Raw genomic sequence first — 115,343 nt, 5'->3', positions numbered from 1 at the left:
GATCTGCTCGACCAGTACAACTTCGTCCCGCTCAGGGTCAAAGGGTAGCAAGACTGCCGCGTGTCCGCGCTCAAAAATTTCGCGCTTTACCTCACCGCTCATACCACCGTTAAACAAGCGATGGCGGAACCGATAAAGATCCAGTGAAAAAAAACCGCGGTATAGCGTTTCTCGTGCAATAATTTCTACATCATTTTTAGTGAAAGTCATTGGCAAGTTGTCTGGTTTACGCATTGTGCTGTCCTGAAACCAATAGTGATTAAAATGTGAATTTCAAGGTCGTTTGACTGATGTTTGAACGCCCTTGTGTTAAATTGATGCAAATTAACGCCGTATGGCACGTAACGCCAACTTTTTGCAGTGGCGGATTCTGCTAGAATCAGCAAATATTTTTACAATTTGATCAGCGCTAAATACTGCTTCACAACAAGGAATGCAAATGAAGAAATTGCTCCCCATCCTTATCGGCCTGAGCCTGTCGGGGTTCAGTACTTTGAGCCAGGCAGAAAACCTGATGCAGGTTTATCAGCAAGCACGCCTGAGCAACCCGGAATTGCGTAAATCCGCCGCCGATCGCGATGCTGCATTCGAAAAAATTAACGAAGCGCGTAGTCCATTACTGCCGCAACTGGGTTTAGGTGCCGATTACACCTACAGCAATGGCTACCGTGATGCAAACGGCGTCAACTCCAACGCCACCAGCGCGTCATTACAATTGACTCAGACGCTGTTCGACATGTCTAAATGGCGTGCCCTGACGCTGCAAGAAAAATCAGCGGGCATCCAGGACGTAACGTATCAGACCGATCAGCAAACGCTGATCCTGAATACCGCTACGGCCTATTTTAACGTACTGAACGCGATTGATGTGCTGTCTTACACCCAGGCACAGAAAGATGCGGTTTATCGTCAGTTAGATCAGACCACTCAGCGTTTTAACGTTGGTCTGGTCGCCATCACTGACGTGCAGAACGCCCGTTCACAATACGACACCGTGCTGGCGAACGAAGTGACCGCGCGTAACAATCTGGATAACGCGGTAGAACAGCTGCGTCAGGTGACCGGTAACTATTACCCGGAACTGGCTTCGCTGAACGTTGATGGTTTCAAAACCAACAAACCGCAGGCGGTGAATGCGCTACTGAAAGAAGCGGAAAACCGCAACCTGACTTTATTGCAGGCGCGTTTAAGCCAGGATCTGGCGCGTGAGCAGATTCGTCAGGCACAGGACGGTCATCTGCCAACGCTGGACCTGACCGCATCTACAGGCGTGTCTGACACCTCCTACAGCGGGTCGAAAACTCATGGTGGTACTACGGGTAATCAGTATGACGACAGCAACATGGGCCAGAACAAAATCGGTCTGAGCTTCTCGCTGCCGCTGTACCAGGGCGGGATGGTTAACTCACAGGTGAAACAAGCGCAGTACAACTTTGTTGGCGCGAGTGAACAACTGGAAAGCGCACACCGTAGCGTGGTGCAGACCGTTCGTTCTTCATTCAACAACATTAATGCTTCTATTAGTAGCATTAACGCGTACAAACAAGCGGTTGTCTCTGCTCAAAGCTCATTGGATGCGATGGAAGCCGGTTATTCCGTAGGTACACGTACCATTGTGGATGTGTTGGATGCCACCACCACGCTATACAATGCCAAGCAGCAACTGGCAAATGCGCGTTATACCTATCTTATCAATCAGTTAAACGTCAAATCTGCGCTCGGCACGCTGAACGAGCAGGATTTGGTGGCACTGAACAATACGCTGGGTAAACCGGTATCCACAACACCGGATACCGTAGCGCCGCAAAATCCACAACAAGATGCCGCAGTGAATGACTTTAACGGCACTGGCAATTTGCCTACGGCTCAGCCGACAGCAGCACGTTCAACCAGCAGCAACGGCAACAACCCGTTCCGTAACTGATGCTGATGACGGGGCTTCGGCCCCGTCTGAACGTAAGACAACGTAAAGATCCGCCCCTTCCTGCGCATTCTCGCCTCTTCCCGCTTCAATTTCGACCAGTCATCCTCTATCCTGAGCATTATTTACTGTGTTTACCACTGGGTCCTGGAAGACAAAAATGAAACGGACAAAATCGATACATCACGCCTCGTTCCGCAAAAGCTGGAGCGCGCGCCATCTGACTCCTGTCGCCCTGGCAGTTACCGCAGTTTTTATGCTCGCGGGCTGTGAAAAGAGTGACGAAACGGTTTCGCTTTATCAGAACGCTGACGATTGCTCTGCAGCAAATCCGGGTAAAAGCGCCGAATGTACTACCGCGTTTAACAACGCGCTGAAAGAAGCTGAACGTACCGCGCCAAAATACGCCACTCGTGAAGACTGTATCGCTGAATTCGGCGAAGGCCAGTGCCAGCAGGCTCCTGCGCAAGCAGGTATGGCGCCGACCGGTGAAGGTCAGGCTCAGGCGCAGAATCAAAGCAGCGGCAGCTTCTGGATGCCACTGATGGCAGGCTACATGATGGGCCGACTGATGGGTGGCGGAATGGGCGCTCAGCAACCGCTGTTTAGCTCGAAAAACCCGGCCAGCCCGGCTTACGGCAAATACACAGATGCCAGCGGTAAAAACTACGGCGCAGCAACGCCGGGTCGCACCATGACCGTACCGAAAACCGCTATGGCACCGAAACCAGCCACCACCTCTACCGTAACCCGCGGCGGATTTGGTGAGTCTGTGGCCAAACAGAGCACCATGCAGCGTAGCGCAAGCGGCACCACCACACGTTCAATGGGTGGCTGATCGTCATGGAAAGAGTCAGTATTGTTGAGCGCCCGGACTGGCGCGATAAAGCCACCGAATACGGTTTTAATTTTCACACTATGTACGGCGAGCCGTACTGGTGTGAAGACGCGTACTACAAACTCACCCTTGCTCAGGTTGAAAAGCTGGAAGAGGTCACCGCAGAGCTACATCAAATGTGCCTCAAAGTGGTGGAAAAGGTCATTGCCAGCGATGAGCTGATGACCAAGTTTCGCATTCCGAAGCATACCTGGGGTTTTGTCCGCCAGTCCTGGCTGACACAGCAACCGTCGCTCTATTCACGTCTCGATCTGGCGTGGGATGGAACCGGTGAACCCAAACTGCTGGAAAACAACGCTGATACGCCAACCTCGCTGTACGAAGCCGCGTTTTTCCAGTGGATCTGGCTGGAAGATCAGCTCAATGCGGGCAACCTGCCGGAAGGCAGCGATCAGTTCAACAGTCTGCAGGAAAAGCTGATCGAGCGTTTCACCGAGCTGCGTGAACAGTATGGTTTTCAACTGCTACATCTGACCTGCTGTCGTGATACGGTGGAAGATCGCGGTACGATCCAGTATCTGCAGGATTGCGCGGCCGAAGCAGAGATCGCTACAGAATTCCTCTATGTAGAAGATATTGGTCTTGGTGAAAAAGGCCAATTCACCGATATGCAGGATCAGGTGATCGCTAACCTGTTCAAGCTCTATCCGTGGGAATTCATGCTGCGTGAAATGTTCTCCACCAAGCTGGAAGACGCTGGAGTTCGCTGGCTGGAACCCGCCTGGAAGAGCATTATTTCCAACAAAGCACTGTTACCTCTGTTATGGGAAATGTTCCCGAATCATCCGAACCTTCTGCCAGCATATTTCGCCGAAGACGACTACCCGCAGATGGATAAATTCGTTGTCAAACCGATCTTCTCGCGCGAGGGAGCTAACGTCTCCATCATTGAGAACGGTAAAACGATCGAATCCGTGGAAGGACCGTACGGTGAAGAAGGTATGATCGTGCAGCAGTTCCATCAGCTACCGAAGTTTGGCGACAGCTATATGCTGATTGGCAGCTGGCTGATCAACGATCAACCCGCAGGGATCGGCATTCGTGAAGACCGTGCGTTGATCACGCAGGATCTGTCACGTTTCTATCCGCATATTTTTGTCGAATGATTGAGAGTGCCGGGTGGCGGCTCCTCCTTACCCGGCCTACGGCATGAACTTAATGCCCGATAAGCGTAGCGCCATCGGGCGTTCATCACCCAACCTGCACCGACAACATACTTAAACTTCCCATCTCGATACCATCTACAGGGATCGTAACAGACTCTTTACCATCCCATGCCCCGAGAACATACAGCAGCGGCAGATAGTGATCTGGCGTCGGGTTCGACAACGATCCACCTTCATGATCGAGATAGTTCACCAGCGGGTGCTGCTCAGCCGGTCCCTGCCAGGTCAGGTTAGCCTTAACATAATCATTGAATGAGGTTGCCCACGGATATGGCGTGTTCTCACCGTGCCAACGCGCAGTACGCAGGTTATGCACCACGTTACCACTGGCCACCAGCATAATACCCTCATCACGCAGTGCCGCCAGCTTGCGGCCCATCTCAAAATGCCAGGCCGCCGGTTTTGTACTATCGATGCTTAACTGCACCATCGGGATGTCGGCATTCGGGTACATCTTGATCAGTACGCCCCAGGAACCGTGGTCAAAACCCCACGCCTCTTTGTCTAACGCGACGGGTACAGGAGCAAGTAAATCAACCAGGTGCTGCGCCAGTTCAGGCGAACCGGGCGCTGGGTAATGGGTGTCATACAGCGCTTGCGGAAAACCGCCGAAATCGTGGATCGTTTTAGGCGCTTCCATCGCTGTCACACCCGTTCCACGGGTGAACCAGTGCGCCGAGACCACCACAATGGCTTTCGGACGCGGCAACGTTTCCCCCAGTTGCTGCCAGGCACGGGTATAAACGTTATCTTCCAGAACATTCATCGGGCTACCGTGGCCCAAAAACAATGCTGGCATACGAGTTGAAGACATGATGATATCCTTACTGAGGGAGTCATTTTGATACCATTACAATACGCTTATTCGGTTGATGAAGAACTCAGATAACCATGATGAAGATCATCAGTTATTTTGACGATCCAGTCCGGAAAGCAGATTGATAAGGAGTTTTATTTGTCGATGTCAGTACCTTTACTTCTGACTTTACTGGCAGGTGCCGCCACGTTTATCGGCGCATTTCTCGGCGTGTTAGGGCAAAAGCCTTCCAACCGCGTTCTCGCCTTTTCTTTAGGCTTCGCTGCCGGGATTATGCTACTGATCTCTCTAATGGAAATGCTACCTGCTGCGCTGGCCGCTGAAGGCATGTCGCCAGTTCTGGGCTACGGAATGTTTATCGTCGGCTTGCTGGGCTACTTTGGCCTGGACCGTCTATTGCCGCACGCGCACCCTCAGGATCTGGTACAAAAAACAACGCAGCCTCTACCCGGATCCATTAAACGCACCGCGATTTTATTAACCCTCGGCATCAGCCTGCACAATTTTCCGGAAGGGATTGCGACGTTTGTTACCGCCAGCAGCAACCTCGAGCTGGGCTTTGGTATTGCGCTTGCCGTCGCATTACACAATATTCCTGAAGGATTAGCCGTTGCAGGTCCGGTCTATGCAGCAACGGGCTCCAAACGTACGGCGATATTCTGGGCCGGGATCTCGGGCATGGCGGAAATACTGGGCGGCGTACTGGCGTGGTTAATTCTGGGGAGTCTCATCTCGCCTGTGGTGATGGCGGCAATAATGGCGGCAGTCGCGGGTATTATGGTGGCGCTGTCAGTCGATGAATTGATGCCACTGGCAAAAGAGATCGACCCAAATAATAATCCCAGCTATGGGGTCGTGTGCGGAATGTCGGTGATGGGGTTAAGTCTCGTCATCCTCCAGTCCATGGGAATCGGATAATCCAGAGGGCGGATGCCACCCTGCTATTTTACAGCATCCGCTCATCCATAGCAGAACGTGAAGGACTATTTCTGTTCCTTAATCACGCTGTTATCTTCACCAGAACGTCGGAAGAGTTTGTTTCGCGCCTCAAGCAATGCGTCTCTGTCTTGTCGGAATGCCCGACAATAACGCTTCATATGGCAATAATAACCCAATGCAACGAGTGCAATTAATACGATCCAATACCAGGCAATAAACATTCTTTTACCCTTAACATTTAACATCATTAAACATTTAACGTTAAAATTTTACATAAACTTATTCTGACATACCCCTATAGTGGCATATTTCAGAAACAAATATATGATTTCGATCATATAAACCAGCAGCTATGCCAATAGCTAAAACAGTTATAAAAAAATAAAACTCTGTCGACGAGATCACACTAAGCAATAATAAACATTGTTCTTAAAATACCTCACTCATACTATCCAGAAAACAATAAAAATTAGATTTTGTAGAATAATACACTTCATAAATATTTATATACCCACAATAAAAGTGACATCAGTAGTACCATTTTCATTTTTAGCCATGTCGTAAAAACATAATATATTCAGTGAAATTATATTTAAAGTTAATATAAGGAGATATATCCATGTTTAGACAATACCGAAAAACACTTCTCGCTGGCACACTCGCACTGACGTTTGGATTAACCGCTGGAAATTCGTTTGCCGCAGGTTTTCAACCCGCTCAACCTGCGGGAAAACTGGGGGCAATAGTAGTTGACCCATACGGAAACGCCCCGCTTACCGCACTGGTTGAATTAGATAGTCACGTTATTTCAGATGTTAAAGTCACCGTTCATGGCAAAGGCGAGAAAGGAGTTCCTGTTACTTATACAGTTGGCAAAGAGTCGTTAGCAACCTATGACGGCGTGCCTATTTTTGGTCTTTATCAAAAGTTTGCTAATAAGGTCACCGTTGAATATAAAGAAAATGGCAAAGCCATGAAGGATGATTATGTGGTGCAAACGTCCGCCATCGTTAATCACTACATGGATAACCGTTCTATTTCCGATTTACAGCAAACGAAAGTTATTAAGGTAGCGCCTGGTTTTGAAGACCGCCTCTATCTAGTGAATACCCATACTTTCACCCCACAGGGGGCAGAATTCCACTGGCATGGTGAAAAAGACAAAAATGCCGGCATCCTGGATGCAGGTCCAGCCGGTGGCGCATTACCTTTTGATATCGCACCCTTTACCTTTGTCGTCGATACGGAAGGTGAATATCGTTGGTGGCTGGATCAAGATACCTTTTACGATGGCCATGACATGGATATCAACAAGCGCGGCTACCTGATGGGTATTCGTGAAACACCGCGCGGCACCTTCACAGCCGTTCAGGGTCAGCATTGGTACGAATTTGATATGATGGGGCAGATTCTGGCCGATCATAAGCTACCGCGCGGCTTCCTCGACGCGTCGCATGAATCGATCGAAACAATCAACGACACCGTGTTGCTTCGCGTGGGCAAACGCGATTATCGCAAAGAAGATGGCATCCATGTGCAAACCATCCGCGATCAGATGTTTCCCCAGAGCTTCTTCCTGATGTGTGGAAAACGATTGTAGAGCCTGATGGCACTGCGACCTTTCAAATGGCCCATTAGCGTTGATATTGAGATTTTAGGTGGGACGATGACGACTAGATGTACATGATCTGGCTGGACATTTAACTCCAGAACTTCACAATCCTTGATTCCGCAGAGAATGTAGATTGTCCTGTAAAGCTCCTTGCCCAGCTTGTCTTTGAGGATCCTGAATCGATATTTTGGTGTCCAGACTATGTGGTATTTGCAACGCCAATATACATGTGATGAACTCCTGTAAAGCCCCATGTTGGTTTGTCTCCTTTTACTTGTGGTGAGTAAGCAGAGATATTCCGGCATGGGCATTCTTCAGGCTATAGCCTTACAGGATCAATCACCACCTCCCTAGGAGGTGGTTTAGGGGTGACAGTAAAAGACCACCTTCTTAGAAGGTGGCTTTTGAAAATGCCCCCTGTAAGGGGGGCTACTTTCACCTTTCGCTTACTACTCTAGCAATTCCATCTGTTGTTCATGTGTTTGTTCCGTTTTCTCCTGATGCCGCACATATCTTCTGATAATTTCCTCGTTCACTCCTACCGTATCTACAAAGTAACCACGCGACCAAAAATGGTTTCCCCAGAGCTTCTTCCTGATGTGTGGAAAACGATTGTAGAGCCTGATGGCACTGCGACCTTTCAAATGGCCCATTAGCGTTGATATTGAGATTTTAGGTGGGACGATGACGACTAGATGTACATGATCTGGCTGGACATTTAACTCCAGAACTTCACAATCCTTGATTCCGCAGAGAATGTAGATTGTCCTGTAAAGCTCCTTGCCCAGCTTGTCTTTGAGGATCCTGAATCGATATTTTGGTGTCCAGACTATGTGGTATTTGCAACGCCAATATACATGTGATGAACTCCTGTAAAGCCCCATGTTGGTTTGTCTCCTTTTACTTGTGGTGAGTAAGCAGAGATATTCCGGCATGGGCATTCTTCAGGCTATAGCCTTACAGGATCAATCACCACCTCCCTAGGAGGTGGTTTAGGGGTGACAATAAAAAAACCGAAGCCTGGAAGATGGCTTCGGTTTTTTATGCTTACCACAACTAACGTGGTAATAGTCTATTAGCTGGCTTTGCGCTCGTGCGCCTGACGATAAGCCACTAAATCTTCGATAGTGACTACAGCCATATTGTGCTTGCCGGCAAACTCAATGCACTGTGGCGCACGCGCCATGGTGCCATCATCATTAGTCAATTCGCACAGCACACCCGCTGGTTTAAACCCAGCCAGCGTCATCAGGTCGATGGTCGCTTCAGTATGACCACCGCGGGTCAACACACCACCAGCTTGAGCACGCAGCGGGAACACGTGCCCCGGACGGTTCAGATCGGAAGGTTTTGCGCCATCCTTAACTGCCGCGCGTACCGTAGTAACACGGTCTGCTGCGGAAACGCCGGTGGTCACGCCTTCTGCGGCTTCAATGGTCACGGTAAAACCGGTACCGTAAGCGCTGGTATTATTTTCCACCATCATTGGCAGATCGAGCTGTTTGCGTCGGTCTTCAGTGATGCACAGGCATACAATACCGCTACCGTGACGGATGGTCAGCGCCATCTGTTCAACGGTCATGGTCTCTGCCGGGAAAACCATATCGCCTTCGTTTTCACGGTCTTCGTCGTCAAGCACCATTACACCGCGTCCTTCACGCAGCGCAGACAGCGCATGTTCAACACGTTCGAAAGGCGTACCAAAAGAGGAAAGTAGCGTCTGATTCATGGTAAAAAAACCTCACTAAAATTATGGTTACCAGAATCAGGGCAGTCTTAGGAGTACCGTCTAAGCGGCAAAAAAATAACGTGAGCGGGTCCATGCCCGACTGGATCGTTACTCTCTCCCATCCGGACTCTAACCGTCGGCCCCGGAATTACACCGGATCTGCTGACCTTTTTGCCGTAACAAAAAGCGCTCGCGGGCTTTCAACATCAGTTGATTTACCGCCGGTGGGGAATTTCGCCCCGCCCTGAGAATAAGCGGGTTAACTATAACGCTATTGATTACCTTCATCAACGCCTTTACTCGTCTTAGCTTCACACAATTCTGGTTTATGCCTGTGCCAGTTCGCACTACAATAGGCAGCAACACGTACCAGTTCAGGGAAACCACAATGATTGACCCGAAAAAAATTGAGCAGATTGCTCGTCAGGTTCACGAGTCGATGCCGAAAGGGATCCGCGAGTTTGGCGAAGACGTCGAGAAGAAAATTCGTCAAACGCTGCAGTCACAGCTGACCCGTCTGGATCTGGTAAGCCGTGAAGAATTCGATGTACAGACTCAGGTTTTATTGCGCACACGTGAAAAGCTGGCGCTGCTTGAGCAACGTCTGACTGAGCTGGAATCGCGTGAAAAAACGGCAGAAGTTAAACCTGCCCCCGCGATCCCGTCAGTCGATCCGCAAGAGTAAAACGACAACGGGCCGCAAGGCCCGTTTTTCTGTTAGTGTTCCAGTTCTAGCTTCCTGGCTTCCGTCGCCTGCTGGCAGTACAGCGCATATCGTTTGCAAAACCAGCTACGATGTTCTTCATCCATATTCCCAGTTATCGCCTGGATATCAACCGGATGGCCCTCAGCCTGCATTCTGGCAAAACTACGGGCCAGGAAATCGAAATTGTTCATTGAATACATATTGCTGTTCATGAGCATACCCTCCAGTTATTGAATATCTGCTAAGGCCATATGCTTTTTCTAATTTCAGTATTTCCCTGGATACGAAGTTATTCTGTACATATTGTGCGCAAAAAAACCGCCTGCTTCACAGTTTCCTACGAAATCTAAGAGGGGGATGAGCCCCTTTTCGGATTAAAGACCTGGGTAACGCATGTTATTGTAACGTCATGTAAAAGTAAGAGGTAAAACCATTACTTTTGACACGGACAGGGAACGCAGTAACAGGAGGAAACAACTTGGTATTATTCACGGATTACAACGGCCCCTACCTGTTTGCTATTTCATTTGTACTGTTGATTGGCCTACTGGAAATCATCTCTCTTATTTTTGGCCATTTTCTTTCAGGTGCGCTTGATGCTCACCTCGAACATTACGATGCCCTGACCTCCGGCAATATCGGCCAGGCGCTTCACTATCTCAATATCGGGCGGATCCCGGCACTGATCGTGCTGTGCTTACTCGCTGGCTTCTTTGGACTCTTCGGCATCCTCATCCAGCATGGTTGGGTCACGCTGTGGCAGGCTCCGCTCAGTAACCTGCTGCTCGCGCCGGTGAGCTTCATTCTTGCGGTCTTCGCCGTGCATTACAGCGGGAAAATCATCGCCCCATGGCTGCCACGGGATGAAACCACCGCCCTCGCAGAAGATGAATTTATCGGCAGCATGGCGATTATTACCGGCCATTCGGCGAGTGCCGGAACCCCATGCGAAGGCAAATTTACCGACAAGTTCGGGCAGACCCACTATGTGCTGCTGGAGCCTGAAGCGGGCAAAGAATTCAAAAAAGGAGACAAGGTGCTGATTATCTGCCGACTCTCCGCAACGCGTTACCTGGCCGAGCTAAACCCCTGGCCGACTGTTTTATAATTTTATACAGAGGGATCTTATAGATGGATGATGTTTTTGGCATGTTACCTTCATGGATGTTTACCGCCATTGTGGCGGTGGTCGTCTTAGTAATTATCGGGATTATTTTTGCCCGCCTGTATCGCCGCGCATCTGCTGAACAGGCGTTTGTGCGTACCGGCCTTGGTGGACAAAAAGTGGTGATGAGCGGCGGCGCAATTGTCATGCCTATCTTCCACGAAATTATTCCTATCAACATGAACACCCTCAAACTTGAGGTGAGCCGTTCGACTGTCGACAGTCTCATAACCAAAGACCGTATGCGCGTGGATGTCGTCGTCGCCTTTTTCGTGCGTGTAAAACCGTCTGTTGAAGGGATTGCTACCGCCGCACAGACGCTGGGACAGCGAACACTGTCACCAGAGGATTTACGTGTGCTAATAGAAGATAAGTTTGTTGATGCCCTACGTGCCACTGCGTCGCAGATGACCATGCATGAACTGCAGGATACGCGTGAAAACTTCGTTCAGGGCGTACAAAATACCGTCGCGGAAGACCTGTCCAAAAACGGCCTGGAACTGGAGAGCGTTTCACTCACCAACTTTAACCAGACCGAAAAAGTCCATTTCAACCCGAATAACGCCTTTGATGCCGAGGGTCTGACCAAGCTGACCCAGGAAACAGAACGCCGTCGTCGCGAACGTAACGAAGTCGAGCAGGACGTAGAAGTTGCCGTTCGTGAGAAAAACCGTGATGCGCTGTCGCGCAAGCTGGAGATCGAACAGCAGGAAGCCTTCATGACGCTCGAGCAGGAGCAGCAGGTGAAGACCCGCACGGCCGAGCAAAACGCTAAAATTGCCGCCTTCGAAGCCGAACGCCATCGTGAAGCTGAGCAGACGCGCATTCTTGCCGAACGCCAGATTCAGGAAACAGAAATCGAGCGCGAACAGGCGGTGCGATCCAGAAAAGTCGAGGCCGAGCGTGAAGTTCGCATTAAAGAGATCGAACAGCAGCAGGCAACGGAGATCGCCAACCAGACCAAGTCCATCGCCATTGCCGCCAAGTCTGAACAGCAGTCTCAGGCTGAAGCACGCGCTAACGATGCGCTGGCCGAAGCGGTTCGCGCTCAGCAGAACGTAGAAACCACCCGCCAGACCGCAGAAGCGGATCGTGCCAAACAGGTGGCGTTGATTGCCGCAGCGCAGGATGCAGAAACCCAGGCGGTTGAACTGACCGTCCGGGCAAAAGCGGAAAAAGAAGCCGCAGAATTGCAGGCGGCGGCAATTGTGGAACTGGCCGAAGCCACGCGGAAAAAAGGTCTGGCGGAAGCCGAAGCCCAGCGTGCGCTGAACGATGCCATCAACGTGCTTTCCGACGAACAGACCAGTCTGAAATTTAAGCTGGCCCTGCTGCAGTCCCTGCCAGCAGTCATTGAGAAATCCGTTGAGCCAATGAAATCTATCGATGGGATCAAGATTATCCAGGTTGATGGTCTGAATCGTGGCGGCGCCGTCGGTGAAGTGACCGCAGGTAACGTAACCGGAGGGAATCTGGCTGAGCAGGCATTATCCGCCGCCCTTGCCTATCGTACACAAGCGCCGCTGATTGACTCGCTGTTAAATGAAATTGGTTTGTCCGGTGGTTCGCTGTCGGCACTGGCCGATCCGCTGAAAAACAGTCCACAGCCTGTTGAGAAAACGACTGAAGAATAAGAAACAGAAATGCCGGATGGCAACGCTTACGCGTTTTATCCGGCCTACAACCTCGTAGGCCGGACACCGCCATCCGACAAACATTCCAATTGTTATTTATCGCTGTCTTTCTGGATCTTCTTGATGATATTGGTCGTTGAGCAGCCATCTTCGAAGTTCAGCACCAGCACTTCACCGCCGTTCGCCCATACCTCTTTGCTGCCCGCAATATCTTCTGGCTTATAGTCACCGCCTTTGACCAGCAGATCCGGCAGGATGCCGGCGATCAGACGCTGCGGTGTATCTTCTTCAAAAGAGACCACCCAGTCGACGGATTCCAGCGCGCCCAGCACGATCATGCGCTGTTCCAGCGGGTTGACCGGACGCGTTTCGCCTTTCAGACGTTTGGTCGACGCATCACTGTTTACCGCCACGATCAGGCGATCGCCCAGCTTGCGCGCATTTGCCAGATAGGAAACGTGGCCCGCATGCAGGATGTCGAACACGCCGTTAGTCATCACCACTTTCTCACCGCGCTTGCGGGCGCTGGCAACGGCCTGTTTCAGCTCAGATTCGCTCATCACGCCAAAACCAGTATCAGCCCGACCACGCACCGCGTTTTCCAGTTCAATCGGAGAAACGGTGGAGGTTCCCAGTTTACCGACCACAACACCGGCTGCAGCGTTGGCAAAATAGCACGCCTCTTCCAGTGTGTTACCCGCCGCCAGCGTCGCCGCCAGCACGCCGATTACCGTATCGCCCGCACCGGTCACGTCATACACTTCCTGCGCCTGCGTCGGCATATGCAGTGGCGATTTGCCCGGTTGCAGCAACGTCATCCCCTGTTCAGAACGGGTAATCAGCAGTGCGGAAAGGTCGAAATCAGCAATCACTTTCATACCGCGCTCAACCAGTTCATCTTCGCTTTTGCATTTACCGGCTACCGCTTCAAACTCAGACAGGTTCGGCGTTAGCAGCGTTGCGCCGCGGTAACGTTCAAAATCGGTCCCTTTCGGATCGATAAGCACCGGAACTCCAGCCTTACGCGCCAGAGCAATCATCTGCTGCACGCTTGCCAGCGCGCCTTTGGCGTAGTCAGAGAGCACCAAAGCGCCGATAGAACCCAGCGCCTGATTAATACGCTCGTGCAGCGGTTGCGGATCTACGCCTTCAAAACCTTCTTCGAAATCCAGACGAATCAACTGCTGATTGCGGGAAAGCACGCGCAGTTTGGTGATTGTCGGATGCGTCGGCACGGAAACGAAGTCGCATTTTACGTTCACATCCGCCAGCGTTTTGCTCAGCGCACGCGCCGCGTCGTCGATACCGGTCAAACCCACCAGACGGGAATTTGCGCCCAGAGAGGCAATGTTCATCGCCACGTTTGCTGCGCCACCGGGACGTTCTTCAATGGTATCAACCTTCACCACCGGAACCGGCGCTTCAGGTGAAATACGGCTGGTAGGACCGTACCAGTAGCGATCCAGCATCACATCACCGACAACCATGACTCCTGCACGTTCAAACTCTGGCAGCGTTACTTTCATTCCTGTCTCCTGAGAGATTCTCTGAGGGTCTTAAAATTTGCGCGCGATAATAGCACACTTCACTCGGCAACCAGCCACTTCTGCCAGCTGTCACGCACCAGCGTACGTTCAGCGTCAAAGTGCTCCAGCGCCACATGGCCCGGAAGTTCCTGCAACGCAAGATGGTGAAGTTCATCACGCAACGTCGTATAAGCACGGGTAAGCGCCAGCGCTTCCTGCTCGTCCATAATGTCGTTTTGCGCCAGCAATTCCAGAATGCGCACGTTATCCGACCAGCGCGTCAGCTTCGGTTTTTCATGCGCATAGCGCAGCACCAGATATTGCGTAATAAACTCAATATCGGTAATGCCACCCTCATCTGCTTTAATATCAAAACGATCCCGATGCTTATTGCCCAAATGGGCGCGCATTTTCTCACGCATTTCACGCACGTCGGTCTGCAAGGTTTTCCCATCACGGACGAGGGTCATGATATCGCGACGAATCGCATCAAACTGAGAGGTCAACTGCGGGTCGCCATATACCACACGAGCACGCACCAGCGCCTGATGCTCCCATGTCCAGGCTTCGTTGCGCTGGTAATCGTCGAAAGCGTCGGTTGATGTCACCAGCATTCCCGCCGCGCCGGATGGACGCAGCCGCGCATCCACTTCGTACAAAATACCGGACGAAGTGCGGGTGCTGAAAAGGTGCATAATGCGCTGCGACAGACGCAGATAGAACTGTCGCCCATCAATCTCACGCTCACCGTCCGTCATCACGTCCATCGGACAATCATGCAGGAAGATCAAATCAAGATCCGAACTGTAGCCCAGTTCCCAGCCGCCCAGTTTGCCATAGCCGACGACGGCAAAACCGCGCCCCTCACGTTCGCCAAGATGGGTAGGTTGCCCGTAGCGAGCAACCATCTGCGTCCACGCCTGCTGGACTACCGCATCAATAATCGCTTCCGCCAGCCAGGTTAAATGGTCGCTCACCTTCATCACCGGCAGCGTACCGGCGATATCAGCCGCGGCAATACGCAGTAGCTGCGTTTGCTTAAACTGGCGCAGTGCCTCCAGTTGCTGCTCTTCGTCATCTTCTGGCACGCGCAGCAAATACTGGCGCAGCTCATCACGGTAGGCGTCCGTCGCGGTAGGTTGATACAGGGTATTCGGATCCAACAGTTCGTCGAGCAACAACGGATACCGCGCCAGCTGGCTGGCGACCATCGGCGAGGCCGCACAGAGCGAAATCAAATGCTTCAGCGCCCCGGGGAATTCGCTCAGCAGTTCCAGATAGGTCGTGCGAGTCACAATACCCACCAGCAGCGGTGTAATGCGTGACAGCGGGACTGAGGCGTCGTCACGCGTACAGACATCGCTCAGCAGATGCGGCATTAAATGATCCAGCACCTGTCGTCCGCGTGGGCCAATGGTGCGTTTATCCAGCTCTTTGCGGAAATCAGCAATCAGAGACAGCACGCGCCGCCGATCGTCATCCGCCAGATGCGTCAGCACTGGCGTAGTGTCATCTTCCTGTAAGGCGTCCTGCCACAATTCGCGCCACTGTTCTGAGAGCGACTCTTCCTGGGTTTCGGCCTCGTCATCGCCAATCAGCTCGTTGAATACCCGGCGCACATTGTCCATATGATTGGTCAGCACATCGGTTAACTGCTGCCAGTCATCAACGTTCATCCCCCACGCCAGCCGCGCGCGATTCAGTTCATCACCAGGCAGCGTCTGGGTCTGCTCATCATTAATACTTTGCAGCAGGTTTTCCAGGCGGCGTAAATAGAGATAGGCTGCGCGCAGTTGTTCCGCGTCGGTATCAGAAAGCAAGTGCAGCGCATTGATGGCGCTAAGCGTCGGTAACAGCGAGCGGGATTGCAGCGATGGCTCGCGCCCACCGCGAATCAGCTGGAATACCTGCACGATAAATTCGATTTCACGAATGCCGCCCGCCCCCAGCTTGATGTTGTCTTTCAGGCCACGACGGCGTACTTCACGCGCAATCATCCCTTTCATGTTACGCAGCGACTGGATCACGCTGAAATCAATATAGCGACGGAAGACAAAAGGCCGCAGCATGGCACGAAGCTCGCTGACGTATGTGCCGTCGGCATCGCCCATAATGCGGGCTTTAACCATCGCATAGCGTTCCCAGTCGCGCCCTTGTTCCTGGTAATAATCCTCCAGCGCGGAGAAGCTCAGCACCAGCGGGCCGCTGTCGCCAAACGGGCGTAAACGCATATCCACCCGATAGACAAACCCATCCATTGTGGGCTGATCCAGCACTTTGATAAGCCGCTGGCCCATACGGGTAAAGAACTGCGCGTTATCCAGCTCGCGGCGCCCACCCTGTGTGCTGCCGTGTTCCGGCCAGGCAAAAATCAGGTCGATATCGGAGGAAAAATTCAGCTCGCCGCCGCCCAGTTTCCCCATGCCTAAAATCAGCAACGGCTGCGCCACACCTTCAGGATTACACGGCGTACCCCATTCGCGACAGCAGGCTGCGTACAACCAGTCGCGCGCGGCGACGATCAACGTTTCAGCCAGATGACTTAGCTGCTGCAAAATACTCTCTTCGGTCACCAGCGACAGCGTCTGTGCCCAGGCGATACGCACCATAATGCGACGGCGAAACAGGCGTAACTCACGCATCAGTGTGTTTTCGTCACTAACGTCAGCCAATGCTTGCTGCAACCAGTTGGCATAGTGTTGCCATTCATCCGCCAGGGGTGGAGTGCTTTCCAGCTCAGCCAGCCATTCGGGATGGGCAATAATGCTGTCACGGACAAAATCACTGAATGTAAGTACTGACTTCGCCTGAACGCTAAGCGAGGACTCAGATATTGCTGCTGGCAGCCGCTCAACAACGGTCGGCCAGTACTGCTGTAACGGTGAAGAGAGCTGCTTCATTTACGGGTTATCCTTTGAATGGTGCCGGATGCGTCTTTTCGCCTTATCCGACCTACATGACAGTTACACACATCGCGTAGGCCTGATAAGCGCAGCGCCATCAGGCATCCCGGCCTCGGCCCTGATTATCGTTTTCCGCTGTGCAGCCAGAACGGTTCCAGCGCGATCGCCTCGTTGCGGAAGTGTTCAATTTCAATATATTGGTTGGCCGCAATGGCGCGACGTAAGCCCTGCCAAGTAGCGATCCATTCTGATGCGACATTTTCGTCGTAGTATCCCGCCAGCATCAGCATGCTATCAATGTTTCGCGTCAAACGTGGAAGCTGATCGGCGTACTGATCGCCCAACGGCTGCGCAAAAGCGGTTTTCAGCTCAGCGGCATGACGTGAAAGATGGGTATCAGAGAAGCGCTTAAAGGAGTCGGCAATTTTGCCCTGCGCCTTCGCATCCAGGAACGGCTGCCATCCTTTGGTCACCAGCCATTCGGTCAGCGCCAGCTTGGCCATTGCCGTTTGCGTACTGTAAACCGCCGAAATAGCAGAAACGTCCGACGCAATGATCGCTTCCGATTGGGTCAGCAAATCACGTAAGTGAGCGCTCGCTTTTCGTGGCACATTACCGCCAAACAACATCAGAATGTGACGCACCAGACCCATTGCCGCCAGCACCTCGGCTTTCGCCCCTTTCACGCCGCGTACCCACAGCTCTTCGTGGTACTGCCACTGTGATAATGCCAGCTCCAGCGCCGCTTCCAGCCCCTGCTCAATGCTCGCCTTCGCCGGAACCTTCAAAATCCGCGTCGGTTTGAGTTCGCGCAGCGCATTCCCCTGGGCCAAATGATAACCGCGCGCGGCTTTGCTCAAACTGCCCTGGCGTAAACCGGTTTGCGAAACCAGCTGGTTTGCCAGCTTCAGTACCGCACGGGTATCGCCGCTTAGCAGTTCAAGTTCAAGCTCACAGATAGGTTCTGCAAACTCGCCCGCTTTCACTTCCCCCACATCGAGGGCCATTTCAATCCGGCTGCCATCAACATCAACCAACCATTTCTCACGGAAAAAATCGGTGCTGAACAACGGCTGCACTTGAGAAGCAAGTTCAGCGGGCAGTTTGCCATCAGGCCAGACTTCCGTTGGGAACAAGGCGAGATCCAGCTCAGGCGCGTCCAGCGCAACGTTAAATTCCGGTCGTTGATGCAGACCGCCCGTCACGCGTCCGGCAATTTTCATGGTCATTTCGTAATGACCGTTTTCACCGCGAATACGCAGCCCCATATCGTGACCACGCAACCACGCATCCGGCGTTTCGTAGTAAATATTCAGCAACTGGCTGGGCGCATGATGCTCTCCCTCCAGCGTATTCAGACGTTCACGTAGCGCATCGACAGCGTCACTATTAACGATAAATTTTAATTCGATTTCCTGGGCCATGGTCTTGTACTTATGGGTTATGTCACAGTTGAGAAAACTGACTGCGAACTAAGTTCGTTCTTTATGGTCAGTAGATAGTATTTTGCGCCAAATTGCCATGCAACGAGCAATTTGACGGGCGTAAAAGTTTCGAGTGGTGGCAAAAAGGACACAGATGATTCCGATTGATGTCGAATGCTTTGCGTAGAGACACTGATGCCACTACTATCGTTCCACTTTCTATGACAATAACGACAGCCTGATGCCAAAATTACGCCTGATTGGATTAACTTTACTCGCACTTAGCGCCACTGCAGTCTCTCATGCCGAAGAAAAGCGCTATGTCTCTGACGAACTGAACACCTGGGTCCGCAGCGGTCCGGGAGATAATTATCGCCTCGTGGGTACGGTTAACGCCGGCGAGGAAGTCACGCTATTACAGACCGATGCCAATACTAATTACGCTCAGGTGAAAGACAGCACCGGACGTACCGCCTGGATCCCACTGAAAGAGCTGAACAGTACGCCCAGCCTGCGTACCCGCGTTCCCGACCTGGAAAACCAGGTTAAGATCTTGACCGATAAGCTCAATAATATCGATACCACATGGAATCAGCGTACCGCCGACATGCAGCAAAAGGTAGCGCAGAGCGACAGCGTGATTGACGGGCTGAAACAAGAAAACCAGAAGCTGAAGAACGAACTTATCGTGGCGCAAAAGAAGGTGAGCGCAGCCAACCTTCAGCTTGATGACAAGCAGCGTACTATCATCATGCAATGGTTTATGTATGGCGGCGGCGTGCTGGGTCTTGGTCTGCTGCTCGGTCTGGTTCTGCCACATATGATCCCAAGCCGTAAACGCAAAGATCGCTGGATGAACTGAATCGCCTTCTCCGCCACACTGACATATGATTAAGGGATGTTTTTTTCAAAAGGAAAGTGGCGTGAAGATTTATCTGGTCGGTGGTGCTGTTCGGGATGCGTTATTAGGGCTACCGATTAAAGATAAAGATTGGGTCGTTGTCGGTGCCACGCCGCAAGGAATGCTCGACGCGGGTTACCAACAGGTAGGCCGCGATTTTCCCGTGTTTCTGCATCCGCAAACCCGGGAAGAGTATGCGTTGGCGCGTACTGAACGCAAATCAGGTTCGGGATATACCGGATTCACCTGCTACGCCGCGCCAGATGTGACGCTGGAGGCCGATCTTCAGCGGCGCGACCTGACCATCAACGCAATGGCCCGCGATGACAACGGGGAGATTATCGACCCGTATAACGGACGCGACGATCTGGAAAACCGCCTGCTGCGTCATGTTTCCCCGGCTTTTAGCGAAGATCCACTGCGCGTGCTGCGCGTAGCGCGCTTTGCTGCCCGCTATGCGCACCTTGGCTTTCGTATTGCCGACGAAACCATGACGCTGATGCGCGATATGAACGCCGCTGGCGAGCTGGAACACTTGACGCCAGAGCGCGTGTGGAAAGAAACGGAAAGCGCCTTAACCACCCGCAACCCACAGGTATTTTTTCAGGTCCTGCGCGACTGCGGCGCACTGCACGTTCTGTTTCCTGAAGTGGATGCTCTGTTCGGCGTTCCCGCGCCCGCGCAGTGGCACCCGGAAATTGATACCGGTATTCACACGCTGATGACGCTGTCGATGGCAGCCATGTTAAGCCCGGAGGTCGACGTGCGTTTCGCCACGCTGTGCCACGATCTTGGCAAAGCATTAACGCCTAAAACGCTATGGCCGCGCCATCATGGCCACGGTCCGGCGGGCGTTAAGCTGGTCGAGCAACTGTGTCAGCGCCTGCGCGTGCCGAATGACATCCGTGATTTAGCCAAACTGGTGGCCGAGTTCCACGACCTGATTCATACCTTCCCGATCCTGCAACCGAAAACAATCGTTAAGCTGTTTGATTCCATCGATGCATGGCGCAAACCGCAGCGCGTGGAGCAAATAGCCCTCACCAGCGAGGCCGACGTGCGTGGGCGAACCGGTTTTGAAGCGGCGGATTACCCGCAAGGCAGGCTGTTGCGTGAAGCCTGGCTGGTTGCACAGGCGGTTCCCACGAAAGATGTCGTGGAAGCGGGATTCAAAGGTCAGGCTATTCGCGAGGAACTGACCCGGCGTCGCATTGCGGCGGTGGCCAACTGGAAGGAGAAGCGGTGTCCTAAACCCACCGCCTGAACGAATATCACCCGTAGGCCGGATAAGGCGAAACGCCGCCATCCGGCACCACGGTAAGTCATCAGAAGAACACGACGTAAACGGCAGCCGCCACAATAAAGCGGTAAATCGCAAACGGAATGAACGAGATACGCTTAATCAGCTGCAGGAAGGTTTTGATCGCGACAAGCGCCACGATAAACGCCGTCACAAAACCGACTGCAAACATCGGTAAATCTGATGCGCTAAGAAACGACCAGCTCTTGTAGAGATCCAGCGCCGTCGCGCCCATCATCATCGGCACCGCCAGCAGGAATGAAAACTCAGAAGCCGCATAACGGCTCACGCCCATCAGCATACCGCCAGAAATCGTCGCCCCTGAGCGAGAAAAACCCGGCCACAGCGCCAGACACTGGAAACAGCCAATCATAAATGCCTGGCGATAGGTCATATCATCCAGACCCGGCGCGCGCGGCTCTTTCGGCTTCAGGCATTCTGCAGCAATCAGCAGTACACCACCCACCACCAGCGCATACATCACGTTGATCGGGTTAAACAGCGACTTGATGGTGTCGTGGAACACCAGTCCCAGTACAACCGCCGGAATCATCCCCAACAGGATATGCCCCAGCGTCAGTCGACCTTTGCCAGTACCTTCATGCGGGGCCTTGCCGAAGTGAATGCCGATCAGGCCAAACAAACGTCGCCAGAACATCACCACCACTGCCAGAATAGACCCCAATTGGATCACCACCTCGAATGTTTTTGCGGTATCACCCTCAAAACCCAACAGGTGGCCAACAATAATCATATGGCCGGTACTGGAAACGGGTAAAAATTCCGTCAATCCTTCGACCACACCCAAAATTGCCGCCACCAGCAGCGAGTGCATATCACTCATTAATAAACCCCTAGATAGAGAAAACACGGCAAAAAAGAGCCGACGAAAGGACTCTTTTATACCCGTTTGATTTAGAAATTATTAAATTAATTATTTTCTTTCAGATTATTGCCACGCTCAATGACGACCCCGACGTTTGCCGCACGGGCTACCGCGCCAGGTTTGCTGAGTTTGATCCGCACCCACGGTGAATTAAAGCGGTTAAGTAGCAAATCCGCCACCTCTTCCGCCACACGTTCTACCAGCGCAAAACGCCCACCTTCCACATGATTAACAACCGTTTGAGCAATATCAGCATAGCTCAGGCAATCAGCCACATCATCGCTTTTAGCTGATTTGCGGTTATCCCATGCCATTTCGATATCGAACACCAACCGTTGTTCGATCGTTTGTTCCCAGTCGTAAACACCAATAGTGGTGATTACAGAAAGTTGCTCTATAAATACAATATCCATCACGACCTGCCTGCTTTTTGGCTAACCCGGATACCACTTCCGGCGAAATATGCGTATTATCCACAGAAGTAGCGTTTTACACGACATTTTCAAAACGGAACAGCTTATGAGTGCAATCGCGCCTGGAATGATTATCTTCGCGTACCTCTGTGGCTCAATTTCCAGTGCTATTCTGGTATGCCGCCTTGCTGGATTGCCGGACCCGCGCGACAGCGGCTCTGGGAATCCGGGCGCGACAAACGTGCTGCGCATCGGTGGCAAGGGAGCCGCCGTCGCGGTACTGATTTTCGACGTCCTGAAAGGTATGTTACCCGTCTGGGGTGCCTATGCGCTAGGCGTCAGCCCCTTCTGGCTGGGATTGATCGCAATCGCCGCCTGTCTGGGACACATTTGGCCGGTATTTTTCGGCTTTAAAGGTGGAAAAGGCGTTGCCACCGCCTTTGGCGCAATTGCGCCGATTGGCTGGGACTTAACCGGCGTGATGGCCGGAACCTGGCTACTAACCGTCCTGTTAAGCGGCTATTCGTCGTTAGGCGCTATCGTCAGTGCGCTGATCGCCCCTTTTTACGTCTGGTGGTTCAATCCCCAGTTCACTTTTCCGGTGTCCATGTTGTCGTGCTTAATTCTGCTTCGTCACCATGACAACATTCAGCGTCTGTGGCGTCGTCAGGAGCCGAAGATCTGGACCAAGCTAAAGAAAAAACGCGAAAAAGACCCCGAGTGATTTTATTGTCGGATAGCGACGCGTCGGCGTCTTATCCGGCCTCGGGGATGTGATACCCCTCCACCGGTTTGCCTAATCGGTTCTGACACCACGTCGCCAGAAACTCCACGCACACGCGAAGCTTCACGCTGCGATACAGCGGCTCCTGATAAACCGCCCAGATATTAGCGCTCTGCGCATAGTCCGGCAGCACACGCACCAGCTCGCCGCTGGCCAGAAACGGTTGTACGTCCCATTCAGAACGCAGCATGATCCCTTTTCCCTGTAGTGCCCACTGCAGCACAATCTCACCGCTGTTAGAAGAAAGATGTCCCGCCACCTTAACCGACTTTTTCTCCTGACCGTTATCCAGTTCCCACACCCCGTGAGTCATATCTCGTTCTTTGGTGACCAGACAATCATGCCGAATTAATTCCTGTAACGTCGTCGGCTCACCGTATTTTTGTAAATACGTCGGTGCTGCGCATAATATCCTTTTATTTTTCGTTAACAAATGCGCAATATAATAATCAGGAATTTCATCATTGATACGAATATCCAAATCGATATTATCCTGCGCCAAATCAATTTGCCGATCGTAAAGTTCAAAATGTACCTGTAATTCAGGATAGCTGTGCATCAATTCTGTAATTGCCGGTGCAATATAACTGCGCCCAAAACCAAAGCTACAGCCGATACGAATCATCCCTGCCGGACGCGTTTTGAGTTGCGTAACGTCATCGACCAGATGCTGATAACCTGCGAGGATCGCTTGCGCGTGTTCATAGCAACGTTGGCCACTCTCCGTTAGCGCCACGCCGCGCGCCGAGCGGCTTAGCAACGTAGCCCCTAGCGTGGACTCGAGGATCTGAATGCGCTTCGTCACAAACGCTGGCGTCTGGCCCAGCGTCGCAGCGGCGGCGCTAAAGCTGCCGCTATGAACAATTTCAACCAGCACCTGTAGGTCTTTCGCCAGGGGATACGTATTCAGCATGATCGGTAATCCGTAATGTGATTAACCGCAGTGTAATTCTCCCATACGTATTAAACCCTGCCCTGGCGCAATTTTTATTGCCTTATCTGGACATCATTCACGAACTGTTAATTAGATATTCACAGTGCCAAATAATATAAAACCACATATTTAGTGGTAGTTTGTGGCGGAGAATTTATTTCCAGACAAATAAAAGAACTGGAGTTAATAAGATGAGCAATCAAAATAACCAACATGCGATAGCTACGCTGACGAACATTGTCGCCGACTTTACCGCCATGATTTCTACCCGCATGCCTGACGATGTTGTGGATAAATTAAAACAGCTGCGTGAAGGCGAAACCTCGCCGATGGGTAAAATCATCTACCACACCATGTTTGACAACATGCAGAAAGCTATCGACCTGAACCGCCCTGCCTGTCAGGACACCGGGGAGATTATGTTCTTCGTGAAGGTCGGTTCCCGTTTTCCGCTACTTGGCGAACTGCAAAGCATTCTGAAGCAGGCTGTTGAAGATGCCACGGTAAAAGCGCCGCTGCGCCATAACGCGGTTGAGATTTTTGACGAAGTGAATACCGGAAAAAATACCGGTACCGGTGTGCCGTGGGTCACCTGGGACATCATCCCTGATAACGATGACGCGGAAATCGAAGTCTACATGGCAGGCGGCGGCTGTACGCTGCCGGGGCGCTCGAAAGTGTTAATGCCTTCTGAAGGCTATGAAGGCGTGGTGAAATTTGTCTTCGAAAATATCTCCACGCTGGCAGTTAACGCCTGTCCTCCGGTGCTGGTGGGCGTGGGTATTGCCACCTCTGTCGAAACCGCTGCCGTGCTTTCTCGTAAAGCGGTGCTGCGCCCAATCGGATCACGCCATCCAAACCCAAAAGCGGCAGAACTGGAACTGCGCCTGGAAGAAGGACTTAACCGTCTGGGCATTGGGCCGCAAGGGTTGACCGGGAATAGCTCAGTGATGGGCGTGCATATCGAATCCGCCGCGCGCCACCCGTCGACTATCGGCGTTGCCGTCTCTACCGGCTGCTGGGCGCATCGTCGCGGCACGCTGTTGGTTCATGCCGACCTCTCCTTCGAAAACCTGTCTCACACCCGGAGCGCGTTATGAAAAAGATCCTCACAACCCCGATCAAAGCCGAAGATCTGGCAGACATTCGCGTTGGCGATGTCATTTACCTGACCGGCACGCTGGTGACCTGCCGTGACGTTTGCCACCGTCGCCTGATCGAACTGAAGCGCCCGATTCCTTATGACCTGAACGGCAAAGCCATTTTCCATGCGGGCCCGATCGTCCGTAAGAACGGTGAAAAATGGGAGATGGTCTCCGTCGGCCCAACTACCAGCATGCGTATGGAAGCGTTTGAGAAAGACTTTATCGAGCAGACGGGCGTCAAGCTGGTGGTCGGCAAAGGCGGCATGGGGCCGCTGACGGAAGAAGGCTGCAAACAGTTCAAAGCGCTGCACGTCATCTTCCCTGCTGGCTGTGCGGTCGTGGCGGCTACTCAGGTTGAAGAAATTGAAGAGGTTCACTGGACCGAACTCGGCATGCCGGAATCTCTGTGGGTATGCCGGGTAAAAGAGTTCGGCCCGCTGATCGTTTCCATCGATACTCACGGTAATAACCTGATTGCCGAAAACAAAAAGCTGTTCGCTGAACGTCGCGATCCTATCGTCGAAGAAATCTGCGAGCACGTGCACTACATCAAATAACCCTCCCGGAGGGGCGTAACGCCTCTCCCTCTTCGCAGGGATACAACAATGGCACCTTTAGCTGGTTGGTGGCGATACCTGGCTCCGCTGGTGGTTATCGCCATTATTGCTGTTCTGCCCGTCCCCACCGGTCTTGAGAGTCACACCTGGCTCTATTTTGCCGTCTTTACCGGTGTGATTGTCGGGCTTATTCTGGAACCTGTACCGGGCGCGGTGGTGGCGATGATTGGCATTTCGATCATCGCTGTCCTTTCACCGTGGCTGCTGTTCAGTCCGGAGCAACTCGCGCAGGACGGTTTTAAATTTACCGCCAAATCACTGTCGTGGGCGGTATCTGGATTCTCAAACTCGGTCATCTGGCTGATCTTCGCGGCCTTTATGTTTGGTACCGGCTATGAGAAAACCGGCCTTGGTCGGCGAATCGCGCTGATGCTGGTGAAAAAGATGGGGCACCGGACGTTATTTCTCGGCTATGCGGTGATGTTCTCCGAACTTATCCTCGCTCCCGTCACTCCTTCCAACTCCGCGCGCGGAGCCGGAATAATCTACCCGATTATCCGCAACCTGCCGCCGCTGTATAACTCGCAGCCCAATAGCGCCAGTTCACGCTCCATTGGCTCGTACATCATGTGGATGGGCATTGTCGCTGACTGCGTTACCAGCGCTATTTTCTTAACGGCAATGGCACCGAATCTGCTGTTGATCGGCCTGATGAAAGGCGCGTCCCATACGGCGCTGAGCTGGGGCGACTGGTTCTTAGGCATGCTGCCGCTGAGCATTTTACTGGTGCTGATCGTGCCGTGGCTGGCGTACCTGCTGTATCCACCGGTGCTGAAATCCGGCGATCAGGTTCCACGTTGGGCGGATACAGAGCTAAAAGCGATGGGACCGCTCTGCGCTCGCGAGAAAAAGATGCTGGTACTGATGGTCGGCGCGCTGGTGCTGTGGATCTTCGGCGGCGACTACATTGACGCCGCAATGGTCGGATACAGCGTGGTGGCGTTGATGCTGGTACTACGCATCATTAGCTGGGATGACATCGTCAGCAATAAAGCCGCATGGAACGTCTTTTTCTGGCTGGCCTCGCTGATAACGCTCGCCACCGGGCTCAATAACACCGGTTTTATCACCTGGTTCGGCAAACTGCTGGCGGGAGGACTGAGCGGCTATTCGCCGATGATGGTGATGGTGGCGCTGATCGTGGTGTTCTATCTGCTGCGCTACTTCTTTGCCAGCGCCACGGCGTATACCTCTGCCCTCGCGCCGATGATGATTGCCGCCGCGCTGGCAATGCCGGAAATCCCGCTACCGGTCTTCTGCCTGATGGTCGGCGCCGCCATTGGTCTGGGCAGCATTCTGACCCCGTACGCCACCGGTCCTAGTCCTATCTACTACGGCAGCGGTTATTTGCCAACGGTGGATTACTGGCGACTCGGCGCTATTTTTGGCCTGATTTTCCTCGTGCTGCTGGTGATCACCGGTCTGGTCTGGATGCCCCTCGTTTTGCTGTAATCTCCCTTGGGCGGCGTATTGTCGCCCCTTTATCCATAAGCTTCTCATATGATCGATTTCCCGATGCGCTGAGGCATACTTTTTTGTATGCAAACACCCTCATGCTGATAGGGGAAACGCTCTGGACACGGTTGCGCACGAGACACTCACACGGGGCTGGCAGGCCGAACTGGAACTGCATTTTACTTGCTCCGGGCACAAAACGGTGCTCGCCTCGGCGCGTCATCATGGTCCATTGACGGTTCAGCGCCCGTTTTACCCGGAAGAAGACGTCTGCCACCTCTATTTGCTGCATCCACCTGCGGGGATCGTTGGCGGGGATGAGCTTCATATTGCCGTCACACTCGACGAAAACAGCCATGCGTTAATCACCCAGCCCGGCGCGGGCAAGTTTTATCGCAGCCGAGGGCCGCAGGCATTGCTGCGCCAGCATTTTACCCTCGCCTCGCACGCCACGCTGGAGTGGCTGCCGCAGGATACGATCCTCTTTCCCGGCGCCAACGCCGCTATTCAGACCGTCTTTCATCTGACATCCGCAAGCCGCCTGCTGGCCTGGGATCTGCTGTGTCTTGGCCGACCGGTTATGCAGGAAACTTTCAGCCACGGCATGCTGCAAAATCGCCTGGAAGTGTGGCGAGATGGGCAGCCGCTGCTGATAGAACGCTTGATATTGCAGGAGGGGAATTTGAGCGGCGTCGCGCATCATCCCTGGGTCGGCACGTTGCTGTGTTATCCGGCCAACGAACACATGCTGGAGGGCACGCGGGAGCGGCTTATGGCGCTTGGCGATTACGCCGGGGCAACACTTAACGACTCGCTGCTGACAATACGTTTTCTTGCTAACGACAACCTGGTTGTTCAGCGCGTTATGCGTGACATCTGGCAGTTTTTGCGCCCGCTGCTGACACACAAAGTGCCCGTACTCCCGCGAATCTGGCAAACCTAAGAGAACCCTTATGGAACTGACCCCCAGAGAAAAAGATAAGTTGTTGCTGTTTACCGCCGCACTGGTGGCGGAACGTCGTCTGGCCCGCGGGCTGAAGTTGAACTACCCGGAATCGGTGGCGCTGATTAGCGCTTTCATCATGGAAGGGGCGCGCGACGGGCAAACCGTGGCCGCGCTGATGGAGGACGGGCGTCACGTCCTGCGCCGCGATCAGGTGATGGAAGGCGTACCGGAAATGATCCCGGATATTCAGGTTGAAGCCACCTTTCCGGACGGATCGAAACTGGTCACTGTCCACAACCCGATCGTCTAAGGAGCGGCAATGATCCCAGGTGAATATCAGATCGCAAAAGGCAGTATCGCACTTAATCAGGGGCGAGAGATCTGCACGATCGTGGTGGAAAATCATGGCGACAGGCCCATCCAGGTGGGATCGCACTATCACTTTTTCGAAGTGAACCCGGCGCTGCACTTTGACAGGCTGGCCGCACGCGGCTTTCGTCTGAACATTGCTGCGGGCACAGCGGTGCGTTTTGAGCCAGGACAAAAACGCGAAGTCGAACTGGTGCGCGTTGCTGGCGCACAAAGGATCGTGGGTTTTCGCAGCGAAGTGATGGGCGCGCTGGAGGCAGATAATGAGTGACATTTCCCGGCAGGCGTACGCCGACATGTTTGGCCCAACCACCGGCGATAAAGTGCGCCTGGCGGATACTGACCTGTGGATCGAAGTGGAAAAAGACTTCACCACCTACGGTGAAGAGGTCAAATTCGGCGGCGGAAAAGTGATCCGCGACGGCATGGGCCAGGGGCAAATGCGCGCCGATGCATGTGTGGATCTGGTGATAACCAACGCGCTGATCGTCGATCACTGGGGGATCGTGAAAGCAGATATCGGTATCAAAGCCGGCAGGATCTTCGCCATCGGCAAGGCAGGTAATCCCGATATTCAGCCCAACGTTACGATCCCGATAGGCGTGGGAACTGAAGTCATCGCCGGGGAAGGCAAGATCGTCACCGCAGGCGGCGTGGATACGCATATTCACTGGATCTGCCCACAGCAAGCGCAAGAGGCGCTGGTTTCCGGCGTGACGACGATGATCGGCGGCGGCACCGGTCCGGCCGCAGGCACTCACGCCACCACCTGTACGCCGGGTCCGTGGTACATCGCACGCATGCTGCAGGCGGCAGACACGTTACCGGTTAACATCGGTTTACTGGGCAAAGGTAACGGCTCAAATCCTGACGCCTTGCGCGAGCAAATCACCGCGGGCGCAATTGGCCTGAAAATCCATGAAGACTGGGGTGCCACGCCCGCCGCTATTGACTGCGCACTGACCGTGGCCGACGAGATGGACATCCAGGTCGCGCTGCACAGTGACACGCTCAATGAGTCCGGTTTCGTGGAAGATACGCTGGCGGCGATTGGCGATCGCACCATTCATACTTTTCACACCGAAGGCGCGGGCGGCGGTCATGCGCCGGATATCATCACCGCCTGCGCGCATCCGAATATCCTGCCCTCCTCTACGAACCCGACGCTGCCCTATACCATCAACACCATCGACGAGCATCTCGACATGCTGATGGTTTGCCACCATCTCGATCCGGATATCGCCGAAGACGTGGCCTTTGCCGAATCACGCATTCGCCGGGAAACGATCGCTGCCGAAGATGTGCTGCATGACATTGGCGCCTTTTCCCTGACCTCGTCCGATTCACAGGCAATGGGGCGCGTGGGCGAAGTGATCCTGCGCACCTGGCAGGTGGCACACCGTATGAAGGCGCAGCGTGGACCTTTGGCAGAAGAAACCGGCGACAACGACAACCTGCGCGTTAAACGCTACGTCGCCAAATACACCATCAATCCGGCGCTAACCCACGGTATCGCCCATGAAGTCGGCTCCGTTGAGCCTGGCAAACTGGCCGATCTGGTGCTGTGGTCACCGGCCTTCTTTGGCGTAAAACCAGCGACGATCGTTAAAGGCGGGATGATCGTCTGTGCGCCGATGGGCGACATCAATGCCTCGATTCCCACCCCACAGCCGGTGCATTACCGCATGATGTTCGGCGCACTTGGCGCAGCGCGGCATCACACCCGGCTGACCTTTATTTCGCAGGCCGCTGATGCGCAAAACATCGCGCAGCAGCTCAACCTGCAAAGCGCCATCGCCGTCGTTAAAGGCTGCAGAACAGTGAAAAAGGCCAACATGATCCACAACGACCTGCAACCCAATATCACCGTCGATGCTCAGACCTACGAGGTGCGTATTGATGGCGAACTGATTACCAGCGAACCGGCAAACGTTTTGCCGATGGCACAACGCTATTTTCTGTTTTGAGGAGTGACGATGATCTACCTGACCCAACGCCTTGACCACGCTCACCGCGTCACCGCAAGCGTCACGCTACCCATTGATATGCGAGTAAAAAGTCGTGCCAGAGTGGCGCTGAACGACGGTCGCGAAGCCGGGTTGATGCTACCGCGCGGTTTGCTGTTACGCGGTGGCGACCTGCTGACCACCGACGATGGCAGCGAGGTGATCGAAGTGATCGCCGCGCCTGAGTCGGTTTCCGTGGTGCGCTGCGCCGATCCTTTCCTGCTCGCCAAAGCCTGTTATCACCTCGGCAATCGCCACGTTCCGCTACAAATTCTGCCGGATGAGCTGCGCTACCACCACGATCATGTGCTGGACGCCATGCTGCGCCAGTTCAACCTCGAGGTGACGTTCGCCCAGTTGCCGTTTGAACCGGAAGCAGGCGCTTATGCCAGTGAATCACACGGGCATCATCACGGCCATGCGCACTGATGCATAACACCCAACAGCTGCGTCTGATGCAGCTCGCCAGCAGCGCACTCCCGGTGGGGTCGTTTACCTGGTCCCAGGGTCTGGAGTGGGCGGTGGAGATTGGCTGGGTGAAAAGCGTCGATGACTTCTCTGCCTGGCAAATTCAGCAGATGGAGCAGAACTTTTTTACCGTCGACCTACCGCTGCTGGCGAGACTGTATCGCGCCTGCGAGCAGGACGATCTCGACGCCGCACGCCGCTGGAGCGCTTACCTGTTAGCCTGTCGCGAAACCCGCGAACTGCGGGATGAAGAACGCAGTCGGGGCGCGGCGTTTACGCGGCTGGTCACCGACTGGGAGGCGGATTGCTCGCGAGAGTGGCGCACTCTCTTCGCCGACAGCCAACTCTGCGGCATGGCCTGGCTGGCCGTGCGCTGGAGAATTCCCTTGACCGAACTGGCGTTAAGCCTCGGCTACAGCTGGATTGAGAGCGCTGTGATGGCTGGCGTCAAGCTGGTTCCTTTTGGACAACAGGCGGCCCAGCGTTTGATTATTGCGCTCTGCGATCGCTATGCGCAGGGGCTGGCACAGGCGCTGGCGACGCCTGACGCCAGTCTCGGCTCCGCAACGCCGTTGGCCGCTATCGCGTCTGCCCGGCATGAAACCCAATATTCCCGATTATTCCGCTCCTGAGGAGAAAAAATGAGTAACTACAAGCATCCCCTGCGTGTGGGCGTTGGCGGCCCGGTCGGTTCCGGCAAAACGGCGCTGCTGGAAGCGTTATGCAAATCCATGCGCAGCAGCTATCAACTGGCGGTGGTGACCAACGATATCTACACCAAAGAAGATCAGCGCATTCTCACCGAGGCGGGCGCACTGGAGCCAGACAGGATCGTCGGTGTGGAAACCGGCGGCTGCCCGCATACTGCTATCCGCGAAGATGCGTCGATGAATCTGGCTGCCGTAGAGGCGCTGAGCGAGAAATTCGGCAATCTGGATCTGATTTTTGTGGAAAGCGGTGGCGATAACCTGAGCGCCACCTTCAGTCCGGAATTAGCGGATCTGACGATCTATGTGATCGACGTTGCCGAAGGCGAGAAGATCCCGCGTAAAGGCGGTCCAGGGATCACTAAATCCGATTTTCTGGTTATCAATAAAACCGATCTGGCCCCTTACGTCGGCGCCTCGCTGGAGGTGATGGAACGCGATACCCTGCGTATGCGCGGCGAGCGTCCGTGGACGTTCAGCAATTTAAAATCCGGAGAGGGTCTGGAAAAAATTATCGCGTTTCTGGAAGAGAAAGGAATGCTGCGGATGTAGCGTCTTGCCCGGTAACATTACGCCACCGGGCAAAAAATCACGCCGCCGGTAATTCCGCCAATGGCCAGCGTGGGCGCACGGTTACGCCAAGATCCGCCGTTGCGCCTGCTTTAAAACGTACCATGCCCGCGTAGGCGATCATCGCCCCGTTGTCGGTACAAAATTCCGGACGCGCGTAAAATACTTCGCCACGACGTTTTTGCATCATCTCGGCCAGTTTTGCGCGCAGCGTACGGTTCGCGCTCACGCCCCCCGCCATCACCAGACGTTTAAAACCGGTTTGATCCAACGCGCGTTTGCACTTGATCATCAGCGTATCAACTACCGCATCTTCAAAGGCACGGGCGATATCTGCGCGCGTCTGATCGTCATTTTCGTTATTACGAATGGTATTCGCGGCAAAGGTTTTCAGCCCGGAGAAGCTGAAATCCAGCCCCGGACGATCGGTCATCGGGCGCGGGAAGACAAAACGTTTTTCAACGCCTTGCGAGGCCAGCTTTGACAACATTGGACCGCCAGGATAATCCAGCCCCAGCAGCTTGGCGGTTTTGTCGAACGCTTCGCCAGCAGCATCATCAATCGATTCGCCCAGCAGTTCATACTGACCGATACCGGTGACGCTGATCAGCTGCGTGTGACCGCCAGAAACCAGCAGCGCGACGAACGGGAACGCAGGGGGATTATCTTCCAGCATTGGCGCCAGCAGATGCCCTTCCATGTGGTGCACAGGAATTGCTGGTACGCCCCAGGCGAACGCCAGCGAACGTCCTACGGTTGCGCCAACCAGCAGCGCGCCAACCAGACCAGGACCTGCGGTATACGCCACCGCATCAATCTCTTTTGCAGTCAGTCCCGCCTCTTTCAGCGCGGCCTGGATCAGCGGTACGGTTTTACGTACGTGATCGCGCGAGGCCAGTTCTGGCACTACGCCGCCGTAGTCAGCGTGTAATTTCACCTGACTATACAATTGGTTGGCTAAAAGACCTTTTTCATCGTCGTAAATGGCGATGCCAGTTTCATCGCAGGATGTTTCAATACCCAGTACACGCATGACTTGTTTTACCTCGCTCTATTACCGCGCAGTGTAGGACCAATGCGGGTTGATGTAAAACTTTGTTCGCCCCAGGAGTTTCGCTCGTGTATACTCCTTGTCCTTATAAAAGTCCCTTTCAAAATCGCGTCGGTGCTTTACAAAGCAGCAGCAATTGCAGTAAAATTCCGCACCATTTTGAAATAAGCTGGCGTTGATGCCAGCGGCAAACCGAATTTATTAAAGGTGAGAGTTACATGCCGGTAATTAAAGTACGTGAAAACGAGCCGTTCGACGTAGCACTGCGTCGCTTCAAGCGTTCATGCGAAAAAGCAGGTGTTCTGGCGGAAGTTCGTCGTCGTGAGTTCTATGAAAAACCGACTACCGAACGTAAGCGCGCTAAAGCTTCTGCTGTGAAACGTCACGCGAAGAAACTGGCTCGCGAAAACGCACGCCGTACTCGTCTGTACTAATCCATTGAGAGCCAAAGCTCTCAATTCAGACTGAGTTGTAGTTGTAAGGCCGTGCTTCCGGAAGGAATGCGCGGCTTATTTTCGTTTATACACGTCATCATTCAAGCTGCCTCAGTGTTGGCTGCAGTCGCTCACCCCAGTCACGTACTGATGTACGCTCCTGAGGATTCGCTTCCTTGCCGCCTTGATGCATCCTGAATGATTTTGTGTATATGAGTCATCAAAAAACAGGGGCTTATGGCTGGACGAATTCCTCGCGTTTTTATCAATGACCTGCTGGCAAGAACCGACATCGTCGATCTCATCGACGCGCGGGTAAAGCTGAAAAAGCAGGGCAAAAATTATCACGCGTGCTGTCCGTTTCATAACGAAAAAACCCCCTCTTTCACCGTAAACGGTGAAAAACAGTTTTATCACTGCTTTGGGTGTGGCGCGCATGGCAACGCCGTCGACTTTCTCATGAACTACGACAAGCTCGAGTTTGTGGAAACCGTCGAAGAACTGGCCGCAATGCACAACCTTGAAGTGCCCTATGAAGCAGGCAGTGGCCCCAGTCAGATAGAGCGCCATCAACGGCAAAGCCTTTATCAATTGATGGATGGCCTGAACACTTTTTATCAACAGTCTTTGATGCAACCCGCCGCTACCCCTGCGCGCCAGTACCTGGAAAAGCGAGGATTAAGTAGCGACGTTATCACCCGTTTTGCTATTGGTTTTGCGCCCCCCGGCTGGGACAACGTCCTGAAACGGTTTGGCGGCAATGCTGAAAATCGCAAATCGCTGGTTGATGCGGGGATGTTGGTCACCAACGATCAGGGACGCAGTTACGATCGCTTCCGCGAACGGGTGATGTTCCCCATCCGCGACAAACGTGGTCGGGTCATTGGTTTTGGTGGACGCGTGCTGGGCGATGCCCTGCCGAAGTATCTGAACTCCCCGGAAACCGATATTTTCCATAAAGGTCGCCAGCTGTATGGTCTTTATGAAGCCCAGCAGGATAACGCCGATCCACAGCGCCTGTTAGTGGTAGAAGGCTATATGGATGTGGTGGCGCTGGCACAATACGGCATTAACTACGCCGTGGCATCCCTTGGGACGTCGACCACCGCCGATCACATCCAACTGTTGTTCCGCGCGACGAACAACGTAATTTGCTGTTACGACGGCGACCGTGCCGGACGCGACGCAGCATGGCGCGCGCTGGAAACCGCACTGCCCTATATGACAGACGGACGCCAGCTACGCTTTATGTTTTTACCTGACGGCGAAGATCCCGATACGCTGGTGCGCAAAGAAGGGAAAGAGGCCTTTGAAGCGCGGATGGAGCAGGCGTTGCCGCTCTCTGCGTTTTTATTTAACAGCCTGTTGCCGCAGGTGGATTTGAGTACCCCAGACGGACGCGCACAGCTCAGCACGCTGGCATTACCGCTGATTACTCAGGTACCAGGCGAAACGTTGCGCATTTACCTGCGACAGGAGTTGGGAAACAAGCTCGGCATTCTGGATGACAGCCAGCTTGAACGTTTAATGCCAAAACTGGCAGAAAATGGGGCTTCCCGCCCTGTTCCACAGCTAAAACGTACGACCATGCGTATACTTATAGGGTTGCTGGTGCAGAACCCGGAGCTCGCCCCGCTGGTTCCACCGTTAGGCGCACTGGATAGCAATAAGCTGCCTGGACTTGGCTTATTCAGAGAACTGGTCAACACTTGTCTGGCTCAGCCAGGTCTGACCACCGGGCAACTTTTAGAACACTACCGTGGCACAAATGATGCTGCGACCCTTGAAAAACTGTCGATGTGGGACGATATAGCAGATAAAGATATCGCAGAAAAAACCTTCACCGACTCACTCAACCATATGTTTGATTCGATGCTTGAACTGCGCCAGGAAGAGTTGATAGCTCGTGAGCGCACACACGGTTTAAGCAGCGAAGAACGCCGGGAACTCTGGACGCTGAACCAGGAACTGGCCAAGAAATAAGAGAAAGACAAAACAAAGACAAAATCATTCGCGTTGTATCAAGGCAGCAAGTAAACGAACGCAGCTAACGCAGAGACAACGTGAAAGATGAAGTATTTAACGGCTTAACTGCCGAATATCGATCGGGAAGCCCCCGACAGCCGCACGGAGAGGCAGCGGCAAAATATAAGTATGCCCTCGTTTTGCCGTTGGCGGTTTTACCGCCCAACACCAATCAAACGAATTAAGTGTGGATACCGTCTTATGGAGCAAAACCCGCAGTCACAGCTGAAGCTTCTTGTCCAACGTGGTAAGGAGCAAGGCTATCTGACCTATGCCGAGGTCAATGACCATCTGCCGGAAGATATCGTCGATTCAGATCAAATCGAAGACATCATCCAAATGATCAATGACATGGGTATTCAGGTGATGGAAGAAGCACCTGATGCCGATGATCTGCTGCTTGCTGAAACCTCCAACAGCACCGATGAAGACGCGGAAGAAGCGGCTGCCCAGGTTCTGTCCAGCGTTGAGTCCGAAATCGGTCGTACAACTGACCCGGTCCGCATGTACATGCGTGAAATGGGTACCGTTGAACTGTTAACCCGTGAAGGCGAAATCGACATCGCTAAACGCATCGAAGACGGGATTAACCAGGTTCAATGCTCCGTTGCCGAATACCCGGAAGCTATCACCTACCTGCTTGAGCAGTACGATCGCGTAGAAGCTGAAGAAGCACGTCTTTCCGATCTGATCACTGGCTTTGTCGATCCAAACGCGGAAGAAGACATGGCGCCAACGGCGACCCACGTCGGTTCTGAACTCTCTCAGGAAGAGATGGATGACGATGAAGACGAAGATGAAGAAGATGGCGACGACGACAGCAGCGATGACGACAACAGCATCGACCCTGAGTTAGCGCGTGAAAAATTCGGTGAACTGCGTACTCAGTACGAAATCACTCGCGACACCATCAAAGCGAAAGGCCGCAGCCATGCTGCCGCGCAGGAAGAAATTCAGAAGCTGTCCGAAGTGTTCAAACAGTTCCGCCTGGTGCCGAAGCAGTTCGACTACCTGGTAAACAGCATGCGCGTCATGATGGACCGTGTGCGTACTCAGGAACGTCTGATCATGAAGCTCTGCGTTGAGCAGTGCAAAATGCCGAAGAAAAACTTCATCACCCTGTTCACTGGCAACGAAACCAGCGAAACCTGGTTCAACGCGGCAATCGCGATGAACAAACCGTGGTCTGAAAAACTGCACGATGTGGCAGATGACGTTCACCGCGGCCTGCAGAAACTGCAGCAGATTGAAGAAGAAACCGGCCTGACCATCGAGCAGGTTAAAGATATCAACCGTCGCATGTCCATCGGTGAAGCGAAAGCCCGCCGTGCGAAAAAAGAGATGGTTGAAGCGAACTTACGTCTGGTTATCTCTATCGCTAAAAAATACACCAACCGTGGCTTGCAGTTCCTGGATCTGATTCAGGAAGGTAACATCGGTCTGATGAAAGCGGTTGATAAGTTTGAATACCGTCGTGGTTACAAGTTCTCCACCTATGCAACCTGGTGGATCCGTCAGGCGATCACCCGTTCGATCGCGGATCAGGCGCGTACCATCCGTATCCCGGTACATATGATTGAGACTATCAACAAGCTCAACCGTATCTCCCGTCAGATGCTGCAAGAGATGGGCCGCGAGCCTACGCCGGAAGAACTGGCTGAACGCATGCTGATGCCGGAAGACAAGATCCGTAAAGTGCTGAAGATCGCTAAAGAGCCTATCTCCATGGAAACGCCGATCGGCGACGATGAAGATTCGCATCTGGGTGATTTCATCGAGGATACCACCCTCGAGTTGCCGCTGGACTCTGCGACCACCGAGAGCCTGCGTGCCGCAACGCACGACGTTCTGGCTGGCCTGACCGCCCGTGAAGCGAAAGTTCTGCGTATGCGTTTCGGTATCGATATGAACACCGACCACACGCTGGAAGAAGTCGGTAAACAGTTCGACGTTACCCGTGAACGTATCCGTCAGATCGAAGCGAAAGCGCTGCGTAAACTGCGCCATCCGAGCCGCTCAGAAGTACTGCGTAGCTTCCTCGACGATTAATCGTTTCTGTTATTAAGAAGCTCCCTCCGGGGAGCTTTTTTTTTGGGATTTTCCGCAGTGTACAAAAATTGGTAGGGGGCATCGCCTATACATGCAATTGTAAATGATATTTATTTTCATTATCATTTTTCTTTTCGTAAACAACTGTAAAGAAAAATGACATGAATTTAAAAACATTAAAAAATCAGTCCCTCTGCGCGCTTGCGATTTCACTGGCACTTTATGCCGGTTCAGCCCTGGCAAAAGACTTTACTGAGGATCAGTTCGCCTCTCAGACGCTTGGTCATGGCGTTTACGAACTGGCTTATGACGCCGGACAACAGGCTATCTATGCAGCCTCTGCCCCCTCTTTCGACAAAGATAAAACCGCCGGTGAAGTGTTCCTGTTTTCAACTGAATCATTAAAAGTCGATGAGCGGATCGCCACCGAACGCCGTCCTTTTGCGGTCTCACTGGATGAACCTAACCACATTCTCTGGCTAGGTAATGCGCTGGATGGCTCACTGACCCTGCTGGATACCCGTACCCATAAAGAAGTGAAAATGCTTCAGCTTGCAGACGAAGAAAATAAAGCCCACGTTCGTGAAGTGGTGCTCGACAAGAAGCACCACCGTCTGTATGTCTCCGGTATTGGCAGTGAAAATAAAGGTGTGCTGTGGGTTGTCGACACGTATAACCAGAAACTATTACACGCCCTCAAAGGGATGGATCCGGTCGGTTTCGCCGTTGATGAAGCTGGCGATAAAGTTTACGCCGTCACTGGCAAAGGCGAACTGGTTACCCTGGATGGCAAAACGTCGCAGGTTCTGTCGCGTGTGAAGGTTGACCCCTCCGAGCCGAAGCATTACTTCCTGAACATCGCGTTGAACACGGCCAAAGGCGTCGGATTTATCGCCGATACCAACACCGCCGACGTGCTGGTAGTCCAACTGGGCAGCGGTAAAATTGTTCACCGCGTTCCCACGCCAAACTCCATCGCTGCGGTCTATAACCCTGCCCGCAACGAAGTGTATGTTACCCATCGCAATGCCCGTCAGATTAGCGTTATCGATGCCAACACTTACAGCCTGAAGCACACCATCAAAACGGCAGCAATGCCAAACAGCATGGTGCTTTCTCCTGACAGCAAAACGCTCTTCGTTAGCGTGAAGCAGGATGAAAAAGCCAACAAGGCTGACTATGTACTCAAGCTCGATTTAACCCAGTTCTGAGGAATGCGTTGTGATTAACCAGACTCGTACCGCGCTGGCGATTTCGCTCGCCCTTGCCAGCCTCCCGGCGACCGTTTTCGCCGAAGAAACCACACCAGATAATGAAGATCAACTGGTGGTCACCGCCACCGGTTTCGCACAGGAACGCCGTGAGGCACCGGCGACCATCTCCGTCGTCGGCGAGAAAGAACTGAACACCCGCTCTAACCAGAACGTCACCGAAGCCCTTCGCGAGATGCCCGGCGTATTGGTGGGTAATGGCAACGGTAGCCTTGCCACAGGCGATGTGCAGATGCGCGGCATGGACTCGACCTATACCTCCTACATGGTCAACGGCATCAAACAAGGCACCCGCGAATCGCGTCCTTACGGACACCATATCGGGACAGAGGCTGCCTTTTTACCGCCGCTTGCTGCTATCGAGCGAATCGAGGTGATTCGCGGACCGATGTCCTCACTGTATGGCTCTGACTCCATCGGCGGCGTGGTCAACGTCATCACCAAAAAAGGCTACAACCTCGATAAATGGACAGGTGTGCTGGAAGATAACTACTTCCTGCAAGAGAAGAGCGAGTACGGTAACACCAACCAGACCAATGTCTTCCTGATGGGGCCAATTATCCCCAGCAAGCTCGGAGTGAGCGTAGCGGCGGATTATCTTGATCGCCGTGATGACGACAGCATCTCCGATGAGCGCTTTGTGAAGCACCAGGCTGGCAATCTGGATGCCACCATCAACATGTCGCCGACCGACACCCAACTGTGGGATTTGAACGTCGTCAAAGGGCATCAGGTAAAATCACACAATGATAAAGCCTGGCAATGGGACTTTGACCGCGATGCCGCTTCACTTGCGCAGCATGCCTGGTACGGCGACGATCTGCTGGAAGTGAAGAACTTCATCAGCTACGAAAACGCTAAAACCGAGTATCGTGTGCCGGGCATGAGTTCGCAGTTCATTAAGCAGAAAAACTATGAAGCCAACAGCGCGAACACCTTTACGCTGGGCGACCACAAGCTGACGCTGGGGATCAACTTCACCCGTAATGAGCTGGACGACACTTTCGGCATCGAAAACAAAGAAGTGCCGGGCATAACGCCTGTCAGCAAGATCACCCGTGACGGCTGGGCCATCTTCGCGGAAGATGCCTGGATGATGGTTCCGGACTTCACCCTCACCACCTCGGCGCGTCTCGATCACGACAGCTACTTTGGCTACCACGTCACGCCAAAACTCTACGGTAACTGGACGATTGACGAAAGCTGGGCGCTGAAGGGCGGCGTATCGGCGGGCTATAAAAAACCGGACCTGCGTGAGAACAATGAAGGTTTCACCAGCGTCTACGGTTCGTATCCGTATTCTTTCATTGGGATCGGCAACGATGACCTGAAACCTGAGCAGAGCGTCAACACCGAGCTGGGCGTCTACTGGCAACAGGACACACTGGCACTGGATGCAACCGTGTTCTTCACCAAATTCAAGGACAAGATCAGCGACTACACCATCTGTACCGCAACGGCCACGCAGAAGTGCATTTACAACGGGTATGAAGCGGAAGAAGTCTCGCAGTATTTCAACGTCAGCGACGCGGAAATCTATGGCCTGGAGCTGAACGGCGACTGGCAGGTCACTACCGCGCTGAAAGCGAACGCGAACTACACCTATACCCACAGCGAGCAAAAGAGTGGTCAGTACAAGGGAGAGGCGCTGAACGAGTTCCCGACGAGCATGGCCAACCTGTCTCTGACATGGAATGCACTTAACGATCTTGAACTGTGGAGCAAAGCCAGCTGGCGCAGCAATACGCCTGACATCGGCAAATCAACGTCAACCGACGCCTATGCGCTGGTCGATTTAGGGGCACGCTACCATCTCAACAAGAGCATCACATTGATGGCGGGGGTTTATAACCTGTTCGACGTGAACCCAATCTACAAAACGTCCTATAACCAGTCTTCCATCCTGGAAGGACGCCGCTACAACATGGGCGCACGCTTCGAGTTCTGACAGTGACGCCGGAGCCTAAGGCTCCGGCAGTTACAGGCCGCGCGCCTTCAACGCCACATTCACTTCCCGATACGCCTCTACCAGTTTATCCAGCGTGATCCGGCTTAACCCGCTGGGATTCGGCAATACCCATATTTGCGTCGCGCCAATGGTCAGCGTCTGTTTTCCCCACTGCGCCCCACGCTGGCTAAGCCCCTGCTCAAATGCCTGCTTCCCGAGGATAGCGAGCGCGGCTGGCTGATACTCTTCTATTTTCTCAATAAGCAGACGACCGCCGCTACGCATCTCTTGTAGCTTTACCTCATTGGCTTGCACCGTTGGTCTGTCGACAAACTTAGTCACGCCGCAGCGGAAATCCAGCAGATGCTGTGCCTCTTCAGGTTTAAGCTGGCGATCGGTAAACCCCGCCTGATGGATAACCTTCCAGAAGCGATTAGCGGGGTGTGCAAAGGGGAATCCTGTACCTGCGGAAGATAGCCCCGGATTGATGCCGCAAAACACCACCCGCAGCCCCGGTGCCAGTATGTCCTTAACCATAATTACTCCGAACAATACATCAGAGGAACAAGTATAACGGACTGAAAATACATTGTTTATAAAAACAGCATCCGTACGCTTATGTCTGGATTGCAACGCGGAGTTACTTTATAATCCACCGCCACGGCCCCTTAGCTCAGTGGTTAGAGCAGGCGACTCATAATCGCTTGGTCGCTGGTTCAAGTCCAGCAGGGGCCACCAAATTTTAGCTTTAAAATCATATAATTAAGCCACTCTAGCGAGTGGCTTTTTTGTTATCTCGTTTTTGAGTGGCGATGAAATGGCGGTAGACGGAACGACTATCGCCCTAAATGCAGCGTTTTATCATTGCTGCACTTTCTTGAAAGCGATTTTGAATAACCAGCCAAATTTGACGATACATGACTTGTCAGATTATTATTGACTCAGTTCTATGAGTATTGTTTGCAACAACTTTACCTGTATGAGTAGTAACAGTAGTACCAGAAGGAGTATCTATATGAAACATTTTGATGAGTTTGATGGTCTGTAAATACGACTAACAAGAAATGGCGGGGCAACTTCCCCGCCTTTTTTATGGGTAAAAACTAATGGCGTTGGATGCACTAGATTTACAACTAATGAGTAATGCGATCGTCGGTGTTGGTGTATTGGTAGCTGCGGGTACAATCGCTTACAACATACGAATAGCTAAAAAGACTCAAACAGCAAATTTTTTGTTCGAAAGCAGAAAGGATCATGACTACATTGCCGGGTTAAGAACACTTACACGAGTCCACAATTCTGGAGTCTCTTTTCGTTCCTACGTTTTCCCTTGTACGGATGTAATTCTTGGAGAGGAACAGCGAAAAGAATACAATGAAATTCAATATATTATTAACTTTTATGAACGTGTTGCGGTGAGTGTAAAGCACGGTATTTATCATGAAGATATGCTCAAATCAGCTTCATGTTCGACTGTAGTGCGAGTGTTTGAAACTTCAGAGCCTCTCATTAAAGCAATTAGAGAGAAACAAGGACGGGATACGCTTTATCAAGAATTTGAATGGATGGTTAAGCGCTGGAAAGCTAAACCGTTGAAAAAAGTCAAATGATTCGTCTAGCGGTAAGCATCATTCCCTGCCATATATGAGGATACTGGTCAGTGTCCTCATACTCACTTTTTGCTTTTAATTTCCTGAATACATATAAATCCAGCGAACAGCGGGCATTTTTAGGAAATTTATCAGAGCCATAATGGACGCTGACCACCGACAATCGGGTGCGGTGGTGCCCGGTCGATATCACCTGGAGTTACAATGAACCGCTCTACCGACTCCATTGTCACAAACGTACAACTGCAATTTATGTTGGTGCATTGGTGATAACGTTCTTTAGGGAAGGTGCGAATAAGCAGGTCATTTCTTCCCAAGCTGACTCGCTGATTAAAATTTCGCGGATCTGGGCCGATTTTTTTCCCGCAAACACATCGAATCAGCCTATTTAGGCTATTTTTTCCACCATTTCTGGCGTTATTTCCGGTTTTTACTGAGATCTCTCCCACTGACGTATCATTTGGTCCACCCGAAACAGGTTGGCCAGGGTGAATAACATCGCCAGTTGGTTATCGTTTTTCAGCAGCCCCTTGTATCTGGCTTTCACGAAGCCGAACTGCCGCTTGATGATGCGAAACGGGTGCTCCACCCTGGCACGGATGCTGGCTTTCATGTATTCGATGTTGATGGCCGTTTTGTTCTTGCGCGGATGCTGCTTCAAGGTTTTTACCTTGCCGGGACGCTCGGCGATCAGCCAGTCCACATCCACCTCGGCCAGCTCCTCGCGCTGTGGCGCTCCTTGGTAGCCGGCATCGGCTGAGACAAATTGCTCCTCTCCATGAAGCAGATTACCCAGCTGATTGAGGTCATGCTCGTTGGCCGCGGTGGTGACCAGGCTGTGGGTCAGGCCACTCTTGGCATCGACACCAATGTGGGCCTTCATGCCAAAGTGCCACTGATTGCCTTTCTTGGTCTGATGCATCTCCGGATCGCGTTGCTGCTCTTTGTTCTTGGTAGAGCTGGGTGCCTCAATGATGGTGGCATCCACCAAAGTGCCTTGGGTCATCATGACGCCTGCTTCGGCCAGCCAGCGATTGATGGTCTTGAACAATTGACGGGCCAGTTGATGCTGCTCGAGCAGGTGGCGGAAATTCATGATGGTGGTGCGATCCGGCAGGGCGCTATCCAGGGATAATCGGGCAAACAGGCGCATGGAGGCGATTTCGTACAGGGCATCTTCCATGGCACCGTCGCTCAGGTTGTACCAATGCTGCATGCAGTGAATACGCAGCATGGTCTCCAGCGGATAGGGCCGTCGGCCATTGCCCGCCTTGGGATAAAACGGCTCGATGACAGCGGTCATATTCTGCCATGGCAGAATCTGCTCCATGCGGGAGAGGAAAATCTCTTTTCGGGTCTGACGGCGCTTAGTGCTGAATTCACTATCGGCGAAGGTGAGTTGATGGCTCATGATGTCCCTCTGGGATGCGCTCCGGATGAATATGATGATCTCATATCAGGAACTTGTTCGCACCTTCCTTAGTATTCTCACTAAGATAGCGACTTGTGCGTGCATGCGCAGCATGCTGGCATTTCGGACAATGGAACATAAAACGCCCTCAATTCACAATTGGTGAATTAATCATACTAACTTATTCACCATTTGAGAATAAATTTATTCTTCCTCATCCTCCGCATCGTACTCAACATCAGAAATTTTAACCTCAAGCTCTAAGTCCGTCGTGAAGCCACTCCCGTTAAGGCTGTGCACCACACGGCTGATTATCCACGCCTGTTCGTCTATCACGCGCTTAAAGCCTTTCACGGCCACCGGCGTTTCAGGAAATAAATCAGCCCGGCCAGTGGCAAGCGTAATGGAAAATTCCGCCACGCCTCGCTGTATCCTGTCCCACGTTGCCTGAGCCGCGCGCATGGCCTGCGCCTTTGTGGCATAGATGGTCGTGAGCTCAAGAACGTTGTCAGACTCTCCGGCCATATACTCACCTTCCCGCGCTTCCTGCGCCTTTTTCTCTCTGGCCTTTGTCGATGTTTTAGCGGCTTTCGGGTGCTGCAGCGCACGCAGATGCTGCTCTTTGGGTTTACGTTTGAGCCTCACCTTTTGCTTTTGTGGTTTCGGGTCTCTGGTATGCAACCATTTCGCCGTCACGCCGGTGTAAGCCTCCCGGTCTGCAATGGCGAACTGATGGCGGTCGCCGTCGCCACGCTCGACGGTCATTTGGGGGATCGGCTTACCACTGGCCGTCATCGCACTACCGGCTTTCAGGAATAATAACTTCCCGGCTTTCACCGACACAGATGCACCGTTACGCTCAGCAAGGCGGGACAAAAACGCCGCGTCGGATTCCTGCGTCTGGTCGATATGGGGAATGGCGATGGCTTTCAGAGAGTCAGCAACACTGGCCGTCAGCTTATTACGCTGCGCGATGGTCTCCACAATCACCCCGAGCGTGGTGTCGTGCCATGACTGCTCGCGCCGCGAGTTTAGCGAGCCGCGAAAATCGGCGCTACGTCCCCGGATGGTCAGCGTATCAGGCGCGCCCCGATGCTCGATTTCATCGACCGTGAAACTCCCCTTGTTGACCAGTGCGGAGCCCTGCCAGCCCAGCCACAGCGTCAGCGACGCCCCGCGCGGCGGCAGCTCGACCAGCCCGTCAGTATCATCGAGCGCGATATCAAGCTGGTCAGCCTCGAATCCGCGATTGTCGGTCATGGTCAGACCGATAAGCCGGTCGCTGAAATTCTGCGTGATATCCTCCCCGTCCAGCGTGAGCATATACGCAGGGGCAACACGCGCCCCGGCCTGAATATTCATTCCCGTTATCATCCTGCCAGCCCTCCCGCCCATTCACCGGCAGACGTGATCAGATTATCCGCCTGCGTTTTCAGGTCGCCATACATGGCCGCGAGCGACTCGTCGACGCGTTTCAGGGACAGAGTGAACTCGATTTTTCTCGCTGCACCGTCGCTGAAAAGCTCGGTGTGGTTATGAGTCACTTTATCGATAACGTACATCCCGTGGATCATGCCGGTTCCGTCAATCAGTGGCCACGCACGCCCCTCGTCGGCCATCAGCTCAATCGCCTGCAACGACAGACGCCCGCCGGTGATTTCAGGGTAAAGCGTCCCCGACAGGGTGCGCGAGGTTTCCCCCTCCCCGAGAAACTGATAAGCCGGTCGTTTGCCGATACGGTCATTGGACACCCAGCGGTAGTCCTTCGAATACTGCATCGACTGATGCGGCAGGGTGCGCCGTTCAAACACAAAAAAGCCCAGCACCATTAACATTTTGCCCTCTCTCTCAGTCGAGTCTCATGTTGGATCGCTGACGCGCGCGCTTTTCACGATCAAGTTTGTCGACGGCGTCGCGGAGCTGGCGGTCAAGGTCTCCACCCTGCGCAACGCCCCCCTGCAGGGTGATGTTGTATTCGCTTTTGCTCTGGTCGATATAAGAGCGACCTGCAGGCGCAGTGACCGGCTGATACGCCTGATACCCGCCATAACTCGCTGTCGCAGGGATATACCCGCCACCCGGTGAAGCCTTATCCGCGTTGGCTGCAGTCTGGTCGAGGTCGGTCGATTCTTTTTTGATAACACCGAGTTTCTCCAGCAGCCAGTCAACCTTGCCGCTCAGGCTGTTAAACAGGTTGAGCGGCGTCATCAGCGCATCAGCCAGCGCCTGACCAAACGCCACGCCGACATTTTTGCAACTGTCGAGCGTGTCCTGCGTGGCTTTCACCGGTGCAAGCAGGTCTTTAAACCACTGGCAGACAACGCCCAGCTTTTCCGCAATAGCATCAAACACCGGCGCGAGCGGGATGAACATCGCCCCCACCGGGGCAAAGGCAGCTTTCAGCCCCGCCACCACGCCCGAGAAGAATGCACCAATCGGCTCCCAGTATTTACGGATAAGCAGCGCCCCAGCCACCACCGCCCCGGCGACCGCCAGCACCGGCAGGGTGATTGCGCCAATGCCCGTGACAATCGCGCCGCCGACCGTACTGAAAACCACACCAAGCACGCCAGCAGCCGCAATGATGGCATTTATCCCCATCACCACCGGCCAGGCAATCAGGCCAATCCCGCCCATCACCCCGATTAGCGCCAGCGCGCCCCCGACCACCACGCCGAGGGTGGTCGCCAGCCCCTTATTTTTCTGGATCCAGCCGTCAAGCCTGAGCACATACTGCGTGGCCGTCTGCGTCAGCTTACGCAGTGAGCCCTCCTGCTGGTCAAACAGGTCTGTCCCGACCGCCTCATAGGCTGACTGAAACTCTTTGAAGTCGCCGCCGAGGTTATCCTGCATAACCTTAACCAGTTCCCCGGTTTTACCGTCCGAGGCTTTAAACGCGGCGGTGAGCTTATCGAGCTTGCCGGTTGAGGCTGCCGTCATCAGCACGGCGGCCGCCGAGCTGGCTTCCTCCCCGAAAATGGTTTTCATGTATTCGGCGCGCTGACCCGTCCCGAGATTATTTTTCTCAAAACTGCGCTGCATTTCTTTCAGGATGGAAAATATCGGGCGGGTGTTGCCCTTGCTGTCGGAGGTTTTCACCCCGAGCTCTTTGATAGCATCGTAGGCTTTGCCGGTCGGTGCCTGCAGGCGACTCATGACGGCACGGCTTCCCGTTCCCGCCATCGAGCCGGTGATTCTGGAGTCGTGCAGCGCCCCCACCATCGCGGCGGTTTCCTCGATACTTACCCCAGCATTTTTCGCCACCGGCGCGGCATAGGTCAGCGCATCGCTCATCCCGTCAAAGTCGGCGGCGGTTTTGTTCATCGTCATCGAGAGAACATCACCAATATGCGCGACCTTGTCGTTTGAAAGCTGAAACGCTGATTTCATTCCGGTCAGCAGCGCGGCGTTCTCCTCCATCGTGCGCTTGTTGGACAGCGCCATATTCAGCGTCACCGGCGTCGCCGCCTGAATGGCCGCCGCATCCCCGCCACCTTTCGCGATAATAATCTGTGCCCCCGCCGCATCATCGGCAGAGGCCGCCGTATTGTCCCCGAGCTGGCGCGCCTGTTTGCGCAGCGCCTGCATTTCGGGTGACTGTTTATCGACACCGAGCACCGCCTGCAGCTCTGAGTTCTTCTGCGCAAATTCATAGCCCGGCATCAGCAGCTTAACCCCGGCCATGGTTCCCGCCGTCGCCACACCGACACCGGCAGCGCCCGCCGCCGCCGCGTTACCGGCCAGTGATTTACCGGCCTGATACCGTTCTTTCACCCGGCTTAACTTCGCCTGCTGTGCGCTGACTTTCGCCAGTGCCTCACGCTGACGGTTGAGCTGCGCGGTGGTTTCACTGATACGGGATTTAAGCCCCCGCTCATCATTTGCCAGATTACGGGTATTAATTCCCGCCGCACCGAGCTCGCGCTGCTGGCGCTTTACCGACTCCGTGAGGCTGTTGTATTTCGTCTGCAGCCCGTCGGCGGCACGCTTCGCAGATTCAAGCACCTGCGCCTGCGCGCGCGTCGGGCGCTCCGTGTTTTTAAACTGCGTGGCGAGTGCTTCGGCTTCCTGTTTCGCTTTATCAAGCGCGTGACCGGTCACGGCAAGCTGTGCGCTGGCTTTTCGGAATCCGTCAATACGGGATGCCTGCGCATTCAGTTCGCGCAGGCTTTTCTGTGACGTGCGGATATCACCGGACAGGGATTTACTGGCGTTCTGAATCGCTTTGAGCGGGCGGCTTGCCCGGTCGACGGCATTCAGCAGCACCTCGATTCTGACGTTATTGCTCATGATGGTTTCCGCTTCGTTGCAGCGCCTTGTCGCGCCATGTCAGGAGCTCGGTCACGCTCAGGGAATGTAACTCTGATGGCGGCCAGTGGAAAATCACCGCGATATCCGCCATCAGGTCATCGACCGACAGGTTTTTCGGAAAGGTCAGCGACCCGAAGCAGGCGACAAAAAACCGACCACCTTCCCGGCCAGCGAAATCAGATCAGACGCATCGAGACGCGTGACCTCGTGCTCAGTCAGTGCGGGATACGTCATGCGCGGCAGCACTTTAATCAGCGCATCAACGTCGGAATTCGCCAGCGAGGCCAGCGACACCCCGCGCAGAGTTCCGGCATTCGGTTTGGTCAGCGTGACCTGTTCAATTTTCTGCTCACCGCGCATCAGTGGGGTGTCAAAAATCACCACATTCGGATTGACGGTTTCAGTGTCAGTAACGGCAGTTTCATTGATATTTTTCATGGGTATTCTCATCAGGAAAAGTGACCGGCCAGCCTCACTGACCGGGTAAGGGATTACAGGCCAATCGCCCGGCGGTGCTCCGCCAGACGGTCGACGCCGTCGACTTTCAGCACCATGTTAACGACGTCAATCTCGATGACTTCGCGGCCATCAATCGTGAGCTGGTAATAGGCGCACTCGGTCGACATTTTGGTCGTGCCGCTTTCACCCTGCTTGTTCTCACCGCCGTCATACTCTTTGTGACGGCCACGCATCACCACCTCGACGGCAGAAATCGCGCCGGTGTCATCACGCTGGAAAGAGCCGGTAAAGCGCAGCGGCACACTGTCAGCCCCCGGCGAGGCATACTGCGCCCACAGCTCAACGTCGGGCAGACCGCCGAGCGTCCACTCCAGCGACAGCGCGTCGTCATCCAGGCCGAGGTCAATCGACACCGCGCCCGGCATTCCGCCACCGCGATATTTCTCCAGCTTGCGGGTCAGCTTTGGCAGGGTGACGGACTCAACGACGCCCATATAGCTGAGGCCATCGTTGAACATATTCAGATATTTAAGTTTGCGGGGTAACGCCATGCGCTGAGCTCCTTAGCTGTTGACCGAGTCCGACAGGTTCGCCAGATAGGTATCGGTGATGCGCTGGCGCAGGGTCAGGTTCTCCAGCGGCGGGACGGGGGTGTAGTCGTAATCGATATACAGCTTCCCGACTTTCAGGGTCGCGGTCTCGTTTGACTCCGGGTCATACCAGCAGGAGCCGTCAACGATATACCCGTTATTTTTCAGCTCGCGGAATTTGGCATTGATACCCGATACGATGTCGCGAATGAGGGTCGGGGTGATGGGTTTATCCATCGCCCACGCATGCGCCTCCGCCATCGTGTCGGCCAGTACCTGCGCGGTGCGGGTGTAGTTCTCATACAGGAAAAGCGGGTCATCTGAGCAGGTGCGGTTTCCCCAGAATTTGAAACCGTCATTGCGAATAAGCGTGGTAACACCGGCTTTGTTAAGCAGGTTGGCGTCGGTCGCGGGCACCTGCAAATCCCATGATACCGAGGCACTGACGCCGGTGACGCCATTCACGCCAACGTTTGACAGGGTTTTATGCCAGCCGACGGTCTGGTCAATTTTGGCACGCAGACCGAGCGCGCGCGCCGTTGCCCAGGCTGTCGCAGTCTCATTCGTCGTGGTGTCCCATGCCAGAAAATCCGGGAAGATAACCATCAGCTCACGCTGGCTGAAATTCTCGCGGTAGTTAATGGCATCAGAAATGGTTTTACAGCCCCACGCACTGACATAGCCAAAGGCACGCAGGCTCTGGCAGGTGGACGCGAGGGCCGTCGCCACTTCCTGTGAGTCCAGACCCGGCACACCGAGAATGCGCGGCTTCACGCCGGTGACGGTCTGCGCCGTCAGCAGCGCTTTCAGGCCGGTGTATTTACCGTTTTCGTCGGTCGTGCCGATGATGTTGGAAATGGTTTGTTTCTTCCCGGCCTCCGGGTCATCCGGGTCTTCTGCGCCTTCGGCCACGCGCACGGCCACAATGACCGGCTTACACTGGTCAGCGATGGCCTGCAGGGACGTCGACAGCGTCCCCTTTTTGCCCGCCTTGCCAATGGCACTTTGTACGTTGGTAATGAGCACCGGCTCATTGAGGGGAAATGTCTTGTCGTCAGCATCACTGGCCGTGCAGACCATGCCAATGATGGCCGTTGAGACGGTGGAAATGGTACGCACGCCATCGTTAATCTCGATGACCTCTACGCCATGATGAAAATCACTCATCCGTTTAACTCCGTGGTTAAGGGTGAGTGTATTTTCTGTTGTGTGATGATGACGGGCTATTTGTCAGGGTTGGATAAGGTCTGACACAACCGGGGAGCAGGAAAGCGCGGGCAACCGCCCGCCTGAGTGATGCCGGTTATGCGGGCAGTTCCGGCCATGTGATATCGGGGGCATCTTCGGGTTTGACCCTGTTGAGCATGACGCGATACTTTTTCCATGCGAGTAAACGCGCGGCTTCGTCTTCCGTTGCCATATCCATATCAACAGCATCCTGAAGGGGAGCGATGGTCGATGTTGCAATCATCAGCAGGTTTGCTTTTTCCTGCGCCGCCTGTCCCTGACGAAATGTTTTTTCCGCTTCGGCATCGTGGATCCACTTAGCGCCATCCCATTTTACATACTCCCCGTCGGGTGCAACCGACACAACGTTATCAGGCAGAGCGCCCAGCTTTTCAATAACAGCGGGCTGACCGGTGCTGATGTCATAGACGGTTGTCCCGCGGTGGTCTTCCACCCGAGACCATTTATTAGCCTGAGCATCGAAAACAGCCACAAAACCCGCCGTCACTTTTGGGGGCGCAATATCGGTGCTGTATGCAGGCAAGCCCGTATTAGCAGGAATAAATCCATCACCCTGACCGATAAATTCATTCGTGGCAGATGACAGGTTGTAAATCGTAATAACCCGGTTGGTGCTGGTCATTTTAAAAGCCATTATGCAAGCCTCACTAAATAATTAAATGCGGTGTTTTTTACGGTGTTTTCAGCCTGACCCGAGGGCGAAACGGTCACGCCGTGACTGTGCGCACCAATGTAGACAGAGTGGGCATGCGCCCCGATCCCCACAACGTGATCATGCGCGCCAATGCCGACGGCGTGAGCGTGGTCGCCGACGCCACCAACAGCCCCCCAGTTTGTCCTGTCAGAGCCGGTATTGGACATGGCAACAACATCCCCCGCCTGACCGAACTGCGTTCGCCCGGAAATCGGGTGGTTGTGTGCGCCCGCGCCGGTTGTGGATTTTGTGCCATAGTCAAAGACCGATACCGGTTTGGTTCCGTAGTCAAATCCGGTGGTGTCCCGGTTTCCGAGGTCGGTACTTGCGACCGTTGCGCCGTGGTCGTGCCACTTAATGCCGTCCAGCTCCTGAGACAGGACCGCACGGCCATCAGGCCTGCCCTTTATCGTCTGGCCGCGCATATCTGGAATAACGCCAGAGGGATACGCCACAGCCAGCAACGGATAGACTGATTTATCAAAAGGTTGCCCCTGCATTAAGGCGTGAGCGGGCGGAACGGTATCGGATGGCCACGGAATCGGCGCGCCGACAGGGTATGATACTGGTGGCGGATTTGCCGTATTGAAATCCCGTCGCCAGCCCGGTAAATAATCATCCCCATGATTGACATAAGTGAACTGCGCATTTGTCACCCCCGCCGTTGCGGTTGTAGGTGTCGTGACACGAAGGGTCATCGCGCCACGCACGCCCATAACCTCAACAACCGCACCGGCTAGCTGGATATTCCCACACCCTGTATCGGTAATAGTTCTGTTATCACCGTAAGACCATGACCCTTTGCACATCCAGTACGGATGATTAAGCACACCTTGCTGCTCCAGCCAGGCGATAAACTCCGCAGTCGTCCAGTCACCGCCCCCGCCAATGCTTACCGTGCCACTGAAAGCCCGCGCTCCGCCGATGTTGCGCACGAATACATCTTTTTCGGGGATATCCCTGCCGTTCTGCTCTTTAGCCAGTCGCTTATCTGCGTTGTCGTTAGCGTTCTTGACCGCTTTCGGTGTCGCGGCGAGCGCCTCAGACGTGCTGTCGGTGGCGCTGCTGAGTTTCACCAGACCTTTCTGCGCCGTGCTCGCGTCCTGAGCCGTATATTTACCATTAGCAAGGTCATACGCCGTCTTAACCGCTTTCGGCGTCGCGGCGAGCGCCTCAGACACGCTGTCGGTGGCGCTACTGAGCTGCACCAGACCTTTCTGCGCCGTGCTCGCGTCCTGAGCCGTATATTTACCATTAGCAAGGTCATACGCCGCCTTAACTGCCTTTGGCGTCGCTGCGAGGCTCTCAGACGTGCTGTCGGTGGCGCTGCTGAGTTGCACAAAGCCTTTTTCTTTCAGCGTGGCGTCAGGATGCCTGCGGGACTGCTCATGCTCTGCCAGTTTGTCGTCAACATAATCCTGCGTCGCCATGACCGTTGTCGCGTCAATGGACAGCTCCACTGAGGCGATACTGCTGACAATAATCACCATACGACAGGTCTGCGCACGCCCCGATCCCTCCGCCAGCTCCGGCTTGTAGCTCTCCGCCATATTGGCAACGGCTATCAGCGTGCCTGCGTCATCATACAGACCCAGCTCACGCATCCAGAAGCCGCCCACCTCGGGAGGAATGACCAGCTCCGCAACGATATAGTTTTTATTTTTGTTGTCCTGGCTGATTTTATTCAGCGCATGACGCCAGACTTCATTGATGAGCTTTACCTGCCCGACGTTAGGCTCCGGCAGTGCGCCGCCGCCATCACCGACGGCCATCGCGGTAAGGTTCACTTTTTTACCACCCGGCACCGTCGCCGCCGCCAGTTTTGCAGCTCCGGCAGTGGTAATGATTGTTTTAAATTTCGTGCTCATTATTCCTCACTCATCCGGGATAAACCGTAATAATGTCGCCGTCATACACCACACCACCGACAAACATATGACCGGGAATGTCCTGGATAATATTCAGACCAATCAGATGACGGCTGGCAGGCTTCGCATCCGCAATCAGGCGCTCCATTTCAAAATACATTTCCTCAGTGATACCGCTTTCCAGCACACCGATATCAAGCCGGAATGTGCCGGGCGGGTCGCTGGTCTCCCACCACTCCGTGACGTTGATGACATAGCCGAGCGGCTCCACCACCCGACGAACAGCACCGATAGTCCCTTTGTGGCAGTGAATGAAGTACGCATCACGGATGACCGCGCGCTTCGTTTCCTCCGGCCAGTTCTCATCCCAGCGGTCGACAGAAAACGCCCACGCCAGCCACGGCAGCAAATTAGCCGGGCAGGTGTCAGGGCTCCACAGACGACGCAGCGGGACGGGGGTGTTTTCGATATCCGCGCAGGCACGCGCCGCCGCCACCTCAAGCGGTGACGAGCCCACCGGCAGCAGACGGGTATCACTCATCCGAGCCCCCGATCACAATGCTGTAATCAGTGCAAAATGACGCCTGCGCACTGCTGAGCACAAGGTCAGCCACCGGCGCGGCCAGCTCAACACGCTGGACACCTTCGACATGCAGCGCGGCATAAATGGCAGACAGGCGAATATCACGCCCGAGGCGGTGCTGCGCGCTGATATAAGTTTCCAGTTTTTTCACGGCAGCGGCGCGAATAGGTTCGCTTTCTGGACCGGGATAGAGATAAAGCGAGGCGGTTATCTGGTAGTCAACAATGTCGGCTGACTGCACCGTCACACGGTCGGCGACCGGTCTGACATCTTCGGCGTTAAGCGCGTTACGGACAACAGTGAGCAGTTCATCAGAGGCGACGCCGTTGTTTTCCCGCGACAGCACAGAAATCGTCACACAGGCGGGTGACGGGCTGGTCACTGAGATATCCGCGACCCGCCCGTCGGCGCTGCGGCCATGAAACTGATAAGCGCCGACAGAGCCGGCCACGCTCATTCCTTCAAACGCCTGCTGAATACGCAGACGGTAATCGGTGTCCGATTCCATAACGGCAGGTGTGGGCGGTAGCGTGGACTCATCTGCAGGCGTGATAACAAGACGCCCGACGCTGAAATTTGCGCCGATATTATCGAGGTCATTACCGGCGGCATACGCCAGCATGACCGCGCGCGCCGATTCATTCACGCGCTGACGCCAGATAACCTCCCGGTAAGCGTTCTCCTGCAGTAACTTAACAATCGGCTCCGATTCGAGCGTCAGCGTGCGCGCGACCGCCTCCTGCTGTTCCCCGGGATACAGTGAGACAAGCGTCGCCTTTCGCTCTGCCAGAATGGTTTCATAGTCCAGCTCATCCACCACATCAGGCGCAGCGAGCAGGCTCAGGTCAACAATAGCCATAGTGTTTAACTCAGTGGAATGGTGATAGAAAAAGGCTGGCCTGATGCCGACCGCGTGCCGGTGATATCGACATACATCACACCGTCATTCTCCCCGCGTTCAAAGGTGATGGTCGTCAGGCTGACGCGCGGCTCCCACTTCTGGATCGCGGAATAGCACGCGGCCATAATCTGCAGGCGTAGCGCCGGGGTCTGCGGCTGGTCAATAAGCGCCGACAGCAGCGAGCCGTATTCACGACGCATCACACGCGAGCCAACCGGCGTGACCAGAATGTCGCGCACGCTCTGCCTGATATGCTCAACCTCAGAAATACTGAGCCCGGTATGACGGTTCATTCCCAGATAGCTCGTCGTCATTTTGTCCCCACCGTTCTGTCATCGCCCCGCTTCACGCCGCCATGGTCGTGGTCATCCACCTGCACACCGTTTGATTTAAACGTGCCGCCGCCGTGCTCGATGTTGCCGCTCATCTTCCCGCCCTTTTGCACCTCAAGCGTGGCCGTGGTCAGTTTGTTGGTGCAGACCACCTCGGGGGTATCGAGCGTGATGCGGGTGGACGCTTTGACCATTACCAGCGGCACCGTTGCGGTAATGGCGTCCGACGCTGTGACGTCAGCAGTTTTAATACCACTCACCGTGAGCGCCCCACTCTCGGGTTCGTACTCGATAACCGCCCCGTCAGGAAAGGAAACGTGAAAGGCATCAGGGGAGGCCGACGGCGCAGGATGGTCATCCGAGAAAATACCGGGCAGCACAAAGGCGGTATCGAGCTCGCCACCAATGGCAAGAATAAGCACCTGCTCGCCAACTGAGGGAGCCCACCAGACCCGCGAGCGACCGGCGCGGCAGGTCAGCCAGTTTAGCCAGGTGGTTTGCATGCCGCCGGTCTGGACACGACAAAGCCCCTCATCGGGATTGACTGCAGTCACAATGCCGGTGCGGATAAGGTTTCGGATCGCGCGGGCGATATCCTGAATGGAATTTAACGTATTCATAGGTAAAGGATGCCGCCGGGCAAGGCCAGCGGCAATCGGGCGGAGTTTTGTGAGGGAGGACACAACAAGAAGCATCCCATAATACTTCAAAAACAAACCTACTGATTACTTATTGAAATACCTTTAGTTCACTTGCGTAACAATCAATAGCTTAGATCTTTTAGATACCCTCATGAAAAAGTAAAAATAGATCGATATTTCACCTTCACTTTACTATCATACCTTTACTTACTATTTTTATATTTTGGATACTATTATGACGCCTAAAGAAAGTTGTGAGATTGAGATATCTAGATTTTTTAAAAGGTATTTTACATTTACCTCATCTCCTGATCCTGACGATTTATACAATTTACTTTGTTCACTTTGCAGCTCTTTTGAAAAGTATGAAATCGCAACGAGCAAGAAAATCGGAAAAGATAACAAGCGATATCTTTCATTAAAAGCATTGCGTAATTTCTATTTACATCACTCAGAACTACTAAATTCCTCAAAAGGAATAAAATCATCTGACATGGGTAATGTACGCGCGGAAGTGAGCCTCTTATGTCTATTACCGCTAGAAATAATTGAGCGCATTATAAACGACACAAAACAAGAACAAACAAAAAAATACATTCGCGAGACATTCATTTTTTACAATAACTACGTGGACATATACCCTGCAATTTTTAACTTTGCAGTTGATCTTTATTTTTTAGCAAGCGAAGCTAACCTGGACATTTCAGGCGACAGTTACACTGAAATGACCACATCTATCAACTATGAAAAACAAAATAATTTCCCTCACTATATAACAGGAAAAATCATACCACTTACTGGTATCTCAGCTAATGATTATATTGACAAACACATTATCGACATGGAAAAAAGACTAAAAGAGGAAAGAGGATTCACATTAAGCACAGTAAGGCATTCTAAATTAGAAAACACGCCGCTGGAACAATTCAAATCATTAAGCAACGCTGACAAGAAATTCATATATAAAGATTTAATTGCAACTAAAGCCATTGATATTCACGATGACCACCTCGGAAAACACTTCACGGAAAACAGACCCCTCACACCAATTGAAAAACTTGTTTTACATAGCTTTTTAACCAGAAAGTAACCATATTAAGAGGGCAAGTAGCAAACTTGCCCCTTCTGTCTGTAAAATTAGGTTACTTACCAACTATTATTTTCATTAGCCAGCAATTTTAACTTACATTATTGTAATAGGTTCAAAAATTATTTATCAGGTTAACAAGAACCAGTACCTCAACAAGCTGTTTATCATTCTGGCTAAATCCGAGTAACTGGCGCTCCGGGTATTGCACGTCCTGAGCATGAGGGTTTGGCCGGTCTTTAAGTCCGTATTGATGAATCTGCGCTATACGCTGCACTTTGCCGGTAAACTCCACCACAGCTGCATCATTGCGGCCACTGGCTTTCATATAGCGACTCGTTCGCAGCTTCTGAAACATCGCCCGTTTTATCCTCCCTTTTTTCGCCCTGAGCGGCTGGCGTTTTCGCGCCTGGTACGGCGTGCCATCCGGCGCTTTTTGTTGCCTGATACGTTGCTGCTGCGCGGCGCGCAGTTGTTTCGCTATCTCTGCGGTCAGCCTGCGCCGCGACGCCGGTGACAATGCCCCGATAAGCCCCGCAAGTTTGTCGTCAAAAGACTTAAATTCACTCATCCCATTTACTCACCAGCTCACCATTGATATAGAGCTCGGTCGGTCGTGTAACAGGCTCCGGCAGTGGCGGCTCAGGTGCATAGCTGACGTGTAACGCGCCGTTTTCCTCCCGGACAAGGGTGCGCTCAGTCAGTTGCAGGCTGATACTGATATCAACATTGTCCCCGTCGTTTAAGTCCATCTGGAATCGATAGCCCTTTTTGCGCCCCTCATCAAGCGTGCATATATCCGGCTGGTGTTCTCGCAGCCATGCCACCACCGGCACGAAAATCAGGTCGGGGTCGCCGACAAAATCACAGACGATCACATTCAGCGTGTATTTCTTTTCATGGGACAGAGAAGCCGCGAGACGCGCATCGATATTCCCCTCATCGGCAAAGATACGCATCATCTCGGGGTTATTCAGGAGCTGCGGGACGGCGTCATTCAGCGCTTTGCGCAGGCTTTTCATTTTCTGCATCGATTTTATCCTGACAGTCTTTGATGGTTTCGACCTTAATCGCACAGGCGGTGAGCGCATGCTCAAGCCTGCGAATATCTGTACTCAGATCACCGTTAGTGACGGGCTCGCTTCCCGGCATCGGGCAGAGGCTCACCTTCGGGCAGGCGTTGTAAACAACGGGCGGCGGAGGCGCAGCCGGTTCGGATGTGCAACCGGCGCACAGCATCAGGCAACTTATCGCTGTACCAGCTGCGTAACGTCTCGTTTTCATTCATCAGCCTCGTTATGGTTTCTTCCCGCTTAACCGCCTGCTCACCGACAACGGCCAGCTCATCGCCGAGCCTGACCTGCGCATCTTCATTCGCCCTGCCGATTCGCTGCGATATGGCAAGCTGATTTTTCAGCATGCCAATCGTCATCTTTTGCTCACTTGCAACGCGGTTCGCTTTCTCAAAAGACCGGGATAAGTTCGCGTTATCGTGGCGCAGCCACAGCACCACGGCGAGCAACCCTGCCAGCAGGATCATCAGCACTTTCATTGCATCCCCTTTACGCAGTAAGCCCGCTCCCGTGCACGGCGGTTCTCCAGCCCTTTATTTTTTGTGCCGTTGACATACACCCAGCGGGTGAGTTGGTCGCACGCCTGCCACCACTGGTGACGCTTGATAAACGAGACCAGCGTCGACCGACAGGCCGCACCGGTTCCGATGTTAAACGCAAAACTGACCAGCGAGTCATAGACGCGCGGTGGCATATCCACCGGCACACAGACCGCGAGCTGTTGCTCGACGTTGAGCACATCGGCAACGAGATTCTCCGCCGCGCGCTGTTCGGTAATATCCCCTTTCGGGACCACCCCGGCAGTGTGGCCGATGCCCGACGTCCACACTCCCGCGCTGCACTGGTAAGGTGTCAGGCGACATCCTTCGAGGTCGGCAATCATTGCCAGCCCCTCGAGCGAGGTGTTAAGCAGACGAAAGTCAGGCACCAGTGCCGCCAGCGCCAGCACGGCGGCCACACTGCATCGTTTAATGATTGAGCTCACGGGCAGCCTCCTTATCGAGTCCGAGTGAGGTCAGGTAGCGGTAGGTTTTGCGCTTAAACCAGTAATTCGTCAGCGCGGTAAAAATGGCACAGGCACTCCCCACATAGAGCGCCAGCTTTTCAGGGGACATTGCCCCGAAATACGCCAGCCCCACGGCCAGCCAGTAAGCGATAAACGTCGTGATTTTTTCCACACTCAGTCCCATAAATTCACCGTTTCGGTTTTCGGGGCGCTGTCGGTTTCGGGCAGTTCGATTGTCGTGCCGTGCGGCAGAATAACGCCCAGCTCTGACAGACCCGGATTCGCCTGCAGCACCGTTTCAACGACGCCCTCAGTGCGCCCGTAATACCTGGCGCAAATCGCATCGAGGGTGTCACCCTGCATCGCCCGGACCTTCATCAGATTTGACCGACAATACAGCGCGGCTTGTCCTGAATACGCGCCACAGACCAGCGCATATCCCGCCACAGTTCATCGATAACCGCCTCGGTACTTTCCGCTTTGCGGTCGCCTTTCGCCGTCGCATCGATGCCGCGATAACGCTCAAACAGCGTGGCGCTGGTCATGGCACAGACGGCGCGGAAATAGTGGAAACAGCGCACGCTTTCGCCATCGATATCATCGGCAGGCACATCAGCCAGCGTGTCATGCCCCGCGGCCATTTGCTCAACCCGCCACAGGGCAAGCTCCGCGTTGGTTTCAGCCATACCGACTTTAATCGCATCATTCAGGCGCAGCGCGGAAACGGTCTGCTCCAGACGCATCAGCTCGCGCACACGCTTCGGATCCACATCCGGAAAAAAGAAGGTGTTTTTTATTACCAGCTCACTCACGCCCGGTGGCGGAATGACCACGCCCGGCACGTCCTGCGGCTCTTTCTTTGGCTCAATAATCACTGTCGTCATGACAACCTCGGGTAATGGGTGGGCGGTGGACGCCGGTCGCAGTCAGGGCAATCAATACCCGCATTGACCAGCGTGCCGCCCGGCTCGGGGAGCGTTCTGTTAACCGGCGACTTTTCTCGGGCGTCCCCGCCCTCGTTTCACCGGTGAATCTTGTTTTTTCGCGGGTACCTTTTTCGCGGCTTTCGACGCTGTTTTTTTGACGGCGACCGGTTTCGGGTTCAGCTCACGAGTGAGGGTCTCAATGTCTTTTCTTACCCCAGAGTGGGTATCGAGCTGTAAGGCGCGTTGCAGGTACGCCAGTGCATCAGGAAGCTGACCGACATCACGCAGGGTCAGACCGGTGACCTTATGCAGTCGGGCGCGCACTTCGTCAGGCATATCGGCCTCAGCAGTCAGCCCGATAACGTAAAGGAGTTGTGTGGCGTCGACCGACTCTCCTGCAATACGGGCGCGGGTTGCCGCGAGTGCGACCTCTTCGGCCAGCATGTAAGGTGTGGTGCGGGAATGGTTTTCCGGCATCGACAGACCGAAACGCAGCGCATAGCGCGCAATCTCGATAGCGCCGGTGATATCCCCCGCATCCAGACGCCAGAGCATCACCGTCATCAGAATGTCATCCTGTGCGCCGGTGCCGCTTTCCAGTACGCCAGCGACCCACGGCAGGTACATCGGGAGTAATTCGCGTTTTTTATCCGCTTTACGTTCTTTAGAGCGAATTGCTGATAGCGTCCGGCGGTCTGCGGCCAGCTTGACGAGCATTTGCTCGTAAGGTGAGGCATGACGCAGCGGGGCGTTATCCCGCTGCGATGCCCTGATAGCCGAGACCCGCATCGCGTGACGCTGTGCGGGGGTTGCCATCGGTTATGCCTCCGCGCCGTCAGTGGTGTCGGCTTTAGCCGGGGCAGTACCAGTCATCGACTGCATCGCCTTGACCATTGCCGCCGCGAAGACTTCCGCGCTGGTCGCTTCCGGCGTGGCGGTCTCGTCCTGCTCGAGAATTTCGATATTCTCAATCAGGCACCCGGCCTCGTAGTCTTCGACCACAAAATCGACTTTGACCTGTTCGTAGTTTTCCACCTGGTCGAGTTTCGGATTTTCGACGATGTGGCGGCGGTGACCGTCCTCGTACAGATAAATCGAAATGTTATCCAGCGTGGTGATGAAAACGCTGTTTGCCGGGAAGAACGGCGCGCGCACCGCCTGAAGCTGGCCGATGGTTTTCTGGCTGATGATCAACTCACCGGCGAGCTGTTCACTGTTCGCCTGGAATTTGTTAATCATCGGGAAGTATTTGTCGGTCAGGATACGGCGACCACAGATGACAACCATTTCCGGATTTTCGCGGTGAATTTCCGCAACCAGCGACTCGAAAGCATCCATGACCAGCGCATCGAGGTTGGCGTAATGCCCCCCTTTACCCACCTTGATGGTGTCCGAAATTACGGTACCGTCTTTAGCGGTGATACTGGACATCACGCGCTCAGGCGCATCGTTACGGTATTTCTGCAACCAGCCGACAGCCACGTCCTGAAGCAGCGGATTCTGAGCCCGGTCAGAGGTCGCCGCCCGGCTCACGCCGTTAAAGCCGATGGTGATGTAATCCAGCGCCTGACGCTTGATAATCGCGTTACGGATACGGATCTGGAAATCCTGAAAACGCGCCCACAGGTCGAGCTTGCTGTACTTCAGGTGATAATCGAAGTTCACCGGGTGGCAGAAATAGCGGTACGAATCGAGCTTGCCAAAATCAGCGGTCTTACGCTCGACGCCACCGTCGGTGTCAGCGGTGCTGGCAATGGAGCCGGTCACATCGATGCCGACTTTCTCTTCGGTCAGTTCGCCAACCGTTACCATGTTGATGAGCTTCAGGAAGCTGGACGATTGCTGGATTTTGTCAAACAGGGTCTGCGTCACCGACGGCTCGACGGCAAACTTTTTATCGAGGTCGCTGGCCGCGATGCCGTTCAGTTCGGCGATACGGCTCAGGTACTGATTGAATTTAAAACGGGTCTCTTTACGCATGGGTTTTGTATTCCTTCCGGTTTATCAGGGGTTAGCAGTCGGTCACCGTGGAGCCAGACGAATCACCGTCTCCACCGGTGCTTAACTTACGGCGCGGCTGTGATGTGCTTTCGGTGTTTTCCAGCGTGGTGGTCAGGGTGCTGAATTGCTGCGAGGTGGCGTCAGCCTGTTCGGCGAGCGCTTTTTTGACGTCGGCAAGCTCGGTTTCAATTGCACTGAAACGTACCTCGGCGCTTTCACCGCCGGTCTGCACCTGCTCGGCAATGGCGGTCACGGCTTCATGTACGTCACCGAATCTCGCATCGTCATCAGCCTGTTTACGGCTGAAGATACTTTTCACGGTGTCACTCAGCTTGGTGAGGATGGTGTCGGGCTGGTCTTCAAATACCAGCTCGGCAAAGGTCGCCACAGAGAACAAATCGCCCGGCTGTTCTTTCTTCCCGGCCAGTGGGTTTAGCTGTGCGCGAGAGCAGAATTGCAGGTATTCGGTGCCGAGGCTCGCCGGGTCATCGGTGACCGCCAGCCCGATGAGGTGGCATTTGCCAGTGTTGGCAAAGTTCGGGCGGATCTCCATCGAGGTATAAACCTTCTGGCCTTGCGCCAGCATCGCGAGCAGGTTGTCGAGCGGGGCGATTTTTCCGTAGAGCGCCAGCTTACCTTTGAGCGCCGAATCGTCGTCGATCACTTCCGCTTTTGCGTCCACAACATCGCCATAACGGCAAAACGGGCTGTCGGGGTAAATGCCGCGAATATGCTCGAGGTTGATGCGACAGCCATAGACACGCGGGTCGAAGCCGTCGGCCATCTCCTGAATATCAGTTTTACTGATTACGCGACCGTCGCAGGTGTCACCCTCGACGCCGATGCGAAACCATTTCGAAATTTTTTTAGCCATGAGTCAGGTGTCCTGAGTTGGGTTATCGGGTCGGATGTAGTTTCCCGGCTCCCCCCCCTCGCCAGCCACCGGTTACAGAAGTGCAACCCCTGACACAACAGGGGGTTAGCGATTCATCCCCCCTGAATCTTTAGCCTTGCCGTGTACTCATCACAGTGAGGTTTTATGACCACTACCAACGACACATCACTACTCAGCGACCCTCGCCGACAGGCCGCGCTTTTGTTCTGGCAGGGCTATTCCGTGCCACAAATCGCGGAGCAGTTGCAGGTCAAGCGCCCCACGGTGCAGAGCTGGAAGCAGCGCGATAAATGGGAAGACACCGCCCCGTTAAATCGGGTCGAATTCACGCTCGAGGCGCGACTCATTCAGCTCTATGCAAAGCCAGACCTGACGGCTCACGACTTTAAGGTCGCGGATTTTCTGGCGCGCCAGATGGAGCGCCTCGCGCGGGTTAACCGTTACGGCCAGACCGGCAACGAAGCGGATTTAAACCCGAACGTGGCCAACCGCAACAAAGGGGAAAAGAAGAAGCCGAAAAAGAATTTTTTCAGCGAAGAGGCTATCGAGAAACTCGAAGAGATTTTCCTCGAGCAGTCTTTCGACTATCAGCTCGAGTGGTGGCGCGCGGGACTGGCGCACCGCATCAGGCACATCCTGAAATCGCGACAGATTGGTGCGACGTTCTATTTTGCACGTGAGGCGCTGTTACAGGCGCTGAAGACCGGTCACAACCAGATATTTTTATCGGCCAGTAAGACACAGGCCTACGTGTTCCGTAAATACATCATCGCCTTTGCCCGACAGGTTGACGTCGAGCTTACCGGCGACCCAATTGTGCTCGGCAACAATGGCGCGGAGCTGATGTTTCTCGGTACCAATGCCAACACGGCACAGAGTCACAACGGTGACCTGTATGTCGACGAAATTTTCTGGATCCCCAACTTTCAGAAACTGAAGCGCGTCGCCGGGGGCATGTCGTCACAGGAGCATTTACGCACGACCTATTTTTCGACCCCCTCATCGCTGGCGCACGGCGCTTACCCGTTCTGGTCGGGTGAGCAGTTCAACAAGGGGCGCTCAGACAAGAGCGAGCGCGTCGATATCGATATCAGTCACGCCGCACTCGCGAAGGGCGTCGCCTGTCCTGACGGCCAGTGGCGACAGATTGTCACCATCGAGGACGCACTCGCCAAAGGGTGCACACTGTTCAACATCGATACGCTGAAGCGCGAGAACAGTGTCGATGAGTTCCGCAACCTGTTTATGTGCGAGTTCGTCGACGATAAAGCGTCGGTATTCCCGTTCGAAGAGCTACAACGCTGCATGGTCGACAGCCTCGAAAAATGGGAGGACTACGCGCCATTCGCCGAGCGGCCATTCGGTCATCGCCCGGTATGGATTGGTTACGACCCGTCATTACGTGGCGACAGTGCCGGATGTGTCGTCATCGCGCCGCCGGTCGTCGCCGGTGGCAAATTCCGCATCATCGAGCGCCACCAGTGGAAAGGGATGGACTTCGCCCAGCAGGCCGAATCCATTCGCGAGCTCACGCAAAAATACACCGTGGAATATATCGGCATCGATGCGACCGGGCTCGGTCAGGGCGTTTTCCAGCTCGTGCGGTCTTTCTACCCGGCCGCGCGTGAAATCCGCTACACGCCGGAAATGAAAACCGCGATGGTGCTCAAAGCCAAAGACACCATTCGCCGCGGTTGCCTCGAGTACGACGTCAGCGCAACCGATATCACGCAGTCGTTTATGTCTATCCGCAAAACCATGACCAGCAGTGGTCGCAGCTCGACCTATGAGGCCAGCCGTACCGAGGAAGCCAGTCACGCCGATCTCGCCTGGGCAACCATGCACGTATTAATCAACGAGCCGCTGACCGCCGCGACCGGTGAGCAGTCATCCAGCATCATGGAGTGGAACTAATGAGCAAGAAACGCAACAAGCGCCAGCCGCCGCCGCGCACCCAAAACCACATCGCCGCACCGGCACAGAGCATGGAAGCATTCACCTTTGGTGAGCCGACGCCGGTACTCGACCGCCGCGATATTCTCGATTACGTCGAGTGCATCGACAACGGCCATTGGTACGAGCCGCCGGTGAGCTTTTCCGGGCTGGCGAAGAGCATGCGCGCCGCCGTGCATCACAGCTCGCCGATTTACGTGAAGCGTAATATTCTGGTGTCGACCTACATCCCGCACCCGCTGTTATCCCGTCAGGACTTCACCCGGTTTGCGCTCGACTATCTGGTGTTTGGTAATGCGTTTATCGAAGAGCGTCGCGGCCTGACCGGCAAGCCGTTAAAACTGGAAACCTCACCGGCGAAATATACCCGCCGTGGCATCGAGGATGACGTGTACTGGTATATTCAGTCCTACACGCAGCCGCACCAGTTCGCGCCCGGCTCCGTCTTCCACCTGCTCGAGCCTGATATTAATCAGGAGCTTTACGGGATGCCGGAATACCTGAGCGCACTCAATTCAGCCTGGCTGAATGAATCGGCGACACTGTTCCGTCGCAAGTATTACCAGAACGGCGCGCATGCCGGTTACATCATGTATGTGACTGACGCCGCGCAAAGCAGCACCGACGTTGAGGCGCTGCGAAAGGCGATGCGTGACTCGAAAGGGCTCGGCAATTTTAAGAATCTGTTTTTTTACGCGCCGAATGGTAAAGCCGACGGAATTAAAATTGTGCCACTGAGCGAAGTCGCCACGAAGGATGATTTTTTTAATATCAAGAAAGTCAGCGCCGGCGACCTGCTCGACGCGCACCGCATCCCATTCCAGCTTATGGGCGGTAAGCCCGAGAACGTCGGCTCAGTGGGTGACGTTGAGAAGGTGGCAAAGGTCTTTGTGCGTAACGAGCTGACCCCGCTACAGGCGCGGTTTATGGAGTTGAACGAATGGGCGGGTGAAGAAATTATCCGCTTCGAAAAATATACCCTCGGCGACGACGAGTAACCCCACCCACAGCCGTCTGTCGTGGCGGCTTTACCCCTACCACACACAACACCCTCAGCGCCATGACACGCCGTCGCCGCTTCGCTTCATCTCGTTACTCACACACAACCACAACAACGCCACAGCGCCGCGCTCAGGCGCTGAATAAATAAATTAAATACCACGCTCAGCGCGCAATGCTATCCCCGCCACGCCTGCCCGCTTTATGGGTCGGTTTTAATGCAGTTGCATAACTCATTGTTCATTACGTCACTGTAGGCCTAGAACATCATTTGCTGTGACTGTTGTCGCATGCATTTTCATGCGCATAATTGCAGTTCTAGCCTACGTTTAACTCCAGTGTTAATCTTTGCGCATTAACATATTTAATGAGAGCAATATCATGACAGAAAGTCTCGATTACATCGATCTCAAGAAGCTAGAACTTGATACGAAGAACCCTCGCCTCCCTGAAGGTGTGGAGAGAACTCCAGAAGCAATGCTGAATCACATCGCTTTGACTACATCCATCGAAGATTTGATGAATGCGATAGCTGAAAATGGATTCTTTCCTGGCGAACCCCTTATCGCGGTTAAAGAGGGGGATAAATACATTGTTGTTGAAGGTAATCGCCGCTTAACGGCAGTTAAACTTATTCACAATCCATACGAATGTGAAAGACCAAGCTCTCGGATGATAGAAATCGCCGATGGTGCAGCAAGCAAGTTGGACACACTAGCAAAATTGCCCGTTATCGTGCGTGATACAAGAGCTGAAATTTTACCTTACTTAGGTTTCAGACACATCACAGGCGTCAAGCAATGGGAACCACTAGCAAAAGCTCGTTATATAGAACAGCTTTTTGAATTGACTTCCGATACTTTACCTACTAGTGATCGATATCATCAAGTTGCCCGCGCAATCGGCAGTAGAAAAGATCATATTAAGCGAAGCCTTGATGCTTTAGCAGTTTACAAAGTTATGGAAGATAATAACTTTTATGATATTGAAGGGTTAGATGAAGAATCTATCAAATTTTCTATATTATCAACAGCTTTAGCAGATGAGAAAATTGGTTTTTTTGTTGGGGTTTCTGAAAAAGATGAAGATGACGACATTTCATCAAATGATGTAATTATTCATCCAGAATATATAGATAGAGAAAACACAAAAGAACTTACTATCTGGCTTTATAAAAAAGACGAATCAGGAAAGACAAAAGTTGGAGAGTCTCGTAATCTACGAATGCTATCCTCAGTAATTGATGACCCTAAAGCTTTAACATCTTTTAGAAATGGAGCAGATCTCAAGGTCGCATATCAGTTGACCGAAAATTTAAAGCAAGACTTTATGTCATTACTTTACAAAGCTGAATCTGCGTTAATTGAAGCCGCCGGGATTGTCGCTACTATTGATTACAACCCTGAGGCGTTAGAAGTTGCAAGACGCTTAAGCCAGAATGTCAAACTTATTGGTAATACGATTAAAGCCAAAAAGGTTTCTGACGATGAAGATTTTTAAAATAGGAGATATTCATCCTAGCGTCCCACATCTGTTTGCGGACCTTGCTGAACTTGCTGCCGCCATAAACTACACTGGGCGCTTTGACTTACATAAAAATGACTTAATAACCATAAAGAGTCAAAGTAATACAAGTGTAGATGATATTGATCAAGAGGATCAGGAAGATGAGAATGAAGGAAGTGATGCTGAGCGCAATGATCGTTTAGAGAGACAGGTTGAAGATGTCTGGACACAGCTAGATTTTAGACAAAATTTCCTTAAAGATATTTATCCGTTTGTTGTAAATGGTGATTTTATTTCACTAAAAGAAAACTTAACAAATATACAAAGGATATATCTATTTTTGCTTGCATGTTCAAGATTACGTTCATTTAAAAAAGCCAAGAAAGGAATAATACAATTTTGGGCTAAGAATTTCGCTGTTGTTAGCAAACTTTGCACAAGTGCACTACTCCCACCACATGCAACAGTGAGAATTTTTGATGCTAACTCTGATGACCGTCGGGCCTATTACGGTACTGATTTGAGAAAAGCATTAAAAATAATGGGAAGAGATTTAGCTGTTCCTTATATTAATGAACAAGAATGCGAGAGGGCAAGTTCATCTGGGGATGCCGGTTTTGATATAATAGCTACAGTTGAATTTGATGACAAACTAAGTAGCAATTATGCTTTATTAGGTCAGTGTGGTGCACAAGAAACTGAATGGCCTAAAAAAACTTTAGAAGCTCACTCACTAAAGTTACGAACATATTTTCAAGTGCATTTTGATATTCCAACACTAATGTTTACGCCTATTTTCTACCGGAATTCTAATGGCGAATGGGTTGATAATAGTCCTTGTGCAGGAGTTTTGGTCATTGACAGAGCAAGAATACTGCAACTTCTCAAAAAGACAAACCATTGCCCTCAAATCGTAGCAGAAAAATGGTTCGTCGAGTTTGAACAAATTATCAATGATCTAAAAGTCGATTGATAATCTAGTCCCAAATATTTGGAAGACCTTTAGCAACCGCCTCAAATAAAGGAGGCGGTACAGCATTCCCAACAACCGTATATTTCATATTCATCGAAGCACGGTCTGTTTCAGGAAATATCATATCCCCGAATCCTTGCAAACGAGCAGCCTCACGGAAGCTAAAACGACGAGCTGGGGAATCTGACGTAAACTGCCATTTATCTGGCCCAATCTTTTCTAAAACAGGGCTGATTGGATGCAGAGGCATATGCCTTGGATTAGCTACGATGGTTTTAGATACCTGTCCCCAGTCCTGACGGCGGTTCCTTGATAGATAATACCAATGGAAGTCTGCTTCGTAAAACTCACCTGTAGGCCATTCAGGCATTGATCCTATTGCATCTTTAATCGTAGAAAATGGTTTTAAACCCTCACCATGCGTGGCCTGAGGAAAAACGTAATCAGTACCAAATTTTTCATGTATCCCGACTATGAAAATACGTTTACGATCTTGAGCAACGCCATAATGAGAAGCATTCAGAATTTGTGAGTTAACTCTATAACCAGCTTCTTTAAAGACTTTAAACTGATCCTGAAGTAGATGTTCAAAGTTACTACGGACCATGCCAGAAACATTTTCTACTATGAAAGCCTTAGGTTGGATTACTCTTAATGCCCTAGCAAACTCTAAGTAGAGCGTATTAATCTTCCTATCAGCTTTCCTCACCCCGCCTTGGCTAAAGCCCTGACAAGGGTAGCAACCGACCAGCAAGTCAGCAGAAGGAAACGATTCGATAGCAGAAACATCCCCCAAGACGTAATCGGTTTCTGGATGGTTAGCCAAATATACATCACGGGCGTAAGGTAAAATGTCATTTGCCATGAGCACATCAAACCCTGCCCTCAAAACTCCAGCATCAGAACCACCACACCCAGAAAAAAGCGACACTACAGTTGGCATTAACCCCTCCTAAAAACCGACCGCGTATTATAGCGAAACAGGCCTCGGAAAAAAGCAAGATTTCACCAAGGCTTGATATTCTCACGTTTTAGCAAAAGTGGCCATATCCAAAGGGAAAAATATCGAATTTAATTTATCATTATTTTTCAATGGGTTTAACTGAAAAGACTATAGAAAACGAGCTATTCTTCATCAAGTTCCCTTTAGCAAGTTCGGCTATCAGGCCAAGTGCGATTTCACGATCTCTTTCCTGACAAGCCCCTTCAGCCGTTAGGCGCGCTGACCTGCCCCCACGATTAGATACAACACTCAGTTAGTAACGTCGGAATCTTCATTCTCAGAATGACCCTTTCTCCAGCCCGCTGCAAATTCAGACGGTGTCTGATAATTCAGCGTGGAGTGCGGGCGGCATTCGTTATAATCCTGCCGCCAGTCATTAATAATTTTCCTGGCATGAACGATATCGCTGAACCAGTGCTCATTCAAACATTCATCGCGAAATCGTCCGTTAAAGCTCTCAATAAATCCGTTCTGCGTTGGCTTGCCCGGCTGGATTAAGCGCAACTCAACACCATGCTCAAAGGCCCATTGATCCAGAGCACGGCAAGTGAACTCCGGCCCCTGGTCAGTTCTTATCGTCGCCGGATAGCCTCGAAACAGTGCAATGCTGTCCAGAATACGCGTGACCTGAACGCCTGAAATCCCAAAGGCAACAGTGACCGTCAGGCATTCCTTTGTGAAATCATCGACGCAGGTAAGACACTTGATCCTGCGACCGGTGGAAAGTGCGTCCATGACGAAATCCATCGACCAGGTCAGATTGGGCGCCGCCGGACGGAGCAGCGGCAGACGTTCTGTTGCCAGCCCTTTACGACGTCTTCTGCGTTTTACGCCCAGGCCACTGAGGTGATAAAGCCGGTACACGCGCTTATGATTAACATGAAGCCCTTCACGGCGCAGCAACTGCCAAATACGACGGTAGCCAAAACGCCTGCGCTCCAGTGCCAGCTCAGTGATGCGCCCTGATAAATGCGCATCAGCAGCCGGACGGTGAGCCTCATAGCGGCAGGTCGACAGGGATAAACCTGTAAGCCTGCAGGCACGACGTTGCGACAGACCGGTCGCATCACACATCAACATCACGGCTTCCCGCTTCTGGTCTGTCGTCAGTACTTTCGCCCAAGAGCCACCTGAAGCGCCTCTTTATCCAGCATGGCTTCGGCAAGCAGCTTCTTGAGTCTGGCGTTCTCTTCCTCAAGCGACTTCAGGCGCTTAACTTCAGGCACCTCCATACCGCCATACTTCTTACGCCAGATGTAAAACGTGGCATCGGAAATGGCATGCTTGCGGCAGAGTTCACGGGCGGGTACCCCAGCTTCGGCTTCGCGGAGAATACTGATGATCTGTTCGTCGGAAAAACGCTTCTTCATGGGGATGTCCTCATGTGGCTTATGAAGACATTACTAACATCGGGGTGTACTAATCAACGGGGAGCAGGTCAGTGGTGTTGCACCGGGATAAGTTAAAACCTGCTTATGAAGGTGAACTCGATATCGTTGATGGTCAGCAGCGCCTTCTGACCTTAACCTTGCTTTGCTCAGTGCTCGATCAGAGTGATGAGTTTTCAACGCCCCTGTTGGAACAATCTTTTGCTTCAAGGGTTAGCATCAATAACCTTGAGCACAATGCCAAAGTCATTGAGAACCGCCTCGTAGGACTAAATGATAACGAGCGCAAATCACTACTTCACTTCGTGTGTAACAAGTGTGAACTGATCGAAGTGACGCTCGATGATTTGAGCGAAGCCTTTCAGTTTTTCGACTCGCAAAACGCCAGGGGTAAGGCCCTCGCGCCCCATGACTTACTAAAGGCATACCATTTGCGCGAAATGATGGATGCTACAGAGCAAGCGGAACGACTACACCACGTTAGCCTGTGGGAGCAAGGAGTCAGTCCGGATGATGAATCCGCTAACCTTCACCTCATTATGGGCGAGTATTTGTTCCGCCTGCGCCGATGGCTGGATGGCGATTATGGCGTGCAGTTCAGCCGCCACAATCTTGAGGTGTTCAAAGGCGTCAACCTCTCCACTTCTGATTACCACTATCTGCAGTCTCTGCTCGCCCTGGATTTTGCGGTTGAGCACTACAATAATGACCCTATCAGGAAGTGGGACAAGCAGAATAAACCTTTTCCGTTCCGGGTTAATCAGTTAATAATTAACGGAAAGCGCTTTTTTGAGTATATCCAGCACTACAAATCCCTGCATCACACCCTATTTGAAGGTGACAACGCGCTGCTTGGCAATTTCTTAAAAAAACATACCAGTTACGCTGGCAGTTCACGCAAAGGGGATATGTATATTAAAAATCTCTTTATGTGTGCAGTGATGGCCTATTACGATAAGTTTGGCGACAAAGAATTAATTAAAGCCGCAACAATCTGTTTTTGTTGGAGTTACTACTTGCGCTTGCAATATCAAAAAATCGGTATGGACAGTGTTGATGGTTATGCGCGTGAGCCCCGAGGACTATTGAGATTGCTCGATAAAGCGATCCACCCACAACAAGTCCTACGCTTTCAGCCAAAGCGTTGTATAAACATTCGTTTTCAAAATGCCAAACCCGTAGAATATTCAATCGCTCAGATGCTGGGAGATGTAGATGCCGACGAGTAATGATTTAGCCTTGCTGACCATCGAACAGTTATTTAGCGCTAATAGCCATTATGTTATCCCTATTTATCAGCGTAACTACGCCTGGGGCGCGCCGGAGATTGAACAGCTTATTCGGGACATTGCAGATGCTGCTGAAGCCCTTAAAAATGCAGAGCAACAGGAAGACCCGAAATACTATCTGGGCAGCTTGGTGGTATATGTCAGAGATGGTGCTGATAGCGCACATCAAGGCGTAATAGTCTATGAAACGATTGATGGACAGCAAAGGTACACAACGCTGTCGATTTTGCTCGCATACTTAAAAAAAGTTGCTTGTTGCAGCGAACAAGATTTATCCCCGCTTCACCTTAATCTCGACTTTGACAGCCGTCCTAAATCAGCCCGAACGCTAAATAACCTGTTTCAACAGGCTCAGAGCAATGATCCTGAAGAACCCTCAATCCGAGCGGCGTTTACTATTATTGAACGCTACTTTGAGAAAGAGAATATCGACACCAACAACTTTTGCCGATATCTACTCCAGCGCGTCACTATTTTGCGGGTTCCGGTGCCAACAGAGACTGATCTCAACCACTACTTTGAGATCATGAATAACCGTGGTGAACAGCTAGAAAAACACGAAGTGTTGAAAGCGAATTTGATGTCAGTTTACAACGGTGATACTGCCGCAAGAAACGGCTTTTCTGCCATATGGGATGCCTGCGCTGATATGAACCGATATGTGCAATTGGGCTTTAGCCCAGAGACTCGCAAAGCATTATTTGGTGAACAGTGGCTAGGATTCCCTGCCGATTTTGATGCGATCAAATGTGCTATAGAAACTAATCCTGATACACACGAAAAGCCGACGCTACGGGAAATTATCGAAAGGCGACGCTTTCATCACACTGATGACAACGATGAAAAAGCAAAAGAGCAGCGTTTTGATTCGATTATCGATTTCTCCAACTTCCTACTGCATGTGCTAAAAGTGACAGTGGATAATGACGTGTCTTTGGACGATAAAAAGCTACTTCAGGCATTTGAAATCATAAAAAATGACCGAAAAAAAATCACCCAGTTTGCTTTTAACTTACTAAAGTTTAGGGGCTTGTTTGACCGCTATATCATTAAGCGAGATCAAGCTGAGAAGTGGAGTCTGCTGACGCTTGAATACTATGCCAGAGACAGGAATTCGAGCTTTAGCTATAACAACTCTTTCGATCAAGATGAACTGTCTGGTGTAAATAAACAACTAGCGATGATCTTGTCGATGTTCCATGTCTCCCACCCTGCCTATGTTTACAAGCGATGGCTCAATCGCTCGCTGGCCATTTTGAATACCCTGACTTCGGACCAACTTAATGTTGACGGAGCTGCTTACCTCAGAGAACTTGAACAACTCAGCCACGAGTTCCTGTCAGAGATTTGTGGTGAAACGGAACAATTCAATGTCGAAGCTCTGCATCGTGGTACCAGTGTGCAGAACTTTGTGTTCAATTTACTCGATTATCGTTTGTGGCGTGATCTTAATGCTGGCCAATCATTTGATGGTAAAGGGCTTAATAATCCCGAGATTAAGAAGCATTTTGACGGTTTCCAGTTTTCACCGAGCCGAACATCGGTTGAGCACTACTTTCCTCAAACAGATCCCTCTGGCGCAAACAAAATGGGGGATGATGTCCATCGTTTCGGTAACCTCTGCCTGATCTCACCAAGCAGTAACTCGAGACTTAGTAATTATTCACCAGCAGACAAGAAAAAATTCTACATCGAAACAGAACGAGCAGAGAGTCTAAAACAAGCCATCATGATGAGCTATAAGGAGTGGGGGCCGGATGGGCAAGGCATCAACAACATAGAAAGCCATGAACACGCAATGTTGACATTGCTCAAAGAGCATCGTGATATGACCTTACCAACCAGGAAATAATGCGTGAAACTGTGTTTTATAATATCAAGTGTGATTACAATCGCTGGCGGTGCCATAGTGCCGTAGTGCCGTAGTGCCGTTGGCAGTCTCAGCTCTGAACTATTTGAAAACTAAAACCTTGATTAAGGCTGCGCCCACCTTACGTTAGTTGGGACTGTATGTTATATAACCAAATTAGACGTCAGGGTTCCAATATTTGTGGAATCCTGAAAAGCTTGATACCTGCGACCGAGAATGGCTGTGAAGTATTTAGATCACTGGTGATGATGCAGTGATCCGATTGGACTGTGTCAAAACATCTCCTTAATTTTCGCAAAATTGTCACGGATGTCTAAATGGAGTCGAACGATTCAGGCGGAGTAGCCGCCAAGCACGGTTTCTTATTTCAGGACTGCGTAGCCGCTTACCATGTCACCCGAATGCTTCGTGACAAGACTATCCGCAGTGTGCGCTGCGAGGTCACAGACGATATCGACATTGTATCTGATGGATACATCGACTTCGTTCAGGTAAAAAGCACCGGCAAAACACGTTGGAACATTTCGGACATCGTTCAGAATTCAAAAGGTGCTGATAAAAAGACGATCCCCTGCAGTTCAATTTTGCACAAATCAATGCAGTGTGAGTCTGACCCGGCCCTTGGACGGAGGTACTCCATCGTAACAGAGGAAAAGGTCAACAAAACCCTTGAGTACTTGACGATCAGCCCAAACGCTCGACTAGATAAGCCAGGCAGACAGGAACTCATCGACGATCTCAATAAACGTACAAACAATTATTTAACAGACTCAGGTATAAGCGTTTCAGATTGGATCGATGCGGCTATATGGGAAGTGTTTCCATCCCTTCGAGAAATAGAGCTTTTGGGGATCAAGAATATACGGCTGGCCTCCCAAGATTTGCATGGGGTTATTCTCAGCTCTGAAATTATCGCTGAAGACATTTGGTGCCGCATCCTTGATACCGTGACGCGCAAGGGGGAGCATTCTCGACGCATTCACAGTGTTGATGACAAGTCCTACTTACGACCAGACCTACTTAAGTGGTTCAAGCAGCGTGTCGAAGATGACCAATCTCGGTCAGGCCGCAAAATCTACGTCAAACGGGACTTACCCCACATCCTTACGCCATTTAGAGCGCCTATGGCTTCGGTCTGCGCTAAGCGTAAAGGCCTGGTTCTACATCAGCAGTACTCACTTAAGAAATACCGCTACAAGCACATCGCGGAAAACGTCTGCCAATGGTTGGATGAGGTTTTTCTCCGACCAAAAGAAATGTCTGATATTCATAAACTGACATTCATTGAAAAGCGAGAACGGCTAAAGGATTCTGTCTTCAAATCGCTCCATGACGTCAGCGAATTTTTGGGTCGAGTACTGTTGCACGCAACGATCCGGCAGCACCACGAAAGCCAGCCTATTCCTTGCATGCTATACGTGGAAAAAGCAGGGGCCGAAAAAATTCTTGAAAACGTGCATATCGTTCGCCGCGATCCAGAAGGTGATCAGCTTTGGATTGGCTTCAGCGAGTTGGTTACTGATATTGACATTGCCGTCAGATTGCCGGAGATACGGGATCGGTTGTACGAGGACATTTCGGATTGCATCGATACCGCGCGCAAAAAGATCCTCGACATTAAAGACGATAACTACCTGCTTCGCCACGACATTGACGAAATTCTTGATGGCAGCCAACCTTTCGATGCTCACCTCGATCGTTTCACGTTTGTTCTGTTCGTGGGCTACGACTCTAACCTACTAACCGAGCCTGAAACGCCGGGGTTCGAGGATGACCTGGAGAAGGAAACGACGATGCTGTTCGAAAAATTCGCGGCTGACCTCATCGAGGATTCGCCGTTCGCGAATCTTTGCATCCACGTGTTCATTTATCCAGCTCCGAGTCTTGAGCGGTTAACCCAATTGGTTGATGAGAAGGTGAGAGAGGTTGTATGACAGAGCTCTATGAACAGGCGAAAAATAGTCTGCAGGGTGAGGACTTCTCATCTTTCAATTACCTGTTTGCGATTAACAAGCTGTTGTCCAATCCTGTTTCGTATGACTTGGGACGGGATTTGATCGTACGTGCTCTCGATTCGCGCGAGCGATTTTCCGAGCACACCACAATTTTGAAAAATATGGTGAGAAAATCAGGTTTGTTCCCGTACCTTAAAAAAGAGTTCACTGGCCTGACACCGGACGACCTGAGGGTACTTGATCTATACCGGACGCCATTCTCGGATGGTTACGTTTTCCACTCAATGCAGTTCCATATATTCGATCTGCTCAAGTCCGGTCAAAACGTGGTACTGAGCGCGCCTACAAGCATGGGCAAAAGTGCAATCGTCGATTCGTTGCTCGGCATGGGAACGTTGAAGCGGCTCGTTCTGGTTGTTCCGACCGTGGCTCTTGCCGACGAAACCCGTCGCCGACTGCAAGAGCGATTCGGTGACCGATATCAGATTATCCACCACAGTTCCCAAGTGTGCAATTCCGATCAGGCCGTCTACGTGTTAACGCAGGAGCGAGTGAACGAGCGTGACGACATCATCGACATTGACCTCTTCGTCATTGACGAGTTTTACAAGTTGGCGTTCCGGCAACTCAAAAGCGGGAAAGTTGATCATCAAGACGAGCGAGTTATCGAGCTTAACATTGCGTTGAGCAAACTGCTCAAGGTCTCCAGGCAGTTTTATCTGACTGGACCATTCGTTAACAGCATTCGCGGTCTCGAAAGACTTGGGTATCCGCATACTTTTGTTTCCACCGACTTCAACACGGTGGCACTAGATGTTCAGACGTTCGGCATCAAAGCGAGTGACGACGAAGCCAAGCTCAAAGCGCTGGCGAAAATCGCGCACGCGTGCGTCGGTGCAACAATCATCTATTGTAAGTCACCAACTGTTGCCGGTCGAGTGGCTCGCGAGCTGATCAGGCTCGGGCATGGCACTCTGACTGAGAGTCCTCATATTGACTGGGTCAGCCAAGAGTTCGATGCCGACTGGGATTACACGGTGGCACTCAGAAACGGTATCGGCTTGCATTTTGGCGCGCTGCCGAGAGCGCTGCAGCAATACACCGCTGACCAATTCAATGCAGGAAAACTGCGCTTCTTACTTTGTACCTCAACGATCATTGAAGGCGTCAACACTATCGCCAAAAACGTCGTGATCTACGATAACCGCGATGGACCTCGCAGCATTGACAAATTCACCCATGGGAACATCAAAGGGCGCGCCGGGCGCATGGGCGTTCACTTCGTCGGCAAAATCTTTTGCCTAGAGGAAATCCCGGAAGACAGCCTCAATCAAGAGGTGGAAATTCCGCTTGGTATTCAAGATATTGATACCCCAATTAACCTCTTGGCCAGCGTTCAACCAGACCACTTGTCCGAGTTTTCACAGGATCGCTTTGATGAAGTCTTCATAAACGAGCGTGTTTCTATCGAACTTGTGAAAAAGCACTCATACTTCCGTGTCGAGCAACTCGAAGTGCTGCAAAGCATGTTCGAGATGATGGACGACACCGAATTTGCCTCGCTGGTGTTTCACTGGACTCCTGCAACAAACTTCCTCAAGACCTTTGCAAAGATAATTGCCAGACTGGTTCCCTCTACGTTCAGTCGCAATGGAGTCCCTGTTAATCCTACTGATGTCATGGTCGCCAAACTTGCCTGTTATTCAAACGCTGCAAGCTATTCGGAATATCTGAAAAACCAGATTGATCGCGCACGGCAGTGGGTGTCTGAAGAGGAAAAACGCTCTCTTTCCATCGCCATTAACAATGATTTGAAGCTCATCACCAATACTTTCGGTTACACCCTACCTAAGGTGCTCAGCTTAATGGAGGATGTAGTCAAATACCATGCATTGAAGCGAGGTATCCGCAGCAAAGTCGATTACACGCATGTCAAAATGACGTTCGAGAATTTTCATCTTCCGCCAGGTGTAAGTGCCTTGGAGGAGATTGGCATTCCCATTCAGACGTTACACCGGCTGGTAGATTTGCTGGAATTTTCCGACCAAGCTGATGTGGATGGGTTGTGCCAGTATCTTCGGGATACTCAGGACGTTTGGAGTCGAACGATTGGGTTTGTGGATCAGACGTTCATCAGGCGCGCGCTCGGTATTGAACAACATTGATTTAGGTGTGTTTGTGTTCCTTAGTCGGTATAAACCGTTGGTTGCTTTCCGCCCTGTTAATAATGGCTTTGACCGAATCTCAGCTCACCTCGCTTGCTATTGCGCTTCCCAATTGGCAGCTAAATGGAGTTTGAGGCTAATTAGAATACGCCGCATCACCCTGAAAAAACCGTGTGGCCGGGATCGGCCCCCTGAGCAAAAGACTAGTGAGCATATTGATAAGTTTTCAGATTTTACGCAAAGCGGTTTCCAGGTTGATATTTCGCCTGCTGGCGGACAAACCTCTGCCCACGAAAACCCCCGGTGAAAAACTGCATATTCTTCTGCTTCGCTGGGACGCAAAATTGGGCGACTCCATCGTATCTTCTTTCTTTTTTCGCGAATCACGTAAGCTCAATGCCCGATTGACTGTACTTACGGTTAACGAGTTAGCTGAAATGCATACCAACACCTTCGGTGTGGATGACGTCATCGTTACGAATCCGCATCCAGGGCTTGGTGAACTACGCAGATTGGTGAACCAACTAAGTAATGTCGATGCCGTTGTTCATCTGGTTGGACGACTACAACCTGCCGAAATCGTTTTTATGCGGTTACTCCGCCCGGCGAGTATCTATTCCCTTGATGATTCACTGCGCTGTGTGAATCGTAAAATGGGTTTTGCTGCAAACACGCTCAATATCGTGGAGCAGTACAAATATATTCTGCAGGATCTGGGCGCGAAAGTGATCGACACCCAGTACATTGTTCCGTTGCCTGCCGAGCTCCCGCCTGCGGCACTTTCCCCCCAAATACTTTTTAATCCTTATGCCAGCCGAAGAGACAAGGGGCTATCCCCTTCCCGTGCAACCGCAGCTCTACAAGCTATCACCGACGAGTTTCCCGGCCATTCCGTGGGAATTCTTTGCAGCCCTTCAACGCTGCACAGTGCACAGCATCTGGAAAACGCAGTTGCACGCGATAATGTGGCAGTCTTGCACGACGGGCTAACACCCGAAAAGGTTGCAGGCTATATTCGCCGCGCGCAGGCAGTTGTTAGTGTGGATACAGCCATTGTGCATATGGCTGTTGGCCTGAAAGCGAAGCTGGTGGCGATCTACCCGTTGATTGCAGGTCAACACAACCCATGGTTGCCGCCTCGCTCACCTTTTACACAAGTGATCTACAGCGAGCAACAGCCAGACACACTCCGTCGTACGGGCAAAAAAAATATGGATACTTTTTCGCTAACGTCATTAATGAACGCATTGCAGACTCTCTTAACACTGCCAGCAGAAGCGAAAAACAGCATGTCGCTTAACGCCAGAATCATCCCTGGGCTAGGGGTAGCGACGGGCACGCTGGCGCGACAACTGCCCTTAATCTGTGAAAAATTTCCTGAAGTTGCAGGCTGTTATGCCGGGACGATCAACCTTGAATTCAGCGTTCCTGTCGCAGTCGTGCGGCCCGATCACCGTACCGCACCGCTGGCTTGGACTCCCAGTGGACGCACCACCGAGATATTCGATCTACTGCGCATTGAACTTGAATTCAGCCATTTAACTGAACGCATCCCCGCATGGCTGTATATTGCCCACAGCTCGCCACACCGCCGGACGCCGACCATTCACGAAGTAATCGCGCCGCGCATTAACCTCAATGGCGCCACGCACTGTCGACTCCACTTACCCGCTGAAGCTATCGTACTGGGCGAACGCGGTACTCAGGCAACGGAAGCTATCAATTTGTCACTTTCATCAACCCAGTAATCCGTATTCGCCTCAATATGCAAAAACAGTTTTGCCAGCAGCGAGCCACCCGCCAGAAATTCAGCCACGGTTTCTCTCCGGGCTTCGGTACGCCGGAAATAGGTGTTGTAAAGTTTGAGAATGGCCACGTCGTTAATCAAAAATGCCCCGACGGCAATATCGGTGCGACGCATCACCTCGCAACCAGCAAAGTTGTAAAGCGGACGATATCCGGGATCGATGACCTCCCCGCCAATCGGGATGACAGCATCGGCAGCCTGGGCAATGTTATTTTTGATTCTCCCAGGATTACCCCAAGCGTGATTCTCGCTCTCAAGCCCTATAGCTAAGGCTTGCGCAAGTATGGGGTTTCCCGGCAGGGACGCGAAAATACACTCGCTATGCCAGTGCAATTTATGGCTCAGCCCTGTCGGAAATAACTCAACACTCGGATCTCTAAACAGCAACGTATCCGCATCCAACCATGCCCCGCCCCAGCGATGTACAAACGCCATGCGAATGAAATCGCTCTTCGCCACAATAGCTTCAATGCCGTTCGCCAGCGTAAAGCTCAGCGGTTCAAAAGCCCAAGCTTTATTCATGATGTCAGCATCGATGTGCTCGCTTACCGATCGCGACGTAAGCAGAAGAAAACGATCGCCCAGAGCTCTGCGCATAGAAACCAGTGCCAGGGCAACATAAGCCGGCATGGTCTGACCCGGTGCGTTTTCCCAGTAACTAACGTAATGGGTAGTGTCGGACATCATTTCACCAGCACCTTACCTTTCGCACACAACAGCCCATTTTGCATCAGATATGTTCTGAGCATCACTAGTGATGGCGCGCATGCAGGTTGAGCCAAAAACTCATTATTTAACGCTGACTTATACAGATTAAGCCAGGTCAGCACCGGCACATTTGGCAGGAAAGCCGGTAAACTATCCCGGTTGTCTTCGCCAAATAACAGACGCAACGCACGCAGAATGGGCTGATAGCCCGGAGCAGAGAGCAGTTGCGCGACGTTTTCATCCAAATGCTGCTTTACGCTCACGCTGTTCAGCCGATCCTCCACCGACGCATCAGTTAATGCCACCCGGGGATCTAGCGCCACTGGGTAAATGGCACGAAATGACCGGGCGCCGTTACACAGCGATTCATACAACACTTTGTCCGCCGTTGCCCCAGTCACCAGCACGTCATCTCCAAAAATGACATGCACGCCGCTCCAGCGGTAAAAATTCTCCGCTGGAATCACATGATCCTGCACAAGATTGACCCGATCGCGCTCGGCCTGACTAAGGCTAGCGTAATTTTCACACGGCGGCGCAATCCTGGGCAGTTTAACGTTGATAATGGTGGGCAATCCTTTATGCGCCAACGTGAGATTAATTTCCTCAACCACGATATCGTAGAGCACATTGGCCGTGGAAGGCACATTACGCCAGCCCGTAGTCATCATAACAACACTCTCTCCCTCCTCTTTGGCCTGGCAAAACAACCCTGACCATGAAGAAGAGGTGTCATCCAGTTCTGCGGCAAGATAGTCGATAACGCACCGTGCCAGATAGCGTATCTCGCTCACTCCGCCATATTTCGCACGGCTATAAATGCCCGCCAATGTTGTAGCGTCAGCACCGGTGCGCATATCGCAAAATGATCCAGTCGCATTCGGCGTCAGATAATGCAGCGCCTTACCACCAAAAATAGCGACGTAATCGGACATGTCGATCAAACCGCGCGCCAGCAAATCGGTCGCGAACGCGCGAAAACCGGATTTAACATCCTGCGCATTGATCTGTGCACTGGCCTGGCGAAACATTGCCAACTGGGTTGCGAGCGGTTCGTTGTGCAACGTGTTCCACGCAAGTGAATGCGGAGTTTTTAGTCCATTCATGGTGAAGATCCTTAGCGAGACACTGGCACAGTGTGAAATTGAAGGTCATCCAACAGAACATCAATACGTTGACGCTGCTGATAATAGCTGATGGATTGAAGCCCTAATGGCCTAAGTGCCTCCATCAACTCGGCGATCCCCGTTCCGGCATCACGAGGATCATGCGCATCGGATCCGATGGTCAATGGAACATTGTTCCTCAGTAATTTCTCCAGCAAAGCGCGGGAAGGATAGGACCATCTTCCTGCAATTTCTTTACCCGTCGTAGGATCAAGGCTGGATTTTCGCAGGCCCGAAGCATTCAGTTCATATGCAATACCGCTGCGTACGAGCGGCGCAATCAACGGTTCAAAGCGACGCAAAAACACATCCTCTGGGATTGCACGCAGTAGCGTGTCAGCGTGCCCAACCGCATCAAACAACCGGCTTTCCAGCAACGCTTCAAGCTGAGCAAAGTACTTGTCCAGAAAGGAGTCTGCCGCTAACCGGGGTAGTTCCCAGACCTTCACCATCGGCTCATCGGCAACAGTGACGTAGTGAATTGAACCGATGACAAAATCCATTGGATAGCGGGCAAGTAATTGCCGGTTATAACGCTCAGTACCCGGCATATAATCGAGTTCCAGTCCGCGTAGCAGCGTGATCTCGCCTTTATAGGCCTGCTGCGCCTTATCAATATCGGTGAAATAGCTCTCCAGTTCCGATTCCAGCAAACGGTTCTGCGCATCCACAGGGAACGGAGCATGATCAGTGATGGTGAGTACCGTCACCCCCGCAGCAATCGAGGCACAAACAAGTTCGTCGATAGTACCTACAGCATGTTTCGAGTAGAACGAGTGGCAGTGCGAATCAATCATGCTGCCTTCCATTGTTCAAGCAACCCGGAATGCTTCCCCATCTCTTTGACCAGCCAGTAAGGATTATTGGCGGTCGCGATGATCGCGCGAAGCTGCGGAGTGTCTTCCAGCCGCGCCAGCAGTTCGGTTAACGGCTGGGTATATAACGCGCGCGACAAGGGATTATCCCGCACATGGCTCGCCAGATGATGCCAGTCGATCGCATCAGAATGGATATTTGCAACACGCTCGGTCTCAATACCGTACATAAACACATCGCCGTTGGGTTTAATTGTCACGTCCATGCCATTGGGCTGGGGTGCACGGTTCAGGCTGCCAAAGGTAAAAGGTTTATCCACTTTGGACTCAATCGCGGCAATATATCCCTGTAAGTCCAGATAACCCTCCGGCGTATCTCTTGCCGGATGAACCAGATTTTTGTAGTCGATGTTAAACGTGTCCGCACCTATTAATAATTTGTCTTCCAGTACGCTGACTGGCTTTATGCTGGCGTTAATTCCCCATGAGGCCAGTTCACTCACCAGATATTCGCGAGTGAAGGCCCGATCGATATCAATTGAGCGAAATGAAAAACTGAGCGATGACGGTTTTTTGCGCTGAACATAATCCAGGCTAAATCCATGTGCACGCCATTTTACTTTTTCAATATGGTGGCTATCTGAACTCAGGCGAATATTACAGGTATCACCATTGGCGGAGACAAGACGATTGATCTCATCAAAGATCTTTTCCATCTTCTCATGGCGAAAAAAACCGCTGGTGATAAACTCAAAGCTGTTGCCCCCTCGGGACAACGCCAGTAACTCATAAAAGGTATGAATGTTATTGAGCGGTTCACCTTCGCCACTCACGGAAATACGCTTTACGGATGGATCATTAATGAGCGCCGACAGGTTGTCACGTGCCTGCGTTGACAGCACCATACTCTTACCCGTTACGTGCTTATCCGCATACATGCAGAACGCACAGCCGATGCCGCAGATCTGGGTGATATCCACATAAAGCAAATGACCATGTAAGTCCATATATAATATTCCGCCATATTTTTGAAAAAAAATTCAATCTGGTACAAATCAAACTCTTTAGCAGTGTATGTTTCAAACACCAATTCTCTGCGTATATCTCCTCGGTGCCTTTGATGTATTTAGACAGGTTTCGGGTCCGATCCCAACAGAGCCTGCAGACGCGCATCGGCCTGCGCCCTGCCGTCCTGTAACATCGTTAGTACTGCATTGTCTTCCTGCTGGTGCTGCGCACCAAACAGATCTAATCGATCGAGCATATAGACCGTTAATACGGTACCAAGGCCGGTGACGCACCCCGTCAACACAGCCACTAGAGTAGTGATTAGCCCACCGGGCAGAACGGTAAGCAGCGCACCGAGAGTTTTGCTGAGGTACTCTTCAAGCAGTACGCCACCAATGACGAATGCGCCGCTGACGGCAATCTTCAGCCCTGCATCTAGTGCTTCAGCACGGCTTGTACCCTCTGGTCGCATCAGTACGGTTTTGGCTGCGCGGAACAGCGAAAAAACCCCTTCACGGATCATTCGCACTAGGCTGCGTGCGGTGGTGAAGAAAGTATTTATCAGCGTTGTCATCAAGTTACTAATGATCCCGCTTATGGCCCCGTAACGGAACGCCGTTAGCACGTTGCGCCAGTTATCGAGACAGCTCTTTGCCACCCGCCCAGCACGGATTTTTAACGCATCCCAAACATACTCCTGGTCCACCCCATCACAAAACCCGTTATGCCAGCTGTCGTGAACTTCCAACAACAGGCCGTCAACAAAATCCGTCAACACCAAGCCAATCGCCTGCTGTAGGCCCATTTTCCCCGCTTCGACAGCACTGGTTTTCAGTAAATATGCACCGAATTTCGCACTACCGTAGTAGCCCCAACGAAGACTGCTTTCATACTGCTTGCGCGCCACTTCATCCAGCTCGCGCAATTTTTCCTGATCGACGGCGTTCTGCTGTTTGTACTTCTCCAGTGCGTTCTGATCTTTTTTGCTCAGAGGCTCATTTTTGGCTTTCTCTTCCAACCGGGCAATTTTGGAATCGCGATCGGCGCGGTTTTTGTTCAACCAGGCGATGTACTCCTCTGCACTCTTTTGCAACTTCGATTCATTGATCGAGTGGTGCGTCTGATGCAGATTGGTTTTGTGGTTCGCCAGATCAGCTCCATTTGCTTCCGCCAGCCAAACCGCAGGGTCGTTATGGATTGAGGCGGCAGAAATAAGGTGATCCTGCTCCGCATCGGTATTCCTGCTCAGTGCCTGTCCGGTATAGGCATCCACTGCTTCGCCTGCATCCTGTTTTTTACTGTTTTCGGCGTTGGTCTTCTTGTAGTTGTCGTGCTTATGGTATGGATCACTGTTGTACTTACCGCGGCTTTCATAACGTACTTGCTCCTCTTCCGTGGCATACACCCCGGAGCGAACATTATGAATGGTATCGACATTCCCCCCCACCTTGTCCCATGCAGAGACAATACTCCCCAGCCCAAACGGACCAATAATGCTATGCAGAAGACGCTGTCGGCACTCAGCCAGCATCAATGTTGTTTGTTCCGTGCGCCACTTCTGTTGATACTGCCGAACTTGCTGATGTGCCTGCCAAACACTGACATCGGATACTGTAACGACCTCTTTTGTTGGTGATGGTATGAGCTCTCTTGTCTGTCGTTGACGCTGCTGGTTCAGACGCAATAAAAGTGTTTTTCTGTCCATAATCTCCCCTTAAAACACACCTGCACGCTGGCTAAATGCCTCACGAAGCACCGCCATTAGCTCAGCAGCCTCAGTTTCCTGAATACCTAACTCGAACGCCTGTTCAAGCGCAGTGTGGATATCAGGCGGATTGGCAATAAGACGATTAATTGTGGCTTGTAATATCGAGGAAAGATGCCCGCTCATCATCCCCAAGCAGCAGGTTTCGATATCGCTACGCACGTCAGACGGCGCGATACCTTCCTCTTTAGCACAAGCAAAGGCAACAGCCAGCATTGCCTCACAACGTTTTTCAAAACGCTGAACTTCATCCATTTGTTTGAGGACCTTATCTGCATACTCTTCCGTCGTCTGCTGTTGCCCGGCCACTACTCCCTGCTCAAACGCCATATTGCGCTCACGCCTTACACTGGCTGCAGTAGAAAGTCCTACCATACGAAACATGTTCGCCACCCAGCTGTCAGCATCTTTCTCATCCTGCCAGCGATGATACTCCCACCAAACTTTATCGGCTTCCGCCGTAGCGTGAATCCGTTGGCGAAGTAGTGCTACCTGAACCACTGCAGGAATCGTAACGCGAAACGCTGGTCCCGCCAGATCTAGGGCGGTCCAAAGCCCAGTAATCACCCAGCCAATCGGCCCCAGGAAAGAAGCTGCCCCTCGCGCAGCCACAAACGAGGCTGCGGACATCACCACCGTCCGTCCGAGCAGTTGGCTGGCAAAGACGTTGGCAATTAACGATGCCAAGAGCAAGCTTGAGAAGCGGCTAGACTGCAACTGCGTCATTAATTTTGCTTCTGGGAAAAGCATCGTACTACCCTGAGTAAGATCCATTTTTTCAAGCAGGTTTTTGCGTTGAGCTTGGTCCATATCCGACCAAGCCTTGCGAGTAATAGCCGCTAGCACAGCCAGTTCGATACGGTCAATGCCCCAGTCCTTTTCGTACGTCGCGTCAAGCTTGTCCGCCACATCGATCACCACGGTTTTCCACTCAGGGCCACCGCCGCGAAATAGATTGACGACGGTATTTCCACCAAACTCGCACAGCTCGTGGGCAATCAGATCGGCATACTGACTGTGTGCCGGGCAATGGGTTTTATAACGTGCTTTACTCTCAATGCCGCTGCTGAACGCCTTCGTGATGTATTCCACCAGCGGGGCCAATTCGCTATCCGATGCGTTGCTTAATACTGGCAGCAGTTGACGATCACCATTACTCATCATTGTTCTCCTGTTCTGTACTGACATTGTTTGTTTCGCGTTTAATGTTGCTAATGGTGTTGCCAAAGGTGGCAAGAAAGCCATCAAGCATCGGGCTGTCGATGACCGTGGCGCTAAAATGCAGCCGCCCGTCTTCAAGCTCGCTGACCTGTTGATCCGCTGATAGTGGCGACTCCAGCAACAATTGCGCCCGCGCAGTTTTGAGGGTGAAATGGATGCGGATACTTCTCCCCTCGCCAAATCCGAAGCGCCCATCATCGTCGTAACGTTTGAGGTTAAAATCTGCGGGGCGTGCAAATTGAAAGGTACTGCAGACCGCCGAGGTAATGCGGTTCAGGGCTAGGCTGCGTTCGTTATCGTAGCCTTTAAAGCGGCAAACCAGATACAGCCGCGAGCCCTGTTGCGCTAGCCCGAGGGGCATCACCTCCGCCTGACGGCGAGTACCGTGAGCATTGCTGTAATCAATATTCAGCCAACGGTTGTGATAAAGCGCTTCACTGACCGCGTCAAACACGCCTTCCTGAAGCACTGGTGGTAGGAGCGACTGGCTGGCAGCGACCACCCGCACCTTCTGCGACCATTCCCGCTCTCGCAGCGCCTGTTCGCTGTGGTTAAGAGTGTGTCCTGCTTGACTAAAAAACGGCGAGAATAAAGCCATCAGATGCGCAGGTAGCAGATGCTTTAAATGCGCCTGCGCCATTTGCATCAGCAGCGATTCTGCTGGCGATAGCTGCGCCATGCTCAGGCCTCGCGAACCTGCCCGCCATCGCCAGCCATAGGGGCGGCAGCGATCATCACACTCTAGATCGAAGTGCTGGCTAAGGCGTTCAAGCTGGCGCTGAATGGTTCGCACATTGCGCTCAATTCCCGCATCTGTAAGTTGCTGATGCAACTCTTGGGCGGTAATACGCTGGCTGCGCGGAATACGACGCAACAGCTCAAGAGAAAAAAACGTGGTATCGACGCTATTTGTTCGCTTTGCCATTACGGTTCCTGTAGCAGCACGCTGAATGTGTAACACACTTATATATATCAGATTTATCGGCAATAGCCGTCAATACTTAACCGGTTTATTCTCCACCAGATAACGACCTGAGTATGCTAGATGCATGCGACAGACTATGTCGCAATAATAAAAAAATCAGTGGAAAGACACGGCACGGTTATTGGCCATTAGTGATGAATTGCATCCCTTACTTATCCTTTCCAGTAACTTTGGGCGATAGCCTATGAGGGAAAATATTATAACCTGTTCTGCTTTAAGCTATTCAGGGTAATTCTCAGCCGGAGGATTACTTTTTGAAATGGGCAGAGCTGAGTCACATGCGAACGTCTGGCCCCACTGCCCGAACGGCAGGTTGGATGTCAGGATCATCGCGCTCTTCTCATAACATTTGGCGATATCTAGAAGAACATCTTGACGTCCTCCTGGCTGAACGGAAAATAGCCTATTTCATCGATGATAAACAGCTTTGGGGCCATGACACCGCGATTGAGTGTAATTTTGTAGGGACCCTGGCGCTGTCAAGTCGACAGCTGTAGTTGTAGGTCTGCTGCTGTTGTGAAATGAACCTTGATATCCGCCCACACGGCTTCGTAACCCATGGCTATCGCCAGATGCGTTTTCCCCACGCCTGATTGCCCCAGCAACATGATGTTTTCGTTACACTCGATGAAGCTCAGGGATCGCAACGACTGGATTTGCTTTTGAGGGGCACCGGTGGCGAAGGCGAAGTAGTACTCCTCGGACGCCCTCACCGCCGGGAGCGCTGCCATCCTCATGTACATTGCCTGTTTACGCTGATAGCTGATATTTGAACGTTCAAGCCGGTTGTTATAAGCCGTATCGCTTACGTCTTGTTTTCTGAAAGGCTGCTACAGCTGCTACATGTAGCGGGTTGTAGCAGGGTTTGGATTCACGATTTAAAATTTCTTCGCTAGGGAGAGTGTTTTTTATGCGAGTAAGATCACATCTTTCCCGGCGCAACGGTTATTGGGTTGAGCACTATGCCTTACGAATAATTAGCCTGAGTATTGGCTTGTGCCAAAGTTGCGGTAACCGCTGTGGACATCCTTAGTTCTGGTTTTGGCCAAATACGCCAGTCGAACCAGGAAATTCCAGTAGACTGGGTTACGATCCAGTGCATCAAATCTGCTAAACCTGTAAACAGTATTTGGTGGAAATTCAGTTAATGCTGCGTAATCTGGGTAATCAAGCCCTAAAGCACTGCACCAGGCTTTCTGTATTCGGGTAGCCATATTGTCAGCATCGGGGTCCTGGTAATTCCCCAGGTACCCATAGACGTCTGCATTGAACAACAACACAAGGTGATAATGTGGGTGTACGCTTGTATCGCGTTCCCTGCACCATCCATAAGATGGTAATGTCGGATCTCCCGGTCTTCTGGACCGGTTATGATCTGCTCGTAACTGGCTTTTCAGTGACTCGTAGAAGCGAGTGATTGCCTGCTCATCATCCCGCTGGAAGCATATTGGTAGATCAGGCTCTCCTGGTACATGGGACTGAGCGAATCTCGAGTCAGTACGAATACCTAGTATTCGGTTATTCTTCATCAGTGTGCCGTAGACCATGTTAAGCAGTGGGTTGAGAATATTTAGGTCAATGGGTGATCTATACTTTCTGGAGGCTATTTCTACCAAGTCATGGATTTCTTCATTGGTAAGTGAATATTGTGATTCCATAATAATCCTTAAGTATGTAAATAATAATCTTTGGATAATGGGTAGCCCTCATGCTACCCATGTGATGTTGGCTGTAACTCCTGCAGGGGAGTTACTGTTGATAATTAATAATTAGGTATGGAACCTTAATTAAGGTATATTACATATACCACCTTAAAATCATGAATTGACCTCCCTAGTAATTTAAGTTGATGCCGCATGGTTATTGAACTTTAGAACAAAAAAATATTTTCCAGAAAGACTTTAGCTACTCTGAAGTTATTTATTATTTGGCAACTTATTAAAGCCAATAGATCCGGATGAAATTAACGGTATGTTTAATGCTTTAGCCAAATCACTAGATTTCGCTTCTGAACCAGTAAATTTAACATAGTCAATTCCATCCTCTTTAAATAACTGTACCTTACCATCTTTTTCAAGTTCCTTTAAAACGGGTATCAGGTGCTCTATGTTCCTAAGAGAATTTGGGCCATCTCTACGAATGCTATGCCTCCTGAAGTCGAAGGACTTATTAGTGATAACATGTTCCTCAAGCCAAAATAACAATTTTTCTTTCTCGCTAGGTTTTCTGTTAGCGTCTACTTTTAAAATTAAATGAGTAGTACACCATTCGCTTATTTTAACTGCTGATAGAAAAGTATCCTTAGTAATTATTGATGATTCGGGTGTAATAAACATTTGTATTACTGCTGCAATTCTCGTAACTTGCTCCATAATTCTGGAACCAACATCATCATAGTGATGCAACTCCTCTCCTGGTTGCATGAGTTCCCTGATTCGTTTGTTGTGTGTATCCCATAACGCTCTCGCCTCTTCAGATAAAGTAATACAGATACGTTCTTCATTTTTTTCTCTACGCTCTATCCCGTCTTGTAAATGCTTAACGAGAATAGATAAAAAACCATCAAGCCCTGGCTCATCAGACCATGAACAGGCATCAGGGATATCGCACAATTCAGGTATTTGCTCAAGATCGATTAATAATAAACGGGCTAAGAACCCTGAATTTCTTAACTTTTTTCCTTGCTTGTTTATAAAGTCGTTAAATAATGTAGGTTGCAGTAAAAGCAATATGGTCAGCCGGACATCATCAACATCGTAGCTGTCACGAGATGCTCTACTGTCTGAGATTCTCCCTTCTCCCCAAAGAGAGTTGAGTACTGATATATCGCGAAAAAGGCTACTGTCAAACACCCCTCCGGCTTCATCAGAACCGAGCATTAATGACGGAGATCCCAGAGCTAATGTCTTTTTAAGTCCCTCGCTTGTCGAATCATTTTTAGTCAGATACTTTCTTACGGGTGCTACCGGTCCACTTTTCTGACATTCCTCCAGTGCTTCGCGTGTTTCAGCTACATCAACCTTCTGGCGAACAGCTTTGCTAAATTGCTTTTTAAGTTCTTTTAATTCCGTATCCCAAGATATTTTTTTCAGTTCATAAAATTTTTCCTTTTCCAGAAAGATATTCTTCAGTTCCTTTTCCATTTGATGGATTGTTTCCATCAGTGCTTTGAATACTGTTGATTTCCTGCTACCTGAACGTGCTAATAAAAGGAGATAAAGTGATGTAAATGTTCTCCCGTTTTTAATCTGAACATCAAATTTATCCTGGCAGGAAAATGCCATTACCCCAAGTAATACGATTAAAATAAGTTCAGCGCGAGCTCCTGTTTTGTAATGTATGTAGCTTATTAACCGTTGCACAAAAGTAGGTAGTATCTGAAATTCAAGACAGAGCTCTTGATCTTGTTTAGATCTATTTATCTTAGACATACATTCATCGTGCCTCACTTTTAGAAATAATTAATGTTGTTCTAATAAATTTTTGATGACTATCTTTCATTTATCCAGTACAAAAGATCACTAAGCAACCAGCCACACGACTTCGCCCCAAGTGATTTACGTTGGGGAAACTTGCCAGCCTTTTCGAGCTTCCAGGCTGTCGAGCGAGAAATCGAAGTGATATACTGGCGCTCTTTTTCCCGCACCAGACGGTCACCTTTCTCACCGTAGACATGCAGAATTTGCTGCCGTTGTTCAGGTGTTGGAATGTTAGATGTTGTACTCATACTGCCTCCTTCGTTTCGACAGAGGCAGTTTGTACGATTCAAATCAAAATTTAAAGAAGATGGGTCCCCATTAAGCTAATGTCTATTGAGAACCTTATTGAGATATTTATTTAAAATGAAGTGATGCATACTTGAGAACAAGAGCATCAATATAGTTCACTAATTGCGACGATGTAATTCTCTGCTGTAATTGATAGCCGTCCCCCTCCTTGCTCAATAAATTAGCCAATTCTTTTGATGTACTATTTGCATGACCGTATTTAATAAGCAAATATATAACATTATCCTTTACTGTAGAAAGGCGACCATCCTCAACAGCTAAAGATAACTGTCCCTCTTCTATTAAAGAGTCGTTAACCCATCTAGATATACTTTTATCGCTAACATCCTTTAAGGATATATGACAGTCATCCCTCACCACATTCAATATATCAGCTGCGTTTAAACGATTAATTTTACCATCTTTTTCTGAAAAACTTATTTTAAGCAACATTAAAACAATAAAGCTTTGTATATAGTAACCTTCCACTTCATGAATTTCATTTTCTTTAATTGTAAAAAACCGGGATAATTCTTGGCACCCAAAGTTATCAATATACAAGCATTCATGAGAGACAAAGATATTTTTATCAAAAATTAAATAATCCTTATCATCCCGACCAAAAACTTTAACCTCTTCTGGAATTTCATCCCACAATTCATTAGCATTTTTAAGATTGTAATTATCTTTTACCAAGTGAGTGGTGTTGGTAGGCTGCAGTCGCCAAAAGCCACTAGCATATCCATTGTAAACATATTTATAAAAACTACTCCTATTGAAATTTGTATCCTCTTTTATTTCAGATTGAGCGCAAGGTATGAAACTCCTTGTGGCAGCCTGTGGGCTTTTTTCATGTTGATAGAAGTCTCTACCAACACTGATGTCAAAAGTATCGTAGCGGTGTTCTTCTTTATTAGCATAACGATTGATTCGACAGTATTCTGAACGAAGATTAACATACAAGTTAATTTTATTGTCCAGCCATGTGGAAATGATATCCTCCAGTCTCACATGAAATTTTTTAGAGAAGTCACCAGCACTACATAAACCATCAGGGATATTCAGCTGCTCAGGAATTTTAAAAAGATCAGTAGCATCGAAAAAATTGGAATTGGAATTGGAATTGGAATTGGAATTGTTTTGCATTTATCACCACCAATACATTAACCTTATATTTTACAAGGCATTGTATCAAAATGGAGCGATAAATTTAAAAAATATTTAACGAAAGGACAGAATTTTCATCATTTCAAGCTAAGAGAAGCACGGTACTACTCTACGAGTAGTGCCGGTATTCACAACTTTCTCCTAACTGATAACAGCCTTGCGGGCAGTTCCCTTCCGAACTAGAATCAGTGCAGCAAAACGAGGGCTTCAAAATGACAAAAAAAACAGTACACAGCCAGATCACTAAAACTCAAATCTATCGTTCTGTTGCCAGCTCAACCGCAATAGAAACCGGTGTTTCTGTGCAAAAAATTGAGCAGCAACTCAAACAAAATCAGGCACAGGCGAAAGCCGTTGGCCTCGCCCGTTAATCTGGCAAGATGTCGCTCACTAGTTGCTTCATAGGGCTGTAGTTCCCTGATACACCTGCCTGTATTGCCTTAAAGTAAAACGCCTTGTGCACATCCCACAGGCTGTAATCAAGTAAGCCCTTCCCTGCCAGAACCGACAGCACATCACAAAGCAGTCTCGACAGACGCCCGTTACCTTCTCTGAATGGGTGGATCAAAATAAACTCCACGTGGCATTCAGCCAGATAATTGACCAGATCCGGACGAGCCAGAGATTTCAGTTCACCAGACCTAGAGAGAAACTGCTTCTCGAAACCATCAAGAAGAAGCGGAATCCTGTCGGCAGCAGCAAACTGAAAGCCATCCTTAGTCAAGTTGGCATTACGCAGCCTTCCCGCCCACTCGTACACATTCCCTAGCCAGTGGCGATGCCACCTGCTGATGTGCTCAAAAGCCAGCGCTTCAGGCGGCTGGCCCTCAATAAATAGTTGCTCATACAGCATCAGCAGTAGGCCCGATTCCAGCGCCTCCATTTCCTCTTCATCAATGATCCCCTGCTTATTAGCCAGCACTAAATCACCAGAGCCCGGCTGATACCGCTCTTCTGCTGAATTAAGCTCATATTTTGCCAAGCTCTCACCTCCGCCCAAACAAGTTCACAACGTTGTTTTCCTGCTGTCGCTGATAGTTGTTAACCCGGCCTTCCCAGATCTCAAGCGCCCTACGCTTTTCAGGCAGATAATCATAACGGTCATAGTGTTTCGAACTGACGTCATTCAAAGCGTGATTCTGGATACGGTCGCGGATCTCTTTGCTGATCCCCGCCTCCCCCATTAGAGTCTTACAAGTCCGGCGTAAATCTCGCGCCGTGAAAACTTTAAACTCAGGATTAAAAGCCCGAAAATACATAATGGAACGCGCCAAACTATCGGTACGTACCGGGCGCTCACTGTTTGTAGATAATGGGAAAATAAAGGGACTGCTGCTTTCCTTCGTCAGCTCTTTCACTGAGGCTAATTCCTGTAGTGCCGATTCAGTCAGCGGGATCAAATGCTCACGCTTGTTTTTCGATACATCGGCAATGACCAGCAACGTCTTTTGCTGCCAATCAATCGCGCTCCACTGGCTGGCTATCATTTCGAACGGGCGCTGCCCGCCAGCATAAACACAGAAGCGGATTAGGTACTGCATCAGCGGCCCAACGTTGGTGGCCTGAGCGAACTGCTCCATGACAAAACGAAGCTCTTCCAGCGTTAACCATGTATCACCCACTTTTTCTGCCGAGGACTGTTTCGGTATGGCCGATACCGGATTAACTTCAAGCCCGAACGTAATGCCCACGCTGGTATTCATCGGATCGTTATCGGCCTTCAGACCGTAGTTAAATGCCGCCATAAGGTAGGAACGAATTCGGTTCGCATGGACTACAGCATCACGCTGGATAATACCTGAGAGAATGGTCTTGATCTGCAGAGGTGTTACATCCTTCGCTTTGGTTTCGCGAGGAATAACCGTATAGCACTCTCTTTCCATGCGCTTCAATACATCAGCCCATGTCCGCTTGTTGTCGAGCTTCATCTTATTGACGTAACCATGCACCAGTTCTTCAAACGATCCCTGAGAACGATGCAACTGCATAATGTGCTGTTCGGCCAGGCGCTGTTGCTCAAGCTCTTGCTGGGGCTCTTTTCCTTCAACAAGCCAGGCACCATACTTTTTCGCCAGCTCATTGGCCGTCACCAGTTTCATCTCAGGCCAGATGCCCAACTGGATGAACTTCTCTTTCTTACCTTTCTCAACGTAATAACGGAAATAAAAAACTTTGCTGCCTGAAGGCTGAACCTTAACGCCAAGCCTGCCAGTACCACGTTGAGCACTGTTGCTCCACACGTAGTACGCCGTGCTTTTTGTCTTCAATCCACGTATAGCAGTCTCAGTAAGATTAGCGGCCATGAGGTTACCTTTCTAAGGATAAGCGTTACCTGACCCGATGCCCATTTTGGGTCAGGTAATGGGTCAGGTAACGATAGTACAATGGGGAGACGAGACAACCAATCAGAAACAAAAACAACATCATAACTGATTGATTATAGACAATTAAAAATACAATAAGCGTCAATAGCGAACGATTAGAAACATGCCAATTTTATGACTCATAATGAACCCTGTTCCATGGCTCCAGATGACAAACATGATCTCATATCAGGGACTTGTTCGCACCTTCCCTAAAGCACTCGTATTGACCGTGGCGGCTACCACATTCTGTCTGATGACCAGCCCGGCGTTCGCGGTTGAGGAAACCACGCCGCAGAATATGACCTGTCAGGAATTTATGGATATGAACCCAAAAAGCATGACCCCGGTGGCCTTCTGGGTAGTGAATCGCAACACCGACTTTAGCGGCGGCGACTATGTTGACTGGCATGAAGTCGAGACCGTTTCGGTACCGAAAATGCTGCAGGAGTGCCACAAGAACCCCGCCGCTAAACTTGGCGATCTCAGCGCGGTCATCAAAAAATAACCCCCCCGGCATCAGGCCGGGGAAACCCGCCGCGCTGCGGCGGGTCCCGCTTTACTCATCGATACCGCATTCGCACGGCAGAAAGCGGCCGATAAGCTTGCGATACAAAAACGCCCCGATAATCGCCCCCACCACCGGCGCCAGCAGCGGCACCAGAAAGTAAGGGATCGCCAGCCCACCGGTAAAGGCGATCGAGCCCCACCCGGCCAGACTGGTAAACAGTTTTGGGCCGAAGTCGCGCGCCGGATTCAGCGCAAAGCCGGTTAGCGGCCCCATCGACGCGCCGATCACGGCGATCAGCAAGCCAATCAGCAACGGCGCCAGCGGCCCGCGCGGAATTCCGTTGCCGTCGTCGGTCAGGGCCATGATCATCGCCATCAGGATTGCCGTGATGGTGGTCTCAACGGCAAACGCTTGTATAAAAGTGATATGTGGATGCGGGTACGTGGAAAAGACCCCGGCCAGGTTAAGGCTGGCGGCAGTGCCGCGCACGATATGCTGACTCTGTTCAAGATCGAGAAACAGCTGGCGATAGAGCCCATACACCAGCGCGGCGGCGCAGAAGGCCCCGGCCGTCTGGGCAACAATAAACGGCAGCACCTTGCGGCGTTCAAAACAGGCGAACAGCCACAGGGCAATGGTCACCGCCGGATTAAGGTGCGCGCCGGAGACACCGGCCGTCAGGTAGATGGCCATGGCGACGCCAAGGCCCCAGATAATACTGATCTCCCACTGACCAAAGCTGGCCCCGGCGACCCGCAGCGCAGCGACGCAGCCCGCGCCGAAGAAAATGAGCAATCCGGTGCCAAGAAACTCGGCCACGCACTGCCCGGTTAAGGTAGAAGTCTGGTTCATTATCGGCATCCTGAAATAGCACGTTAAAGAGAGAGGCTGGCGCGAGCGCCCGTTTAATTCGCCTGACCGGCCAGTAGCAGCCCGGTGGCGACCGCATTGCGCGGCCCTTCTGTTCCCCGAATATTGCCCTGCCCGGCGACTACGCCATAGTGCGACAAGGCTTCCGTGATAAGCTGCGGGATCTCAAAGTCCAGCGATGAGCCGCCCACCAGCACCACAAAGGCGATATCGCGAATGGAACCGCCGGGTGAGACCTGGCGCAGCGCGCGCAGGCAGTTGGTCACAAAAACCTTCTCTTTCGCCTGCCGGCGCACGAGACGAATTTTTTCCAGCGGGCTGGCGTTATCGATCGGCACCAGTTCGCCCTCCTTGATGTACACCACTTTGGCGAACACCGCCGGGCTGAGGGCTTCCCGAAAGAACTCCACCGCGCCATTCTCGTGACGAATACTGAACAGGCTTTCCACTTTGGCCAGCGGGTATTTTTTTATCGCTTCCGCCAGCGAAAGATCCTCGAGGCCCAGCTCGGTTTTAATCAACAGGCTGACCATATTCCCCGCCCCGGCGAGATGGACCGCCGTTATCTGCCCCTCCGCGTTGACGATCGCCGCATCCGTCGAGCCGGCGCCGAGATCGAGGATCGCCAGCGGCGCCGCACAGCCGGGAGTGGTTAACGCCCCGGCGATGGCCATGTTGGCCTCCACGCCGCCCACCACCACCTCGGTCTGCAGTCGGGCGCTCAGTTCGCGGGCGATAACCTGCATTTGCAGACGGTCCGCTTTCACCATCGCCGCCATCCCGACGGCATTTTCCATGGCGCACTCGCCGGCCATCCCGCCCTGCACCTTGCGCGGAATAAACGTATCCACCGCCAGCAGATCCTGGATGTATATCGCGCTCATCTCATGGCCGGTCAGGGACGCCATTACCTTTCGCACCCGCTCCAGCATGCCGCCTGCGTGCGTGCCTGCTTCACCACGAATATCACACACGGGCGCGCAGGCGCTCATCGCCTGCATAATGGCCTGCGCGCCTTGCGCTACGTCGGCTTCACCGCCACGCTTTTCACCACGGATAAAGATCTTACCCGCCGGGATCACTCTTGATCGCACATCTCCCTGCGGGGTTTTCAGCACCACAGCGGAACGGTTGCCAATCAGCGCTCTGGCGATGGGGACAATAGTTTGTGTTTCCTCAGGGGTCAGGGCAAAGAAGGTTGCGATACCGTAAGGATTCGACAGCACCCGCACCACCTGTCCCGGGGCCGCCACTTCCACCGCCGCCAGCACGCCTTCCGGCACCTTCTCCAGTAGAGTGACTTCATCAACCACCGGTATTGGCCGATGCAGGCGATTATTCACCAGCACGCCATCATCTTTTTTCAGGATGGCCGCCACCACGTTGACGCCGCGATCCAGCGCTTCATTGATAAACCAAACCGCCTCAAGGAAATCCATCTCCTCACCCACCAACGGTATCCAGCCCTGGGCAAATCGATCCTCGCTCAACGCCGCCAACTTCTCCACGGCGATGGTGGTTCCCATGCCCACGCCAACGCCGCCGGGCGTTTGCGGGTTATGACCAATCATCGTTGATTCGGTAATGATGGTTTCAGTGATGGTTTCCATCGCCACATCGCCAATCACCGGTGCGGCCTCGTTGATGCAGATTTTTGCCACGTCCTGCAGCGACCACGGCGTTTTATCCAGCGCCTGCTGCAGGGACGCGACCACCCCGGCGATATTCTCCCGCGTGCCTTTCATCCCGGTCGTGGCGACAATCCCGCTGCCGATAAACCGGCCATCCTGCGCCAACGCCACTTCAGTGGTGGCGTTGCCGATATCGATCCCTGCAATTAACGGCATGCTGCCTCCGTCACTGACTGCCTTTACGCAGCTTATTTCTCTGCTGGTATACCTCTGCCGACTCGCGGACAAACCCGGCGTTCACCGTGGCGTGCCAGGTGTGTTCCAGTTCATCGGCAATGGCCTGCAACTCGGCGAACGAAGAACGAAACGGCCTCAGTGCGTTGTAGATCTCCAGAATGCGGGCATCCGGGATCGCAATCAGTTCTGCCGCACGACGAAAATTGCGCGCCACGGCATGACGCTGCATCTGCTCGGCAATCTGCGCCTGGTACTCCAGCGTTTGCTGAGAAATACGCACATCCTGCGGCCCTACGCGGCCCGCCAGCACATTCTCAAGGGTAATGTCGGTTAGCGGCTTGCCGCCAGGCGTCCGGATTTTCTCCGGGCAGCGGGTGGCTAATGGGTAATCCTGCGCGGTCATGATGTTGTCGTTCATGGTCATTCCCTTACCAGTGCAATATGCAACGTGACAGGCGCAGCATCCTGCACCACGTGTTTGGTTTCTTTGATGTGAAACAGCGCGGCCTTGGCCATAAATTTAGGGCGCACCATCTGGTCATTGACCACTGGCACCGGCGAAGGCGACTCTTTGCGTGCATAGCGTGCGGCGTTTTTACCAATCTGACGATAGGTTTCCAGCGTCAGCAGCGGAGCCTGAGAAAACAGTTCCAGGTTACTTAGCGGCAGCAGATCGCGCTGATGAATCACCGTGGTTCCTTTCGACTGGATACCAATCCCAATGCCTGAGCCGCTGAGATTTGCCGCATCCCATGCCATAAAAGAAACATCTGAGGTGCGCAGGATCCTCACTACTCGCGCATGCAGCCCCTCTTCTTCGATGCCAGCAACCAGCTCTTTCAAAATCGCGTTGTGCGGCATATCAATCAAGGTTTTATGCTGATACTTATCAAAGGCCGGGCCGACGCCTATCACGACTTCATCCACGCGTTCGTCCGCTTTAGCCGCCTCGCCTTCGCTCACCTGTAAGATGAAAACCGGCTTACGTTCAGTTGTGCATTCCACTGTGTACCGCCTTATTCGATCGAGCCGGGCTGAACCACGCCCGCAATATTTTTAATTTCCGCCCAGCGTTCGGCACTGATGCGATAGCCGGTACCAGGTCCCTGATAATCATTGATGTCGTTGACGGCGCTGACGACGTCGAACTGGCGATCCAGAATAGCCGACGTTTGCAGGTAATCACCGGTAACACGCTGTCTCAGCATATTGAGGATGTTACTGGCGATATCTTCGAAACCGCTACGGCTTAGTGCGCCGACGATATCCAGCCCGGTGATATTGCGCTTCATCATCTCTTCCACGGCGGCCAGATCTTCCACCACATTGCGCGCGGGCATATCTTTGCTGCCGTGAGCATAAGTAGCAGCTTCGACTTCTTCATCGCTAATCAGCGGCAGGCCCAGTTCGCGGAACACTGCCTGAATGGCGCGTGCGGCCTTATTGCGAATGGCGATGGTTTCCTCTTCCGTGACCGGACGCAGACCGCCGTCAACCATCAGATCGCGTTGCAGAATGTTGTAATCATCGAAATCTTCAGCGTCGAAGTTCGATCCGGCAAACATGTTGTCGTAGTTGGGTACCGCGCTGTAACCGGAGAAAATAAAGTCGGTACCCGGCAGCATCTGCATCAGGGTGCGGGCAGTACGGCGAATATCGGAGTGGGAAAAGGTCTGGTCATTGGCGGAGGCCACTTCAAGGTCGAGCATTGAGGCAATCAGGTTTTCCGCCAGCACCGCGCGGATCCCCGACGGCACCGCGCCGGTCATGCCAATACAGCTGACCGCACCGTTTTGCAGCCCCTGTACGCCCGCGCCTTTGGTGATAAAGATGCAGCGCGACTCCAGATAGAGCATCGATTTACTCTCGGAATAGCCCATCAGCGCTTCCGAACCGGTGCCAGAGGTGTAGCGCATTTTCAGTCCGCGAGACGCATAGGCCGAGGCGAGAAACGCTTTGGACCACGGCGTATCATCGCCGTCGGTAAACACAGACTCTGTACCGTATACCGACACGGTTTCGGCGTAGCTGGTTAACCCGCGCATCCCCAGCTCCAGCTCAGTCGCCTCCTCAACGGAACATTGCGTGAGCACGCCGGGGCGACCGCACTGGGAACCCACCAGCAGCGCCAGGGCGTTAAACGGCGCATAGCGGGCGATCCCGACCGTCGTTTCCTGTTCTGAAAAACCACGGATCCCCGCTTCAGCCGCATCGGCGGCAATCTGTACCGGGTTGTCTTTCAGGTTGGTGACATGGCACTGGTTGGACGGCGTGCGTCTGGCGCGCATTTTTTGCAGCGCCATCATCATTTCCACCACGTTCATTTGCGCCATCACCTCCACCGCTTTCGCCGGGGTGATAGCGGTGGTAATAGCAACAATCTCTTCCCGGCTGACGTGGATATCCACCAGCATTCTGGCGATCTCCAGCGCGTCGAGCCGCATTGCCCGTTCAGTTTCAGCCACGTTAATCGCGTAGTCGGCAATAAAACGGTCAATCATGTCGAACTCGGCGCGGCTCTTGCCGTCCAGCTCAACAATACGACCATTCTCTACCTTCACCGACGAAGCCGGATCGTAGGGGCTTTCCATGGCGATCAGCCCCTCTTCAGGCCATTCGCCAATCAGCCCATCCTGATTTACAGGGCGCTTCGCAAGCACTTCGAATCGTTTTGATCTTCTCATAGTTTATGGACTCAAAAGATAAAAAATAGGGACGCCGGGCCGGATTGCCGGGGACACACCTCCCGGCATTCGCCTTTCATCAGCAATGGCCGAACTCTAAATGAGCACAGCAATAAAAAAATAAAATTAATTTCGTTCCAATTTGGCACGTAATAAAAATTCATCGTTCCATATTGAAACGGTTCTCAGGAATATTCGGAGCGAATTGTGACGAAGTTAAATGATCATTATCAATAAACACTAATACACAAAATTAAATTAATACTTTTTAAATTTTCACCCTATTGACTTAATAACGCGCGGCGAGAAAATAAAGCCAAACCCAATGATAAAAATAGCTGTATCGCGATATTTTCGTGACCTCAGCCCTACAACATTTTCAGGAGAGACTGTGAATAAGAGCCAACCAATCGCCACCATTACGCTGGCGGCGGCGAAAAAAATGGCGCAGGCCGTCGAGGCTAAAGCGCTTGAGATCAACGTGCCGGTGGTCTTTTCCGTGGTGGATCGCGGCGGCAACACGCTGCTGATGCAACGCATGGACGACGCGTTCGTCACCAGCTGTGATATTTCTCTTAATAAAGCGTATACCGCCTGCTGTCTGCGGCAGGGGACCCATGAAATTACCGACGCGGTACAACCGGGTGCGTCACTATATGGTTTACAGCTAACGAATCAACAGCGGATCGTTATTTTTGGTGGCGGCTTACCTGTCATGTTAAACGATAAATTAATCGGTGCTGTCGGCGTAAGTGGCGGTACTGTCGAACAAGACATGTTATTAGCGCAAACCGCACTGAATTGTTTCTCTGAATTATAATTTAAATCTAAGAAGGTAAATTATGAGCTATCGTATGTTTGATTACCTGGTGCCAAATGTGAACTTTTTTGGCCCGAATGCTATTTCCGTCGTGGGCGAACGCTGCAAACTGTTGGGCGGTAAAAAAGCGCTGCTGGTGACTGATAAAGGTCTGCGGGCCATTAAGGACGGCGCGGTTGATAAAACCCTCGAACATCTGCGTGAAGCCGGTATTGACGTGGTGGTTTTTGACGGCGTTGAGCCAAATCCCAAAGACACCAACGTGCGCGATGGTCTGGAGGTCTTTCGCAAAGATCATTGCGATATCATCGTTACCGTTGGCGGCGGTAGCCCGCATGACTGCGGTAAAGGCATCGGTATCGCGGCAACTCACGAAGGCGATCTCTACAGCTATGCCGGGATTGAAACCCTGACCAACCCGCTGCCGCCTATCGTTGCGGTGAATACCACCGCCGGTACCGCCAGCGAAGTCACCCGCCACTGCGTGCTGACCAATACCAAAACCAAAGTGAAGTTTGTGATTGTCAGCTGGCGTAACCTGCCGTCGGTCTCCATTAACGATCCGCTGCTGATGCTCGGCAAACCCGCCCCGCTGACCGCCGCGACCGGTATGGACGCCCTGACCCACGCCGTAGAAGCCTATATTTCCAAAGATGCCAACCCGGTCACCGACGCCGCCGCTATTCAGGCTATTCGCCTGATCGCACGCAACTTGCGTCAGGCCGTAGCGCTGGGCAGCAACCTGAAAGCTCGCGAGAACATGGCCTACGCCTCTCTGCTGGCGGGCATGGCCTTCAACAACGCCAACCTTGGTTACGTTCACGCAATGGCGCATCAGCTTGGCGGTCTGTACGACATGCCGCACGGCGTGGCGAATGCCGTTCTGCTCCCGCACGTGGCGCGCTATAACCTGATCGCTAACCCGGAGAAATTTGCCGATATCGCAGAATTTATGGGCGAAAACACTGACGGTCTGTCCACCATGGATGCCGCCGAACTGGCGATTCACGCCATCGCCCGTCTCTCTGCCGACATCGGTATCCCGCAGCATCTGCGCGAACTGGGCGTCAAAGAAGCCGATTTCCCGTATATGGCGGAAATGGCGCTGAAAGACGGCAATGCCTTCTCCAACCCGCGTAAAGGGAACGAGAAAGAAATTGCCGAGATCTTCCGTCAGGCATTCTGATAACGCAGGGGGCACAATGTCACTTTCATCACCGGGCGTAAATCTCTTTTATCACTCACGCTGGCAGGATACTCGCGTGCTTGATGAGCTGTGCTGGGGACTGGAAGAGCAAGGCGTCCCTTGCCGGTCAATCTGTTGCGACGAGCATGACTGCGCGCTGGCATTGAGCAAACTTGCGGCCAAAAGCTCAACGCTACGTGTCGGTCTGGGTCTTAACGCCACGGGTGATATTGCTTTAACCCACGCCCAGTTGCCCGAAGATCGGGCGCTGATCCGAGGGCATATCCGCGCCGGAATTGCGCAGATCCGAACGCTTGGCGCCAATGCCGGTCAACTGGTTAAAGTACTTCCCTTCAGCGAGATAAAATAAATGTACCGCATCTACACCCGAACCGGCGATAAAGGCACGACCGCGCTGTTTGGCGGCAGCCGTATCGACAAAGACGACATCCGCGTTGAGGCCTATGGCACGGTGGATGAACTGATTTCCCAGCTTGGCGTCTGCTATGCCAGCACGCACCAGACCGGGCTACGCCAGGACCTGCACGCCATACAGAAGATGCTGTTTGTACTGGGTGCGGAACTCGCCAGCGATGAGAAAGGACTCGCGCGCTTACAACAGCGTATTGGCGATGAGGATATTCAGGCGCTGGAGCAGCTTATTGACCGCAATATGGCGCAAAGCGGCCCGCTCAAAGAGTTTGTTATTCCGGGGAAAAATCTGCCATCGGCACAGCTACACGTCGCGCGAACCCTGGCGCGCCGACTGGAGCGGGTCCTTATCGCGATGAGCAGAACGCTGACGTTACGCGATGAACCCAGACGCTATATCAACCGACTGTCAGACGCGCTGTTCTCGATGGCGAGAATTGAAGAAACTAGTCCAGATGCTTGCGCTTAAACTGGCTGGCATCAATGTCGTACTGCTTCATCTTGCGCCACAGGGTGGTGCGACCAATATTCAGCAGTTGCGACATCTCCTGCACGCGCCCGCTGGTGACGCGGGCAGCATGGATAATCGCCTCTTTTTCGATAGCGGTAAAGGTCAGGCTGGCTGGCAGTAGTGAAGACGCCGTCTCCAGACCCGGACGTTCGGCAAACAGATAATCCGGTAGATTGCTCAGCCGAATATGGCCGTTATCACTGCTGATGGCGATGTTTTCGATAATGCTGTTCAGCTCAAAGTCATTGCCCGGCCACGAATAGGCCACCAGTTGTGCCAACGCGTCGTCGTCGATCTTCAGACTGGATGAAAAGCGTTTTTTCAGGCTATTCAGCCGCGTATAAATCAGCGAGGGAATACTGTTACGCCGCGCCCGCAGCGGGGGGATCACTATCTCAAAAGAGTGCAGCGCATAATACAGCTGACGGCTAAAGCGGTTTTGCTCCACCAGATTGGCGAGATCAACCGTGGTGGTGGCGATCACTTTGACATCCACCGGAATCAGCCGACGGGCATCCAGGCGGGTGAGTACCCCCTGCTTGATCACCTGTAACAGCGCGGATTGCAGCTCCGGCGCCAGATATTCAATTTTTTCCAGAAACAGCGTGCCGCCGTTCGCCAGTTCAAGACGGCTCAACCGGCCATTTTCATCGTCGGTGGGCGCACTGCCCATAAAATCCTGCCCCAGCACGCTGTTGGCATACAGCTGACAGTTCACGGCGATATACGGCCCGCTGGCGCGCTCGCTTTCATTGTGAATGGCCTGACTCAGCAGCTCCTTACCAACGCCCTCTTCTCCGCACAGCAGGATCGGGAAACTCCCCCTCGCTGCCTGGCGTCCAAAGTGGATCAAGCGGCGGGTTTCCGGATCGTCAGTCGACATCTGCTCAAAGGTGTGACTCACCTTGCCGAGCTGGCTGGTCATCAGCTGGCGCATTTGCTCCACCGGATGCAGCAGCAGGATAAAGCTGTTGCCCTGCTCCTCAACAATCGGTTTCAGGGTGATGACGGCATCAACAAACTGATGTTGGCTTTCAAAGGTAACTTCGACGTGATTCAGGCCGCGGGCATGTTTGATCGCCCGGCGCAGCAGCATGGGGAGATTGAGCAGATCGTGAATGTTTTTCCCCTGACTGGCCTGCGCATCGAGATGCAAAAGCAGCGCCGCACGCGCATTGAGGAACTGCAATACGCCCTGTTCGTTCCAGGCCATCACACCATCATCCATACTCTCCAGCAGCCCGTACATCTGGTTCAGATGGCGGTTGGATTCAGACAGCAGGCTGTCGGTCAGCAAAGAGTTGCCGACTTCTCTGGCAATCGCCAGCGTCAGGGATAAATCAGAAACGCACTCATGTTCCACCAGACAGCACAGCGAGATGGAGCCTAACAGTCGTCCATGATTATCGAAGACCGGCGTCGAGCAGAACGACCATGGATGCAGCGCCTGCTTAAAATGCTGATCGCCAGAGGTTTTTGTCGGCTGGCCCGGCATCGTCGCCAGTGACAGGGCACAACTGCCAATGATGCTTTCCGCACAGTAGCTGCCGTCGCGAAACCCAAGCTCCGCCAGCTGTTCCACCGTCTGCGGATCGCCGCAACGGCTGAGAATACAGGCTGATTCATCCAGAATCAGCAGCGCGCACGGTCGGCCGTCCATAAACTCCCAGGCATCTTCCAGCGCAGCCTGAGCAATCGTCAGCAGCGCCGTCTTGCGACGACAAATCGACTCAAAGGTCAGCCCCTGTGCCTGATGCGGCGCCTGCCAGGTTTCCCGCTGCATAAACTTGCTGCAACGATGCCATGACTGGGCAATGACTGAAGAGACTTCCTTCCCGATGCTATGCGTGTGCGCCGTCATATCCCTTTCCGCTGTTTAACCATAGACAACCCCTCCGGCAGAGACTGTCAGAGGGGGAGAAGATGCCGGATAAAAACTTACCGACGACTGATTAACGCGCCAGCCACTGCTGTCCCAGCAGGTCTGCCGTCAGTATCGCGGCATGTACGCTCTCAGGCGTCACCGGGAACGGCATATTGTGGATGGTTTCACCTTCCGCGCAGGTCGCTTTGGCCACGGCCATGATCTTGCCGTCAATGTCGTCTTTCACGCCCATTTCCGCTAACGTTACCGGCAGGCCTACTTTCTGACAGAAATTCAGCACGGTTTCGATCTCTTCCATCGGGCTGTTCTGCAGCACCAGCTGCGCCAGGGTACCGAAGGCCACTTTCTCACCGTGATACAGATGGTGGCACTCTTCAAGGATGGTGAAACCGTTGTGAATCGCGTGCGCGCCGGCCAGGCCGCTGCTCTCAAAACCGATACCGCTCAGATAGGTGTTGGCTTCGACAATACGCTCCAGCGCATCGGTCACCACTCCAGCCTGAGCCGCCAGGCGTGCTTTTTCGCCTTCCGCCAGCAGCGTATCATAGCACAGGCGCGCCAGGCTCAAGGCCGCCGCCGTGGACTGCCCGCCCGCCATGCTGGTGGCTCGCGCATCGAAGCAGGCCTTGGCTTCAAACCAGGTGGAGAGCGCATCGCCCATCCCGGCCACCAGCAAGCGTACCGGCGCTTTGGCGATAATCGCCGTGTCCATCACCACCATATCCGGGTTTTTCGGGTAGATCAGATACTCTTCAAACTCGCCCGCCTCGGTGTAGATAACCGACAGCGCGCTGGTCGGCGCATCGGTTGAGGCAATTGTCGGGATCACCACCACCGGCAGCTTCTGGTAATAGCCGATCGCCTTCGCGGTATCGAGGGTTTTCCCGCCGCCGATACCCACCACGCCGCGGCAGCCGTGCTGCTTAAGAATGGCGATCAGGCGGTTGATTTCCGCATGGCTGCACTCGCCGTTAAACCGTTCCGCATGGCAGCTAATATTGTGGCTATGCAGGCCGTTCAATACTTTGTCGCCCGCCAACTTCATCACGAAGTCATCGGCGATAACAAAAAAGCTGTCGGCCAGGTTTTTAGCGTATTCGCCAAACAGCATGGCGGCATCAGGTCCCTGGAGATATTTGGCTGGAGATTGAATAACTTTTAGCATTTCTTTCACCCTCAAATAAGTGCGTATGTTGACACGTGAGCCCAGGCCGTCATGCCGCGGCGCCTGATATCAATGGCGCTTACAGCCACGCTGCCGGAGCGATGCATCCACTGTAGGGCGAGCCGCGGCGAAAAAAATTTTTCCCTTTTTTGTTCTGTTCTGAAACAGATAAAAAAATAATGCGTTTCACATTGAAACAATTTGACTGAGAAAGCGATGGGATTGCGATCGCGATCGGATCATTTTGGCAAAAAAGCCGCTATCGTCTCCCCTCTTTAACGCAGAAAATTGCCTCAATGCGGCACAATGGCGAAAAAAATCATCCTTGCCCCATTTCTGATAGCAGAAAAAAACGGACAAATTATTAGCGCTGGCTCGCATTTCTCCTGTTTATCGGCAATTAATGTTCCATAAAGGAACAAAAATTCTTTTCTACGTTCCGTTATGGAATCAATTTTGACGGCATTTTATTTTGCGCCCGCTCAGCCAGAATCACTACATCGCCGGGCTACCCTTATAGACAGGCGACCTCCCCCTACCCTACGGAGCATAAACAATGAAAAAACTGATTAACCGTGTGGAAGATGTACTGAGTGAACAGCTTATCGGCCTGGCGAAGGCGCATCCTGAACTGACGCTGCACCAGGACCCGGTCTATGTCACCCGCGCTGATGCACCGGTCGCCGGCAAAGTGGCGCTGCTCTCCGGCGGCGGCAGCGGACACGAACCGATGCACTGCGGCTACATCGGCCAGGGCATGCTCTCCGGCGCCTGTCCGGGGGAAATTTTCACCTCGCCGACGCCGGACAAAATGTTCGAATGCGCGATGCAGATTGACGGCGGCGAAGGCGTCCTGCTGATTATCAAAAACTATACCGGCGACATCCTGAATTTTGAGACCGCCACCGAGCTGCTGCACGAAAGTGGCGTTAAGGTTACCACCGTCGTGGTGGATGACGACGTGGCGGTAAAAGACAGCCTCTATACCGCCGGACGCCGCGGCGTCGCCAATACCGTGCTGATTGAAAAACTGGTCGGCGCCGCCGCCGAACGCGGCGACTCGCTGGAAGCCTGCGCTGAACTGGGCCGCCGTTTAAATAACCTTGGTCACTCGATTGGCATCGCGCTGGGCGCCTGCACCGTACCGGCCGCCGGACAGCCCTCCTTTACCCTGAAAGATGATGAGATGGAGTTCGGCGTCGGCATCCATGGCGAGCCGGGTATCGACCGCCGCCGCTTCAGCTCGCTCGACCAAACCGTCGATGAGATGGTCGATACCCTGCTGGAAAACGGCGCATACAGCCGCACGCTGCGCCAGTGGGATAACGTCAAGGGAGCGTGGCAGGAAGTGAAACAGAGCAAAACCGCGCTGCAAAACGGCGATCGGGTTATCGCGCTGGTCAATAACCTCGGCGCCACCCCGCTTTCCGAACTGTACGGCGTTTACAACCGCCTTGCCCAGCGCTGCGAAGCGTCCGGCATTGTGATTGAACGCAACCTCATCGGCAGCTACTGCACCTCGCTGGATATGGCGGGTTTCTCCATCACCCTGCTGAAAGCGGATGATGACACGCTGGCGTTATGGGACGCCCCGGTCCATACCCCAGCGCTGAACTGGGGAAAATAAGGAGCACGACATGTCACTGAACAGAACGCAAATCGTCGACTGGCTGTACCGCTGTGGCGACATTTTCACCAAACAGAGCGATTTTCTCACCGGCCTTGATAAAGAGATCGGCGACGCCGACCACGGCCTCAATATGCATCGCGGCTTCAGCAAAGTGGTCGAAAAGCTGCCGTCGATCGCCGATAAAGACATCGGTTTTATTCTCAAGAATACCGGGATGACGCTGCTTTCCAACGTCGGCGGCGCCAGCGGCCCGCTGTTCGGCACCTTCTTTATCCGCGCCGCCCAGGTCACCCAGGCGCATCAGAGCCTGACCCTCGACGAGCTTTATCAGATGATCCGCGAAGGCGCGGACGGCGTCGTCAACCGTGGTAAAGCGGAGCCGGGCGATAAGACGATGTGCGACGTCTGGCTGCCGGTGGTGGAATCCCTGCGTCATTCCAGCGAGCAACATCTGTCTATCCCTGCCGCGCTGGATGCCGCCTGCGAAGTGGCCGAGCGCGCCGCCCACGCCACCATCACCATGCAGGCGCGTAAAGGCCGCGCCAGCTATCTCGGCGAGCGCAGCATCGGGCATCAGGATCCCGGCGCGACCTCGGTGCTGTTTATGGTTCAGATGCTGGCTGCCGCCGCCAAAGAGTAAGGAAATCGCGATGGTAAACCTGGTTATTGTTTCTCATAGCGCCCGGCTGGGCGAAGGTGTCGGAGAACTGGCCCGGCAGATGTTAATGAACGATGGCTGTAAGCTGGCGATCGCCGCCGGGATCGACGATCCCGACAGCCCGATCGGCACCGATCCGATTAAAGTCATGGAGGCGATCGAATCCGTCGCCGATACCGACCATGTTCTGGTGATGATGGATATCGGCAGCGCCCTGCTCAGCGCCGAAACCGCCCTCGATCTGCTCGATCCGGCGATGGCGGCAAAGGTGCGGCTGTGCGCCGCGCCGCTGGTCGAAGGGACGCTGGCGGCCACCGTCAGCGCCGCCTCCGGCGCCGGGATCGACAAAGTTATCGCCGATGCCATGAACGCCCTGGAAGCCAAGCGGGTTCAGCTGGGTTTACCTTCGCACACGCCTGACGCCGCCGCCCCAACGCTTGCTGACGACGGCGATGCTAAATCGGTTTCAGTCATTATTAACAATCACAACGGCCTGCACGTGCGTCCGGCATCAAAGCTGGTCGCCGCGCTGGCGGGTTTTAACGCCGACCTGGTGCTGGAGAAAAACGGCAAATGCGTCACCCCGGACAGTCTGAATCAAATCGCTCTGCTACAGGTGCGCCGCCACGATAAGCTGCGCCTGCTGGCCCGCGGTCCGGACGCCGATGCGGCGCTGGCGGCGTTTCAGGCGCTGGCCGCCGATAACTTCGGCGAGTCGCCGGAGGCGCAGCCGACAGCGGAATCCGCCATACCTGCGCGTGTTGAAGGCGCCGCGATGCTTTATCCGCAGGCGCCGATCCAACCGGCGCTCCCCGCCGCCGCCGACATCGCCCGCGAGCAGCAGCGCCTGCGCCAGGCGATCGACCAGACGCTGGCCGATCTCAATGCGCTCACCGAGCTGGCGGAACACAAATTTAACGCCGATATCGCGGCGATCTTCGCCGGTCATCACACCTTGCTCGACGATGAAGATCTGTTTGATGCCGCCAACGATCGCCTGCTCACCGAACAGTGCTCGGCGGAATGGGCGTGGCATCAAGTGCTGATGGAGCTCAGCCAGCAGTATCGTCAGCTGGATGACGCCTATCTGCAGGCCCGTTATATCGATGTCGACGATATTCTGCAGCGCACGCTGCGCCATCTGCAGGGTATTAAGGAGACGCTGCCATTCGCCAGTGAGCCGACGATTATTATCGCCGACAATATTTATCCCTCGACTGTACTCCAACTGGATGCCAGCAAGGTCACCGGCCTGTGCCTGCGCGACGGCAGCGAACAGGCCCACGGCGCGATTATCGCCCGCGCGGCGGGGATCGCCTGGCTATGCCAGCAGGGCGAAGCGCTGAATGATATTCAGCCTGGCGAAGCCATCACGCTCGATATGCGTCTGCAACGTCTTATTCGTCGCTAAATCCACTTTGACCGTTACCACTCCGGGGGCCCGCCTCCGGAGGGTGAGTTTTCGCTTACTGATCAGGAACCACTATGTCTCAATTCTTTTTTAACCAGCGCGCCAGCCTCGTTAACGACGTGATCGAGGGAACCATTATTGCCAGCCCGTGGAACAACCTCGCCCGCCTGGAGAGCGACCCGGCGATCCGTGTAGTGGTACGCCGCGATCTGAATAAAAACAACGTGGCGGTGATTTCCGGCGGCGGTTCAGGACACGAACCGGCGCACGTCGGCTTTATTGGTAAAGGCATGCTGACCGCCGCGGTCTGCGGCGATCTGTTCGCCTCGCCGAGCGTCGATGCGGTACTCACCGCGATTCAGGCGGTGACCGGCGAGGCGGGCTGTCTGCTGATCGTTAAAAACTACACCGGCGATCGGCTTAACTTCGGCCTCGCGGCGGAGAAAGCGCGCCGTCTTGGCTATAACGTAGAGATGCTGATCGTCGGCGACGATATTTCGCTGCCGGATAACAAACAGCCGCGCGGTATCGCCGGGACTATTCTTGTGCATAAGGTGGCGGGTTATTTCGCCGAGCGCGGCTTCAACCTCGCCACCGTCCTGCGTGAAGCGCAATACGCCGCCAACCATACCGCCAGCATCGGGGTGGCGCTGGCCAGCTGTCACCTGCCGCAGGAAGCGGAAAGCGCGCCGCGCCATCAGCCCGGCCACGCCGAGCTGGGGATGGGCATCCACGGCGAACCGGGAGCCTCGACGATCGCGACCCATAACAGCGCGGAAATCATGCAGATTATGGTAGAGAAGCTGACCGCCGCTCTACCTGAAACCGGCCGCCTGGCGGTGATGCTCAATAATCTCGGCGGCGTGTCGGTGGCCGAGATGGCGATTCTGACCCGCGAGCTGGCCAACACCCCACTCCATGCGCGCGTTGACTGGTTGATTGGCCCGGCTTCGCTGGTAACGGCGCTGGATATGAAAGGCTTCTCGCTGACCACTATCGTGCTGGAAGAGAGCATTGAAAAGGCGCTGCTGTCGGATGTCGAAACCGCCAGTTGGCAGAAGCCGGTGCAGCCGCGGGCTGTTAATATCATGCCGTCCGCGCTCGCCAGCGCACGCGTCGCCTTTACGCCATCGGCCAACCCGCAGGTGGGCGATTACGTGGCGCAGGTGACCAGCACCCTCTCCGGCCTCGAAACCCATCTCAACGCGCTTGACGCCAAAGTGGGCGACGGCGATACCGGCTCCACTTTCGCCGCTGGCGCGCGTGAGATTGCCGCTCTATTGCAACGCCAGCAACTGCCGCTCAATGATTTACCCACGCTGTTCGCGCTAATTGACGAACGCCTGACGGTGGTGATGGGCGGCTCCAGCGGCGTATTGATGTCGATTTTCTTCACCGCCGCCGGGCAGAAGCTGGAGCAAGGCGCCAGCATGGCGGAAGCGCTGAACGCCGGTCTGGGGCAGATGAAATTTTACGGCGGCGCCGATGAGGGCGACCGGACGATGATTGACGCTCTACAGCCGGCGCTGGCGGCGCTGCTGGCCGAACCGGATAATCTGCAGGCCGCTTTCGCCGCGGCGCAGGCCGGCGCGGATCGCACCTGCCAGTCGAGCAAAGCCGGCGCCGGACGCGCCTCCTATCTCAATAGCGAGAGCCTGCTCGGCAATATGGACCCCGGCGCCCACGCGGTGGCGATGGTGTTTAAGGCGCTGGCGGAACGCTAAGCCTCACCCGGTGGCGCTGCGCTTACCGGGGCGACATAACACCATTGAAAGGTAGCCCGGAGAAGGCGCAACGCGCCGCCATCCGGGTTTACCACACTGCCGATTATTTGCTATGCCAGTACGCCTGCGAACGCACCAGTTGCTGATCGATACTCGGCTCCTCAAAGCGCGCCAGCAGCGATTTCACCACGCCGCCTTCTCCGGTCAGCCAGATAAAATAATCTTCTGACGGCACCTTGACCTGAGCCAGCCGCTCGGCGACGAACGCCGGGTTGTGGCCTACCACCCATTCGATATTAAAGCCGTCGAGATCCGCCAGATAATCTTTATACGAAGCATCCGCGACGGTGACGATGGCCGTCACCTGCGGCGTCACCGGCAGCTGACGTAATCCCAGCAGGCGACGGCGCAGCGCCGGCATGCCCGACTCGTCACAGACATAAAGCTGCCAGGCGTAATCTTCCGGCACCACCAGCGAGCCGCGCGGCCCGCCGATCACCAGCTTATCGCCGATGTTGGCTTCCAGCGCCCAGCGGCTGGCAATACCGCCATCGTGGATATAAAAATCGTAAGCCAGCTCGTGGCGTTCGGCATCGTACAGCGGCGTGTAGTCGCGGGTCGCCGGGCGCACGCCCTCGCCCCAGTTAATGCCTTCGTCGGTCACTTCCGGCGGCGTAAATACGCTGCCCGCCTGCGGGAAAAACAGTTTGGTGTGGTCGTCAAAACCTTGTGAAACAAAGCCATCCAGCGCCTCGCCCCCCAGCACGATCCGCTGGAACGCCTGGCCGATACGCTCAACGCGCAGCACGGTTAATTCGCGAAAACGTAGTTCGTTACGCACGCGCTGTGGGTAGCGTGAGGTGTTTTTTGTCATTTTTTCGCCTTCGTGAAGATAATACGATATATCTAAATTTATTTTTAAATGATAATGATTGCTAATCAAAAAGATTGCAAGCACTTTTTTGATATAGTCAGCTTGAGATTAAACAGCTATCAGCAATCCATAAAAACCATTAATAATCATTAAATTAAACAAAAATTATTTTATAGACTTGCAAGTCGATAAACTTTAGATATAAATTAGATATATCTAAATAACATCAGGAGACGATGATGCAAAACCATCATGAAGGTTGCTGTAAACATACAGAGCACCAACACGAAGGCTGCTGCAAGGGTGAAGGACATCACCACGAAAGCCGCCACAGTGAGCACCATGCAGGCTGCTGCAAAAGTGAAGAGCATCGCCACGCAGGCTGTCACCAGGAACATCACCACGAACAGGGTGCGGACGCCGCCACGGTCGCGGCGGAGGTGGTGGTCGTCGCCAGTGCATCTCCGTCACTAACAACGAAGTCGCTGCCGACGAACAGAAAAAATTGCGCGAACAGGGCTTAAGGCCTGGAGATCCTGATTGGGAAAAGTGGGGGATCTGTGATTATATCACCAAACCACGTGTACAAGCTGCTATCACAGGCAAAACGCCGAATGAACAACCGATTAAGGTCAATTATAGGTTTACAGACGAGTTCCCAATGTCTGACGGTTTTGAGGAAAATGCCGAGTTTTTCACTCTGACCTACGAAGCTGAGAAGTCGGTTAGCCACAACTTGGCCTTTGTTCGCATTGCGCCGTTGCTATGGCTACGCGCGGGTGCGCGCGGCGAACGTATTGAAAAAATACCTACTAAAGGATGGGAAGTGACCGATGCGTACGGTCTACTGCTAGATGTAGACCAAGCAACCCCATTCATTGAAGCCATTGATACCTCCAGTGGCGTGTGCGTGGCTTTCATCGTTACTGATGATGACCGTCACTTCCAGTCTGTAACAAAACGTTTGCCAAAAGATGTTGAACCAGTGCGGTTATACGAGTCGTACCTGACCAATTTCAGCTTCACCAGTGGGGAATGGACAGAATGAAATTTACTCTCAAGGACTATCAGCGCGATGCGGTACATGATGCTCTGGCGAATCTCAGGAAGGCTCGACGTTACTGGCACAACGAGAGCGACAAAAGCGCCTTCTCTTTAACGGCTGTAACCGGTGCGGGTAAGACCGTCATGGCTGCTGCTGCATTTGAAGCATTGTTTCATGGTGACGACGAATTTAATTTCGATGCAGATCCCGGCGCGGTGGTGATCTGGTTCAGTGATGATCCAGCACTGAATGAGCAAACCCGTTTTCGCCTGATGGAGGCGAGTGACCGTATCAACTACAACGATATGGTGGTAGTTGAACATCCCTTCAGTCGGCGTAAGTTTCAGGCTGGAAAAATCTATTTCCTTAACACGCAGAAGTTTGGCAAAAAAAGCCTCGTGGTGCGCGGGTTCGATGATAAAGGCGGCCTTTTCGAAGCAGCCCCTGATGCACAGGCTTATACGCTGTGGGATACCATCCAGAACACCATCGAAGACCCGGATCTGACCCTTTACTTAGTGCTGGATGAAGCGCACAGAGGGATGGGCTCGTCAACGGCTTCCAGTGAAGCTGCTAAGAGTACTATTGTACAACGGCTTATCAATGGTTCGGCTGGAGTGAAGGGTATTCCAGTAGTGTGGGGTATTTCCGCCACAGTTGAACGTTTCGACAAAGCCATTGCCAATGCTGGTCATCATGTCAAACTGCCGAATGTGGTGGTTGACCCCGCTAAAGTGCAGGAATCTGGACTTATCAAGGACGATATCATTCTGGGTGTGCCTGATGAAGCTGGTGACTTCGATACCGTGTGGGTACGCCGTGCTGCCGACAAACTCAGGGAAGCGACCGATGCCTGGGCAGAGTACGCAAGACAGCAGGAAACCGTGCGCGAAGTAGTGCCGCTAATGGTATTCCAGGTACCTAATACGCCTGACCCGAATGAGGTGGGGCGTTGGCTGGATACGTTATTCTCCCGTTATCCTGAATTGTCCATTGACAGTGTTGCTCATGTCTTCGGTGAACACACCACACAACGTTTCGGCCAACATCAGGTGCCTTATATTGAACCGCAGCGGGTGCAGGAATCAACCTGGATGCGAGTACTGATTGCTAAAGATGCCATCAGCACTGGCTGGGATTGCCCACGTGCCGAAGTGATGGTTTCCTTCCGCGCAGCCAGCCACAGGACGCATATTACGCAATTGTTGGGGCGTATGGTGCGTACCCCATTGGCGAGGCGTATTCCGGGTAATGAGCGTTTAAACTCTGTAGAATGCCTGTTGCCCAAGTTTAATACCAATACCGTGAGAGATGTCGTCAATACCTTGTTTAAGGGCGATGATACCTCTCCTCCAAGCGGACGCATCCTGGTTAACCCTGTGGAGATGAAACCTAACCCGGCTGCTTCAACTGCCGTATGGGAAGCATTTGAAGCGCTACCTTCGCAAACCCGACCACAGAAAGGAGCCAGACCCGCCAGACGTCTGACCGCGCTGGCACAGGAACTGGTTGATGACGGCATTCTTGATGGGGCAGTCAGGAAAGCCCATGCTGCTTTGCACGCTGTTCTGGACAAGTTCCAGATAGAAAATGCCGAGAAAATCAAAAACAAACGCAATGCAGTGCTCGTCGTAGATGGTAAGGCTGTGGTTGCCAGCCTCAAGAACAAAGCAATGACCTTCAACGAATTCTGGGAGGAGGCGGACGTAACGGTGATTTATGACGCCTACCGGCGTGCAGCCCGAATTTTCAGCCCGGATGTTTCACGTACCTATGTCGAATATCTGGCCGATAAGGTCGCGGATCGAGAAGAGGATGCTGAGGAGTATTTGGAAGCAATC

At 52.6% G+C, this 115,343-nt stretch carries 110 protein-coding genes, 1 tRNA gene, 5 pseudogenes and 1 riboswitch (2 of these 117 running past the window's edge); of the genes and pseudogenes, 51 read left to right on the top strand and 65 right to left on the bottom strand.

Features of this window, described 5'->3' with window-relative positions:
• Positions 1 to 234 carry the 5' portion of an ADP-ribose diphosphatase gene (nudF, locus tag SK33_RS03660; RefSeq protein WP_003024585.1) on the bottom strand. It extends 399 nt beyond the left edge of the window, so the window shows 234 of its 633 coding nt (coding positions 1-234); it begins with the start codon at positions 232 to 234; its stop codon lies beyond the left edge, outside the window.
• A gap of 205 nt (positions 235 to 439) precedes the next feature.
• Here nudF and tolC point away from each other — a divergent pair, with 205 nt between their 5' ends.
• The 3 genes from tolC to SK33_RS03645 all read left to right on the top strand — a co-directional run bounded on the left by tolC (position 440) and on the right by SK33_RS03645 (position 3,925).
• Positions 440 to 1,924, top strand: coding sequence for an outer membrane channel protein TolC (gene tolC, locus SK33_RS03655; RefSeq protein WP_048218603.1), 1,485 nt, complete (start codon positions 440 to 442; stop codon positions 1,922 to 1,924).
• A 157-nt stretch (positions 1,925 to 2,081) separates the two neighbouring features.
• Positions 2,082 to 2,759, top strand: a complete 678-nt coding sequence (locus SK33_RS03650; protein WP_003024591.1) for a DUF1190 family protein — start codon at positions 2,082 to 2,084, stop codon at positions 2,757 to 2,759.
• 5 nt (positions 2,760 to 2,764) lie between these two features.
• Positions 2,765 to 3,925, top strand: coding sequence for a glutathionylspermidine synthase family protein (locus tag SK33_RS03645; RefSeq protein WP_003024594.1), 1,161 nt, complete (start codon positions 2,765 to 2,767; stop codon positions 3,923 to 3,925).
• An 85-nt stretch (positions 3,926 to 4,010) separates the two neighbouring features.
• On the opposite strand, the gene ygiD is transcribed toward SK33_RS03645, so the two are convergent.
• The gene (gene ygiD / locus SK33_RS03640; protein WP_003024597.1) at positions 4,011 to 4,799 is read right to left on the bottom strand and encodes a 4,5-DOPA dioxygenase extradiol; all 789 of its coding nucleotides are present in this window, start codon (positions 4,797 to 4,799) and stop codon (positions 4,011 to 4,013) included.
• 147 nt (positions 4,800 to 4,946) lie between these two features.
• On the opposite strand from ygiD, the gene zupT reads away from it, so the two are divergent.
• Both zupT and SK33_RS03630 read left to right on the top strand, forming a co-directional pair.
• Positions 4,947 to 5,720 carry a zinc transporter ZupT gene (gene zupT / locus SK33_RS03635; RefSeq protein ID WP_048218605.1) on the top strand — a complete coding sequence of 258 codons (774 nt, stop codon included), beginning with the start codon at positions 4,947 to 4,949 and terminating at the stop codon, positions 5,718 to 5,720.
• A gap of 640 nt (positions 5,721 to 6,360) precedes the next feature.
• Positions 6,361 to 7,299, top strand: a pseudogene (locus SK33_RS03630) (aryl-sulfate sulfotransferase); the annotation flags it as partial.
• Here SK33_RS03630 and tnpA (SK33_RS03625) read toward each other — a convergent pair.
• The 3 genes and pseudogenes from tnpA (SK33_RS03625) to ribB form a co-directional block, all read right to left on the bottom strand.
• Positions 7,299 to 7,607 (bottom strand): annotated as a pseudogene (tnpA, locus tag SK33_RS03625) (IS200/IS605 family transposase); the annotation flags it as partial. The pseudogenes SK33_RS03630 and tnpA (SK33_RS03625) overlap by 1 nt on opposite strands.
• Before the next feature lie 195 nt (positions 7,608 to 7,802).
• Entirely contained in the window at positions 7,803 to 8,237 is a 435-nt protein-coding gene (gene tnpA / locus SK33_RS03620) for an IS200/IS605 family transposase (RefSeq protein ID WP_041162689.1), read from the bottom strand.
• A gap of 191 nt (positions 8,238 to 8,428) precedes the next feature.
• Entirely contained in the window at positions 8,429 to 9,082 is a 654-nt protein-coding gene (gene ribB / locus SK33_RS03615) for a 3,4-dihydroxy-2-butanone-4-phosphate synthase (RefSeq protein ID WP_040233959.1), read from the bottom strand.
• Positions 9,083 to 9,188: 106 nt separating this feature from the next.
• A riboswitch (FMN riboswitch) is annotated at positions 9,189 to 9,338 on the bottom strand.
• A gap of 132 nt (positions 9,339 to 9,470) precedes the next feature.
• Between ribB and ubiK the strand changes: the two genes are divergently transcribed.
• The gene (ubiK, locus tag SK33_RS03610) at positions 9,471 to 9,767 is read left to right on the top strand and encodes a ubiquinone biosynthesis accessory factor UbiK (protein WP_003024618.1); all 297 of its coding nucleotides are present in this window, start codon (positions 9,471 to 9,473) and stop codon (positions 9,765 to 9,767) included.
• 32 nt (positions 9,768 to 9,799) lie between these two features.
• On the opposite strand, the gene glgS is transcribed toward ubiK, so the two are convergent.
• A complete protein-coding gene (glgS, locus tag SK33_RS03605; RefSeq protein WP_019077704.1) occupies positions 9,800 to 10,006 on the bottom strand; it encodes a cell surface composition regulator GlgS in 207 nt (68 codons plus the stop codon).
• 260 nt (positions 10,007 to 10,266) lie between these two features.
• Here glgS and SK33_RS03600 point away from each other — a divergent pair, with 260 nt between their 5' ends.
• Both SK33_RS03600 and SK33_RS03595 read left to right on the top strand, forming a co-directional pair.
• Complete coding sequence (locus SK33_RS03600; RefSeq protein ID WP_048218606.1) at positions 10,267 to 10,896, top strand: OB-fold-containig protein; 630 nt, start codon at positions 10,267 to 10,269, stop codon at positions 10,894 to 10,896.
• A gap of 23 nt (positions 10,897 to 10,919) precedes the next feature.
• Positions 10,920 to 12,587, top strand: coding sequence for a flotillin family protein (locus tag SK33_RS03595; RefSeq protein WP_003024632.1), 1,668 nt, complete (start codon positions 10,920 to 10,922; stop codon positions 12,585 to 12,587).
• 92 nt (positions 12,588 to 12,679) lie between these two features.
• Here SK33_RS03595 and hldE read toward each other — a convergent pair whose 3' ends face one another.
• From hldE to SK33_RS03580, 3 genes are all read right to left on the bottom strand, one after another.
• The gene (gene hldE / locus SK33_RS03590; RefSeq protein WP_032950130.1) at positions 12,680 to 14,113 is read right to left on the bottom strand and encodes a bifunctional D-glycero-beta-D-manno-heptose-7-phosphate kinase/D-glycero-beta-D-manno-heptose 1-phosphate adenylyltransferase HldE; all 1,434 of its coding nucleotides are present in this window, start codon (positions 14,111 to 14,113) and stop codon (positions 12,680 to 12,682) included.
• A gap of 59 nt (positions 14,114 to 14,172) precedes the next feature.
• Entirely contained in the window at positions 14,173 to 17,013 is a 2,841-nt protein-coding gene (glnE, locus tag SK33_RS03585; RefSeq protein WP_003846303.1) for a bifunctional [glutamate--ammonia ligase]-adenylyl-L-tyrosine phosphorylase/[glutamate--ammonia-ligase] adenylyltransferase, read from the bottom strand.
• A 125-nt stretch (positions 17,014 to 17,138) separates the two neighbouring features.
• Positions 17,139 to 18,440, bottom strand: a complete 1,302-nt coding sequence (locus tag SK33_RS03580; protein ID WP_048218607.1) for a CYTH domain-containing protein — start codon at positions 18,438 to 18,440, stop codon at positions 17,139 to 17,141.
• A 241-nt stretch (positions 18,441 to 18,681) separates the two neighbouring features.
• Between SK33_RS03580 and SK33_RS03575 the strand changes: the two genes are divergently transcribed.
• Positions 18,682 to 19,302, top strand: a complete 621-nt coding sequence (locus tag SK33_RS03575; RefSeq protein WP_003024650.1) for a TIGR04211 family SH3 domain-containing protein — start codon at positions 18,682 to 18,684, stop codon at positions 19,300 to 19,302.
• A gap of 61 nt (positions 19,303 to 19,363) precedes the next feature.
• Entirely contained in the window at positions 19,364 to 20,605 is a 1,242-nt protein-coding gene (locus SK33_RS03570; RefSeq protein ID WP_048218608.1) for a multifunctional CCA addition/repair protein, read from the top strand.
• Positions 20,606 to 20,666: 61 nt separating this feature from the next.
• Here SK33_RS03570 and bacA read toward each other — a convergent pair whose 3' ends face one another.
• Both bacA and folB read right to left on the bottom strand, forming a co-directional pair.
• Positions 20,667 to 21,485: an undecaprenyl-diphosphate phosphatase gene (bacA, locus tag SK33_RS03565; protein WP_048218609.1), complete on the bottom strand. Its 819-nt coding sequence runs from the start codon at positions 21,483 to 21,485 to the stop codon at positions 20,667 to 20,669.
• 86 nt (positions 21,486 to 21,571) lie between these two features.
• Positions 21,572 to 21,940, bottom strand: coding sequence for a bifunctional dihydroneopterin aldolase/7,8-dihydroneopterin epimerase (gene folB / locus SK33_RS03560; RefSeq protein WP_003838117.1), 369 nt, complete (start codon positions 21,938 to 21,940; stop codon positions 21,572 to 21,574).
• Positions 21,941 to 22,046: 106 nt separating this feature from the next.
• Here folB and plsY point away from each other — a divergent pair, with 106 nt between their 5' ends.
• Positions 22,047 to 22,664: a glycerol-3-phosphate 1-O-acyltransferase PlsY gene (gene plsY, locus SK33_RS03555; RefSeq protein ID WP_003024662.1), complete on the top strand. Its 618-nt coding sequence runs from the start codon at positions 22,047 to 22,049 to the stop codon at positions 22,662 to 22,664.
• A gap of 31 nt (positions 22,665 to 22,695) precedes the next feature.
• Here plsY and ttdR read toward each other — a convergent pair whose 3' ends face one another.
• Positions 22,696 to 23,637: an L-tartrate utilization transcriptional activator TtdR gene (gene ttdR / locus SK33_RS03550; protein WP_048218610.1), complete on the bottom strand. Its 942-nt coding sequence runs from the start codon at positions 23,635 to 23,637 to the stop codon at positions 22,696 to 22,698.
• 212 nt (positions 23,638 to 23,849) lie between these two features.
• On the opposite strand from ttdR, the gene ttdA reads away from it, so the two are divergent.
• The 10 genes from ttdA to ureG all read left to right on the top strand — a co-directional run bounded on the left by ttdA (position 23,850) and on the right by ureG (position 31,923).
• Complete coding sequence (gene ttdA / locus SK33_RS03545) at positions 23,850 to 24,758, top strand: L(+)-tartrate dehydratase subunit alpha (protein WP_003846290.1); 909 nt, start codon at positions 23,850 to 23,852, stop codon at positions 24,756 to 24,758.
• On the top strand, positions 24,755 to 25,360 hold the full coding sequence (gene ttdB / locus SK33_RS03540) for a L(+)-tartrate dehydratase subunit beta (RefSeq protein ID WP_032937359.1): 606 nt from the start codon (positions 24,755 to 24,757) through the stop codon (positions 25,358 to 25,360). The genes ttdA and ttdB overlap by 4 nt, the downstream gene beginning before the upstream one ends.
• 48 nt (positions 25,361 to 25,408) lie before the next feature.
• Positions 25,409 to 26,872 (top strand): anion permease, encoded by a 1,464-nt coding sequence (locus SK33_RS03535; protein ID WP_032950139.1) that lies wholly within the window; start codon positions 25,409 to 25,411, stop codon positions 26,870 to 26,872.
• A 121-nt stretch (positions 26,873 to 26,993) separates the two neighbouring features.
• On the top strand, positions 26,994 to 27,818 hold the full coding sequence (locus SK33_RS03530; RefSeq protein ID WP_205200718.1) for an urease accessory protein UreD: 825 nt from the start codon (positions 26,994 to 26,996) through the stop codon (positions 27,816 to 27,818).
• A gap of 10 nt (positions 27,819 to 27,828) precedes the next feature.
• Positions 27,829 to 28,131, top strand: coding sequence for an urease subunit gamma (locus tag SK33_RS03525; protein WP_003024678.1), 303 nt, complete (start codon positions 27,829 to 27,831; stop codon positions 28,129 to 28,131).
• A gap of 9 nt (positions 28,132 to 28,140) precedes the next feature.
• Positions 28,141 to 28,461, top strand: a complete 321-nt coding sequence (locus tag SK33_RS03520; RefSeq protein WP_003024680.1) for an urease subunit beta — start codon at positions 28,141 to 28,143, stop codon at positions 28,459 to 28,461.
• Positions 28,454 to 30,157, top strand: a complete 1,704-nt coding sequence (gene ureC / locus SK33_RS03515) for an urease subunit alpha (RefSeq protein WP_016151000.1) — start codon at positions 28,454 to 28,456, stop codon at positions 30,155 to 30,157. Before SK33_RS03520 ends, ureC begins: the two co-directional genes overlap by 8 nt.
• A gap of 9 nt (positions 30,158 to 30,166) precedes the next feature.
• The gene (gene ureE, locus SK33_RS03510) at positions 30,167 to 30,625 is read left to right on the top strand and encodes an urease accessory protein UreE (RefSeq protein ID WP_003024684.1); all 459 of its coding nucleotides are present in this window, start codon (positions 30,167 to 30,169) and stop codon (positions 30,623 to 30,625) included.
• On the top strand, positions 30,625 to 31,296 hold the full coding sequence (locus SK33_RS03505; protein ID WP_048218612.1) for an urease accessory protein UreF: 672 nt from the start codon (positions 30,625 to 30,627) through the stop codon (positions 31,294 to 31,296). The genes ureE and SK33_RS03505 overlap by 1 nt, the downstream gene beginning before the upstream one ends.
• Before the next feature lie 9 nt (positions 31,297 to 31,305).
• Complete coding sequence (gene ureG, locus SK33_RS03500) at positions 31,306 to 31,923, top strand: urease accessory protein UreG (RefSeq protein ID WP_003024692.1); 618 nt, start codon at positions 31,306 to 31,308, stop codon at positions 31,921 to 31,923.
• Positions 31,924 to 31,960: 37 nt separating this feature from the next.
• On the opposite strand, the gene tsaD is transcribed toward ureG, so the two are convergent.
• A complete protein-coding gene (tsaD, locus tag SK33_RS03495; RefSeq protein WP_003024694.1) occupies positions 31,961 to 32,974 on the bottom strand; it encodes a tRNA (adenosine(37)-N6)-threonylcarbamoyltransferase complex transferase subunit TsaD in 1,014 nt (337 codons plus the stop codon).
• Positions 32,975 to 33,210: 236 nt separating this feature from the next.
• On the opposite strand from tsaD, the gene rpsU reads away from it, so the two are divergent.
• The 5 genes from rpsU (at position 33,211) to SK33_RS03465 (ending at position 40,719) form a co-directional block, all read left to right on the top strand.
• Complete coding sequence (rpsU, locus tag SK33_RS03490; protein ID WP_001144069.1) at positions 33,211 to 33,426, top strand: 30S ribosomal protein S21; 216 nt, start codon at positions 33,211 to 33,213, stop codon at positions 33,424 to 33,426.
• A 237-nt stretch (positions 33,427 to 33,663) separates the two neighbouring features.
• Positions 33,664 to 35,409, top strand: coding sequence for a DNA primase (dnaG, locus tag SK33_RS03485; protein WP_003024697.1), 1,746 nt, complete (start codon positions 33,664 to 33,666; stop codon positions 35,407 to 35,409).
• Between the two features lie 243 nt (positions 35,410 to 35,652).
• Positions 35,653 to 37,500, top strand: coding sequence for an RNA polymerase sigma factor RpoD (gene rpoD, locus SK33_RS03480; RefSeq protein ID WP_003024699.1), 1,848 nt, complete (start codon positions 35,653 to 35,655; stop codon positions 37,498 to 37,500).
• Between the two features lie 161 nt (positions 37,501 to 37,661).
• A complete protein-coding gene (gene yncE, locus SK33_RS03470) occupies positions 37,662 to 38,711 on the top strand; it encodes a 7-bladed beta-propeller protein YncE (protein ID WP_048218613.1) in 1,050 nt (349 codons plus the stop codon).
• Positions 38,712 to 38,721: 10 nt separating this feature from the next.
• On the top strand, positions 38,722 to 40,719 hold the full coding sequence (locus tag SK33_RS03465) for a TonB-dependent receptor domain-containing protein (protein ID WP_003838090.1): 1,998 nt from the start codon (positions 38,722 to 38,724) through the stop codon (positions 40,717 to 40,719).
• A gap of 30 nt (positions 40,720 to 40,749) precedes the next feature.
• On the opposite strand, the gene mug is transcribed toward SK33_RS03465, so the two are convergent.
• Positions 40,750 to 41,256 (bottom strand): G/U mismatch-specific DNA glycosylase, encoded by a 507-nt coding sequence (mug, locus tag SK33_RS03460; RefSeq protein ID WP_048218614.1) that lies wholly within the window; start codon positions 41,254 to 41,256, stop codon positions 40,750 to 40,752.
• Positions 41,257 to 41,381: 125 nt separating this feature from the next.
• On the opposite strand from mug, the gene SK33_RS03455 reads away from it, so the two are divergent.
• Both SK33_RS03455 and SK33_RS03450 read left to right on the top strand, forming a co-directional pair.
• Positions 41,382 to 41,457 (top strand) — tRNA-Ile (locus SK33_RS03455).
• A gap of 374 nt (positions 41,458 to 41,831) precedes the next feature.
• On the top strand, positions 41,832 to 42,329 hold the full coding sequence (locus tag SK33_RS03450; protein ID WP_407056790.1) for a DUF4760 domain-containing protein: 498 nt from the start codon (positions 41,832 to 41,834) through the stop codon (positions 42,327 to 42,329).
• A 131-nt stretch (positions 42,330 to 42,460) separates the two neighbouring features.
• Here SK33_RS03450 and SK33_RS03445 read toward each other — a convergent pair whose 3' ends face one another.
• The 16 genes and pseudogenes from SK33_RS03445 to SK33_RS03370 form a co-directional block, all read right to left on the bottom strand.
• Positions 42,461 to 42,646: an ogr/Delta-like zinc finger family protein gene (locus tag SK33_RS03445; RefSeq protein WP_075262479.1), complete on the bottom strand. Its 186-nt coding sequence runs from the start codon at positions 42,644 to 42,646 to the stop codon at positions 42,461 to 42,463.
• Between the two features lie 113 nt (positions 42,647 to 42,759).
• Positions 42,760 to 43,740, bottom strand: coding sequence for an IS5-like element ISKpn26 family transposase (locus tag SK33_RS03440; RefSeq protein WP_000019445.1), 981 nt, complete (start codon positions 43,738 to 43,740; stop codon positions 42,760 to 42,762).
• Positions 43,741 to 43,804: 64 nt separating this feature from the next.
• Positions 43,805 to 43,879: pseudogene (locus tag SK33_RS03435) on the bottom strand (ogr/Delta-like zinc finger family protein); the annotation flags it as partial.
• A gap of 65 nt (positions 43,880 to 43,944) precedes the next feature.
• Positions 43,945 to 45,114 (bottom strand): phage late control D family protein, encoded by a 1,170-nt coding sequence (locus SK33_RS03430; protein ID WP_048218616.1) that lies wholly within the window; start codon positions 45,112 to 45,114, stop codon positions 43,945 to 43,947.
• Positions 45,111 to 45,575: a phage tail protein gene (locus tag SK33_RS03425; RefSeq protein ID WP_048218617.1), complete on the bottom strand. Its 465-nt coding sequence runs from the start codon at positions 45,573 to 45,575 to the stop codon at positions 45,111 to 45,113. Before SK33_RS03425 ends, SK33_RS03430 begins: the two co-directional genes overlap by 4 nt.
• Positions 45,576 to 45,588: 13 nt before the next feature.
• Positions 45,589 to 48,030 carry a phage tail tape measure protein gene (locus SK33_RS03420; RefSeq protein WP_048218618.1) on the bottom strand — a complete coding sequence of 814 codons (2,442 nt, stop codon included), beginning with the start codon at positions 48,028 to 48,030 and terminating at the stop codon, positions 45,589 to 45,591.
• On the bottom strand, positions 48,020 to 48,178 hold the full coding sequence (locus tag SK33_RS03415; RefSeq protein WP_306308100.1) for a GpE family phage tail protein: 159 nt from the start codon (positions 48,176 to 48,178) through the stop codon (positions 48,020 to 48,022). Before SK33_RS03415 ends, SK33_RS03420 begins: the two co-directional genes overlap by 11 nt.
• Positions 48,175 to 48,489: a phage tail assembly protein gene (locus SK33_RS03410; RefSeq protein WP_019077156.1), complete on the bottom strand. Its 315-nt coding sequence runs from the start codon at positions 48,487 to 48,489 to the stop codon at positions 48,175 to 48,177. The genes SK33_RS03415 and SK33_RS03410 overlap by 4 nt, the downstream gene beginning before the upstream one ends.
• Positions 48,490 to 48,542: 53 nt before the next feature.
• Complete coding sequence (locus SK33_RS03405) at positions 48,543 to 49,061, bottom strand: phage major tail tube protein (RefSeq protein WP_041327772.1); 519 nt, start codon at positions 49,059 to 49,061, stop codon at positions 48,543 to 48,545.
• 12 nt (positions 49,062 to 49,073) lie between these two features.
• Complete coding sequence (locus tag SK33_RS03400; RefSeq protein ID WP_048218619.1) at positions 49,074 to 50,267, bottom strand: phage tail sheath protein; 1,194 nt, start codon at positions 50,265 to 50,267, stop codon at positions 49,074 to 49,076.
• Positions 50,268 to 50,403: 136 nt separating this feature from the next.
• Positions 50,404 to 50,982 (bottom strand): tail fiber assembly protein, encoded by a 579-nt coding sequence (locus SK33_RS03395; RefSeq protein WP_048218620.1) that lies wholly within the window; start codon positions 50,980 to 50,982, stop codon positions 50,404 to 50,406.
• Positions 50,982 to 52,910 carry a phage tail protein gene (locus tag SK33_RS03390; protein ID WP_048218621.1) on the bottom strand — a complete coding sequence of 643 codons (1,929 nt, stop codon included), beginning with the start codon at positions 52,908 to 52,910 and terminating at the stop codon, positions 50,982 to 50,984. Before SK33_RS03390 ends, SK33_RS03395 begins: the two co-directional genes overlap by 1 nt.
• 10 nt (positions 52,911 to 52,920) lie before the next feature.
• Positions 52,921 to 53,451, bottom strand: a complete 531-nt coding sequence (locus SK33_RS03385) for a phage tail protein I (protein WP_048218622.1) — start codon at positions 53,449 to 53,451, stop codon at positions 52,921 to 52,923.
• Complete coding sequence (locus SK33_RS03380; RefSeq protein ID WP_048218624.1) at positions 53,444 to 54,352, bottom strand: baseplate assembly protein; 909 nt, start codon at positions 54,350 to 54,352, stop codon at positions 53,444 to 53,446. The genes SK33_RS03385 and SK33_RS03380 overlap by 8 nt, the downstream gene beginning before the upstream one ends.
• A gap of 5 nt (positions 54,353 to 54,357) precedes the next feature.
• Positions 54,358 to 54,708, bottom strand: a complete 351-nt coding sequence (locus tag SK33_RS03375) for a GPW/gp25 family protein (RefSeq protein ID WP_048218626.1) — start codon at positions 54,706 to 54,708, stop codon at positions 54,358 to 54,360.
• Positions 54,705 to 55,346, bottom strand: a complete 642-nt coding sequence (locus tag SK33_RS03370; RefSeq protein ID WP_048218628.1) for a phage baseplate assembly protein V — start codon at positions 55,344 to 55,346, stop codon at positions 54,705 to 54,707. Before SK33_RS03370 ends, SK33_RS03375 begins: the two co-directional genes overlap by 4 nt.
• Positions 55,347 to 55,602: 256 nt before the next feature.
• Between SK33_RS03370 and SK33_RS03365 the strand changes: the two genes are divergently transcribed.
• Positions 55,603 to 56,457, top strand: a complete 855-nt coding sequence (locus tag SK33_RS03365) for a hypothetical protein (protein WP_048218629.1) — start codon at positions 55,603 to 55,605, stop codon at positions 56,455 to 56,457.
• 112 nt (positions 56,458 to 56,569) lie between these two features.
• On the opposite strand, the gene SK33_RS03360 is transcribed toward SK33_RS03365, so the two are convergent.
• The 11 genes from SK33_RS03360 to SK33_RS03315 form a co-directional block, all read right to left on the bottom strand.
• On the bottom strand, positions 56,570 to 57,025 hold the full coding sequence (locus tag SK33_RS03360; protein WP_048218630.1) for a phage virion morphogenesis protein: 456 nt from the start codon (positions 57,023 to 57,025) through the stop codon (positions 56,570 to 56,572).
• Positions 57,018 to 57,485 (bottom strand): phage tail protein, encoded by a 468-nt coding sequence (locus tag SK33_RS03355; protein WP_048218631.1) that lies wholly within the window; start codon positions 57,483 to 57,485, stop codon positions 57,018 to 57,020. The genes SK33_RS03360 and SK33_RS03355 overlap by 8 nt, the downstream gene beginning before the upstream one ends.
• Entirely contained in the window at positions 57,448 to 57,693 is a 246-nt protein-coding gene (lysC, locus tag SK33_RS03350; protein WP_247751720.1) for an Rz1-like lysis system protein LysC, read from the bottom strand. The genes SK33_RS03355 and lysC overlap by 38 nt, the downstream gene beginning before the upstream one ends.
• Positions 57,581 to 58,006, bottom strand: a complete 426-nt coding sequence (gene lysB / locus SK33_RS26365) for an Rz-like lysis system protein LysB (RefSeq protein WP_048218633.1) — start codon at positions 58,004 to 58,006, stop codon at positions 57,581 to 57,583. Before lysB ends, lysC begins: the two co-directional genes overlap by 113 nt.
• The gene (locus tag SK33_RS03345) at positions 58,003 to 58,512 is read right to left on the bottom strand and encodes a lysozyme (RefSeq protein ID WP_048218634.1); all 510 of its coding nucleotides are present in this window, start codon (positions 58,510 to 58,512) and stop codon (positions 58,003 to 58,005) included. Before SK33_RS03345 ends, lysB begins: the two co-directional genes overlap by 4 nt.
• Positions 58,496 to 58,717 carry an HP1 family phage holin gene (locus tag SK33_RS03340; RefSeq protein ID WP_016153631.1) on the bottom strand — a complete coding sequence of 74 codons (222 nt, stop codon included), beginning with the start codon at positions 58,715 to 58,717 and terminating at the stop codon, positions 58,496 to 58,498. Before SK33_RS03340 ends, SK33_RS03345 begins: the two co-directional genes overlap by 17 nt.
• A complete protein-coding gene (locus SK33_RS03335; protein WP_048218635.1) occupies positions 58,708 to 58,911 on the bottom strand; it encodes a tail protein X in 204 nt (67 codons plus the stop codon). Before SK33_RS03335 ends, SK33_RS03340 begins: the two co-directional genes overlap by 10 nt.
• Positions 58,911 to 59,417 carry a head completion/stabilization protein gene (locus SK33_RS03330; protein WP_048218636.1) on the bottom strand — a complete coding sequence of 169 codons (507 nt, stop codon included), beginning with the start codon at positions 59,415 to 59,417 and terminating at the stop codon, positions 58,911 to 58,913. The genes SK33_RS03335 and SK33_RS03330 overlap by 1 nt, the downstream gene beginning before the upstream one ends.
• Positions 59,418 to 59,516: 99 nt before the next feature.
• Positions 59,517 to 60,275, bottom strand: coding sequence for a phage terminase small subunit (locus tag SK33_RS03325; RefSeq protein WP_048218638.1), 759 nt, complete (start codon positions 60,273 to 60,275; stop codon positions 59,517 to 59,519).
• Between the two features lie 3 nt (positions 60,276 to 60,278).
• Positions 60,279 to 61,439: a phage major capsid protein, P2 family gene (locus SK33_RS03320; protein WP_048218639.1), complete on the bottom strand. Its 1,161-nt coding sequence runs from the start codon at positions 61,437 to 61,439 to the stop codon at positions 60,279 to 60,281.
• A gap of 31 nt (positions 61,440 to 61,470) precedes the next feature.
• Positions 61,471 to 62,334, bottom strand: a complete 864-nt coding sequence (locus SK33_RS03315) for a GPO family capsid scaffolding protein (RefSeq protein ID WP_048218640.1) — start codon at positions 62,332 to 62,334, stop codon at positions 61,471 to 61,473.
• Positions 62,335 to 62,499: 165 nt separating this feature from the next.
• Here SK33_RS03315 and SK33_RS03310 point away from each other — a divergent pair, with 165 nt between their 5' ends.
• From SK33_RS03310 to SK33_RS03295, 4 genes are all read left to right on the top strand, one after another.
• A complete protein-coding gene (locus tag SK33_RS03310) occupies positions 62,500 to 64,269 on the top strand; it encodes a terminase ATPase subunit family protein (protein ID WP_048218641.1) in 1,770 nt (589 codons plus the stop codon).
• The gene (locus SK33_RS03305) at positions 64,269 to 65,306 is read left to right on the top strand and encodes a phage portal protein (RefSeq protein WP_048218642.1); all 1,038 of its coding nucleotides are present in this window, start codon (positions 64,269 to 64,271) and stop codon (positions 65,304 to 65,306) included. The genes SK33_RS03310 and SK33_RS03305 overlap by 1 nt, the downstream gene beginning before the upstream one ends.
• 382 nt (positions 65,307 to 65,688) lie before the next feature.
• Positions 65,689 to 66,807, top strand: coding sequence for a ParB N-terminal domain-containing protein (locus SK33_RS03300; protein ID WP_048218643.1), 1,119 nt, complete (start codon positions 65,689 to 65,691; stop codon positions 66,805 to 66,807).
• A complete protein-coding gene (locus tag SK33_RS03295; protein ID WP_048218644.1) occupies positions 66,794 to 67,786 on the top strand; it encodes a hypothetical protein in 993 nt (330 codons plus the stop codon). The genes SK33_RS03300 and SK33_RS03295 overlap by 14 nt, the downstream gene beginning before the upstream one ends.
• Positions 67,787 to 67,790: 4 nt before the next feature.
• Here SK33_RS03295 and SK33_RS03290 read toward each other — a convergent pair whose 3' ends face one another.
• Together SK33_RS03290 and SK33_RS03285 are read right to left on the bottom strand one after the other, a co-directional pair.
• Positions 67,791 to 68,729, bottom strand: coding sequence for a DNA cytosine methyltransferase (locus SK33_RS03290; RefSeq protein WP_048218645.1), 939 nt, complete (start codon positions 68,727 to 68,729; stop codon positions 67,791 to 67,793).
• Between the two features lie 309 nt (positions 68,730 to 69,038).
• A protein-coding gene (locus tag SK33_RS03285; protein WP_096147877.1) for an IS3-like element ISSen4 family transposase occupies positions 69,039 to 70,159 on the bottom strand; the annotation gives its coding sequence in 2 pieces (ribosomal slippage) (positions 69,039 to 69,901 and positions 69,901 to 70,159; 1,122 coding nt in all).
• Between the two features lie 71 nt (positions 70,160 to 70,230).
• On the opposite strand from SK33_RS03285, the gene SK33_RS03280 reads away from it, so the two are divergent.
• From SK33_RS03280 to SK33_RS03260, 5 genes are all read left to right on the top strand, one after another.
• A complete protein-coding gene (locus SK33_RS03280) occupies positions 70,231 to 71,406 on the top strand; it encodes a DUF262 domain-containing protein (protein WP_251363592.1) in 1,176 nt (391 codons plus the stop codon).
• On the top strand, positions 71,393 to 73,318 hold the full coding sequence (locus tag SK33_RS03275) for a GmrSD restriction endonuclease domain-containing protein (RefSeq protein WP_048218646.1): 1,926 nt from the start codon (positions 71,393 to 71,395) through the stop codon (positions 73,316 to 73,318). Before SK33_RS03280 ends, SK33_RS03275 begins: the two co-directional genes overlap by 14 nt.
• 335 nt (positions 73,319 to 73,653) lie before the next feature.
• Positions 73,654 to 75,270, top strand: coding sequence for an anti-bacteriophage protein AbpA (gene abpA / locus SK33_RS03270; protein WP_048218647.1), 1,617 nt, complete (start codon positions 73,654 to 73,656; stop codon positions 75,268 to 75,270).
• A complete protein-coding gene (locus SK33_RS03265; protein ID WP_048218648.1) occupies positions 75,267 to 77,456 on the top strand; it encodes a DEAD/DEAH box helicase in 2,190 nt (729 codons plus the stop codon). Before abpA ends, SK33_RS03265 begins: the two co-directional genes overlap by 4 nt.
• Before the next feature lie 206 nt (positions 77,457 to 77,662).
• Positions 77,663 to 79,204: a glycosyltransferase family 9 protein gene (locus SK33_RS03260; protein WP_223372123.1), complete on the top strand. Its 1,542-nt coding sequence runs from the start codon at positions 77,663 to 77,665 to the stop codon at positions 79,202 to 79,204.
• On the opposite strand, the gene SK33_RS03255 is transcribed toward SK33_RS03260, so the two are convergent.
• The 12 genes and pseudogenes from SK33_RS03255 to SK33_RS03200 all read right to left on the bottom strand — a co-directional run bounded on the left by SK33_RS03255 (position 79,159) and on the right by SK33_RS03200 (position 91,844).
• Positions 79,159 to 79,950, bottom strand: a complete 792-nt coding sequence (locus tag SK33_RS03255; RefSeq protein WP_048218650.1) for a hypothetical protein — start codon at positions 79,948 to 79,950, stop codon at positions 79,159 to 79,161. The two genes, SK33_RS03260 and SK33_RS03255, sit on opposite strands and share 46 nt — an antisense overlap.
• Positions 79,947 to 81,077, bottom strand: a complete 1,131-nt coding sequence (locus SK33_RS03250; RefSeq protein ID WP_043082419.1) for a hypothetical protein — start codon at positions 81,075 to 81,077, stop codon at positions 79,947 to 79,949. Before SK33_RS03250 ends, SK33_RS03255 begins: the two co-directional genes overlap by 4 nt.
• A gap of 11 nt (positions 81,078 to 81,088) precedes the next feature.
• Positions 81,089 to 81,934, bottom strand: coding sequence for a histidinol-phosphatase (locus SK33_RS03245; protein WP_043082420.1), 846 nt, complete (start codon positions 81,932 to 81,934; stop codon positions 81,089 to 81,091).
• Positions 81,931 to 82,959 (bottom strand): radical SAM protein, encoded by a 1,029-nt coding sequence (locus tag SK33_RS03240; protein ID WP_043082422.1) that lies wholly within the window; start codon positions 82,957 to 82,959, stop codon positions 81,931 to 81,933. The genes SK33_RS03245 and SK33_RS03240 overlap by 4 nt, the downstream gene beginning before the upstream one ends.
• 119 nt (positions 82,960 to 83,078) lie before the next feature.
• Entirely contained in the window at positions 83,079 to 84,665 is a 1,587-nt protein-coding gene (locus SK33_RS03235) for a membrane protein (protein WP_048218651.1), read from the bottom strand.
• 9 nt (positions 84,666 to 84,674) lie between these two features.
• A complete protein-coding gene (locus tag SK33_RS03230; RefSeq protein ID WP_043082424.1) occupies positions 84,675 to 85,889 on the bottom strand; it encodes a YaaW family protein in 1,215 nt (404 codons plus the stop codon).
• Positions 85,879 to 86,871, bottom strand: a complete 993-nt coding sequence (locus SK33_RS03225) for a helix-turn-helix transcriptional regulator (RefSeq protein WP_048218652.1) — start codon at positions 86,869 to 86,871, stop codon at positions 85,879 to 85,881. Before SK33_RS03225 ends, SK33_RS03230 begins: the two co-directional genes overlap by 11 nt.
• A 279-nt stretch (positions 86,872 to 87,150) precedes the next feature.
• Positions 87,151 to 87,662, bottom strand: a pseudogene (locus tag SK33_RS03220) (ATP-binding protein).
• Between the two features lie 246 nt (positions 87,663 to 87,908).
• The gene (locus tag SK33_RS03215) at positions 87,909 to 88,589 is read right to left on the bottom strand and encodes an inovirus Gp2 family protein (protein WP_048218655.1); all 681 of its coding nucleotides are present in this window, start codon (positions 88,587 to 88,589) and stop codon (positions 87,909 to 87,911) included.
• A gap of 258 nt (positions 88,590 to 88,847) precedes the next feature.
• Entirely contained in the window at positions 88,848 to 90,362 is a 1,515-nt protein-coding gene (locus SK33_RS03210) for a YfjI family protein (protein WP_048218656.1), read from the bottom strand.
• A gap of 59 nt (positions 90,363 to 90,421) precedes the next feature.
• The gene (locus SK33_RS03205) at positions 90,422 to 90,658 is read right to left on the bottom strand and encodes a helix-turn-helix transcriptional regulator (protein ID WP_048218657.1); all 237 of its coding nucleotides are present in this window, start codon (positions 90,656 to 90,658) and stop codon (positions 90,422 to 90,424) included.
• A 106-nt stretch (positions 90,659 to 90,764) separates the two neighbouring features.
• Positions 90,765 to 91,844 carry a hypothetical protein gene (locus tag SK33_RS03200; protein WP_048218658.1) on the bottom strand — a complete coding sequence of 360 codons (1,080 nt, stop codon included), beginning with the start codon at positions 91,842 to 91,844 and terminating at the stop codon, positions 90,765 to 90,767.
• A 233-nt stretch (positions 91,845 to 92,077) separates the two neighbouring features.
• Here SK33_RS03200 and SK33_RS03195 point away from each other — a divergent pair, with 233 nt between their 5' ends.
• Positions 92,078 to 92,236 carry a hypothetical protein gene (locus tag SK33_RS03195; protein ID WP_102016203.1) on the top strand — a complete coding sequence of 53 codons (159 nt, stop codon included), beginning with the start codon at positions 92,078 to 92,080 and terminating at the stop codon, positions 92,234 to 92,236.
• Here SK33_RS03195 and SK33_RS03190 read toward each other — a convergent pair.
• Together SK33_RS03190 and SK33_RS03185 are read right to left on the bottom strand one after the other, a co-directional pair.
• On the bottom strand, positions 92,233 to 92,847 hold the full coding sequence (locus SK33_RS03190) for a Fic/DOC family protein (protein ID WP_174330013.1): 615 nt from the start codon (positions 92,845 to 92,847) through the stop codon (positions 92,233 to 92,235). The two genes, SK33_RS03195 and SK33_RS03190, sit on opposite strands and share 4 nt — an antisense overlap.
• A gap of 4 nt (positions 92,848 to 92,851) precedes the next feature.
• On the bottom strand, positions 92,852 to 94,168 hold the full coding sequence (locus tag SK33_RS03185) for a tyrosine-type recombinase/integrase (RefSeq protein WP_048218659.1): 1,317 nt from the start codon (positions 94,166 to 94,168) through the stop codon (positions 92,852 to 92,854).
• 316 nt (positions 94,169 to 94,484) lie between these two features.
• Here SK33_RS03185 and hdeB point away from each other — a divergent pair, with 316 nt between their 5' ends.
• Positions 94,485 to 94,736: an acid-activated periplasmic chaperone HdeB gene (hdeB, locus tag SK33_RS03180; protein WP_007372196.1), complete on the top strand. Its 252-nt coding sequence runs from the start codon at positions 94,485 to 94,487 to the stop codon at positions 94,734 to 94,736.
• Positions 94,737 to 94,787: 51 nt separating this feature from the next.
• On the opposite strand, the gene SK33_RS03175 is transcribed toward hdeB, so the two are convergent.
• Genes SK33_RS03175 through SK33_RS03155 form a run of 5 tightly spaced genes read right to left on the bottom strand, consistent with a single transcriptional unit; the run spans position 94,788 to position 100,161 of the window.
• The gene (locus tag SK33_RS03175; protein WP_032655135.1) at positions 94,788 to 95,591 is read right to left on the bottom strand and encodes an MIP/aquaporin family protein; all 804 of its coding nucleotides are present in this window, start codon (positions 95,589 to 95,591) and stop codon (positions 94,788 to 94,790) included.
• A gap of 53 nt (positions 95,592 to 95,644) precedes the next feature.
• A complete protein-coding gene (locus SK33_RS03170; protein ID WP_007372194.1) occupies positions 95,645 to 97,456 on the bottom strand; it encodes a diol dehydratase reactivase subunit alpha in 1,812 nt (603 codons plus the stop codon).
• A gap of 10 nt (positions 97,457 to 97,466) precedes the next feature.
• Complete coding sequence (locus tag SK33_RS03165) at positions 97,467 to 97,895, bottom strand: diol dehydratase small subunit (RefSeq protein ID WP_007372193.1); 429 nt, start codon at positions 97,893 to 97,895, stop codon at positions 97,467 to 97,469.
• A gap of 2 nt (positions 97,896 to 97,897) precedes the next feature.
• On the bottom strand, positions 97,898 to 98,482 hold the full coding sequence (locus SK33_RS03160; RefSeq protein ID WP_009652918.1) for a propanediol/glycerol family dehydratase medium subunit: 585 nt from the start codon (positions 98,480 to 98,482) through the stop codon (positions 97,898 to 97,900).
• A gap of 11 nt (positions 98,483 to 98,493) precedes the next feature.
• A complete protein-coding gene (locus SK33_RS03155; RefSeq protein ID WP_016241522.1) occupies positions 98,494 to 100,161 on the bottom strand; it encodes a propanediol/glycerol family dehydratase large subunit in 1,668 nt (555 codons plus the stop codon).
• 391 nt (positions 100,162 to 100,552) lie between these two features.
• Between SK33_RS03155 and SK33_RS03150 the strand changes: the two genes are divergently transcribed.
• The 4 genes from SK33_RS03150 to SK33_RS03135 are packed head-to-tail and all read left to right on the top strand — an operon-like array spanning position 100,553 to position 103,068.
• Complete coding sequence (locus tag SK33_RS03150; RefSeq protein WP_007372190.1) at positions 100,553 to 100,981, top strand: GlcG/HbpS family heme-binding protein; 429 nt, start codon at positions 100,553 to 100,555, stop codon at positions 100,979 to 100,981.
• A 22-nt stretch (positions 100,982 to 101,003) separates the two neighbouring features.
• Positions 101,004 to 102,167 (top strand): 1,3-propanediol dehydrogenase, encoded by a 1,164-nt coding sequence (gene dhaT / locus SK33_RS03145; protein ID WP_048218660.1) that lies wholly within the window; start codon positions 101,004 to 101,006, stop codon positions 102,165 to 102,167.
• Positions 102,168 to 102,183: 16 nt separating this feature from the next.
• A complete protein-coding gene (locus SK33_RS03140; RefSeq protein ID WP_048218661.1) occupies positions 102,184 to 102,537 on the top strand; it encodes a glycerol dehydratase reactivase beta/small subunit family protein in 354 nt (117 codons plus the stop codon).
• Positions 102,538 to 103,068: a cob(I)yrinic acid a,c-diamide adenosyltransferase gene (locus tag SK33_RS03135; protein ID WP_048218663.1), complete on the top strand. Its 531-nt coding sequence runs from the start codon at positions 102,538 to 102,540 to the stop codon at positions 103,066 to 103,068.
• On the opposite strand, the gene dhaR is transcribed toward SK33_RS03135, so the two are convergent.
• Positions 103,046 to 104,971, bottom strand: coding sequence for a dihydroxyacetone kinase operon transcriptional regulator DhaR (gene dhaR, locus SK33_RS03130; protein WP_048218664.1), 1,926 nt, complete (start codon positions 104,969 to 104,971; stop codon positions 103,046 to 103,048). The genes SK33_RS03135 and dhaR overlap by 23 nt on opposite strands.
• 91 nt (positions 104,972 to 105,062) lie before the next feature.
• Complete coding sequence (locus tag SK33_RS03125) at positions 105,063 to 106,160, bottom strand: glycerol dehydrogenase (RefSeq protein ID WP_048218665.1); 1,098 nt, start codon at positions 106,158 to 106,160, stop codon at positions 105,063 to 105,065.
• Positions 106,161 to 106,716: 556 nt separating this feature from the next.
• Here SK33_RS03125 and dhaK point away from each other — a divergent pair.
• From dhaK to SK33_RS03105, 4 genes are all read left to right on the top strand, one after another.
• Positions 106,717 to 107,787 carry a dihydroxyacetone kinase subunit DhaK gene (gene dhaK, locus SK33_RS03120; protein WP_007372180.1) on the top strand — a complete coding sequence of 357 codons (1,071 nt, stop codon included), beginning with the start codon at positions 106,717 to 106,719 and terminating at the stop codon, positions 107,785 to 107,787.
• Between the two features lie 10 nt (positions 107,788 to 107,797).
• A complete protein-coding gene (gene dhaL / locus SK33_RS03115) occupies positions 107,798 to 108,430 on the top strand; it encodes a dihydroxyacetone kinase subunit DhaL (protein WP_007372179.1) in 633 nt (210 codons plus the stop codon).
• A 10-nt stretch (positions 108,431 to 108,440) separates the two neighbouring features.
• Positions 108,441 to 109,859 carry a dihydroxyacetone kinase phosphoryl donor subunit DhaM gene (gene dhaM / locus SK33_RS03110; protein ID WP_048218667.1) on the top strand — a complete coding sequence of 473 codons (1,419 nt, stop codon included), beginning with the start codon at positions 108,441 to 108,443 and terminating at the stop codon, positions 109,857 to 109,859.
• A gap of 74 nt (positions 109,860 to 109,933) precedes the next feature.
• Entirely contained in the window at positions 109,934 to 111,583 is a 1,650-nt protein-coding gene (locus SK33_RS03105) for a glycerone kinase (protein ID WP_048218668.1), read from the top strand.
• Between the two features lie 103 nt (positions 111,584 to 111,686).
• On the opposite strand, the gene SK33_RS03100 is transcribed toward SK33_RS03105, so the two are convergent.
• A complete protein-coding gene (locus SK33_RS03100; protein WP_007372176.1) occupies positions 111,687 to 112,457 on the bottom strand; it encodes a siderophore-interacting protein in 771 nt (256 codons plus the stop codon).
• Positions 112,458 to 112,696: 239 nt separating this feature from the next.
• On the opposite strand from SK33_RS03100, the pseudogene SK33_RS26360 reads away from it, so the two are divergent.
• The 3 genes and pseudogenes from SK33_RS26360 to SK33_RS03085 form a co-directional block, all read left to right on the top strand.
• Positions 112,697 to 112,914 (top strand): annotated as a pseudogene (locus SK33_RS26360) (PadR family transcriptional regulator); the annotation flags it as partial.
• Between the two features lie 48 nt (positions 112,915 to 112,962).
• On the top strand, positions 112,963 to 113,505 hold the full coding sequence (locus SK33_RS03090) for a hypothetical protein (RefSeq protein WP_226988882.1): 543 nt from the start codon (positions 112,963 to 112,965) through the stop codon (positions 113,503 to 113,505).
• A protein-coding gene (locus SK33_RS03085; protein ID WP_048218670.1) for a DEAD/DEAH box helicase crosses the window boundary here: on the top strand, positions 113,502 to 115,343 show its 5' portion. 732 nt of this gene lie beyond the right edge of the window; only the first 1,842 of its 2,574 coding nucleotides appear in the window; its start codon is at positions 113,502 to 113,504; its stop codon lies off the right edge, out of view. The genes SK33_RS03090 and SK33_RS03085 overlap by 4 nt, the downstream gene beginning before the upstream one ends.

The sequence above is a fragment of the Citrobacter sp. MGH103 genome (assembly GCF_001034475.2).
GTDB classification, from domain to species: Bacteria; Pseudomonadota; Gammaproteobacteria; order Enterobacterales; family Enterobacteriaceae; genus Citrobacter; species Citrobacter freundii.
Note: the sequence above shows the minus strand (reverse complement) of the source record. Positions and strands in the feature narration are given on the sequence as shown.

Excerpts from the sequence above, each read along its gene's own strand:
- tolC (WP_048218603.1), top strand. The coding sequence starts at position 440 with ATGAAGAAATTGCTCCCCATCCTTATCGGCCTGAGCCTGTCGGGGTTC.
- SK33_RS03650 (WP_003024591.1), top strand. The coding sequence starts at position 2,082 with ATGAAACGGACAAAATCGATACATCACGCCTCGTTCCGCAAAAGCTGG.
- SK33_RS03645 (WP_003024594.1), top strand. The coding sequence starts at position 2,765 with ATGGAAAGAGTCAGTATTGTTGAGCGCCCGGACTGGCGCGATAAAGCC.
- ygiD (WP_003024597.1), bottom strand. The coding sequence starts at position 4,799 with ATGTCTTCAACTCGTATGCCAGCATTGTTTTTGGGCCACGGTAGCCCG.
- zupT (WP_048218605.1), top strand. The coding sequence starts at position 4,947 with ATGTCAGTACCTTTACTTCTGACTTTACTGGCAGGTGCCGCCACGTTT.
- tnpA (WP_041162689.1), bottom strand. The coding sequence starts at position 8,237 with ATGGGGCTTTACAGGAGTTCATCACATGTATATTGGCGTTGCAAATAC.
- ribB (WP_040233959.1), bottom strand. The coding sequence starts at position 9,082 with ATGAATCAGACGCTACTTTCCTCTTTTGGTACGCCTTTCGAACGTGTT.
- ubiK (WP_003024618.1), top strand. The coding sequence starts at position 9,471 with ATGATTGACCCGAAAAAAATTGAGCAGATTGCTCGTCAGGTTCACGAG.
- glgS (WP_019077704.1), bottom strand. The coding sequence starts at position 10,006 with ATGCTCATGAACAGCAATATGTATTCAATGAACAATTTCGATTTCCTG.
- SK33_RS03595 (WP_003024632.1), top strand. The coding sequence starts at position 10,920 with ATGGATGATGTTTTTGGCATGTTACCTTCATGGATGTTTACCGCCATT.
- hldE (WP_032950130.1), bottom strand. The coding sequence starts at position 14,113 with ATGAAAGTAACGCTGCCAGAGTTTGAACGTGCAGGAGTCATGGTTGTC.
- glnE (WP_003846303.1), bottom strand. The coding sequence starts at position 17,013 with ATGAAGCAGCTCTCTTCACCGTTACAGCAGTACTGGCCGACCGTTGTT.
- SK33_RS03580 (WP_048218607.1), bottom strand. The coding sequence starts at position 18,440 with ATGGCCCAGGAAATCGAATTAAAATTTATCGTTAATAGTGACGCTGTC.
- SK33_RS03575 (WP_003024650.1), top strand. The coding sequence starts at position 18,682 with ATGCCAAAATTACGCCTGATTGGATTAACTTTACTCGCACTTAGCGCC.
- bacA (WP_048218609.1), bottom strand. The coding sequence starts at position 21,485 with ATGAGTGATATGCACTCGCTGCTGGTGGCGGCAATTTTGGGTGTGGTC.
- folB (WP_003838117.1), bottom strand. The coding sequence starts at position 21,940 with ATGGATATTGTATTTATAGAGCAACTTTCTGTAATCACCACTATTGGT.
- plsY (WP_003024662.1), top strand. The coding sequence starts at position 22,047 with ATGAGTGCAATCGCGCCTGGAATGATTATCTTCGCGTACCTCTGTGGC.
- ttdR (WP_048218610.1), bottom strand. The coding sequence starts at position 23,637 with ATGCTGAATACGTATCCCCTGGCGAAAGACCTACAGGTGCTGGTTGAA.
- ttdA (WP_003846290.1), top strand. The coding sequence starts at position 23,850 with ATGAGCAATCAAAATAACCAACATGCGATAGCTACGCTGACGAACATT.
- ttdB (WP_032937359.1), top strand. The coding sequence starts at position 24,755 with ATGAAAAAGATCCTCACAACCCCGATCAAAGCCGAAGATCTGGCAGAC.
- SK33_RS03535 (WP_032950139.1), top strand. The coding sequence starts at position 25,409 with ATGGCACCTTTAGCTGGTTGGTGGCGATACCTGGCTCCGCTGGTGGTT.
- SK33_RS03525 (WP_003024678.1), top strand. The coding sequence starts at position 27,829 with ATGGAACTGACCCCCAGAGAAAAAGATAAGTTGTTGCTGTTTACCGCC.
- SK33_RS03520 (WP_003024680.1), top strand. The coding sequence starts at position 28,141 with ATGATCCCAGGTGAATATCAGATCGCAAAAGGCAGTATCGCACTTAAT.
- ureC (WP_016151000.1), top strand. The coding sequence starts at position 28,454 with ATGAGTGACATTTCCCGGCAGGCGTACGCCGACATGTTTGGCCCAACC.
- ureE (WP_003024684.1), top strand. The coding sequence starts at position 30,167 with ATGATCTACCTGACCCAACGCCTTGACCACGCTCACCGCGTCACCGCA.
- SK33_RS03505 (WP_048218612.1), top strand. The coding sequence starts at position 30,625 with ATGCATAACACCCAACAGCTGCGTCTGATGCAGCTCGCCAGCAGCGCA.
- ureG (WP_003024692.1), top strand. The coding sequence starts at position 31,306 with ATGAGTAACTACAAGCATCCCCTGCGTGTGGGCGTTGGCGGCCCGGTC.
- tsaD (WP_003024694.1), bottom strand. The coding sequence starts at position 32,974 with ATGCGTGTACTGGGTATTGAAACATCCTGCGATGAAACTGGCATCGCC.
- rpsU (WP_001144069.1), top strand. The coding sequence starts at position 33,211 with ATGCCGGTAATTAAAGTACGTGAAAACGAGCCGTTCGACGTAGCACTG.
- dnaG (WP_003024697.1), top strand. The coding sequence starts at position 33,664 with ATGGCTGGACGAATTCCTCGCGTTTTTATCAATGACCTGCTGGCAAGA.
- rpoD (WP_003024699.1), top strand. The coding sequence starts at position 35,653 with ATGGAGCAAAACCCGCAGTCACAGCTGAAGCTTCTTGTCCAACGTGGT.
- yncE (WP_048218613.1), top strand. The coding sequence starts at position 37,662 with ATGAATTTAAAAACATTAAAAAATCAGTCCCTCTGCGCGCTTGCGATT.
- mug (WP_048218614.1), bottom strand. The coding sequence starts at position 41,256 with ATGGTTAAGGACATACTGGCACCGGGGCTGCGGGTGGTGTTTTGCGGC.
- SK33_RS03440 (WP_000019445.1), bottom strand. The coding sequence starts at position 43,740 with ATGAGCCATCAACTCACCTTCGCCGATAGTGAATTCAGCACTAAGCGC.
- SK33_RS03430 (WP_048218616.1), bottom strand. The coding sequence starts at position 45,114 with ATGATAACGGGAATGAATATTCAGGCCGGGGCGCGTGTTGCCCCTGCG.
- SK33_RS03425 (WP_048218617.1), bottom strand. The coding sequence starts at position 45,575 with ATGTTAATGGTGCTGGGCTTTTTTGTGTTTGAACGGCGCACCCTGCCG.
- SK33_RS03420 (WP_048218618.1), bottom strand. The coding sequence starts at position 48,030 with ATGAGCAATAACGTCAGAATCGAGGTGCTGCTGAATGCCGTCGACCGG.
- SK33_RS03410 (WP_019077156.1), bottom strand. The coding sequence starts at position 48,489 with ATGAAAAATATCAATGAAACTGCCGTTACTGACACTGAAACCGTCAAT.
- SK33_RS03405 (WP_041327772.1), bottom strand. The coding sequence starts at position 49,061 with ATGGCGTTACCCCGCAAACTTAAATATCTGAATATGTTCAACGATGGC.
- SK33_RS03400 (WP_048218619.1), bottom strand. The coding sequence starts at position 50,267 with ATGAGTGATTTTCATCATGGCGTAGAGGTCATCGAGATTAACGATGGC.
- SK33_RS03395 (WP_048218620.1), bottom strand. The coding sequence starts at position 50,982 with ATGGCTTTTAAAATGACCAGCACCAACCGGGTTATTACGATTTACAAC.
- SK33_RS03390 (WP_048218621.1), bottom strand. The coding sequence starts at position 52,910 with ATGAGCACGAAATTTAAAACAATCATTACCACTGCCGGAGCTGCAAAA.
- SK33_RS03385 (WP_048218622.1), bottom strand. The coding sequence starts at position 53,451 with ATGAGTGATACCCGTCTGCTGCCGGTGGGCTCGTCACCGCTTGAGGTG.
- SK33_RS03380 (WP_048218624.1), bottom strand. The coding sequence starts at position 54,352 with ATGGCTATTGTTGACCTGAGCCTGCTCGCTGCGCCTGATGTGGTGGAT.
- SK33_RS03375 (WP_048218626.1), bottom strand. The coding sequence starts at position 54,708 with ATGACGACGAGCTATCTGGGAATGAACCGTCATACCGGGCTCAGTATT.
- SK33_RS03370 (WP_048218628.1), bottom strand. The coding sequence starts at position 55,346 with ATGAATACGTTAAATTCCATTCAGGATATCGCCCGCGCGATCCGAAAC.
- SK33_RS03365 (WP_048218629.1), top strand. The coding sequence starts at position 55,603 with ATGACGCCTAAAGAAAGTTGTGAGATTGAGATATCTAGATTTTTTAAA.
- SK33_RS03360 (WP_048218630.1), bottom strand. The coding sequence starts at position 57,025 with ATGAGTGAATTTAAGTCTTTTGACGACAAACTTGCGGGGCTTATCGGG.
- SK33_RS03355 (WP_048218631.1), bottom strand. The coding sequence starts at position 57,485 with ATGCAGAAAATGAAAAGCCTGCGCAAAGCGCTGAATGACGCCGTCCCG.
- lysC (WP_247751720.1), bottom strand. The coding sequence starts at position 57,693 with ATGCTGTGCGCCGGTTGCACATCCGAACCGGCTGCGCCTCCGCCGCCC.
- lysB (WP_048218633.1), bottom strand. The coding sequence starts at position 58,006 with ATGAAAGTGCTGATGATCCTGCTGGCAGGGTTGCTCGCCGTGGTGCTG.
- SK33_RS03340 (WP_016153631.1), bottom strand. The coding sequence starts at position 58,717 with ATGGGACTGAGTGTGGAAAAAATCACGACGTTTATCGCTTACTGGCTG.
- SK33_RS03335 (WP_048218635.1), bottom strand. The coding sequence starts at position 58,911 with ATGAAGGTCCGGGCGATGCAGGGTGACACCCTCGATGCGATTTGCGCC.
- SK33_RS03330 (WP_048218636.1), bottom strand. The coding sequence starts at position 59,417 with ATGACGACAGTGATTATTGAGCCAAAGAAAGAGCCGCAGGACGTGCCG.
- SK33_RS03325 (WP_048218638.1), bottom strand. The coding sequence starts at position 60,275 with ATGGCAACCCCCGCACAGCGTCACGCGATGCGGGTCTCGGCTATCAGG.
- SK33_RS03320 (WP_048218639.1), bottom strand. The coding sequence starts at position 61,439 with ATGCGTAAAGAGACCCGTTTTAAATTCAATCAGTACCTGAGCCGTATC.
- SK33_RS03315 (WP_048218640.1), bottom strand. The coding sequence starts at position 62,334 with ATGGCTAAAAAAATTTCGAAATGGTTTCGCATCGGCGTCGAGGGTGAC.
- SK33_RS03310 (WP_048218641.1), top strand. The coding sequence starts at position 62,500 with ATGACCACTACCAACGACACATCACTACTCAGCGACCCTCGCCGACAG.
- SK33_RS03305 (WP_048218642.1), top strand. The coding sequence starts at position 64,269 with ATGAGCAAGAAACGCAACAAGCGCCAGCCGCCGCCGCGCACCCAAAAC.
- SK33_RS03300 (WP_048218643.1), top strand. The coding sequence starts at position 65,689 with ATGACAGAAAGTCTCGATTACATCGATCTCAAGAAGCTAGAACTTGAT.
- SK33_RS03295 (WP_048218644.1), top strand. The coding sequence starts at position 66,794 with ATGAAGATTTTTAAAATAGGAGATATTCATCCTAGCGTCCCACATCTG.
- SK33_RS03290 (WP_048218645.1), bottom strand. The coding sequence starts at position 68,729 with ATGCCAACTGTAGTGTCGCTTTTTTCTGGGTGTGGTGGTTCTGATGCT.
- SK33_RS03275 (WP_048218646.1), top strand. The coding sequence starts at position 71,393 with ATGCCGACGAGTAATGATTTAGCCTTGCTGACCATCGAACAGTTATTT.
- abpA (WP_048218647.1), top strand. The coding sequence starts at position 73,654 with ATGGAGTCGAACGATTCAGGCGGAGTAGCCGCCAAGCACGGTTTCTTA.
- SK33_RS03265 (WP_048218648.1), top strand. The coding sequence starts at position 75,267 with ATGACAGAGCTCTATGAACAGGCGAAAAATAGTCTGCAGGGTGAGGAC.
- SK33_RS03255 (WP_048218650.1), bottom strand. The coding sequence starts at position 79,950 with ATGATGTCCGACACTACCCATTACGTTAGTTACTGGGAAAACGCACCG.
- SK33_RS03250 (WP_043082419.1), bottom strand. The coding sequence starts at position 81,077 with ATGAATGGACTAAAAACTCCGCATTCACTTGCGTGGAACACGTTGCAC.
- SK33_RS03245 (WP_043082420.1), bottom strand. The coding sequence starts at position 81,934 with ATGATTGATTCGCACTGCCACTCGTTCTACTCGAAACATGCTGTAGGT.
- SK33_RS03240 (WP_043082422.1), bottom strand. The coding sequence starts at position 82,959 with ATGGACTTACATGGTCATTTGCTTTATGTGGATATCACCCAGATCTGC.
- SK33_RS03235 (WP_048218651.1), bottom strand. The coding sequence starts at position 84,665 with ATGGACAGAAAAACACTTTTATTGCGTCTGAACCAGCAGCGTCAACGA.
- SK33_RS03230 (WP_043082424.1), bottom strand. The coding sequence starts at position 85,889 with ATGATGAGTAATGGTGATCGTCAACTGCTGCCAGTATTAAGCAACGCA.
- SK33_RS03225 (WP_048218652.1), bottom strand. The coding sequence starts at position 86,871 with ATGGCAAAGCGAACAAATAGCGTCGATACCACGTTTTTTTCTCTTGAG.
- SK33_RS03215 (WP_048218655.1), bottom strand. The coding sequence starts at position 88,589 with ATGGAATCACAATATTCACTTACCAATGAAGAAATCCATGACTTGGTA.
- SK33_RS03210 (WP_048218656.1), bottom strand. The coding sequence starts at position 90,362 with ATGTCTAAGATAAATAGATCTAAACAAGATCAAGAGCTCTGTCTTGAA.
- SK33_RS03205 (WP_048218657.1), bottom strand. The coding sequence starts at position 90,658 with ATGAGTACAACATCTAACATTCCAACACCTGAACAACGGCAGCAAATT.
- SK33_RS03200 (WP_048218658.1), bottom strand. The coding sequence starts at position 91,844 with ATGCAAAACAATTCCAATTCCAATTCCAATTCCAATTCCAATTTTTTC.
- SK33_RS03195 (WP_102016203.1), top strand. The coding sequence starts at position 92,078 with ATGACAAAAAAAACAGTACACAGCCAGATCACTAAAACTCAAATCTAT.
- SK33_RS03185 (WP_048218659.1), bottom strand. The coding sequence starts at position 94,168 with ATGGCCGCTAATCTTACTGAGACTGCTATACGTGGATTGAAGACAAAA.
- hdeB (WP_007372196.1), top strand. The coding sequence starts at position 94,485 with ATGACCAGCCCGGCGTTCGCGGTTGAGGAAACCACGCCGCAGAATATG.
- SK33_RS03175 (WP_032655135.1), bottom strand. The coding sequence starts at position 95,591 with ATGAACCAGACTTCTACCTTAACCGGGCAGTGCGTGGCCGAGTTTCTT.
- SK33_RS03170 (WP_007372194.1), bottom strand. The coding sequence starts at position 97,456 with ATGCCGTTAATTGCAGGGATCGATATCGGCAACGCCACCACTGAAGTG.
- SK33_RS03165 (WP_007372193.1), bottom strand. The coding sequence starts at position 97,895 with ATGAACGACAACATCATGACCGCGCAGGATTACCCATTAGCCACCCGC.
- SK33_RS03155 (WP_016241522.1), bottom strand. The coding sequence starts at position 100,161 with ATGAGAAGATCAAAACGATTCGAAGTGCTTGCGAAGCGCCCTGTAAAT.
- dhaT (WP_048218660.1), top strand. The coding sequence starts at position 101,004 with ATGAGCTATCGTATGTTTGATTACCTGGTGCCAAATGTGAACTTTTTT.
- SK33_RS03140 (WP_048218661.1), top strand. The coding sequence starts at position 102,184 with ATGTCACTTTCATCACCGGGCGTAAATCTCTTTTATCACTCACGCTGG.
- SK33_RS03135 (WP_048218663.1), top strand. The coding sequence starts at position 102,538 with ATGTACCGCATCTACACCCGAACCGGCGATAAAGGCACGACCGCGCTG.
- dhaR (WP_048218664.1), bottom strand. The coding sequence starts at position 104,971 with ATGACGGCGCACACGCATAGCATCGGGAAGGAAGTCTCTTCAGTCATT.
- SK33_RS03125 (WP_048218665.1), bottom strand. The coding sequence starts at position 106,160 with ATGCTAAAAGTTATTCAATCTCCAGCCAAATATCTCCAGGGACCTGAT.
- dhaK (WP_007372180.1), top strand. The coding sequence starts at position 106,717 with ATGAAAAAACTGATTAACCGTGTGGAAGATGTACTGAGTGAACAGCTT.
- dhaL (WP_007372179.1), top strand. The coding sequence starts at position 107,798 with ATGTCACTGAACAGAACGCAAATCGTCGACTGGCTGTACCGCTGTGGC.
- dhaM (WP_048218667.1), top strand. The coding sequence starts at position 108,441 with ATGGTAAACCTGGTTATTGTTTCTCATAGCGCCCGGCTGGGCGAAGGT.
- SK33_RS03105 (WP_048218668.1), top strand. The coding sequence starts at position 109,934 with ATGTCTCAATTCTTTTTTAACCAGCGCGCCAGCCTCGTTAACGACGTG.
- SK33_RS03100 (WP_007372176.1), bottom strand. The coding sequence starts at position 112,457 with ATGACAAAAAACACCTCACGCTACCCACAGCGCGTGCGTAACGAACTA.